The following is a 115,343-nucleotide window of genomic DNA, read 5'->3' on the forward strand; positions in this document are numbered from 1 at the left end:
TACAGAAAAATCAGAGCAGCCGGAACCAGCTCAAGAGCAAGAAACGCCCGAGCCGTTGCCGAAAGCGGAACAAACACCGGGTTCGCCGGCAATTCCAGAAGCTCTGGAAGAAATTGCCGAGCCTCTTGATGGTGAAAAAGATCCGTTAGTGCGACATAAAATACTGTCGCAGCTCACGGAGAAGGCCTACAAGCATCGTAAAGACGATGAGTATCGTGACGCTTGTATTCATTATTCAGTTGTTCATATTCAAGAGTTTAGCGACATCAAAGAACCGCTGAAAGAAGCCAATGGCGGTAACTTGCCACAAGTTATGACTTTCCAAAACTATGCTAACTTGCTGCTCGAGCAAGAGCGCTTTGATGAGTCTGTTAAGGTATGTGAGCAAGCACTTGAATTTGGTTTAGACGATAAAACGCAAACTGGCTTTGAAGGTCGTATTAAGCGTATTCGTTCTAAACAGAAGAAGGCTGGTTAATCATGTGATGCGCTAGTGCCGTGAAGCGCTGGCGCAATTCATGTTTTAAGTCTTTATCTTCTACTTGCTCGTCTAGCACTTGATACATGCAATGCAGCCATTGGTCGCGCATTTTCGTGTCGATGGCAAAAGGCATATGCCTAGCGCGTAGCCTAGGATGCCCATACTTTTCTTCGTAGTAACGCGGCCCGCCTAACCAACCACATAAAAATTCGAAAAACTTCTGTCGAATAGCGTCCATAGGTTGTGGATGTATCGCTAGTAGTTCACCTGCGGCCGGATCTGTGCTCATAATGTCGTAAAATCGTTCTGCCATATTGCGAACGGCGTTTTCACCACCCAGCTGTTCGAAAGGTGACGCAGGTAATTTTTGTTCACGTTTAAAGAATCGAGACCACATTATGAAATTTGCCGTTTTTGGAGAACCTATTCAACACAGTTTGTCGCCGCAAATTCATCAGCAGTTTGGGCTACAAGCAGGGTTGAAGCTAGAGTATTTGCGTATTCTAACACCTCCAAAAGACCTGAAGAAACGATTCTATGAGTTTGTAGAGCAGGGAGGTTCAGGCGCGAACTTTACGTTACCGCTGAAAGAGTTAGCCACCGACTTAGCCGACCAGGTTGAAGATGTTTCCTTGCAAACGGGGGCTACTAACACGCTGGTTCAGCGCGGAACACAATGGGTTGCTACCAATACCGACGGTTTAGGGCTGGTTTCTGACTTATTACGAAAGTTTGGCAGCCTACAAGATAAAAAAATTCTTATGCTAGGCGCTGGAGGTGCTGCTCGAGGTGTTTTGCCTGCACTTTTAGCGCAAAACCCGCGAACGTTACACATTGCCAACCGAACGCCTGAACGTGCGGAAAGGCTTGTGAACGACGCTTTTCGATTCCATCAAGAAGCACCCTTGTCTGCGGGAGCACTTACGCTTATGCCCGACCCTGACTTTGACCTTATTATTAACGCTACGTCGAGCGGCCTAGACCAAGAAAAGCCAAAAATTAAAGAGTCTTTGCTGAAATCAAAACCGTTTTGTTACGACATGGTCTATGGTGATAAACAAACTCCGTTTTTGGAGTGGGCAAGTGGCAGAAACTGCGAGGTTGCAGACGGTTTGGGTATGTTAGTTGGGCAAGCTGCAGAAAGCTTTCGACGTTGGACCGGTGTAATGCCCGATGTGGGTACAGTTATCCTACGTGTCCGTAAGCAATTAAGCCAAGTGTAGTGCAGGAAGGGCCGATAATATGAATGCGGATCAAGTCTCGATACTGGTAGTTCTTGCGCTAACAGTAGTGATGTTTATTTGGGGCAAATGGCGTCACGACGTAGTTGCTGTGCTGTCTCTTTCGGCGTGTACCTTGCTTGGTTTAATTCCAGACACTCAAGTTTTTATAGGATTTAGTCATCCAGCTGTTGTTACGGTGGCTTGTGTTCTTGTTATGAGCTACAGCTTGCAAAGTACTGGGGCTATAGACGTAGTGGCGAATAAACTAAGCCCGAAAACCGGTTCACCGACACGAACTATTGCGTCACTAACATTGCTAGCTGCAATTATGTCTGCGTTTATGAACAATGTAGGCGCAATGGCCTTGCTTATGCCCGTTGCTATTCAATTGGCAACTCGGCTAGGCATGGCTCCGGGACAAGTGCTTATGCCCGTGTCCTTTGGTGCAATTCTTGGCGGAATGACCACGTTAATTGGTACACCACCTAATCTTATTGTTGCTGGTTTCCGTGCCGAAGTTGCCGACAAAGGTTTTGGCATGTTTTCGTTCACTCCGGTTGGGGCTTCTATTGCTGTTGTGGGCGTTATTTTCCTTGCCGCTATTGGGTGGCGGTTTGTGCCTGTGCGCCAACGAAGTGACGCCGACAGTTTCGACACGGGTAAGTATTTAACAGAAGTAAGGGTTGTTTCCGGCGGTAAAGCAGAAGGCATGACCGTGTGGGAATTAGATAAAGCATTAGACAGTAGCGATGGGCAGCTGCTAGGTATGGTGCGTGACGGGGAAAAGGTGTTCACCCCACATTGGAATAAGAAACTGAAAGCTGGCGACCTTATGATTATAGAGGCCGAGCCAGAAAAATTAAGCCAGATGCTTTCCGCGTTAGGCCTACGGTTACTTGAAAATGTGAAACCGGACAGAAAAGGCAATGAAGCAACAGATTTAGGGGAAGTGCAAAGCTTAAAAGCAGAGCAAGAAGCACCAGAAGGGCTTGATGAAAGCGAACAGGAAGTGACTTCGGAGGTGGCGAAGCTGGATGTAAGCCCGGTTCATGCGATACATAAGACAGGCTTTGAAGATCATCAAGAACCAGAGCCAATAAAAAAAGCGGCATCCAAATGGTTTGATCGTAGGGTTACGGTTACCAGTGAGCGCACGCTGCGTGGGTTAAAAGTGGGCATGCGAGACCAAAACGCACCCCAACTGAATACCGAGCCACGAGGCTCAGACAGCTCCGAAATTGTGTTGGTGGAAATGGTGGTGTTGCCGAACGCTAGAATAATCCATAACACCGCTCAAGAACTGCAATTAAGAAGCCGCTATAACCTCAACTTACTCGCAATTTCTAGGCAAGGTAAGCAAACCGTAGAGCGCCTACGTAGAACGCGTATTGCTGCGGGTGACGTTATTTTATTGCAGGGCGACCCTGAACGGTTAGCTACATTTGCTTCCAGTTTTGGCTGTGTACCACTAGCCGAGCGAACTATTCGGGTTCCGAGTCGGAAACGAGCGGTGCTTGCCAGTGTCATAATGCTATTGGCGATCATGGGAGCTGCATTAGGCATTATGCCTGCTGCTCTGTCTTTCGGTGGCGGTGTCGCGGCAATTATGGCGTTTCGCTTATTACCGTTACGCCAGGTGTATGAAAGTATCGACTGGTCGGTGGTTATATTACTAGCGGCACTTATTCCGGTTGCCGGCGCTATGCAAAGTACAGGGGCCGCGGACTGGCTCGCGAACAATATGCTGACCTACATTGCGCAGGGGCATGCGCTAATTGCCTTGGGACTATTGTTAATTCTTGCTATGACGCTGTCGGACTTTATGAATAACGCAGCCACCGCGGCCGTAATGTGCCCAGTTGCATTAAGTGCTGCAGGACAACTTGGGGTTAACCCAGACGCATTCTTAATGGCTGTTGCGGTGGGTGCAAGCTGTGCCTTTTTAACGCCTATTGGGCATCAAAATAACACTTTAATTTTAGGGCCTGGTGGTTTCCGCTTCGGAGATTATTGGCGTTTAGGGTTACCACTAGAATTGTTAGTGGTTTTGTTATCGCTTATATTATTGCCTATTGTTTGGCCACTAACATAATAATAAGGACGCTACTGTGGAAAACCAAAGCGAACCGTCTGGCATACTCAATGGCAAAAAGAGAGCGCGAACGGCGAAAGAGAAAGACTTACGCCGAGAAAGCTTGCTTGACGCTGCGCTGGAATTGCTGCTTGAGTCTAACGGGCAATTGCCCACAATTAATGCCATAGCTAGCCGAGCAGGTGTCGCCAAGGGAACCGCGTACTTATACTTCAAAACCAAAGAAGCTATTTATATGGCGTTGCTTGAATATCAATTGCACGACTGGCTCAACGAGATTCGCCATCAACTGCGCTTTGTGCGAAACGACATTGTAGACGGAGTTGTTGAGGCCATTATGAGTTTCAAAACAAAGCAGCCAAACCTTTGGACACTCGCCGCTTTAGGTCATCAACAACTTGAGCCAAATATTGATAAAAAAGCGCTGCTCAACCACAAAACAAAGCTTGCGCAAGATTATCGTGCGACCGCTAGAAATATAGTGCAAACCGCTCAATTGACTGAAAGTGCAGTGGACGAAGCGCAGCGCACATTAATTCAAACTTATGCTTATTTGTTAGGTTGCTGGCAGATAAGCCACCCGCCAGTATCTATAAAGTCGCTTCTCAAAGGCCCTGGGTTAAGTGCGTTGCAACCTGACTTTTCGGTGATGGCGCAGCAGGGTGTTCAACAAATTTGGAGTGGCTTTTTCGAGAGCTTTAGCGAACAGCCTGAAAAAAGCAGCGTACTTGGGCGTTGGTTTAAGAAATAACTTTCACATCGGAAATATGTAAAACAAAAAGGACGAATCATGAAGAAGATTATTTTGGCTGTTGTCATAGTTGCCGCCGTTTGGTTTTTCGGAATCTGGCAGGCAGGGCGCACCGCTATGGGCGTGTTAGAGGAGCAAACAGCACTCGTAAGTGAAGCTACCTCAGGTTTATATGGTGCAGAAATTGAATGGATTCACAAAGGATGGAACTCCGCGCAAGGGGTCATCATTTTTAATATCCCTGATGAAGCTATTCATATTTCACAACCCTTCACCATGGAACATGGCTTTTTTCACTCAACTTATCGTGGGGTGTTGGACGTTCAAACCGAGGATTACAACCTTGCTGACTTCTATGGTGAGGACGGCATTGTAACCACAGGTAGTTTCAGCCTAGGAGGCTTTGCTCTTTCGGTGGATGTCGCGGAGCTGAACTTCACAGAAAACGATGTCACTATCGCTCATGCTCCATTTTCTATCAACGTTTTCGGTGAGGAATCAATCCAACATGTTGATAGCGACATTGAAGGTCTGTCTATCACCTCGTCTTCTATGGGGGAAGTCATGTTTTTTGACGGGATGGAGATGCTTGTAGCGATGGATTACGACAGGAATAATCGTATCACCCATCAAGATGCTTCATTTACGTTGGCGCGAGCAGGTTTGAATTTCGGTGGTCAAAGCGCTTCGATTGAGGGTGTCGAAATTCGTAGCGATTTTAAGCAACAGGGCAGTGGATTTACAGCAGGCCTTACACAAAGTATCGCCTCACTTAATTTCCAAGGATATGACGTTACGGCTCTAATTGAGGCTGAATATGAAGGCGGTGATTTTGAGGCTTATTGGGAATCTTATGAACGGTTCAAAGAGAAAATGAATACTGCGGATTTCCAACAAATGGAAAAAGATAAAAATATGGACGCCATGATGGACGAAATGATGTCGATTTATATGGACGTGGCTTCATCGATGATGACTCCAGAGGCAAAGCTGAATGTTAGTGTGGAAGTTTCAGACAACCCTTGGATAGGTATGGTGGATGTCGCTTTAAATTACACAGGCCCGAACAGAAGCATCGCGTCTATGGAGCTAGAAGAATTGCTTAAATGGGCATTTGACGGAAATCTTGAAGGATCAATTTCGGGGTTACCTCATCAGGCTCAACGCATGATGAATCAACAGTTTGGATTGCGTGCTGATGCTTATCCATGGTCTGTCCTTTACACGCGTATCGACGGATTAAAGATCGATAACCAATTAATCGTGCCGCCTGAAGCAATTCCTACACCACAATAGGTTAGTAATTATCTATATAACCTGATCTGTAAGGGGTTTTTCTGGGCTCAGAAAAACCCATTCTTAAAACCCCAAAAAAAAGATCAAAAAATTGTTAAAAAAGATCAGATTAGGACTAGACGAGAACTCGAATTGTGATAATCTGTACGACCGGTTGACGTCCTGCCCAGGACAAAACAGAGAGCTCTGCAAGTAGAGTTTCCACAGCCGAAGAAAAATAAAAAATAGAATAGAAAGTTGTCAGGGTATTTCAGTAATTTCCCCGTTTCTCAATCACTTAGAAGTATGATGCTGTCGCTAGCGGAGATCTAGCACACGGCAGGTGAGATCGTTCGTACACAGACTTATCCACAGGTTTTCCCTCGTTACTTTATTCAGAAATCAGCCTTTGCCATGAAACATATAGAGCAGTACAGATAGTGAATTGGCTCGGTCTATGGCATTCTATATCTCACACTAAACGGCTATGCAAAACACGAGCATTATGAGCGAAATTCCAGCAAAACCCTTTATTCTTGTCGACGGTTCTTCGTACCTTTTCCGCGCGTACCATGCGCCACCTCATCTTACGAATAAAGAAGGCGAACCTACTGGGGCTATCTACGGTGTGGTGAACATGCTGCGTAGTCTTATTAAGCAGTATCAGCCTAGCCACATGGCCGTTGTTTTTGATGCGAAGGGTAAGACTTTCCGCAACGACATGTATGAGGAATATAAAGCGCACCGTCCGCCGATGCCCGACGATCTGCGTGTTCAAATTGAGCCGCTTCATCAAATTGTCGCCGCAATGGGTTTACCATTAGTGGTGATCGAAGGCGTAGAAGCTGACGATGTGATTGGCACTTTAGCCGTGCAGGCTGAGCAAGAAGGTCGCCACACGCTGATTAGTACTGGCGACAAAGATATGGCGCAGTTAGTTACGGACAAAGTAACCTTAATTAACACCATGAATAACTCGATTTTAACGCCAGAGAAAGTACCGGAAAAATTTGGAGTGAATGCCGACCAAATTATCGACTTTTTGGCGTTAATGGGCGACAGCGTAGACAACATTCCAGGCTTGCCAGGAGTTGGCGAAAAGACAGCTCAGAAGCTTCTGCAAGGCGTTGGTAGCATCGACAACCTATTAGCCGACCCTGATCAAGTAACTAGTTTAAGTTTCCGAGGCGCGAAAACATTACCGCAAAAAATTCGCGACAATGTAGACCAACTTAAACTTTCAAAAGACCTTGCCACTATTAAGCTCGACGTTGAAATGGAGCTGGCGCCCGAACAACTTACTGTGAGTGAACCTGACAAAGAACAACTTGTTGCTCTATATAACCGCTGTTCATTTCGTAGATGGCTCGGTGAATTGTTGGAAGACGGTGAGCAAGCGCCGGAATTACAAGCCGATGCAAAAGAGGGCGAAAATAGCGAGTCTACTGCCGTAAAAATAGATCGTGAAGCGTATGAAGTGGTGACAGAGCAGTCGGAATTAGACAAATGGATTGAAAAGCTAAAGCAGGCTGATTACTACTCATTTGATACCGAAACAACGAGCCTGAATTATATGGAGGCTGAGTTAGTTGGATTGTCGTTTGCTGTCGCGCCGGGTGAGGCATGCTACATTCCAGTTGCACACCAAGACTTGAGCGGTCCGCAGCAATTACCACGCGATAAAGTGTTAGAAGCGCTGAAGCCCATTTTTGAGGACACCGCGGTAAAGAAAATTGCCCAGAATTTAAAATACGATTTACACGTACTGCGAAATTACGACATTCGCGTTCGGGGTATTTTAAACGACACAATGCTCGCTTCTTATGTGTTGAATAGCGTGAGTTCACGCCATGACATGGACACGCTGAGCCTTCAATATTTAGGTCATAAGCCGATTAGTTACGAGCAGGTTGCAGGAAAAGGTGCGAAACAAAAACGTTTCGACGAAGTGCCCATTGAAACTGCAGCACCGTATGCAGCAGAAGATGCAGACGTAACCCTTCGTTTGCACGAAGTGTTGTGGCCTCGCGTAGCTGAGCATGAAGGGCTTAAGCGAGTGCTTTCGGAATTGGAACTGCAGATATTACCAATTCTTGCCATGATGGAACGCAGAGGTGTTTTAGTTAATTCCGAACGTTTAGGAAAACAAAGTAAAGAAATAGAAGAAAAGCTGAAGAATATTGAAAAGGAAGCGTTCGAAATTGCGGGCGAACCTTTCAATTTGAACTCGACAAAACAATTACAAGCAATTTTGTTTGACCAACTCGGTTTGCCGGTGAAAAAGAAAACGCCAAAGGGCGCGCCTTCAACCGCCGAAGAGGTTTTACAAGAGCTTGCGTTGGACTACCCGTTACCGGATCTCATTCTACAACACCGTGGCATGAGTAAGTTGAAGTCGACTTACACCGACAAATTACCACGCATGGTGAATGGTAAAACGGGTCGCATTCATACGTCATATCATCAAGCGGTAACCGCGACGGGGCGCTTATCGTCTACAGATCCGAATCTGCAGAATATTCCAATTCGCAACGCAGAAGGCCGTAGGGTTCGCCAAGCCTTTGTAGCGCCAGAAGGTTACAAAATAGTGGCTATCGACTACAGCCAGATAGAGCTGCGGATTATGGCGCACTTATCTCAGTCTGAAGGATTGTTAGAAGCTTTTGCCAAAGGACGCGACATTCATGCCGCTACTGCCGCTGAAGTATTTGGCGTACCGCTAGAGAATGTAGATAGCGAACAGCGCCGCAGAGCAAAAGCCGTAAATTTTGGCTTAATTTACGGTATGTCTGCATTTGGTTTAGCCAGACAATTAGGTATTGGTCAAAAAGATGCACAAAGCTACATGGACATATACTTTGAACGTTTCCCTGGCGTGTTGGACTATATGGAGCGCACACGCAAGCAGGCAGCTGAACAAGGATATGTAGAAACACTTTTCGGCCGCCGCTTGTACTTGCCAGACATTAAAGCTCAAAATGTGCCACGTAGAAAAGCCGCAGAACGCGCGGCGATTAACGCGCCGATGCAGGGCTCTGCCGCAGATATCATGAAAAAAGCAATGATCGACGTAAGTGAGTGGTTACTTAATGAACCAGCCCCTGGTGAAGTTTATATGACCATGCAGGTTCACGATGAATTGGTCTTTGAAATTCGCGAAGACTGCCTAGACACGCATATTGCTTCGCTTAGCAAACTTATGGAGAACGCCGTAAAACTCGACGTTCCGTTAATTGCTGAAGCTGGTGTTGGAGAAAACTGGGACGAAGCTCACTAGCGCGTTTATTGCGGAGGCGGTGTTCTTGGCTTCTTATTGGCAAGCCAGACGCCGCCAAGTATTAACGCCATGCCGCTTACCTGCCATATACCAATAACTTCACCGTCGAGTAGCCCCAAAAATACCGCAACCACAGGTATAAGATAGGTAACTGAACTTGCGAATACCGTGCTTGCGATTTGTACCAAGTGATTAAACAAAATCAGCGCCAGTGCAGTACCTACCACGCCTAGTACAATAAGTGAGACTAAAGACCACCACGCAGTCGCTGAGTCAAGGCGGCTCACGACTTCTGCAGGCCCCAACAAATATAACGTGGCGATGGGTAATACCATGAGTAAACTTACGCCGGTAATAGTGAGAGGGCTCTGGTCGGGTAAATACTCTTTAATGAGGTTGGTGTTAATGCCATAGCAAATGGTTGCGATAACCACGAAAAGCGCATGAGCATTTAAATTGAAGGAGCCTGTGGCGTTCATAAGAATCAGTATGAGTGTGCCTACAAAGCCGATAGCGAGGCCTATCCCAGTTGTTGCGGTAATTTTCTGATGAAAAATTACAGCGCCAATAATCAGCACGAATAATGGTGTAAGTGCATTGAGCGAGCCGGTAACGCCGCTGTCTACGTTCGTTTGCGCTAATGCAAATAAGAACGCGGGGATCATAGAGCCTGTTAAACCGACCGACAGAATAACGGGCCACTGTTTTTTCTTAACACGTTTTAACCGCACTATGGCAAAAGGCGCAAGCGCTAGTGCCGCGCTGGCTAGGCGAATAGCGGCAACCTCTAGTGGAGGAAAAGTAACGAGCCCTTTTTTTATCAGAAAGAAACTACTTCCCCACACTAATGCGAGGAAAAATAGTTTTAGCCAAGTGGTAAGCGGGTAGTGCTCATGCATCAGTATTGCCTGAGAACCAGCCCATTAAAATGTCTTCGAGCTCTTGTAGCCCGGTTTTTTTCAGGGTAGACAAACACATCACCGAAACGTCACCACCGAACGCGGGTAGAGCTTCCTGTACTTTCATTAAGGTTTGCTTTTTTGCCCCACTTTTTAGCTTGTCGGCTTTTGTGAGTACTGCAAGAACTGGAATATTGCTTTCTACGGCCCAGAAAATCAGGTTTTGGTCGACTTCTTTAAGCGGATGGCGAATGTCCATGAGTACAACTAGGCCTTTTAGACATTTACGGGCTTGTAGATATTCTGACAACGACTTTTGCCAAGCTTCCTTCATGGCAATAGGCACTTTGGCGAAGCCATAACCTGGTAAATCAATTAGACGGTTAGTTTCGTCGAGCGAAAAAACGTTAATCTGTTGAGTTCGACCCGGAGTTTTACTGGTTCTAGCCAAGTTCTTTTGCTTGGTTAGCGCATTGATTGCACTAGACTTGCCAGCATTAGAGCGACCGGCGAACGCTATTTCCATACCTTCGTCGTCTGGAAGGAACTTTATATTTGGGGCACTGGTAAGAAAACGTGCGTTTTGAAAATTTATTTCTGACATACAGTAGCCCTTTTGAGCATTAAAAAATGCGAAATGAGGCTCTATTATGACGGATATCTTATGCCCATCCAACACCTTGTGTTGAATCAGGCGTTTCATATAGCGTAGATTCGTGTAAAATAACGCCGATAGATGGAAAAGCAATTTGATGTGTCGGGGATTCCCGTTCAAATGCAGAGAAGAGAGATCATGAAAAAACTCGCAATTTTATGTGGAATGTTTCTTTTCGCGGGCAGTGCAGTAGCAGCTGGAGACGCGAAACCTGAAGAAGGAATGGTTGGAAATCCAGAAGCTGGACAAGAGAAAGCACAAGTTTGTGCGGCTTGTCATGGCCCTGACGGAAATAGCCCGACAGGCGGCTTCCCAATTATTGCTGGTCAACATGAGCGTTATATTGTTAAACAGCTTATGGACTACAAACTTGGTGCGGAAACCAATGGTGAGCAAGGTCGTTTGAACATGATTATGGCTGGTCAAGTTGCAAACTTGAGCGAGCAAGACATGTATGACCTAGCAGCGTATTTTGCTTCGCAAGAAAACGAAGTAGGTGCGGCTCCTGAAGAAGTGGTTGAGCCGGGTATGGCGTTGTTTATGGGTGGTGATGCAGAGCGCGGAATCACAGCATGTGCAGCGTGCCACGGTCCAAGCGGTTTAGGTGTAGGGCAAGCAGGTTTTCCATTGTTAAGTGGTCAACATCCAGAATACACTCAGTTGCAACTAGAGCAATTCCGTAGCGGTGAACGTGCAAACGACCCGAACGGCATGATGCGTAGCGTAGCTGGCAAGCTTACAGACGAAGACATCGAATTACTTTCTCAATACATTCGTGGTCTTTATTAAGCTCTGTTTGGTTGCATAGCAGCAAAGAGTTTAAAAAGCTTCATAAAAAAGGTTCGCACTTGCGAACCTTTTTTGTGCCTGATTGCTAGCTCACCCAGCTTAGCTATTCAGCGTGCGCTCAATGTATTCACGAATTTGAGCTTCCAGTGTTTCTAGTGGAATACTTCCGTTTTTTAACACTTCGTAGTGAAAGTCGCGAATATCGAACTTGTCACCTAACGCTTCTTCAGCTTCGGCTCTTAAACGCTTAATGGTTAGCTCTCCGAGTTTGTAAGACAGCGCTTGAGCAGGCCAGCTAATGTAACGGTCGATCTCTGTATTTACGTTATGCATGGAAAGCGCAGAGTTGCTTGCGAGGAACTGTACCGCGCGGTCGCGTGACCAACCCATGGCATGCATTCCAGTGTCTACGACCAAGCGTACTGCTCGCCACATCTCATAGCTTAAGCGGCCGAAATCTTCATAAGGTGTGAGGTAATAACCGCCTTCTACACCTAAGTACTCTGCGTACAAACCCCAACCTTCACCAAAAGCTGAAATATAAGTTGAGCGTCTGTAGTCGGGCACATTCTCTAGCTCTTGCGCGAGCGCAATTTGTAAATGGTGACCAGGAACAGCTTCGTGCAATGTTAACGAAGGCAACACATAAAGCGGTCTGCGATCCAAGGCATACGTGTTAACCCAATAATAGCCGGGTGCCGCGTCTGTTGATGAACCTGAATATCGTCCTGTTGTATAGGTTGGCGCGATTTCAGCGGGAACAGCTTCTACACCGTAAGGCTTTCTGGGTAAGAAGCGGAAGAAACGCGGTAGCATAGCGTCTGCTCGCTTTGACATATAGGCCGCTTCTTTCAGCAGGTCTAGCTCCGTTTCGGCGTAAAACTGCGGATCGCTGCGTAAGTAGTCGATAAAGTCTTGGAATGAGCCTTCAAATTCTAATTCGGCAATAATGTCTTCCATTTCCGCACGAATTCTAGCGACTTCCTGCAAACCAATCTCGTGGATTTCTTCTGCCGTTAGGTCAGTAGTGGTGTAGTGCTTAATACGGTTGGCGTAAAACTCTCCACCGTTTGGTAAATTCGTTGCTGCGATGTCTTCGCGCGCATTTGGAATGTACTCGTTCACCATAAAGTCGTGATAACCCAAATAAGCTGGGTTAACTTCCATGCTAATCACCGACTGAGCTTCTAACGAAAGATTGCGAAAGTCAGCTGCCGATAATTGTGATTCAGCACGCTCAATGGGCCGGTAGAAAGTGCTTTCTGTAGGGTCGTTTTTCACATAGGCACGGATACTGTCTGGCATGCCATAAAGTACTACTGCGGGTTGAGTAATACCGGCAGCCATACCCGCTCGCATGTCGGCAATGTATTGGTCGAATGCAGTAGGTATTTGTCGTAATCGCGACAAATAATTTTCTGCGTCTTCCATATTGCGAATATTCACGCCGCTCGCAACATAGCTTAAACGATTATGAGGGCCAGACTCGTTGGTCAGAGGGGTGTAGTGCATGTTGTATTCGTACTCAGAAATCTGATTTTTGAGTGCGTACATAATCATGTCACGGTTAATTTGGTTTTCCGCACTAAGCTGATTCTCGTCAATAGCTTCAAGCTGTTGGTAGAACGCTATACGTGCTTGGTAGCGAGCCTCTAATGCTTCAGGTGACATATCCATTAGCTGTCCGGCTTGCTCTGGGCTGCCGTTGCGCGCTGCATAACCAGGATACTGCATACGATTATATTCCCAAGCTTCATTCGCTAGCTCAGTAAACGCGGTGTTTGCGTTTTCCGGCTGCGCAGCTTGCTGTGTAGTTGTACATGCGCTTAACAGGAGTGTACCTGCTAACGCGAGCGCATAGGTGGAGGCTCTCATAGTGGGTTCCTTTTATTATTGTCGTAACTTCATTGTAAAGTGAATTGCTGAGATTGACTAATGTAGAGGGTTTAGGCAGGATTTATAATAAATGTTATAGCCAATAGACTCTAAATATTCATGTAGTTGTCATAAAAAATCGATTTTTTGTTAAAAAACGCTTGCACTCTTCGATCAGATTGGTAATCTAAGTCCCGAAGTTGCTCGGTACAGAGCCTTATGGACAGGGTTGAAGTGTGTTTTCTAAGTGGGCAACGAATCGTCAACAACGTTAAAAAAAATGAAAATAATAAATGACGTTGAAGACGCGCTGTAATAAACCAACTTGGTGTTGTGCGGTAAGCCCCCTAAAATTTAGGTTAAACAACAACCAACATGGTGAGAGCAAAAAATACGGGAAGAATAATAATGCCAGGAGGCATTTAAATAATAACAATAAGAAAGACGACTCCAAATCTCCGCCGAGAATAAGGAGCTGCTAGACAGCTGAGAAAAAGAGGCGAGAGATTATAAAGCGCTAAGCGTGGGAGCCAAGAATAATAATTATAAAAAGCTATAAGCGACAACCTGTTCAATCGTTTTGATTGCACAAATTCCAGGGGCGATGATTTCATCGCCTTTTTTATATCTGCAATTCCTCTACAGCTCGCCCGAAATAAGATATGATCTAAATAGACATACGCGGACTACTCTCGTATGGAATCCTAGTTTGATGATTCAGGTTTAGATACATGACACGTAGAAAAAAGACACGTAAAACAGGTCCACTCGCCGCTCGTTCGCAACCCAAAATGGAACGCCAACGAGAAGAAGGCAAGCGCGGTAAAGAGCCAGCGCGCACAAAAGGCAAACCTGCAGGCCAACGTCACACTTTGGATGTAAAAGAAAACAGCAAGGCGGGCAAAGGCCACGGCACGAACTCTAAAGCTCAGGAGGATCCTCGAAAAGGTAGTAAGCGGCCTGTCGAGCTTGTGAAACCTGTGCGTAAAACTGCGGAACAGGTTGAAGATGTAACACCTGCAAATCCGCAGGAAGCATTAGAATTCGAATTTGAAGCGCTTGAGAATGACCCTGTATTACAAGAGTTGCTTGACCAAATAGACGAAGGTGAGCAGCTAAGTGCTGAAGACCAGCAGTTTGTAGACGAGCAAATGACAAGGTATCAAGAGCTAGTAGAGCTGCTTGGCATTGAAGACAACGAATTAGACGAGGACGATGCATGATTTGGTGGATTCTCGGTGCGCTAGGCGTAGCTATCATTTTAGCGTTAAGTGTATATGCGGGTATGTTGCTGTCGCAGTTAAGTAAGCAGCGCAAGGAAAACCAAGCCGGCGAGAACAAGCGTGTTGCGTATATTCATGAAAGTATTCTGACGATCGCAAAAGCCATGCAACAAGGACAATGTGATTTGTCGGAAGGAAGTATTCGTATTTCGGTATTGCTTGATAACTTACCAGAAGCCGGTTCAACGAATTTCGACACTCGTTTTCCTGCAATTCATGAGATGTATGAAAAAATTAAGCACATGCCTACGCACGGTGCTAGAAAGGAATACCCTAAGAAAGAAATTCGTAAACTAGACCGGGAACGTGAAGCCCTAGAAGTGGAAATGGAAACCACTATTCAAGCTGACGTTACTGAAGTGATTGCCTTTATTCAGTCGAAACAATAAGTATTCTTCGCTAGATAAACTAGCTTTAGAAAACAAAAACGCCGCATAACCTGAGAGTCATGCGGCGTTTTTTATGCTTTCAACGGATTATTGGCGATAAACTTCGCCATTTTTCATAATGAACGAAATATTTTGCAGCAACTCAATGTTGCTCAATGGGTTGCCTTCTACCGCAACGATATCTGCGAATTTTCCTTCCTCGATGGTTCCTAAATTCTCTGACTGACCTAGGAGTTGAGAGGCAGAGCTTGTTGCAGCACGAATGGCTTCAATTGCGGGCATACCGGCTTCAACCATATATTGGAATTCACGTGCGTTTTCGCCGTGGTCAAACACACCTGCGTCGGTGCCATAAGCAATACGAACGCCAGCTTCATAAGCGCGACCAAACGTACTTTGAATTAAAGGACCAATAGCTCTCGCCTTGGGGCGTACTTGTTCAGGGAAAAAGCCCTCTATTTCAGCCCTTTCAGCAACCGACTTACCGGCAGTAATGGTGGGTACATACCAAGTGCCGTGTTCACGCATCGCTGCAAAAACTTCTTCGTCCATGTAAGTGCCATGCTCTATTGAGTCCACACCGGCTCGAATGGCACGTAACATACCCTCTTTACCATGGGCATGAACGGCTACACGCATGCCGTAGTCACGAGCCGTTTCTACAATAGCTTCCAGCTCGTCCATCATAAACTGTGGATTGTCGCCACTTGCCGCTAAGCTTAATACGCCGCCAGTCGCGGTGATTTTAATTAAGTCTGAGCCTTCTTGGTAACGGGCTCGAACCGCTTGGCGTGCTTCTAACGGACCATTGGCAACACCCTCTGCTGGCGTTGGAGTGTCGACTAAGCCGTCACGAAAGCCATTCGAAGGGTCTGCATGGCCACCTGTGGTTGCAATGGACTTACCGGCGGTGAAAATGCGAGGTCCCTCAATGATGCCACGGTTAATGGCGTCGCGAAGCGCGATACTTGCAGCAAAACTGTCCCCTAAATCGCGGACAGTAGTGAAGCCAGCGTTTAAGGTCCGCTCTGCATATTGCACAGACTGCAAGGCAACGTCGGTGGCATTTTGGGTAAAACGGTTCATGTAAGAGCCGGGACCTAACTGACTAGTTAGATGAGTGTGCATGTCGATAAAGCCTGGCATGACAGTCGAATTTTTTAGGTCAATTACAGTTTCATTGCCTCTCGCCCGTTGAAATCCAGACTCAACGCCCACAATTCTATTACCTTGAATACGAATAGTGACGTCTTCTTGCGGCCTGCTCTCTGTGCCGTCAATAAGCACGCCAGCGTGAATAAGCGTGACTGCTTCACTTTGCGCAAATGCAACTTGCGGTAAAACAAGTGCGGCTAGCGCACCTAAGATTAAGATGAAATTTCGGACCACGGTAACCTCCTCAGGTTAAACTAAGCTTCACCGAGAAATACGTTCATCGTTATACTAGGCTTATAGCCCGTTGCACTGCAACGACAATTAACTGGAAAAAGGAACACTTCGTCATGCTTTTTCGGGGCATTAGAGAAGATATAGCAAGTGTTTACAAACGAGACCCTGCGGCACGTCACTTTTTTGAAGTGTTGACGAACTACCCAGGGCTGCATGCAATTTGGGTTCATAGATTCAGCCACGTGCTTTGGAAGTGGAAGCTGAAATGGCTCGCTCGTTTTGTGTCTACCTTGGCTCGCTGGTTTACCGGAGTAGAGATACATCCTGGGGCTAAGCTAGGGCGTAGATTTTTTATCGACCATGGTATGGGCGTAGTGATTGGCGAAACCGCAGAAATAGGTGACGATTGTACGATTTACCACGGTGTAACACTGGGCGGAACAAGTTGGAAAGCAGGAAAACGACATCCAACGTTACAAGACGGTGTAGTCATCGGAGCAGGCGCAAAGGTGCTGGGTCCTATTATTGTGCATAAAAATGGACGTATTGGTTCTAACGCTGTTGTTGTGAAAGACGTGCCAGAAGGGGCTACCGTTGTGGGTATTCCTGGGCGTGTGGTGAGCTCACCTGCCGATAAAGACGCAAGAGAAAAGCGCAAGGAAATTGCGGAAAAATATGGGTTCGACGCGTACGCTGTGTCGGCGGATAACCCTGACCCTGTAGCAACAGCCATTGGCCGCATGCTTGACCATGTTCACCTTATGGACGAGCGCGTCAGCGAAATATGTTGTGCGGTAAACAAGCTTGGTGGTGACGTTTGCTCTGAAATTCCGCCCATAGAAGTTGAAGACGAAGACTTTGTAAAAGCCGAAAAGCAAGCGGCGAAGTCTAGAGAAAAAGCAATGGACAAGTTTGACCCACAAATTTAGGAATGTAGGCATGTCGGTATATCAAGACAACTCGGAAAGTATTGGCAACACACCGCTGGTTAAATTAAACCGTGTGGTAGAAGGTAATGTATATCTCAAAATGGAAAGCCGTAACCCTTCTGGAAGCGTGAAGTGTCGGTTGGGTGCAAACTTGATATGGGATGCTGAGAAGAAAGGCATTTTAACGGCAGGTAAAGAACTCGTAGAAGCAACCTCTGGAAATACCGGTATTGCTTTGGCTTACGTAGCAGCTGCACGGGGCTACGGTATTACCCTTACCATGCCGCGCTCAATGAGCTTAGAGCGCAGAAAGCTTCTTAAAGCATTGGGTGCAAAGCTGGAACTTACGCCAGCAGAACTGGGTATGAAAGGCGCTATTCAGCGGGCTGAAGAGCTTGCAGAAAATGAACCTGAAAAATATGTTTTATTACGCCAGTTCGACAACCCAGCGAACCCAGAGATCCATGTAAAAACCACGGGTCCTGAAATCGAAAAATCGCTAGGAAAGTTGCCCGACGTTTTCGTTGCGGGTGTAGGAACAGGTGGAACCATCACCGGTGTTGCTACGTATTTTAATACCGAGAAGGGCGGAAATGTTGAGATTATTGCTGTGGAGCCGGAGTCGTCACCTGTGATCACTCAAACTATGGCAGGCGTTGAGCTTACACCTGCACCGCACAAAATTCAGGGCATTGGCGCTGGCTTCGTGCCGAAAAACCTCGATATCTCGTTGGTGAACCAGGCGCTTACGGTGAGCAATGAAGATGCTATGGCAATGGCGCATAGGCTCATGCGAGAAGAAGGTATATTGGCAGGGATTTCAACCGGCGCGGCAGTTTCTGCAATTGCAGACTTGTTGCAAAATAATCCAGAATATAAAGACAAAACCATTGTGGCGATATTACCAAGCTCGGCAGAGCGCTATTTAAGCACTCCGTTGTTTGAGAATGTGTTTAGCGAGCAAGAATTGAACCCATAAATACCGGTAATCGCAGATTTTTCGTCATTGATATGCTAATTTAATTTTTTATAAACACAGGTAGAGGACTATCGACAGCATGGCCCTTTTAGTGATTGTTTTTTTACCCATTTTATTGGCATGGGTGCCTCGATTGACGGAGCGATTCGGTCGCAATTTTAATTTAATTGTGACCCTTATTCCGCCGTTGATCGCTGTCGGCTTGGCTTTCTCGTTTCTACCGTCCGTACTCCAAGGGCAAACTCAAGAAGTTATTCTCCCTTGGCTCCCCAGCATGGGGCTCAACCTCGAGTTCCGAATTGATGCGCTTAGCCTTATGTTTGCGCTTCTTATTTTGTGTATCGGACTGTTCGTGGTTTGGTACGCCAGGTTTTATCTCAGCGAAAAAGACAGCCTAGGTAAGCTTTACACCTTATTGCTGATGTTTATGACCGCAATGCTGGGTATTGTGCTGTCTAACAATGTGCTTTTACTTTTCGTATTCTGGGAACTGACCAGTATTACCTCGTTTTTATTGATTGGTTATTGGCAAGACAATTCAGACGCACGAAAAGGCGCAAGAATGGCGCTTGCTGTAACTGGCGGTGGTGGTTTAGCACTGCTAGCAGGGGTTATCCTATTAGGTGAAATCGCTGGCAGCTACACGCTGACAGACATTTTTGCCATGCATGAGGTGATTATCGCTCACGAGCTGTATCCAGTGATGCTTGTGCTTATCCTGCTCGGAGCCTTTACTAAATCAGCGCAGTTCCCATTTCATTTTTGGTTGCCGCACGCTATGGCAGCGCCTACGCCTGTTTCCGCATACCTGCACAGCGCAACCATGGTAAAAGCGGGTATTTTCTTGCTTGCAAGACTACACCCGGCAATAGCAGGCACAGACTTATGGGTGTTGATTGTGACCTCCACAGGTTTGATAACCATGGTGTTTGCAGCCGCAATGGCGATGTTTAAGCACGACTTAAAGGGGTTGCTTGCATACTCCACCGTCAGCCATTTGGGTTTAATTACGTTGTTATTTGGTATCAGCACCGAAGTCGCAGTGCTTGCCGGTATTTTCCATATTCTTAACCATGCTGCATTTAAGGCAACATTGTTCATGTCTGCGGGCATTGTGGACCACGAAACGGGCACGCGCGATTTACGCGTCTTACAAGGCATGTATAAGTTTATGCCTATCACCGGTATTTTATCGATATTGGCCGGTGCCGCGATGGCCGGGGTTCCGCTGTTTAATGGTTTCTTAAGTAAGGAAATGATGCTGAAGTCGGTACTTCATGTACCTCAGTTTGGCAGTTTTGGCTGGTTGCTACCCGTAATCGCTACGTTTGCTGCCTTATTCTCGGTTTACTATTCAACGCGTTTTGTATTGAATGTGTTTTTCACCGGTGAAGCAAAGAAAACGCCTAAACCGCCTCACGAGCCACCAAAACTCATGTTGCTGCCTATGTTCATTATGGTCGCCATTTGTGTGGTTGTGGGTATCGCCCCACACCTTGCAGATGCGTTCGTGAATACGGTAGGCAGCGCGGTTTTAGGTTACGCCCAAGAGCCTTACCATATCGCAATTTGGCATGGCTTTAATGCGCCATTACTGATGAGCGTGATTGCTTTAGTCGGTGGTTTATTGCTGTATACCCAGAAAGGAAAATTACTAGCTTGGTATAAAAAGCGTAAGCCTTTTAATGAGCTTCATATATTTGAAGGCACTGTAACGCGCATTATGTCGGAGTTTACCCAGCTGGTTACCCGTGTGGAAAATGGCTCGTTACAGCGTTACTTTGCCATAGCCATTGTCATGTTAGTGGCCATGATCGTCTATGCGCTGCTGCCGATAAGCTCACTTTCCGGTTCCGTCGCAATTACAGAGCTCGACATTGTTGCTGCGGTTGCGTCGGTGGTGCTTATTATTGCGGCTTTCGGAACAGTGCTTATTCACCATAACCGATTTGGTGGTTTACTTATTTTAAGTGTAGCCGGACTTATGGTGTCTATACTGTTCGCTCGCTTCTCGGCCCCAGACCTTGCAATGACACAGCTTTCAGTAGAGGTTGTTACTATTATTCTGCTGATGCTGGCGCTCTATTTCTTGCCGCAGCAAACCCCTAACGAGTCTTCTCAAAAACGGGTTTGGCGCGACGCCAGCATTTCTGGTTTGGCGGGTATTGGTATTGGCGTGTTAGCGTACGGTATTCTTACGCGCCCGATAGACTCTATCTCTAACTTCTACCTAGAAAACGCAAAACCAGAAGGCGGCGGTTACAACGTTGTAAACGTGATTCTGGTCGACTTCCGTGGTTTCGACACATTTGGCGAAATTATTGTGTTGGCCATCGCTGGCTTAGGCATCGCGACCTTGCTCAGAAACCTATATTTGCCATTGCCGCTTACTGATAAAGAAGGTAGACCTTGGGACCCAGTGCGACATCCTCCTCTACTGTCAATGATGGCGCGCATGATTTTGCCACTGGCACTGATGGTTTCCGTGTTTATCTTCTTGCGTGGACACAACGCGCCAGGCGGTGGCTTTATTGCCGGTCTAATTACCAGTATTGCCCTCATTTTGCAGTACGTGGCCAGTGGTGTCGGGTTTATACGGGAACGCATTCAGTTTAATTATCCGAATTGGATAGCTGCAGGTGTGCTCATAGCGGCAATTACCGGAGTTGGAAGTTGGTTCTTAGGATACCCATTCCTAACTTCTACCTATACCTACATTGAGTGGCCTATTGTTGGGAAGTTTGAAATATCTTCTGCGTTACCGTTCGACTTAGGCGTGTATTTAACCGTGGTTGCAACAACATTGCTGATTTTGGCGTATATCGGCAAGCTCACCACCACAGCTCGCGTTGACGATTAAGGAGTAAGTATGGAAATTTTGATCGCCATTGTTATTGCTGTGCTTACCGGAACAGGGCTGTATTTAATTCTACGGTCGCGTACGTTCCCGGTAGTAATGGGCCTCACTTTGCTGACATACGCCGTAAACTTGTTTCTATTCACAATGGGGCGCATTCAATATAATTCGCCGCCAGTTGTGAATGCTTCGGATACCTATACCGATCCATTGCCTCAGGCGTTAGTACTCACCGCAATTGTTATTGGTTTTGCGATGACTGCGTTTGTCGTAGTACTGGCGCTTCGAGCTCGCGCAGACTTAGGCAACGACCATGTAGATGGTAAAGACTCGGTAGACGACGTAAAGGAGGCTAATCGGTGAGTCATTTAGTGATAACACCTATATTGCTTCCTGCATTAACCGCCATTTTATTGGTGTTTTTAGCGCGTAGCAGTTTGAAAATAACGCGTGGCATTAGCCTGATTTCAGCATTGGCTCTGTTGTACTTTAGCTTCAGCTTAGTACAGCAGTCTGCAGGCGGAGTAATAGAAGTTTACTCGCTGAGTAACTGGGAAATTCCGTTCGGCATTATTCTAGTCGCCGATAGGCTAAGCAGCCTAATGGTCTTGCTCAATGCCATGTTAGTGGTTGCAGCCGTTATTTATTGCTTCCGTGGAAATGACGAGCGTGCCGACAACTTACAAGCGTTGATTCAGTTCTTGGTCATGGGGGTCAACGGCGCCTTCCTCACTGGAGATTTATTTAACCTATTCGTATTTTTCGAAGTGATGCTTATAGCGTCCTATGCTCTATTGCTGCACGGTGGCGGCAAAGACCGTGCGAAAGCTGGACTGCATTATGTTTTACTTAACCTCGTCGGCTCCAGTTTATTCATCTTGGGTGTGGGTATTGTGTATGGCTTGGTCGGTACGCTGAATATGGCTCATTTAGCCGAGCGTATGACAAGCTTACCGCCTGAGAATACGGCAATTTTGTCTGCTGCTGCGCTTATACTGCTCATGGTATTCGGCCTTAAGTCTGCAATGCTACCGCTGTATTTCTGGCTTCCAAAAGCCTACTCGAGTGTAAGTGCTCCGGTAGCTGTGCTGTTTGCCATTATGACCAAGGTCGGCATTTATTCTATTGTTCGTGTTCACGGAATGATCTTTTTGCCATCGGCCGTGGGTGAAACGGTGCTACAGTGGCTATGGCCAATTGCGATTGCGACTATGGCTGCCGGTGCGATAGGTGTACTGGGCGCACGAAAATTCAGAATTCAAATTGCCTATACCATTATTGTGTCGGTGGGCACGATGTTGGGTGCAATAGCTATTCACAACGAAGCCTCTATGCAGGCGTTGTTCTATTACATGCTGCACTCAACGTGGATAACTGCATTACTGTTTTTACTCGCCGACGTAATTGCTACTCAGCGCGGTAGTATGCAAGACAGTATTGTCCGCGGCCCACAAATGAAGCGTTACCGTAGCGTAGGTATTGTATTTGTTATTGCGCTCATCGCGCTTATTGGTATGCCTCCCCTGAGCGGTTTCTTTGGTAAAGTGTTGCTATTAAGTTCGGTAGACGGTGGCGCAGCCCAAGTTTGGTATTGGTCTGCCATTTTGCTGGCAAGTTTAGCTACGCTAATCGCGACAGTTCGTACGGGTAGTACTTTTTTCTGGCGCGTAAATGAGCCGAAAAATAGCGCACCAGCTATTCCGAAAAGTGCGTGGTTAAGCTTAGTTATGCTAATTGGTTTAATGCTTTCACTAGTCGTTTTGGCCGAACCTATCTTGCAATATATGAAAGGTTTGGGTGAGCAGCTTATGGATACGCAGCTCTATTACAACGCGGTATTTGGGTTTGAGGTGGTACCGTCATGAGCCATAAAAAACGTATTATTCCGCATCCGGTATTAAGCTTACTCATGCTGATCACCTGGATGGTGCTGAACAGCTTTTCTCCGGGGCACTTTTTACTAGGTACCTTTCTGGCGCTTCTTATTCCTTACTTAGTGCAAGACTTCTGGCCCAATGCTGTAAAGGTGCATAAACCGCTACACCTTATTTGGTATATCATCAAAGTAACAGGCGACATTATGGTGGCGAACTTTGTGGTAGCGAAGCAAATTTTAGGGCCAAGCGACAAGCTTAATGCAGCGTTTTTCGATATTCCGTTAGAAATAGAAAACGATTTCACTATTTCAGTGTTAGCGGGAACCATTTCACTTACACCTGGCACCGTTTCCGCAGACTTAAGTCCAGATCGTAAACGGCTAATTGTGCATGCGTTAAACGTGAACGATATAGAAGCGGAAATTAATTTGATTAAACAACGCTACGAGCAGCCACTGAAGGAGATTTTCGAATGTTACCCACAGTGATAACTATATGTATCGTTGCGCTTAGTATCGCCTTGTTGTTGAACCTTTATCGGTTGGCGAAAGGGCCTACATTGCCAGACCGCATCCTCGCCCTAGACACTATGTACATCAACACAATTGCTTTAATTGTATTGCTCGGCATTATGCAGTCGTCGCTTATATTTTTTGAATCCGCCATGCTTATTGCCATGATGGGCTTTGTCGGTACAGTGGCGGTGTCGAAGTATATTCTTCGTGGCGACATCATTGAATAATTCAGGACAAAGGAAAGCTTATGCCACTATGGGTTGAAGTTACAGTTTCGGTTTTTCTTCTGTTCGGCGCTTTTTTCGCGTTAGTCGGCTCTATTGGCCTGGCAAAATTGCCAGACTTTTTCCGCCGTTTACATGGTCCAACGAAGGCTACAACTCTTGGTGTTGGCGGTATGATCTTAGGGTCTATGCTGTATTTCACGCAAATGGAGCACCAATTTCAGTTTCAAGAGTTGCTCATCACTTTGTTTTTGTTCATTACCGCACCCGCTAGTGCTCACATTGTTGCCAAAGCAGCCTTGCACTTGAAAGTTCAGCATAAGGCCAAACATACAGAACAACAGCCTGAAGAAGAGCAAGACAAAGAGGCTGACTCCTAATTCGTTGTAAGAGAAATCATTCATGAATGAAAGAACAGAGCGAGCCGCTGCCGGTTGGCAAGCGCGGTTGTTAGAGCTGCGTGCCAATAAAATATTTGAAACAGTCGTTATTTCTATCATTGTTCTGTCGGCCCTTATGGTCGGCGCTAAAACTTACGATGAAGTAAGTCGTTTCGACAGTGCTCTGAATATTCTCGATTGGGCAGTCACGCTGTTCTTCTTGTTCGAGATTACCATTCGTATTATGGCTGAGCGTCGATTTATCGACTTCTTCAAGTCGGGCTGGAATATTTTCGACTTCGTAATTGTGGTCGCCAGCCTTATGCCGGTCGACCAAAGCCAAACGGTATTGCTAGCGCGCTTGCTGCGTGTATTTAGGGTACTTCGTTTAGTAAGTATGGTGCCGGAACTGCGCCTACTCATGAACGCCTTTCTCAAAGCTTTGCCGCGCATGACTTATGTTGCGCTGTTCATGTTTATTATTTTCTATATCTACGGCGCAATTGGCAGCTTTATCTTCCAAGACATAAACCCGTTCTATTGGGAAAACATCTCTATTGCTATGCTCACGCTGTTCCGCGTAGCTACATTTGAGAGTTGGACAGCAATTATGTACGAAACCATGGCTGTTTACCCCATGTCGTGGTTGTATTACGTGAGCTTTATCTTCATTAGTGCATTTATTTTCTTGAACATGATGATAGGTATCGTTTTAGAAGTGATGCAAAAGGAAAGCGCAGCATTCGATGCCGAGCACGACCAAGGCGAAGCAGGCGACATTAAGCACATTCGCGATCAAGTCGACAGTGTTGAAAAGCAGTTAGGCGAACTTAAAAGTCTGTTGCGTGAACGTAAGCAGTAAATCGTCTATCTAGGGCTCGTTGCTTTTGAGCGCATGAACTAGCGAAGGTAAGCACCTTGTCACGAGGATAAGGTGCTTTTCTTAAATCACACCGACTCTTCTTCCCAAGCCGCATTGGTTTCTTTTGCGCGTTTTCCGCCTAAAAATAGAAGTACAGAAAATACAATTCCGGCCAGAAAAACGATAACGTTGAGAGAGTGAAGGAAAATTTCCCGTGCTTCATCTACTCCTACAAAGTCAGCGATATCTTTTAGATAACCGAATACTGCAAGTGTATTAATTAATAACAAAGCCGCAGATACATACGCTAATAGCGTTATAAGTTTTTGATTGAAGCCTATACCCGCCAGCACAGTAAAACCTAATAGACTCAGTACCAATGCTGTTCCCAATAATCCATCGTTTAATGGAACCTTAGCGATACTAAAGTAGTTAACAGATATCTCAAGAATGGTCTGGTAAGACAACACTAGCGCGATGAGGGCAAACACTACATATTTTGTATTGTGTATTCCACCTGCTTTAATTTTTCCCCAAATTTGATGCGCTTGTTCCATAGCGTTATTCCTTCTTTATTGTTGTATTTCTTAATTCAAACTAAGTGAGAATTTACACTAGCATGTTGTTGAAATTATGTTAAGCCTATCGAGGAGAGGGTCGGTTGGGTAATTGGCAGAATTGGAATTTAGATATTGCTTTGTTGTGAAAGCTACGCCTATGTTCATTTGAACAATTTATATAAATAATGCACTATTCCGTGGATAATTTTATTAATGATAGTTCTGCTATGGACTGTGCAATTCTCTACAAGGAAGCATAATATGTCATTCACAGCTTTGGCTTTAGCAGCGTCACTTACAACTGACCCATTTGTTGAAGCATACAACCATGCTAAAGAGCATAATCATGATGTGAGCTGTTTAACTGTTCATGCTGATGAGTTGGGGCTTGAGCCTCGTATGTTTTCCTCTTTTGATGCAGAGCAAGCCACTATCGATGAAAACGGCTTATATGTTTTAGATTTAGCTGTTTGGTATCGTCCTGGTTGGGCTGATGCAATTGGTGAGCAAGAAATCGACAAGCGCGTTGCTCAGTGGATTGAAACAACCAATCGTGTGTTCCGCAATTCTGACGTTAATGTTCGTGTGAATGTACTATTTGCCCGGGAAATGGCGTATGCGTTTGAAGATTACCCAGACGCTACAACTTTCGCTAACTCTACTTTGAATAATAGTGCTGGCAGAGGTTGGATGCATGTTTCTCCCTTTGGATCAGGTACAGAAGATTATCTTCCTGACGATTACCCTATGTTTCACCTGACGTCTGCAGAATATGGAGCAGACTTACACCTGTGGATTCAAGAGGGTCAAGACGAAGATGTTATCGAGGGCCCTATGGGTCTTGCATCAACTCATGGCATTACTGCAGCTGTTGTTGACCAATCTACTGCGCCATTCAATGCAGAACGGAACTTAGTTGCAGAGGCTGTTTTAAGCACAGGCCAGACGGTTGCACATGAAATTGGACACAATTTAGGCTTGATGCACGAATGGTCAACCTATGAAGAAGTTCCAAATGGTTTTGAGTCAGATGGTTTTGCCTCTCGCTGTGGTCAAGGGCGAGTGCCAGGCACTGCGACTACTATTATGTGGTCAGTAGGTCATCCTGATTACCTTAAACGCGAAATTGTATCTAGCCCTGAAATTTTTATGGATGATGAAGCGTGTGGGTCATACGAGCGTGAGAATCAAACACGGGTTGCAAACGCTCGTGCGGAAATTGCTTCTGCGCATGCTGTTCGCCCTGAAGCGCTTGGCAATGTTCGCTTTACGCAATCTGTTTACGAATCACCTTACGGTCGTGACAACTTGGTTGTGACCTTAGAGCGTGATGGTGATTTAAGCCAAACAGCAGAAGTTGAAGTTACCGCTATTGATGGTGGCGCGGAAGCAGGTACGCACTATAACGGCTTAAAGCAAGTTGTGACCTTTCAAGCAGGCTCAGCAACATCACTTGCTCAATTTGAGTTGCTAAGCACTCCTGACGACGGTCAGACACGAACTTTTGATATTAAAATGCAGTACCCACTGCGTTTAGATATCGAGTTTGAGTACGCACTTGCTGTTCTTGAGGGGGCAAATGACGCACCAGCTCAAGGTGACTTCTCAATTACCTCGTCAATTACGCTAGCAGAGCGTGGAGAGGGTGAGCTTGTTGTTAGCCGAGTTGGTGGCTCGTCGGGTGAAGCTGTACTTAATGTTTCAACTGTAGATGGTACAGCTGAAGCTTATACGCACTATCAACCCATCAATATGCAAGTTCGCTTTTTAGATGGCGAAACAGAAAAAACGATTCCTGTTCAAGTGTTCACAACGGATACAACCCGTGAGTTTAATGTTGTATTGAGTTCAGTAACTGAAGCTGAAGTGCTTCAAGAAACCGCGCAAGTGCGCATGCTTTCCGGTCAAAGTGGTGAGGTTTACTTCACTTATACAGAGCGTGAGGGTGAATACTTAAATCGCTGTGATCGGATTAGCGAAATTGCTCGCCCTTACCGTTGCTCTGTTCGTACCACTGTAGATAAGCCTTTATCAACAGAAATTAGGCTACCGATGAGTCGTTTATTTGGGGACGTTGGCCCGAAACAAGTAGTAGTTCATGCTTCAACTTTTGAAGTGTCACCGCAAACGAACTCATACCCTGTTCAGCTTGATGAGGTTGTGGAGCCAATCCAAACGGTTTTCTTCGCTGACGGGCAAAGCGAGGGTGAGGTTGTTTTTGTATTGAGTAACCTACCTACTCCAGAAGAGCTTGTTGAGGAATATGGATTTCAAACCACCAACTTAAATTACAATTTTCGAGCTGTCATAGTGGATGAGAGTCGAGATCTAGACTTCCTTCGCAATCCTGTAGAAATAAATATTCAAATCACCCCTGTATTTGAGGATGATGGAAGCGATGGTGATGACGGTAACGATGGCGGCGATGATGGGAGCGACGGTGATAACGACGGCGGAGACGGTGACAATGACGGCGGCGATAGTGGAGACGGAGGTCAACAGCCAGCACAGCCTAAATCATCTGGAGGCTCAGTCAATCCATTATTCTTAATGCTTCTAGTGGGGCTGTTTATTAGACAGCGTTACAAGTCATAAACTATGAAGTGAATTTAAAAGCCCGCGTATAGCGGGCTTTTTTATTACGTCATTCTGAATGGTTCGTGGCTTTTTTGGCTTCAAATATCCGATTAAATTCTCCTATCTAAAACACTAACGCAAATAAGTTTTACTAATATGCTTAAATTTGGGGTTAGCGCTGTCGTGTAACCACTCGAAGGTAACCATTTCGGCGTTCACTATGTGTACCCCTTCGCGCTCAAGTCTTGCTAAAGCGGTTTGTTTGCTTTCTGGAGTGCGCGATGAAACGGCGTCGTTCACAACGAAGACTTCAAAGCCAAAGTGTTTTAAGTCTAGTGCGGTTTGCAGCACGCATACATGTGTTTCCATGCCCACCAACACAATTTGCTGGCGCTCGGTAATGCGCAGCATCTTTTGAAACTCTGACGACTGCCAAGCACTAAAATGGCTTTTTTCTACGGTGTTTGCCTTTGAGATATGTTTACTCAATGCGGGGACCGTATGGCCTAATCCTTGTGGGTATTGTTCGGTAAACCAAACGGGCACACCTAAGTCGGTGGCTACATTTAACAACCATTCGGTACGTTCTACCAGCTGTTCCGCGTTGTGAATGGCGGGAAGCAGCTTTTCTTGAATGTCGATAACTGCAACAAGAGCGTTATGGGCATCAATAAGCTGTGGTGATTTCATGGTTGTTTCCTGCGCTATGTACTTGTTTCAGCGATAAAAAACCGGCTTTCTTGTGACTATTCAAGAAAAGCCGGTTTCTATACTAACACTATTTTTTAGTCGTTAGCGGGTGCGCTGACTTCTAAAGTGCTAATGGTGTTTGCGGCAATGTCTTCTTCTGTCCATCTGATGGGTGACAAACGAGGTTCTTGTGAATAGAACTGAGTTTGATCCAAGTAGTGTGGCGAGAATACGTCAGAAGACTGAGAGTAGGTAAGCAACCCACGACCTTCTGGGCCATTCTCGGTGAAGCGCATTACGAACATCCAGCTTGAACCACTGGTAATGTGGTAACCCTCTGGCGCCAGTTGCGAACCTGGAAGGGTGTCGTAACGATGGCGCGGTAGCAGTGTACCGTCTTCTGCACCTTGCGAACGGAATACGTTGAAGCCGCCTTCAATATTGTTTGCGCCACCCCATGGTAGGCGGTTACCGCTTGCCGTTCCGTCTGGATTGCTGCGCTCAACAAACTGAACGTCGCCTAATGGTGCGTCTAATGCAAAGCCAGCCGCCTGTACTGTTTCGATAGCCTGAGCAAGTTGAACGAGTACCGTTTCATTGGTGTCTAGCGTGTTTGGCGTAGTGGTTGGGTTGTTACGATCGAAAGGTACTACCCACTGTGGATCGGTCGCGAAACGCTGTGCGAATTCACGGAACAATACCGCGCCTACACTTTCTTTATTCATGCGTCCGTCCCACAAGCCAAGAGCTGTACAGCCTGCTGAAACATCCACGTTGCCGTTTGACGTAGTCACTGGCGTGGTGCCGCGTGCTGTACAGTGAGCGATAAGGTCATCTAATACCGCTTCACCTAGGTAAGCACGGTTACTCAGTAACGTTTCTTCCAATACGTCTAGCGTAACGTCGCTTAGCTCACTCAATTTCTTCTGACCCATACGAGAGCGCAAAGTTTGCTCGTTGTTAAAGCGACCGTATAGCAAGTAGTCTGGCGCTTCGTCGCCTTGTACATTGCCTACTGAATCAGCGAACTGAGAAGTTGCCAGTGGCTCGTCTGGGTTAGTTAACCAATAACTGTTATTCGAGTTTTGCACGAAGTCTGTGCGTTGTAGCATTGGTGCACGTGTTGCTGGCACCGTGCCACGCGGCATGAAGGCTTCACTGTTACCCGGAACTAGTGTAAACGGAGCTTGAATACGAACCGCAGTTGAAACTGGGTCGTTACGCAAGAAGTCTAATGCTTCAGGGCTTAGGTCTGGAACCGTCGATCCGTCCATGTAGAACGTATTACCGTCTTTATCTGTCGCCATAATGTTGTTGAAGATAATGCCGGTATATTCATTCATAATTGAATAAATCTCGTCGGTACTTTCCGCCAGGTTAAGTGCTAGCCAGTGATCAAGTACATCAAAGTTAGGCAAGTTAGCGTCGTATAATGCAAACGCAGACGTGGTGCCTTGGAAGTTCATACCCCACTGGAACTGACCTGGGATACTTAGCAATGGCCCGAAGTCACTCATATAGAATGTTCTTTCAAGCTGAATGCTCGTTCCCGGACCTGTCGCAACAGTAATCTGTACGTTTTTCTCTTCCATTTGACGAGGTTCGCCGTCAACCAAGTAGGTTTTACCTGTTTCGTCTGATGGGTCGAGTTCTAGTTGGTAAACAAGAAAGCGTTCTGCAGTTGAGAAGGTGTGTGTCCACGCTACGTTGGCGTTAAAACCAATGTTTACTGGACCAGGCATACCTGAAAGCGAGCCACCTACAACCTTCATTTCGCCAGGAATTTCAACACCGAAGCGCCAGAAGCGTTGATTACCTACGTGTGGGAAGTGAGGGTTAGCAAGTAGCATACCTTGACCGTTTTCGGTCATGTCGCTACCTAGCGCCCAACCATTTGAACCCAGTTCTGAAGGGTTCGGATCCGGCGGTGTAATAGACGCTAAGTCTAGGTTCATGTCGTATGAAGTAGCTTCAGCCATCACAGGCGTTGGGTTGTAGTCTTCGCCTGGCGGCACTGCAATAAACATTGGGTCAAGGAAGTTAGCTGCGCCTGGGAGTAATGCGACGCCTAAAGCGTAGGTCATCATGTCTACTTCTGTGATAGGTCGAACATGAGGTCTACCCTGACACGGAAGCGCAATGTTATTTACGCCGGTTTCAGCTAAGTATGCGTTATATCCTGCTGCGTAACCTTGAAGTAAAGCTTTTGAGTTGTCGCTTAAGCCGTCGATGTTTGCTTCTGCAAGGCCGCGTAAATCTAAGGCTTTATATATGAAGTCGTTGATCACGTTTTTGCTGTCACCAGACCCTAATACAGCATCTGGTCCGAAGAACATGGCGCGTTGACCATTAAATCGAACAATTTGATCCGCAAGCACACAGATATTGTCTTCGGCGAACGCATACGCAGTACCAAAGCCAACACCTTCTAAGCTGTCTGCTGTAATGAAGGGCACGCCAAAATCTGTACGGCGAATTGTTGCGCTTACGTCACCCGGCGCAAACGAAGTAATTGACGGAGCTGTGTATGGCGCTGGAGGAGTACTTCCAGTTGGAGGAGGTGTACCACCATCTCCGTCGTCGATTGCAGGGCCACTCGACGAGCCGTCGAAGCAGCCTGTCATTGCGAGAGCACAAGCTGCGCTAAGCAAGCTAATGTGCCACTTTCTGTTATTCTTCATATACAAAGGTCCTTGTTGTTACTTTTTGGTTATATTTTTTGTCGCTCCAAGTATTAGTAATAAAAAGCGTGTGGTCAAACCTGTTTTGGATAAACCGACATAAAAAAAAGGTCGAACGGTAAACCGCTCGACCTTTTTTAATTCAAAAATAACTGAATTTTATAGGCTTATTCTGCGTCTGGTTCCATCAAGCCGCGACGAATAAGCAAATGACGCGTGTCTGGCTCTTGACCACGGAAGTCGATATAAAGCTCAAGCGCTTCTTTCGTTCCGCCTTGTGACAAGATAGCGTCACGGTAACGCTGAGGCATTTCACCGTCGATACCGCCGTTGGCTTTCACATGAGCAAATGCGTCAGACGCAAGTACGTCAGACCACATGTACGCGTAGTATGAAGAAGCATAGCCGCCAGAGAATACGTGCGAGAAGTAACCAGAACGGTAACGAGGTGGAACGTATTCTAGGTCGATGCCATAACCAGCTAGAGCTGCAGCTTCAAAAGCTTCTACGTCTTCAATGGTAGTGCCCGGTGCAATCGAATGGTATTCCAAGTCGAGTAATGCCGCCGCCATGTACTCAAGTGTATTGAAACCTTGGTTGAAGCTCATTGCATCAAGAACCTTGTCTAATAGTTCTTGTGGAATAGGCTCGCCAGTTTCGTAGTGAGTCGCAAAGTTAGGTAACACTTTAGGGTCTAAAGCGAAGTCTTCGTGGAATGTCGAAGGTGATTCTACGAAGTCACGTGGTACAGCAGTACCCGAAAGTGACGGGTAAGTTACGTCTGAGAATAAGCCGTGAACACCGTGACCCATTTCGTGGAACATTGTGCTTACGAAGTCCCAAGAAATTAGCGTAGGCTCGCCTTCAGGTGCTTGTGGAATGTTCATTACGTTGTATACCACAGGGCTCGTACCTTCTAGGTGCGATTGACCTACGAAAGAGCTCATCCAAGCACCGCCGCGTTTACCTTCACGTGCGTAGTAGTCAGCGTAGAAAATGCCTAAGCTTGAACCGTCTTTGTCGAACACTTCATAAGCGTCTACGGTTTCGTGGTAGGTTGGAAGGTCTTCACGTGGCTCGAAACGAATACCGTAAAGTTCACCCATGGCGTGGAAAACACCATTTTGTAGTACGTTGTTGAATTCAAAGTATTCCGCAACTTCTGCTGGGTTAAGTTGGTAGTCTTGCTCGCGAACACGCTCTGCATAGAATTCCCAATCCCACGGCTTCAGTTCGTGGTCCATACCCATAGACTCGATTTGTTGACGTAAGCGGTTTGCTTCGCGCTCAACTTGCTCAAGTACAGCTGGAACCATGTCTACAAGCATTTGGCGTGCGCGCTCTGGCGTTTGAATCATTGCTGACTCTAAGCGGTATTGCGCAAACGTGTCATAACCTAGAATTTCAGCACGTTCAGCACGTAGCTCTGCTAAGCGGCGAATAATGTCAGTGTTGTCGATACCGCCATTCTCACCTAAACCACGGTTTGAAGAAGCTTCCCAAAGCTTACGACGCGATTCGCGGTTGGTCATTTGGGCAAGCGCAGCTTGGCGAGTAGTGTTGCTTAAGCTAAGAACATACTTGCCTTCAAGGCCACGCTCGGTTGCGCGTTGTGCCGCATTGTCGATAGTTGCTTGGTCTAAACCAGCAAGCTCTTCTGCTGAGTCAAATACTGGCGCGCGCTCACGGCTGTCGGCGAGTACGTTTTGTGAAAACTGAGTCGTTAACGTTGACTCTTCACCGTTAAGTTCACGGATTTGTGCCATTTGCTCGTCAGTTAGGTTTGCACCTGCGCGAACAAAACGCTCGTGATAAACCTCAACCAAACGCTTTTGTTCTGGGTTAAGGTCCATGTGCTCGCGATGCTCATAAATAGCATTAACACGGTTGAATAACGTTTTGTTCAAGTAAATGTCGTCGCTATGAGAAGACATTTTCGGTGCAAGCTCAGACTGTAACGCGCGAATGGTGTCGTTACTGGTCGATGAAGCCATAGCGTAGAAAACGCGAGAAACACGGTTTAACAAGTCGCCACTTTGCTCAAGTGCAAGAATGGTGTTGTCGAAAGTAGGTTCTTCTTCGTTGTTCGCAATTGCTTGCACTTCAGCAGCGTGTTGCGCCATACCAACTTCAAAAGCCGGGCCGTAGTGGCTGTCGTCAATTTTATCAAACTCAGGAGCTTGATACTGTAATGTGCTTTCTTGCGCGAAAGGGTTGTCCATGCTGAGTTGTGGAACATTTTGTTCCGCTTGTGCAGGTTCAGCAACCTGGCTGTCGTAGTCGCTACAAGCAGTTAGGCCTAAACCAAGACCAATCGCCGCAGCTAGTATTGTTTTTTTCATTAACTTCTCTCCTCAAATATACGCCTGGCAGCCGCTTAAAATAGCAAGGTAGGGGCTATTGCTCAATCTTTTGCGGCTGTTTGCGCTTTATAGGCGATGACGGAAGCCAATTTCTACAATAACTTCGCGATCCCAGCGCTGCTCTAATTGTGACTTTAGGGCTCTAATCTGCGCTGTTGTTAACGGTTCAGTACCAATGTGGTCGGCACTTAAATACAAGGTACCCTGAGAAATGGTGACACTAATATTTTTGAGCTGAACCTCTTGGTTATCGAGAAAGAATAGACGTTGTTGGGTGTCACGCTCTACATTCCAATTTTCATAAATGGAAGCGAATGCAACAGCGAGTGGAATGGCTATCGCACCAATAAGTGAAGCGGTAACAACTAAACCTCTGCGCGCTCGCATTACGGGTGCATAACCTAATGCAAGGAAGGTTAAAACCGCTGCTCCAGCTATACCGACTAAGTTAGTAAGCAATAACAAACCGGCGCCAGAGATCATGGCGATGTTGCCCCAGCCTAAACCAATGCCTGCTACGCAAAGTGGCGGTACTAGCGCAACAGCGATTGCAACTCCGGGTAAACTTCGCATAACGCTTGCACGAGCATACGCATATGCACCCGCCACGCCACAGGCAATGGCTACCCCTAAGTCGAGTAATGTGGGTTGCACGCGACTCGAAATTTCCAAGGTTACGTCTTTCATCGGCACAACAAGGGCAAGTAAGCTTGAGGTAAGTAGCCCGACCGCCACGCCAATGGCAATGGTTTTAGCGCTTTGAATCATAATGTTGCGGTCGCTACGCAGCAGGCCCATGGCAATGGCTATAATCGGCGCCATTAAGGGGGCTAGTACCATTGCACCAATAATAACTGCCGCACTGTTTAGAAATAGGCCAAGTGTTGCGACCACAGAACTGAGAACCATGAGAGCTAAGTAATGCGGATGTGTTTTTGCGCTGTCTCGTACTTGTAAGAACAGTTCTCGAAAGTCTTCTTCTAGTGCATGAGTGAAGAAAGGTAAGTGTCTGGCGATCATGGCGATACGTTCGGCACTTTGTGGCAGGTTTTCTACCTTCATCGTGTCTTTGTTGTCGTCCTTTGCTTCATGCCTTTGGTGGTAAGCCTCGCTCATATTTATGCGCACTGCGCGAGGAAACAGTTCGAGATGAATATGGTCAGACTTTCGCTTTTTACCGTCTAAGTAATATTTGAGCGGCTCACGAGCCTGAATGCTGAGTACTCGAGTTTTAATATAACTGATAGCACTCGGTAGCCGCTTTTGGCTGGCGCGCCGACGTAATGTTGTAAGTAAGAAGGCAATGTATTGAACAATCGACTTGGGTGACATCACCACGACTGAAACTCGATTGTCTTGCACCGATATGCTGGTATCCAATAGCCTAGCTGCTGCGCAGTCGACGTCGTTTTCAATAGCGACTAAACCGGTTATTGCTGTTTTAAATTCCTTTTTTTCGGTGGTTAAGGTTACTGCTGTGGCTTTAATGCGCACTAGATTTCGAATGCTATGCCAAAGCAGGCTGAGCCAATACAATATGAAGCGCCATAAGCTTTGCTCGCGACGTAAATAAGTAGAAGAGCGTTGGTTCAAAAAGGGAGTTTCTCCAAGCATTAACATGCCCATCACCACTTCGTCGTTGCATCGAAGCACGTCAATGGCTTCAGGGTCGTCCTCTAAAGCTAGTCTAATGGCTTGCTCAGGGTCTTTGGGAAGCTTGAACCAAGAAGCAAGGGGACCGCCAGAATGAATGGGTACAAAGCCAAGAGAAAACCCCATGGTTTTGGCAAGGTCGATATAACGAGACGCAGTTTGGTCTGTCACAAGCGCTACAATATGACCCGCTTGGTCTGCATAGTGGCCCGGGCGCTCCAGAAATTCGTCTTCTTCAATGTCGATAAGCTCGATGTCGTGCGTTAATGCGAAACTATGAATGCGCGACAGCAGTGGGTACTGTTCTTTCGGGTGAATAACCAATGCTTTGTTGAAAAAGCCCATTTTTGTTCCTTGCTCCATTTTTTGCTTAACCCAAGCATGATTTAAGCACGACAAAATATCCAGAAAACGCTACCCTATATTATCTTTATTTAACGCCTAATTTTTTATGCTTAGCTATCAACATGGGTATCATGCAGGCAATCCTGCAGACGTACACAAGCATTATGTAGTGCTTGCTGTTTCAGCCTACCTCAATAAAAAGCCAGCACCTGTGCATTACTTCGACACGCATGGGGGGAAAGGGCTATATCAGCTTGATGATCCTCAGAGCCAAAAAAAGCAGGAATATAAGGAAGGTATTGAGCAAGCTATGCGGCTACAAGGTCAACTTCAAGACGACATTTGGAAGCGCTACTTTGCTACCGTAGGAAGCGTAAACCCTTCGACTGACAAGTTGAACTATTACCCAGGGTCGCCTGTTTTTGTGGCACAACAGTGTAGAAAAGACGATAGGCACACGGTTTTTGAATTGCACCCCGCAGAGCATGAAGCGCTTGCGGCGCAGCAGAGTCAGCAAGTAGGGCGAGTGGTTTATGGGGACGGGCTAAAAGGCGTTGTTGCCGCATTACCACCGAAAACGCCGCGCTTGATGGTGCTTATCGACCCAGCATATGAAAGAGGGGAAGAGTACACAGACGTAGCAGAAACCGTGCAGCGTATTTTGCAGAAGTGTCGTCATGCGGTCATATTGGTTTGGTATCCTTTAATACCGAAAGACAAACATTTAGTTATGCTTGAAGCGCTCAAGAGCAATGTTTCCGTCCCGATTTGGCAAAGTGAATGGCATTATAAAGAAAGGCCGGAAAACTTCGGTATGTATGGTTCGGGCATGTTAATTGTAAATCCGCCCTGGCAAATCAATAGCCAAATTGAGCAGGGTTTTGAAACATGGACGGCTGCAGGTGTAGGTAAACATTTGGGTCAATGGTTAGTACAAGAGTAGTTAAAGGTAGAAGTACACACATGAAGGTTATGAATTTTAAATCAGCGGTTTTATTTGCAGTCGCTATATTATTTCTCGGCTCTTGTGGTTTAACGCCGAGAGAGCCAGCGCAAATTGAATTGCGCATTATGGAAACCACCGATATTCATGCGCACCTTTTGGGGTATAACTATTTCGCGGCTGAGGATACAGCAGAATACGGGTTTGCCCACACAGCGCATCTCATCAAGCAAGCGCGGGCAGAACAAGCTAACCATTTATTGTTCGACAATGGCGACCTTATTCAAGGTAGCCCATTAGGTGACTGGATCGCTAAATCTGGAAACATAGCTTTAGAAGAACAGGTTCATCCCGTTATCGATGCCTTAAATTACCTAAATTACGATGCGGCGAACATTGGAAACCATGAATTTAATTTCGGCTTAGAGTTTTTAGAGCAAACGCTTTCTGGCGCGAACTTTCCTTATGTAACTGCGAACGCTTTTTATATTGAAGGTGAGCCAAATGAAAACGACGGCTGGCGCACACAAGGCTGGGACAACCCCATTCGTCCACCCTATGTGATTTTAGAGCGCGAATTTAAAGATACCGCGGGGCGTAGCCATACGTTAAACATTGGTGTTATCGGATTTGTTCCTCCGCAAATTTTAACTTGGGACGCCATGAACTTAGCGGGGCGTGTTTACGTGCGTGACATGGTTGCTGCAGCTCAGCATTTTGTGCCGAAAATGCGTGCAGAAGGCGCAGACTTAGTGATAGCTATTCCCCATGCCGGCATTAATGATTCAGCACGCTACACCGAATTTACCGAGCAGGCGACCCGTGAAATTGCTCGTGTACCCGGTATAGACGCTATTTTATTCGGCCATCAGCATCAAATTTTCCCGGGCTCTCCAAGCTATGACAACATTCCGGGTGTCGACAATGTTGCCGGAACCATTCATGGCGTGCCTTCGGTGCAACCAGGATACTGGGGCAGCCATTTAGGTTTAATTGACATGGTGCTCGAGCAGTCTGGAGACTCTTGGGTTGTACAGCGTAGCCAAGTTGAATTGCGCGAGATAACCGACCAAGTCGACCTAGAATTTGCAGCACGAGTGCAAGCTGTTCATCAAAAAACTGTGGATATGCTGAATGAACCGCTCGCTCCTTTAACCACGCCGATAACCAGTTATTTGGCTCGCATGGCACCCGACACGGCTACTCAGTTTATAAATGAAGCACAGCAATGGTACGGACAGAAGTTGCAGAGGTTAGGAGAGCTTCCACAAGACTTGCCTGTACTTTCTACTGCCTCGCCTTTCAGGACCGGTCACCAAAACGCTGAAGACTACGTACACATCGAAGAAGGCCAAGTTACGCTTGGCGATCTTGCCGGGCTATATGTTTACCCTAATACCTTACAAGCTATGGTTGTGAACGGTGCGCAGTTAAAAGAGTGGCTCGAAATGTCGGCCATTGCTTTTGCAACTTTTGAAGCAGGCGTGCAAGACCAACCTTTACTTGCCCGAACTCCAAGCTTTAATTTTGACAGTATTTTGGGGCTTAAATGGACCTATGACTTGAGGCAGCCACCCCGTTATAACCGAGAAGGCGAAGTGATTGATGACGACGCGTATCGGGTGATGAACTTAACTTACAATGGTAATCCTGTTAGAGATAACCAAGAGTTTATTCTTATGGTGAATAACTATCGTGCTGGTGGTGGCGGTAACTTTCCTAATGTGGACGCAAGCATGCTGGTTTACCAAGGCGCCGACGAAATTCGTCAGATCATTGCGGATTACGCGAGAGATGTAGCTGAAAAAGACGGTCAGCTGTCCTTAACGCGGGACGCGAGTTGGTCGTTCATTTTGCCAGAAAATAGCTCTGTATTATTTACTTCAGGGCACAATGAAACTGTTCTTGAAGAAATAAACTGGGTTAGTGGGGCCACTTTTATTGGTTTAAATGAAGAAGGCTATGGTTTATATAGAATTACTTCTGAAGATTAAAACTGACTGTTTGTTGCGTACTTGCGCAATAGTTAAAGCGTATTTATGCTGACGCTATAAAATAAGAAAATATAAAAGGTATATCTATGAAAAACGTTGTTGAACAACTAGCAAACTATGCTTGCTACCATCGCGATGGTAAAAATATTGCCACGCATTTTGTGGGTATTCCTTTAATTGTTATTGCCATAGTGGCGTTATTGTCTCGCCCGGCTTTTGAATTTGCTGGAATCGATCTTACGCCGGCACTGATCGTTGTAGCACTTGCGGTGATCTATTATTTATTTTTGGATCTTGCGCTTGGCATCGTTATGGGTGCCTTACTGTATGGAACATTAATATTAGGTAGTTGGTTTGCATCTATGGAAACGGTGATGTGGCTAACTTATGGCATAGGACTATTTGTGGTCGGCTGGGTTTTCCAGTTTGTTGGACACTTTTTCGAAGGTCGAAAACCAGCTTTCGTAGACGACATCGTGGGTTTGGCGATTGGTCCACTATTTGTTGTTGCTGAAGCGCTGTTCATGTTGGGGCTGCGCAAGCGTCTGTACCAAGACGTAGAGCATTTGGTGGCAGTAAAGTTACCGCAAATGCCACCGATAAAAGCAAAGGCATGAGAGTATAGAATTCTAGTTGTAAAAATATTTTTGAGATCCTCTGTTGATCGCACAAAGATCTGTCTAGAATAGATAAGTAGAAAAAAGATTGCTAAATCTGTGTTAAGGCATTGGCATACGAACCATAAATTGTTATTTTATGGCGAATTAAGTTTGTTTTAGTGTTAGCAAAACACAGGGAAGCAAGCTAAACTGGTTCTTACCCCGGTGCGGGGTCCGCGGAATAATTGAACAAAAAGGAATATTAATATGATGAAATCTGCCCGTTTTACGCTGCCTGCGCTGCTGGCAGGTGTCATGGCAGTGAGCCCCCAGGCACTAGCCTCTGTAGATAACGAGGAATTGTCAGTTGGCTTGCGTTTAGGCATGTACAACTTCGATGACAGCCGTCAAGACGACGTAAACAACACACTTTTCAATGTGGACAGTGGGTTCAAAAACGTTGCTCCTGGTATCCAGTTGAACGTTCCTCTAACTGACACGTGGTCACTGCGTTCATACTTTGATTATGTAAAAGCGGACCTAGACGGCTCAAGCGCATCAGCAGACGGTTATTCAATCGGTGTTGACGCTTTATACCGCCTAACTAACGGTTTCTATTTTGGTGGTGGTTTGAACACTACCAAAACTGGTGAAGACAGCGGTCGTGGCTTACGCGGTACTGCAGGCTACCGTCGTGCAATCAACGACAACTTGTCTTGGTCACTAGAATACGCGATGCAGTTTGGTGACTTCACTGACTCTGCAATTATCGCTGGTCTTAACATGAGCTTTGGTGACGGTGGTTCTGCACTTACGCAAATCCGTTCTTCTGCTGAAGAAGAAGCGCGTCGTCAAGCTATCGCAGCTCGTCGTGACTCTGAAGTTGCTCCAACTACAGACGCTGGTGGTGTAGACACAACTCGTCGTGACTCAACTATGGCTTATCGTTCAGACGAAGAGCTAGCGCCACAAATTCGCGCAGCATTGGTTGACATCGACCGCACTGCTGACGAAGACGGTGACGGCGTTCCAGATTACCGCGACGTGTGTCAAAACACTTCTCGTGGTCACGCTGTTGACGCACGTGGTTGTAGCGTTTACGAAGAGCAATCACAGGTTCATCACTTGCGTGTTAACTTCGGTTTCGACTCTGCAATGGTTCCAGAAGAGTACTACGGCTACATCCGTGAGCTAGCAGTTCTTGTTGGTGTATACCCAGAGCTAGAAATTCTAATCGAAGGTCACACTGACTTAATCGGTCCTGAAGAGTACAACCAACGCTTGTCAGAGCGTCGTGCTCAAGCAGTTGCTGACATCCTTACTAACCAGTTTGGTATCGATGCTAGCCGTATCACTACAATCGGCCACGGCATGAGCCAGCCAGTAGTGAACCGCATCACTCTAGATGCGAACGCTCGCAACCGTCGTATCGAAGCGACAGTTACAGTGACTGAAAGCGTTCCTTCACGCGACTAAGCGAAGAACGTAACGAATTGAAAAGGGACCTTCGGGTCCCTTTTTTTGTGCCTACAATTTAAAAACGCGGATTGAACTCTATATGAGCAACTAGGTCTATTCTTTAAGCTAGCTTTAAAAGGAAGGAACCTATGAAATTTAAAACTCATCTTATCTATATCGTCTTAATTATTGCTGCGGTGTTCATTGGACGGCTGTGGCAGCCTGCAACAGAAAGCAGCCCCCGCGTTGTCACTCAACCTGCCTCTCACACTATACAAACGGTGCAACCCCAGAGCTCTAGACTCAATACAGCCTCGTCTAATCTCCTCGACGCGGAAAGCGTAGTAGAGTCTTTGCAGTTACAAAATGCCCAGCTCCGGGCTCAATTGAATGAACTTAACGACCAACTTATGGAGCTTGAAGATAACAACCTTAGCTTAGCGGCAGATTTGCAGGAATCTAAACAATCTTCTTCTGATTCGCCGTTTCCAGAACGTTATAGCACGCCCATTAATATCGACACCATTGACGAGAGGTTAGAAGCTGAAGAGGTCGACACAAGTTGGGCGTTTGATATGGAAACGCATGTGAACGACTTTTTAGTTCTGTCAGAAGACTTGGAGAATTTGTTTATCAATGACGTACAGTGTAGAGCAACTTTCTGTGTTGTGGATTTCGGAGTTTACGACTCAGAGGAAGGTTTCGATACAATGGAATTTCATCAAAGCCTGAGTCAGTATGAAGGGTTCAATTTTTCAGACTATGACTATGTGACCATGCTTGATACTAGCGATGGCACCGCCAGATGGATTCTGCAAAAAAGAGACGGACATTAATGTTCGTTTAAGATCCGACCAGCCGACTATTTGTACGAAAATTGTATAGCTTGACTAGGAATTAACCAAAGAATGTCGTTATAGTGAGTTGGCTATATAACTCGCTAAAAGCGACATAATTCTAATAAGAGGTTAAGACGTAATGAGCAGCTCACGCCCCAGCTTTAATTGGCAAGACCCGTTTTCTATAGACGCTATGCTATCTGACGAAGAGCGTATGATCAGAGATAGCGCCCATGCTTATTGCCAAGAAAACTTAATGCCAAGAGTGTTGACTGCAAACCGTGAGGAGCGTTTCGACCGAGAAATTATGAATGAAATGGGCGAGCTAGGTTTACTTGGTGCAACTATTCCAGAGGAGTTTGGTGGCGCGGGTGTAAACAATGTTTGTTATGGCTTGATAGCCCGTGAAGTAGAGCGGGTAGACAGCGGCTATCGCAGTGCCATGAGTGTTCAAAGCTCTCTTGTGATGTATCCAATCCATGCATTTGGTACACAAGCTCAGAAAGAAAAGTATTTACCGAAGCTGGCTAGTGGTGAGTGGGTAGGCTGTTTCGGTTTAACAGAACCGGATGCAGGCTCAGACCCCGCAAGCATGAAAACACGTGCTACAAAAGTAGACGGTGGCTATAAACTCACCGGTAGCAAAATGTGGATTACCAATAGTCCGATTGCTGATGTATTTGTGGTGTGGGCGAAACTCGATGGAGAAATTCGTGGTTTCGTATTAGAAAAAGGAATGAATGGCCTCAGTGCACCAAAAATAGAAGGTAAGTTCAGCTTACGCGCGTCAATTACCGGTGAAATTGTCATGGACAATGTATTTGTTCCGGAAGACAACATATTCCCAGAAGTTAGAGGGCTAAAAGGCCCGTTCAGCTGCTTGAACAAGGCACGTTATGGTATTTCTTGGGGCGCATTGGGTGCCGCTGAGTTTTGTTGGTACGCAGCACGACAGTACACTTTAGATCGTACTCAATTTGGTCGTCCTTTAGCCGCCAATCAGCTTATTCAAAAGAAGCTTGCCGACATGCAAACCGAAATTCATCTTGGTTTGTTGGGCTCATTACAAGCAGGACGCCTCGCGGATGAAGGCTTGTTAGCCCCGGAAACTATTAGTTTGATCAAACGTAACAGTTGCGGGAAAGCGTTAGACATTGCTCGCGTTGCCCGCGACATGCACGGCGGTAACGGTATTGCAGACGAGTACCATGTGATTCGTCACGTAATGAATCTTGAAGCAGTAAACACATACGAGGGCACCCACGACGTGCATGCCCTTATTCTTGGACGTGCGCAAACTGATATTGCTGCTTTCGGTAGTTAATTCTCATGAGTTTATTCGAGCGTTTGAATGGCGTGTTGTTCGACACGCCATTACCTGAGCCCGCATATACGCCAGATTTAGAGAGTTTAGGACTCACTAAGCAAGCGTTAGCAGACATGGTCGAAAGTCAGATTGTAAGCCGATTGCTCGACTTACATAGCCGTGAGTTGCAGGCCGCAGGCGAAAGCTTCTACACCATTGGTTCTGCAGGTCATGAGGGTAATGCTGCAGTGGCTTCGGCGCTTCGTATTAACGACATGGCTTTTTTACATTATCGGTCGGGCGCCTTTTTTGTAGAGCGGCAACGCAAGCAAAAAGGCAGTACGCCAATACATGACATGCTACTCAGTTTCACCGCAAGCTCAGAAGACCCGATCTCCTCTGGACGTCATAAGGTGCTTGGCTCTCATACGCTCTATGTACCTCCGCAAACGAGTACTATCGGCTCGCATTTACCTAAGTCTATGGGAATGGCTTACAGCATAGACTTAGCGCGTAGAATGAACCATCAAGGTAATGTGCCTAACGACAGTGTTGTGCTCTGTAGTTTTGGCGACGCTTCTGCCAATCACAGTACAACGCAAGGTGCAATTAACGCAGCATGCTGGGCGTCGTTCCAAAGTGTTCCTGTGCCAGCAATTATGTTGTGTGAAGACAATGGCATAGGCATTAGTACGGCAACTCCACCGCGCTGGATAGAAATGAATTTTAAGTCTCGGGCGGGGTTGCATTACGAGAGTTGCGACGGCAGAAACTTACTCGATGTGTATGCAGCGACGAAACGAGCCGAACGTATTGCACGTATTCACCGTAAACCGGTGTTTTTACATATGCATTGTGTGCGTTTGTATGGTCATGCTGGCTCAGATGCGGAAATGACTTACCTAAGCAAAGAGCAAATAGCGCATAACGAAACACAAGACCCGCTTCGCACCAGCCTAGCCCTTCTTGAGCACTATGAAATATCAAATCGTGAAGCGCTGAAAAGGTTTGTAGAAGGAACCTATCAACGTATCCAGCAGGTAGGTAAATACGTGGTTTCGCGTCCAAAACTAAAAGACGCTGCAGAGGTAATGAGAGACCTTGCACCCAGCCACCCACCGCTTGAAAGCCCGCCCGTAGCCGAGGGCCCAGCAAGAGAGCGGCTGTTTGGTCATGAAAAGCATAATCTGGGCAAGCCACAAAGCCTGAACAAGCTGATGAATTGGGCATTACACGACCTTATGTACCAGTACCCCAAAATCGTCATGATGGGTGAAGACATCGGTAAGAAGGGAGGTGTGTACGGAGTAACTAGTCGTTTGGTACAAAGCTTTGGTAAGAACCGTGTCATCAATACGTTGCTCGACGAGCAAAGTATTCTAGGGCTAGCCATCGGTACGGCGCATAATGGCTTTCTAGCGATGCCCGAGATTCAATTTCTTGCCTATGTACACAACGCGGAAGACCAAATTCGTGGTGAAGCTGCAACGCTCCAATTCTTTAGTTCTGCCAAGTTCAATAACCCGATGGTTATTCGTATAGCGGGCCTAGCCTATCAGAAGGGTTTCGGCGGACATTTTCATAACGACAACAGCATTGCATTGTTTCGAGATTTGCCAGGTGTGGTACTTGCATGTCCTTCAAACGGCGCAAGTGCCGCTAAAATGGTGCGTGAGTGCGTAAGGTTAGCGGACGAGCAAAAGCGAGTGGTCATTTTCCTTGAGCCGATAGCCCTCTACAACACTAAAGATCTTCACGAAGCAGGGGACAACCTATGGCTCCGTGACTACCCAGAGCCAAATGAAGTTATTACGTATGGTGAAGTTTCGACCCAAGGCGATGGAGCTGACATCGCAATAGTCAGTTATGCAAATGGTTTCTATTTAAGTTGCCAGGCGCAGCGTAAGTTAGAAGATAGAGGGATAAAAGCAACGGTTATTGACCTCAATTGGTTACATCCGTTACCTCTCGAGTCATTGAAAAATGCTTTAGGTGATCACAGAAAGGTACTTATTGTAGATGAGTGTAGAAAGTCAGGCTCTCCGTCTGAGGGCCTAATGACTTTCTTCCAGGAACAAATGGCAAATGAAAGCCTTCATGTGCAACGTATTACTGCGGACGACAGCTTTATTCCACTTGCGAAGGCGGCATACCACGTATTGCCAAGTGTAGAGCAAATTATTCATGCGGCAGAAGAGGTGGTGAATGACTAAGCAAAGAGCAGTCGTTATTTGTCCTGGGCGGGGAACTTATAACCGTAAAGAACTCGGTTACTTAGCTCGCTATCATGCAGACAAGAAAAACCTGTTAGATGAGTTTGATGCATTACGCCAGCAACAAGGTAAAGCAACGCTCGCCTCGCTAGACTCGGCAAATGTCTTTAAAAGCAAAGAACATTTGCAGGCGCAAAATGCTGCTCCTCTCATAATGTCTTGTGCTTACGCCGATTTTCTAAGCATCGACCGTGATAAGTATGACATTGTTGCGGTTACGGGCAATAGCATGGGCTGGTATATAGCTTTAACATGCGCCCAAGCAGTAGAAGCGCAACAAGGCTTCGATCTGGTCTCGACAATGTCAGACTTCACTCAGGGTGCAGACTTAGGTGGTCAGCTTATTTATCCCTTAGTGAATGAGCAGTGGGAGTTAGATGACACTCGTGTGCAAGATGTGAAAAACATCATTGCTGCAAGCCAAAGTAGTTCTGAAAACCAGCTTTATATGTCTATCGAGTTTGGCGGTTATGCGGTATTAGCTGGCAGTCATGCAGCTATTCGCGAAGCTAAACAAAAACTACCTGTGATCGACGACCAGTTTCCCATGGAATTGCCAGGTCATAGTGCATTCCACACGCCGCTTATGCAGCGAGCAAGTGAGAAAGCCTTCGATTACTTTGGCGATGATTTTTTTGCCTCTCCCCACGTGCCTTTAGTCGACGGCGACGGCCGAGTTTGGCAACCGCAACTGACCCAACCCAGTGCCTTGCGTGAGTACACACTGAATAATCAAGTAACGCAAACCTACGGGTTCTCTAAAGCGGTAAGTGTGGCGTTAAGAGAGTTCGCTCCCGACACTGTGATTCTAACAGGGCCGGGTAGCACTATGGGTGGAGCTGTGGCGCAGGTTATGATCAACGAGAAGTGGCAAAACCTGGCAAATAAAGACGACTTTATTGCCCGCCAAGACAAAAGCCCAATACTGCTGGCCATGGGGCTTGAGGAACAAAGAAAACTTGTGGTTAGTTAACGTTTCTTCTTGTTTCCTTTAGCCATCATGCGCGCATACCAAGCTCTAGGTAACCATTTTTTCATGCGCCAGAACTTGCGAGAGCTTTTGTGCGGAAGTATATAAAACTTATTATGCTGTATACCTTCTGCAATGATTTTTGCCACATCTTCAGCATTTATCTCGCTTTTGCTCATGAGTCGGTCTAGCTTTTGTTGCATGCCTGGCACGGTCGAGCGCATACCTTGGCCAAGGTTGGTTTGGAAAAATGAAGGGCAAACTACGCTTACACTGATGTTTGCTGGGGCAAGTTCATGCTGTAGAGTTTCTGAAAGAGAAACCACAGAAGCTTTTGTGGCGTTATATGCAGACATAGAGGGCACATCAAGCAAGCCAGCAAGTGACGCCACATTCACAAAGTAGCCGTGCCCCTGCTTCTTAAACATAGGGGTAAATGTGCGGCAACCGCGCACTACACCCATAAGGTTAATGTCAATAATCCAACGCCAATCTTCATCAGACACGTCCTCGATATTTCCGACCTGAGCTACCCCGGCGTTATTAAAAACAATGTCGACGCCGCCCCACGTATCCATAAGTTCCTGGGCTACACGCTGAAGGTCTTCGCTCTGGGTTACGTCACACGGTGTAAAGAGTGCTGAAGGCGAGATAGCTTGAAGTTGCTCTAAGGCTTTAGCTCCTGCCTCTTCGTCGAGGTCGGCGATACACACTGTAGCGCCTTCAGATGCGTAATGTTTCGCCAACGCCAAACCTAAGCCGTTAGCTCCTCCGGTAATAAAAACCCTCTGCGAACTTTTCTGAACCACGTTGAAACCTGCCTGCTGTTTGTTGTCGATTTAATTATCGTTATTTAGTAATCTAGCGCTCTTATGATTCATATTACCCACATTTTATTTATTTTCACGGCCTTATTGGCGCTTTTCTCGGTGATTAGTGCTCAAATTGCGTTGTTGGCGGGAATCGTGTTTGCTTTACTCGGCTGGGTACCTACGCACTTGCCCTTGAGTAAATGGGCGAAGCAGCTGCTAGCAACCTCTATTGTATTATTGGGGTTCAGCGTACACATCCAAGAAGCGGGAAATCTGCTTTATAACAATATCTTTATTGTCACCAGTAGCATTGGCGTTGCGTTTCTAAGCTGTTTTATTCTTGCTCGCTTAATGGGTATAGACCGAGACCTCGGCTCATTAATCGGTACAGGAACAGCAATTTGTGGGGGTAGCGCAATTGCCGCGGTAAGCCCAGTTATTCGCGCGAAAAGCGCTACTATCGCCATAGCGCTGGGCTGTGTTTTTTTCCTGAATGCCGCCGCTCTTTGGCTCTTTCCAAGTATTGGTAAAGCATTGAACCTTTCACAAACGCAGTTTGGTGTATGGGCCGCACTTGCTATACACGACACCGCCTCTGTAGTTGCAGCTGCTGGTGTTTATGGCGAGAGCGCACAAACAACAGCGACTACATTAAAGTTAGCGCGCGCATTAGCCATCATTCCAGTTGTGATTGTTTTCGCATGGATAATGAAGCGAAAAGGAGCGAGTGCTGGAGAATCTCAGGGCGTATACTTCCCATGGTTTATAAGTGGTTTTGTTATCGCGGCCATTATCTCTAGCCTGTTACCTTCGTTTGCAGCAACATACGACTGGCTTGCTTGGGGCGGAAAGAAAATAATGGCCTTGTGTATTTTCCTGATTGGTGCCGGGTTAACCCCCGCTCTGTTAAAGCAAACCGGGTGGCGTGCCTTGGTAGTAGCGGTTGGCGCTTGGGTCTCTGTTTCGGTTTTCGCTTTATGGTGGGTTGTTACACAAGTTCCAGGGTAACGGTTAAAATGGTCGTCCAATAGCCAGGTATGCACTATTTCTGCTGTCACTATTCTGGCTAAGCCCAAGGTAAAGAGCACCTACGGGTGTTGTAACCACGCCAAGCACTGAGGTGCTATAAGTAAGATCACTTAGCTTAACGTCTTCATTGGTTTGCCAAACATTACCCGCCTCTAAAGCTATACCTAAGTAAACAGGTAAGGTTCCAAACTGCCTGCTGGCCTCTAGTCGATGTAAATATACCGCTTGCCCAAATACCGAATGCTGCCCGGACAAAGCGTTGCGTTCATAGCCGGAAAGGCGCATGAAGCCCCCAAGCTGATGTCGCTGATAAATAGGAGCTTCGCCGTTAAGCGTGGTAGCGAACTCGCCGCCTAGCACTAGCGTATGATTTCCTGATGTCGCAGCTCCTAAACCTTGTATAGAAAGCTGCTGAAAGTTCTCGTCGGAACCTAAAGTTTCATGAAACCACTTGTGCTGCAACGAAACCAACGTTCCTTGCGTCGGCAGGAATACGCTGTCGAGCGAGTCGAAATTAACGCGAATGCCTAATGAACCGGTTTGAAAGCTTTGTTCCGGAACAGTGCTAAAGTTTTCTTGGTAGGTTCCTGTCGAAAAGTCTAGGCTTAGTCGCACGTCGGCGGTATGGCGCCAATGGGTTCCTATATCAAACCCTAGAGTTTGGCGGTCTATCTCGGTAAGAAAGCGAGTTTGCCCCTGGGCTGTATTGTTTATTCGCACTCGATTCAGTTTTAAGCGGGTATTGGTGTATGTGCTCGCGTCTTGGCGAAGGGGCTGCCAATACTGTGCGCGAATCACCGGTTCATTGCCAATTTGAAGGTCGAATTGCAGTTCAGCGCCGTAGTCGTTGACCTGTGTTTTGAGGTAGCTTACTGCAGCACGGTAGTTAGACTGACGGTCAAAGTTTTCTTCAAAGGTTAACCCAAAGCCTAGGTAATCAGGTCCCCAGCTTCTGGGCGTTGCTCGAAGCTCAATGCCGGGCACATCATCTTCCCACATGATCTGGTAGTCAACTTGGTCGAAATAACCTAATCCGTAAATTCGCTCTACGTCGTCATTCAGCGTTTCTGGGTCGAGCAGTCGGCCCGATTCTGTTGCAATGTTCGCCCACAGCATTTGGTCTGGAACGTCAGCACTATTTTCGATACGAAACCAACGCGGAATAAGAGGTTGTGCGTTAACCGAAAGGCTACGTCTGTAGTTGGCCCATTGTTCAGGCGAAACCTGCAATGGCAAAAGCTGTTCTGACGCTTGTTCAGCGGCTTCATAACCGGCACGAATAGCCAGTTCAGCTTTCCCGAAGTCAGCAGCACCAATGTCGAGGCTGAGTAATTGTGGAACAATATGCACGTCGTTTTCATTCAGCAGGGCAACTTGTTGCTGACTGTTATTTCGAATCATTAAGTTTATGGCTTGCTCCATAACCTCGAGCGGTCCTTGTAACTCCTCGAAAGAAGGAAAGTCCTCACCCACGTCCACGGCAATAATTCGAGTCGCGTTCATTTCCTGAGCTAAGTCGACAGGAAGGTTGTTTACCATGCCGCCGTCGACTAAATATCTATTATGCCAGTGCACAGGGGAGAAAATTCCGGGAATCGCCATACTTGCCCGCATAGCCAGTGCTAAGTCGCCATCTTCAATTACCAACAATTCACCTGTTTCTATGTCTACTGCGGTGGCGCGAAACGGTAATGGGAGGTTGTCGAAGTGTGTCAGCTCGCGACCACGAATCGAAAATTCGCGGAGCAACGGCATCAGGCGCTGGCCCTGAATTAAACCGGAAGGGAACTTAAACTCGCCGTCAGAAAAGCCCACTAATGCTTGCGTAGGATATAAGCGGTCTTCTTCTTTGCGGCGAATACTGCGATATGCACGCGGAGCCTGGTCGGTAAATACATTTTGCCAATTCACTGTAAGTACTAGTTCTTCAAGCGAAGCTGCACTGTGTCCTTGCGCATAAAGGCCACCCGCAATAGCGCCCATACTCGTGCCCACCACGAAGTCGACTGGAATACGATGTTCTTCTAAATAAAGTAACACGCCAATGTGGGCTAAGCCTTTTGCACCTCCGCCACCGAGCACTAACCCTACGCGCTCTTCCGGTTCGCTAGCGAATGTCGGAAAAGCTAGCAAAAACAGACTTAAACAAAGTGCCTTTTTGGTAAAATTAGGCATAAGTTGCATGGCAATAGACTTTCCTTGTTGTTTATTGGCTCGGGTACGACTACTCTTTCACACTTAATATTTAGCATGATTATAAAGCAATTATATGAAAATTAATGGATTTAAAGCCTTTATTTGCCCGCTCGACGGAACTGCGCTTAGTGAAAATGAAGCGGGTTGGTCGTGTGCGCAAGGGCACCATTTTGACCGTGCTAAAGAAGGCTATATCAACTTACTTCCGGCTCATTTTAAACGCTCGAAAGATCCGGGGGATAGTAAAACCATGGTGGTCGCGCGTAGGGCGTTCCTTGAAGCGGGTTACTATGAGCCTCTGGCGTCGTTTTTAGCGAAGCTACTCAGCGCTTATCAAGACTCGTTTAGTGGTATTGAGAATAAGTTCAGCATACTCGATGCCGGCTGTGGAGAGGGCTTCTACCTGCGTGAAGTGCTGGAGCACTTACGTTGGGAAAACGACGATTTTGAGTGGGATGCCGTAGGTATCGACATTTCCAAGTGGGCGGTCCAGTCGGCTGCGAAAAAAGCAAAAGATCTAAGCTGGGTGGTTGCTTCTAACGCACAATTACCGCTGCCGTCAGACTCCATGAGTATTGTGTTAAACGTATTTGGATTTGCAGTTTACGAAGAGTTCTTTCGAATTATGAAAGGCGACGGTATGCTGATTCAGGTTGACCCCGGTAGCGACCATTTAAAAGAACTACGGGAAATTATTTACCCTGAAGTTAAGAAAGACAGCGACAATGAGCGAGAGGCTGGAACAGGTTTTAAAACTTTTGAGCGCAGATCGATTCGCTATAAAGTGTTGCTGGAAACACAAGCTGATATTCAAAACTTGCTTACCATGACGCCGCATAGGTATCGTATTTCCCAAGAAAGTTTGATTAAGCTTGAGCAGTTAGAGTCACTAGAAGTCACTGTGCACTTTCAAGTGCATATGATGTCGAAAGGTAAGCTTCCAGAAATTACGGTTCACTAAACGTTATGGCACATGACACGCAAACTTTAAATAAAAACCGTATGCCCTTACACCCAGAACACCCCGTGTGGGTTTTTGGTTATGGTTCGTTAATTCATAAAGTAGACTTTCCTTATCTGCAGCGTCGGCCCGCCTACATAGAAGATTGGCAGCGCCGGTTCTGGCAGGGTTCACATGATCATCGCGGAACCCCTGAAGCACCGGGGCGTGTGCTTACATTAATCCCTGCCCAAGGCCAGCAATGTGTAGGTATGGCCTATCAAGTTAAACCTGAAGTGTTTGAACACCTTGATCACCGCGAAAAGAATGGCTATTTGCGCATAGAAACGGCATTGCATTTCGTGGACGGTAACCAGCCAGAGTCGGAAAGAGGTTTGGTTTATATTGCTGGCCCAGACAATGCAGCTTACTTGGGGCCTGCGTCAGACCTAGAAATTGCGCAGCAAATAGCTTGCTCGGAAGGACCAAGTGGCCCTAACGACGAGTATGTACTTAAACTTGCAGAGGCTTTACGGCAACTCGACACCGAAGACGATCACGTGTTCAGCATCGAGTCTTTATTAGTAAAGCCTAAATAAAACTAAGCTTCGCCGCCAAGACATAAGTATTTCATTTCGGTATATTCTTCAATGCCGTGGCGGCCACCTTCACGGCCTAAGCCTGAAGACTTTACACCACCAAATGGTGCAGCTGCATTTGAAATTAAGCCCGTATTTACTCCAATAATGCCGGCTTCTAATGCTTCACTCACTCTGCGAATGCGATGAATATTTTGCGCATAAAAGTAAGCTGCCAACCCAAACTCTGTGTCATTCGCATGCTCTATAGCTTCACTTTCGTCGTCGAATATAAAAAGCGGCGCTAAAGGGCCGAAGGTTTCTTCGTGGGCGCATTTCATGGATTGAGTCGCATTGCCAACAATGGTTGGCTGAAACCATAACCCACCTAATTCATGAGGCTTGCCGCCTAATTCTAGCGAACCACCTTGGCTCAATGCGTCTTCGATGTGTTCTTCTACCTTTTTCACTGCGTCATTGTTGATCAGAGGTCCAATAACTACATCGCTCTCCAGCCCGTCTCCTACCTTTAACGCAGCTACCTTTTCTCGGAAAGCGGCTAGAAATTCAGGATAAACACTACGCTGAACATAGATTCGGTTGGTGCATACACAGGTTTGCCCAGCATTTCTAAATTTACAGGCCACAGCACCTTCGGCTGCTGCTTCAATGTCTGCGTCATCGAATACAATGAAAGGTGCATTCCCCCCAAGCTCCAACGAAATATTTTTGATTGTGCTAGAGGCCTGAGCCATTAATGTAGAGCCTACTGCGGTAGAGCCAGTGAAACTTATTTTGCGTACCAGAGGGTGCGTGGATAGTTGTTCGCCAATCTCTTTCGCGGATCCGGTAATAACATTCAAGACACCGTCGGGAACGCCCGCTTGAATCGCTAGTTCAGCAATAGCTAGCGCGGTAAACGGCGTTTGAGAGGCGGGCTTCACCACCATAGTGCAGCCAGCAGCGAGTGCCGGCCCAACCTTGCGGGTAATCATTGCAGCAGGAAAGTTCCAAGGCGTAATCGCAGCACATACACCAACCGGCTCTCTTGTGACCACTATTCGTGCGTCTTCACTTGCTCCGGGAATCGTTTCGCCGTATACGCGTTTACCTTCTTCGGCGTACCACTCTATAAAGCTAGCGGCATAAGCAATTTCACCGGAAGCTTCGGCTAAGGGTTTGCCTTGTTCGCGAGTCATAATTTCAGCGAGGGCATCTTGGTGATCCATGATTAAGTTGAACCAGTTGCGCAAAATACTCGAACGTTCGTTCGCGGTTTTCTTTCGCCAAGCGGGAAATGCTTGGTGTGCCGCATGAATCGCTTTTTCTGACTCTGCAGATGACAAGCTTGGAACTGTGCCCAGCGTTTCGTTAGACGCAGGATTATTTACCGAAATGGTTTCACTTGAGCTGCTCGAAATCCATTGCCCATTGACTAAACACTGTTGCTTAAAAAGCTGCTTTGCTTCGTTACTCCAAGTCATAGCGTACTCCTTACCCTGGAATCTGCACTAGCAAACTCGGTTGCGCCCACTTTCTTTCGCTTCATATAGGGCTTTGTCCGCTCGCTCAAGTACAGTCTGAATTGCATGTTCCGGTGCTGTTATATTTTCAGGCTGCATTACTGCCACACCGACCGAAATAGTAATTTGACTCACTGTAGACTCTACATGCTGTCGCATTGCTTCTGCGACATCAAGTGCATGCTCTTGAGACGCTCCTGGCATAACTACAGTAAACTCTTCTCCACCAAACCTTGCGACTAAATCTTCTTGTCTTCTTAACGTTGTTTGTAGGGCATGAGCTACTTCTTTCAAAACATTATCACCGGCTAAATGACCATTGGTGTCGTTATAAGACTTAAAGTGGTCAACATCGATTTGTAAAAGCGATAATGGTTTTCCACTGCTCATACAGTGATGTACGGCTTCACCAAGAAATTGATCAAGTCGTCTACGATTAGCGATGCCGGTTAGACCGTCCACATTCGCCATAGACTCAAGTTTCTTATTAGCATTCGCAAGGTCTTGGGTTCGTTCCTCCACCATGTCTTTTAAACGCCGTTTTTCGAGCGCTAACAAACGCGTCCGGCGACGAATGAAGTATTTAACGACGAGGAATAACATTGCGATGATAAGCAATACAGCGAGAGCGCGTATCCACGTATTGTCATACCACGGAGGCTGAATGGTAAAGTTAAGCGGTACCGTTTTCGTAATCTCGCCGTTGGGCGAAAGTGCTTTTACCATAAAGGAATAGCTACCTGGGGATAAGTTAGAATAGGTAATTCTCGTGCTTCTATTCCACTCACTAAAATGATCTTCGTATCCTTCCAAACGCGCACTATAAAGTGTTTCACCAACGGCCGAAGAATTAGGCATGGCGAAGTTAAATTGCAATGCAAACCTGCCTGACTCGAAGTTGTAATTCTGATTGAGCTCCAGTCGTTCAGCCGAATCGCCTTTAATTTTCACAATACTATTCATGCGAACCGGTTCAGTATTAAAGCTTTGCTGAGTCGCTTGCGGTTGCAATGTAACTAATGCTGAATGGCTACCTAACACCACATATTGTGCGTAAGCGTCGTTTACAAATAGTGTGGTAATGGCCCCGGGTAGCAAGCCATTAAATTGAACGTTTTGCCATTTTTGTAGATCTGGATCGCCACCATTGAAGTGATATAGATAATTGAAGCTATAAGCCCAATAGTCGTTGTTTACACCGCCTTCTATTCTTACCGCTTGCTCAGCTTCTAGCGCTTCCCAAAGTCCAGAACCTTCGGGTGTGGCAGTACCGTTTTCCCAATTATAAAGACCTTTGGCAGTACTTATGACGAGTTGGCTGTCAAACTGAGAGAGAATAGCCTCTCGCGCCAAGCCATAACTTATCCCGCTCTCTTCTCCCACATAGTGCACACGTGTCACCATCGAGTATGACTCGTCCAGTGTGACCTCGATAACTCCTCGATGTGATGTGCCAAGTAATAGCGTTTGTGCATCAAGCTGCGCAATAGAATTCACTAACGTACCCGGTTCGGTCCACTCCAATGTTAAACCGTGAACCGGGTGCCAAATCGCTAAGCCCAACTCTGTGCCGACAAAAGTATAATTTTCTCGAAACTTCGATTCTTGAAATAGGCGCGGATATAACGTGGCGTGGGTTAACGGAGTTAAGCCATCGTCGCTGACTTGTTGTATTTGATAACTATCAGCAAGAAGAGCGTAGTCGCCATTGAGCTCCATGAGGTCCCATGCTTCGTGATTGGTCCAACTGACCTTTTCGAAATGAGGCACCGGCTCGCTAATAAGTTCAAACACGCCTGCGCTGGTGAGCGTAAACCAGCGGTCGTGCCAATTGCGAATATTATGAACCCGACCTCTAATACCGGTTTGCGGACCAATAATACGCCACTGGGACGGCCATTCAATGCGAACAACATCTTGTTCTGCTAGCGCATAAATAGCATTGTTGAAGCCGCCCGCAAGTTGCAAAATGGTGTTGTAGCTTACGGGAAAGCGCTCTACATTTTGGGTGTCCCAATGGAAAATGAATACCGAACCTTCCTTGTGTGCCAAAGCCACTTGTCCGGGCCCTACCTCTGCGACATCATAAAATTCGTCGCCGCTTGGAAGTTGATCTAGGTTAAATAATTGAGGAACTAGGTAGTTATCCTGTTCAGGTTGATAAGGGTTATCTACATGAAGCCATTGGCCGCTACGCGTATTGGCAAGCCAACCGTCTTCCCCTAAACCGACCAAATCATAGATATGCTCGTGCCAAAGTGAGTGTTCACTTACTAATTCAAAATTTCCTTGGCGATAATGTGCTAGGCCTAACCCACGGTATTGCACATAAACTTGATTGTCGAAAGCGTTAATGGCGCCGAAGCGTCCTTCAAACTGCCACACAGACGTAGCGCCTGTGTTTATGTCATAGCGAAATAAGTCCCGAACAGCTTTAAAATAAACAGCGTCTTCGGTCACCAGCAAATCCCAAATATCGGCATACCCAGCCGTGCGTAATGACGTAAATTCTTGCGAAAGGTCATGAAAGACCAGTTGCCCCGTGGTGTCTGGCTCAATATAGCCAAAGCTGTCGTAACCGCCCACGTACATACGCCGATCCTTACCCGCGGTTAACGAACGCACAAGTTTGCGATTGGGAGTGGCAATGAAGGTCCAGTTCTCACCGTCGTAAACCTTAATGCCGGTATTTGTTCCTACATATATGAAGCCTTCGTTACCCACGGCAATCGCGTGTGATTCGGGGTGACTATTCATATTCGACTCGAAGTTGCCGATGGGGGGAATACCAATGGATAGAATAGGATTAGTGTGATGGCTAGCAAAGCTTGCAGCGGGAAGCGCGGAAAGTAGGAGCAAACATAGAAGCCATATACGACGCACAGATACACTCTCTTTTGTATGAAAATTATTCAATATCAAAAGTTAGCACGAGTTTTGCGGTGTGGGAAGTTACCTAAACGTTTTCTAGTGGCGCTTATTCCGGCTTCTCAATCGGTAGTAATGCGGCATCAAACTGCAAAATATACTGTTTGAGTTTCGCTTTGTCGTTTTCATTAAAGTTTTGCAGAATGGTAGCTGCAAGTTGAAAGCGCTCTGTGGTGACTTTGTCGATAAGCTCAACGCCTTTGTCTGTTAACTTAATCCAACGCTTACGCCTGTCATGCTTATCTTGAGCTCGAATAAGCAACCCTCGTTTGATAAGCCTGTCCACACAAGTGGTGAGTGCGCCACTCGTTAATAGAATTTCTGACAAAATGTCGTTGGCTATAGCCGCATAGGGTTGGCCTTTGCGCCTTAAGCAAGCTAATAGGTCGTGTTCATTATTTAGTAATTGGTACTTCTTTAATGCTGTTTGTCCTGTGCGCTCAATACGTCTGACTACGCCAATTAGAACACCCAGTAACGCTGCATCTTCAACCGGTAAATCAGGTTTCTCACGGCGCCATTCAGACGCCATAAAGTCTGCTAGTTCAGGGTTTTCGTTGGCTTTAGTCATTACAGCTCCTAGCTTGTTCTCGCTGCATAGGGAAACGTGCGCCACCCATAGCTACTGCGAAAAGTTGAGGCTGATTATTGTGCCACTCTATTGCAAAGCTATCGAGCACTTTAGGGTCGTGAAATAGTGTGGTTTCGTTTTCAAATAAAAGCTCTTGCGGAGCTTGCTCTGACGCCGGATCATTCAAATAAATGCCGTTCGCGTCGCACGTTAGAATAAGGGTTTGGCCATTAACCAACAACGTGTAATCGCCAGCAATTTGCTCCGCTATATACGGTTGGTATGCGATAGCTTGACGGTTAATTTCTTTTGGAATAGGTACGGCTTCTCCTGTAAAAATCCGCTTCATGTCAGAAATCACATCGGTTATGGGAACAGCTGTTGTATTGGCAAGCATCACGAAAGTAAGTTGTTGGTTGCTGTCGTGATAAAGGTAACTACGATAGCCTCTTTTGGCTCCGGCATGCTCAACAATGCCGTTGGAGCGAATATCTGGCGATTCGATTTGGCGTACAAACTGGGCAAGGTCTTGAGCCGTCGAATAAAGATCTCCGCTTTCGAATTGCAGAAACTTATAGCGTTCAGCCGCAACCGCGGTGTCGCTTTCTGGATAATAGTAACCTTGCGCATAGTTATCTTGCTGGAAGGCTGCATTCGCATTCATAGTTCGAGTCAGTGATAACGGTTCGAAAACCTCAGCCCTAAAAACTTCATTTGGGTGTTGTTCAAACCATTCTCCAATCGCTATATCGATAAGCAGGTAACCAAAGTTAGAATAATAAAACTCTTCTCCGGGCGCAGTGCGTAATGGCTGAGAAAGAATCAATGCTTTCGTTTCTTCTAGCGTGTATGGGGTGTCGCCGAACTCATGCGCTTCTCCTCGGGGTAAGCCACTTTCGTGATTGAGCAACATGCGTAGGGTCCACGCTGGATGTATATTGGCGCCATCTATCCACTCAACCAAGGGAATGTCTGCGAAACCTTCTACGGGAGGGTTTTGAAAGACAAGATATTGGTTCATGAGTTTACGCACAGAGGCAATATGGAACATTGACTCTGGGGTTACGGCGCCTCGAGTTGGAAAGTCTTGTGCTTGAAATGCTTTGTTAACTAATACTTCGGAGTTTCTAGATAAGTAAACTACGCCATTAAACTTTGATAGGTTAGCCAGTGCTTCAAAGTACTCAACAACATCTGTAGTTGTCTCTTGTTCGGAGTTCTCGCTTAGCTCAGGTTGTGGATTGTTGCACCCTGAAAGTAACGCGCATAAACCAAACATGATAAATATTAATTTCAAATCACGGACGAACATAAACACCTCAATATCTTTGTGTAGAGATAATTTATCTTTACATAAAGATATTGTCAATGCTGACGTTTACTTTAAATAAAAGCGTGAACCGCGTTCCATTCAGTTTGGCTAAAGGGAATAACCGACAGCCTATTGCCTTTCTGTACCAGTGGGTTCTTTGCGAGGGCAGGAATAGACTTTAGTTCATTTAGCGTAATAACTCGTTTGAACTTAGCTTTGAAGATTAAGTCGACGGCACTCCAGCGGTTGCTCTCAATATTTTCTTGCGTGGGGTCTGGGTAAGCCTCTTTCACAACCTCCACTGTTCCGGCGATGCCGATTGCTTTGCAGCTGGAATGGTAAATAAAGACGCTATCACCAACCTTCATTTCTCTCATAAAGTTTCGAGCCTGGTAATTTCGTACTCCGTCCCAGCAAATCGGCGACTCTGCTTGTCGGGCAAAGTCGTCGATGCTGCACTCATCTGGCTCGGTTTTCATAAGCCAATACGCCATGTGTTGCTCCTTGAATAATTAGCGCGCTAAATCGGGGAGCCTGGCGGTAACTCCGCAGGAGCAAACGCTTCAGGCCACTCTTGGTCTATAAGTGCTTGATTCACCAATCTTGCCAAATAAGCACTAAATGCACTGCTCTCATAACGCCAGCTATCGGCATCGTCGGCAAGCTTATCTGCGGAGTGACGAAGTACCTGTTGCAAGGCCGCGCGCACTTCTGGTGCCGTGTTTGAGTTCATCGATGTTTGGAAAATTTGATACGCAGTCACATAAGCGGTGCGCTGTGAAATCGGGTCTTTTACGTCTTCTAATGTATCCCAAGTTGCTTGCAACGCCTGCCTAGCCACCTGTGCAGGTGATGGAATGCTTGCGTCATTTGCGTGTTGCCACTGTAATCGGTTCAGACGCAATGGATGGAACAAAAGCTGTAACGTATGGTTCGCACTCGCTTCTGCAATCGTAACTGGGTCGTTAAATAGCCCCATTCGTCCTGGGAAGTCTTCTCTAGAGTCATACGAGCCATATGCATTGGGCACAAGTAATTGTTGAACCGACTGAGGAATAGTCAAGAAGTCGGTACCTAAAGTGTTCAATAGCGCGTCAATCGCTGCTTGTTGTTGCTCGCTGCTCACCATGGTGTGATCGACTGGCTGCTCACCCGTAACGTAATAGCGGTAATGCACACCCGCTACTAGTTTAGCTGCTGCCTCCACCTGATAACGGTGTAAATAGAACATCGGCACTAACACATGCTCTAAGTCACTAAGCGGTTGACCTTCGGCTATATTGCTAAGGCCGAATTGATTAAGTACTTGGCTACGAATGTTCACCAAACGGTTTAATTCGTCGGTGGCATTTGCGCCGTTATTCCATAGGTGCGCGGTAGGGTGCCCACCATGAGCTGCCCGTGCGTCACGGTCAGAAATGAAGTGCAGGTCTTGCTCACGCGCTTGTTCAAGCAACGAAGTAAGTCCACGACGTTCTGTTTCTTGGTCTGCAAACTCACTATACGCATAAGCCACTGTGAATTTGTCCCATATACCCATACCTGTTGCGTAAGCATTTTGCAGCGTAACTTCGCCTTGCTCATTAAGCTCGATGAGAGGGTGTGGGTAGTCCATAACAGACGCACGGTTTTGCGAGTTCGAAGCAAAGTTATGAGCAATACCCAGGGTATGCCCAATTTCATGTGCTGAAAGTTGACGAATACGATGCAGCGCAACTCGTTCAATTTCAGCTAGTAGGGCCTCGGTGTCTTTTTCTTCTGAAAATGGCGCTAATAATCCCTGGGCGATGCGCATGTCTTGACGAACGCGCAATGAACCTAAAGTTACATGACCTTTCAGTATTTCACCGGTACGTGGGTCAACTACAGAATAACCGTAAGACCAGCCTCGAGTTGCGCGGTGAACCCATTGAATAACGTTATAACGAACATCCATTGGGTCTGCGTCAGCAGGAAGATCGCGAATTTGGAATGCGTTAATAAAACCAAGGTCCTCAAAGGCTTCGTTCCACCATTCGCCACCTTCGATAAGTGCTGTGCGAACTGGCTCAGGAACACCTGGGTCAAGGTAATAAATAATCGGTTCAATTGCTTCACTTCGTTCAGCACTTGGGTTTGCTTTTTCCAAGCGATGACGGCGCACATACTGAGTGGTCATGTCTTGCTGTAGCGGTACTGCATAGTCTTGAAAACTGTTTGGGAACAAGCCGCTGTTTGGGTGGAAAGCACGTGGTTCATAATCTTCTGGCGGTAAGGCAATAAACGAGTGGTGTAAATGAACCGTAAGCGCAGAACTGTCAGGGGTTACCGAGCGCAAGTAATAGCCTGCTTGGCTTCCAGAAAATGTGACTTTAGCTTCTAATTCCGTATTGCGTGGGAACGACTTGGTACGCTCTAGCCACAACACTGAGCGTGAAGGGTCAACACGAAATTGTCCTTCATTCAGGCTTTGTAAGCGTGTGCTAATGCCATGAATGTCGGTGTATAAGAATGGTGTGTAGTCAAGCAATACCCGGCCATCTGTTTTAGCGACAATGTCGAAGCCAAATAATGTCGACTCGGCGAAGGCTTCTTGCACGCTAAGACGCTCTGCTTGGTTTTCGGTAATTGCCCTATATTGTGTATTTTTCTCAATGAGTAATGCTCTTTCCCCATGAAAGCTGAAGTGAGCAAGACGCGTTGCGCCCAGTTGCCCTCGGTCCAGGCCTAAATCGTTTGAACCTACACCTCGGGGAAGGCTACTTTGAAAAATAAATGCACCGGCATTTTCAGGTACTTCGAGGTATACCCGGTCTTTTGCTTGGTCAACATAAAGATTAAAAAAGCCTTCTCGTCTTTCTAAGCTTTCCGTAAATTCTTCTATGCTCTGCTCTTGCGCCTCAGCTAACGGCATATTAATGAGCAGAAGGCAGCTTAAAATGAGTGTAACCAGCGGTAATTTAAATAAAATGCGCATCACGAAGTACCTTTTTGAATTGTTATCAAGGCAGTATCGCTAAATTTTGTAGGGAATAAAACCGAATAGGTTAAAAACAGCAAGGGCGCTTTTAAAGCGCCCTTGGATATTCACGAAATTCGAAATTTCGTTTAGTCGAGTAAGTCAAAGCGGTCAGCATTCATAACCTTGGTCCATGCTGCCACGAAGTCTTTAACAAACTTCTCTTTCGCGTCACTTTGAGCGTAAACTTCTGCAAGTGCACGAAGCTGCGAATTTGAACCGAACACAAGGTCTACGCGTGTTCCTGTCCACTTCACTTTACCTGTAGCGCGGTCGAATGCTTCAAACTCTTCAGCATGTTCATTGGTTGGTTTCCACTCAATTCCCATGTCCGTTAAGTTCACAAAGAAGTCATTGCTTAACACGCCAGGTTTGTCAGTGAATACGCCATGTTTGCTACCTTCATAGTTTGCGTCTAGAACGCGAAGGCCGCCTACAAGAACCGTCATTTCTGGTGCTGTTAGGGTTAACAATTGTGCTTTGTCTAACAGCATCTCTTCTGCACGAACCGTAAACGCTTTTTTCATGAAGTTCCGGAAACCGTCTGCTTCTGGCTCTAGAACATCGAATGAGTCCGCGTCAGTTTGTTCGTCTGTGGCATCGGTACGACCTGGTGTAAACGGTACTTCAATATTGAATCCGCCTTCTTTTGCTGCAGCTTCAACTGCTGCTGAGCCACCGAGTACAATTAAGTCTGCAACAGACACCTGTTTGTTACCTGATTGACTCGAATTAAAGTCTTTCTGGATACCTTCAAGTGTGCTGATCACTTTCTTCAATTGCTCTGGTTGGTTTGCTTCCCAGCTGTTCATTGGCGCTAAGCGAATACGAGCACCGTTTGCACCGCCTCGGCAGTCAGAGCCGCGGAACGTGGAAGCAGAAGACCAAGCTGTGTAAATCAACTCGCGGTTGCTCAAACCTGAATCTAAAATGGTTTTCTTCAGGTTAGAAATGTCGCTACTGTCGATTAAGTCGTGGTCTACCGCAGGAACCGGATCTTGCCAGATTAGGTCTTCTTCAGGAACTTCTGGACCTAAATAACGAGCTTTTGGCCCCATGTCCCGGTGCGTAAGCTTAAACCAAGCACGCGCAAATGCGTCTGCAAATTCTTCAGGATTCTGCTGGAACTTCTCTGAGATCTTGCGATATTCAGAGTCTTCTCGCATAGCCATATCTGCAGTTGTCATCATGATCTTGGTTTTAATCGAAGAATCTTCGACGTCCGGCGCGTGATCTTCGTCTTTCAAGTTCTTAGGAACCCACTGATGTGCTCCGGCTGGGCTTTTTGTCAGCTCCCAGTCGTAACCAAATAGCACGTCGAAGTATTTTCCGTCCCACTGCGTTGGCGTTGGTGTCCATGCACCCTCTAATCCACTGGTAATGGTGTCTCTGCCTTTACCTTTACCGTGGGCGTTTCTCCAACCAAAGCCTTGTTCTTCAAGTGGAGCAGCTTCTGGTTCCGGACCTAAGTTAGAATCAGGTGCGGCGCCGTGAGTTTTACCAAAGGTGTGACCACCAGCAGTAAGCGCAACTGTTTCGTAGTCGTTCATTGCCATGCGATCGAAGGTGTCGCGAATATCGCGGCCAGAAGCTACAGGGTCGGGGTTACCGTCAGGCCCCTCTGGGTTTACATAAATAAGACCCATTTGAACGGCAGCTAGAGGCGCTTCTAGGTTACGGTCGCCAGAGTAACGAACATTACCTAACCACTCGTCTTCAGCACCCCAATAGATGTCTTCTTCTGGTTCCCAAATGTCTTCACGGCCGCCACCGAATCCAAAGGTTTTAAAGCCCATAGATTCAAGTGCAACGTTACCTGCAAGTACGAAAAGGTCAGCCCAAGAAAGGCTATTGCCATACTTTTGTTTCACCGGCCATAGCAAGCGGCGAGCTTTGTCTAGGTTTCCGTTGTCTGGCCAACTGTTTAGCGGTGCAAACCGTTGGTTACCCGTAGACGCACCACCACGACCGTCGCCAGTACGATAAGTACCTGCAGCGTGCCATGCCATACGAATCATGAAAGGACCGTAATGACCATGGTCTGCAGGCCACCAGTCTTTTGAGTCGGTCATCACCTCTTCAAGGTCTTTTTTAACAGCCGCTAAGTCGAGTTTCTTGAAAGCTTCGCGGTAGTTGAAGTCTTCACCTAGTGGGTTCGACTTTTTGTCATTTTGGTGAAGAATTTTTAAATTCAGTTGATTTGGCCACCAGTCTAAATTTTTTGTGCCGGTAGAGCCCATGCGAGTATTCGAGCCATGCATTACAGGGCATTTACCTAATGCGTCTTTCTTGTTGTCCATAGTTTTCTCCAGTTTGTGTTTACTCTTGAATAAGAGATTTACGACACGGATTAACTTCGCAAGAAAACTATAGACCCTGATCGGACTTTTTTGCACAAGCTATTTTCGAATAGCCTAATAGATTTTGTCTATACAGAAGTGCAGTTTGTAATCGGTTATTGCGTTCCTACTGCGCTAACTCCCAGGACAGTGGTGCCGCAGCCTTCAGCGGCTCAATGCTTTGCGTTTGAATGGCTTGCTCCAACATCCGTGGTATTTCGTTTCTAAAAGGGCTTAACTCGTTCCAAGCGGCTAAAAATTCGTCGCGATCTTGGCGATCGGACTCGATATATTGGCGCAATAGTGGCCCTACAATCTGAAACCCGTGCATGACACGCTCGGCCTGCTCTGCTTCAAACGCCAAAATGCGTTGTAATGTTTCTGGGTTAATGTTGCTAGGCTGATACACCGGAAAATTCTTCTCTATAAAATAAGACTCGTAATCTTCATCAGCCTTTGCAGCCGCGCTGGTCCATTGCTGAAAGTCAATTTTGTTCAAAATGGTGCTGGTATTTGGATCAACAATAAGCACCGTAGGCGTTCCGTAAAACGTTGGTAACCCAAAAGTTTGAGTAATGCCATAGCCGGCCTCTAAGTATCCTACATCTACACTAAGCACTTGGTAATTTTGATTCAGTTGTTGATGAAAATCGGGCCTTGAAAAGGCTTGAGCTAATGCCTGGCTATCGTGGCACCACTCTGCACCAAGTACCAATAGCATTGGCTTACTCGAGTTTATTGCCGCCTCTCTTGCTTCATGTAGCTGCTGCATAGAGGCTGGGTGTTGGCTGAATTGAAAGTCTGCATGAATATCTGCCTCATTCGCGGCAGATACTGTTGGAGAAATACCGGCGACTGTGACGAAAAGCAGGGCTTGTAGCCCTGCGATAATGGTTTTAAAAGCTTTGCTCATAGCGCTCTTGTTCTTGGTTATCTAGACTTTCTTCGACGTTTCCAACTTTTGCGTTTTAGCCACATGTACGTTCCAGAAACAGCTAAAAGAAGTGGTATAACGCCAACAAAGCTCCAGAGTATTTTTATCGGCATGCCTGCAAATGTACCAAAGTGAAGGCGCCTAAAGCTATCTAAAGTTTTCATACCGACACCCTGTTCATTTAAATTGTAGGTGCTCTGGTATTCGCCGGTCCATGGGTCGTAATTGGACACACTGCCATAGTTGCTCAGCAATGGATTTGCGGTTGGTGCGCGACCAAATACAGTAAACGGTAATTCTGGCTCAAACGGAAACAATAAATATGTAGGCTTAAAGCCTTCTATTTGTTGCTCACTGTCTGCTACTAAAGCATCGATATTCAGTTCCGAATTATAAAGCCGATCCGTCATAATATGGTGTTGCTCACCGCTACCGTGCTCTTTCCATTCTTCATAATAAATAATCGCGCTGTAATAGCCGCCGGTAATACCCAATACGAGTAATACTGGAGACGCAAAAGTACCGAACATTTTGTGTAAATCACTAAACACCACAAGCAAGCGTTGGTTCCAGCGGAGTGTGAAGAAACGAAGCCAGAATTTCCGGTAGATGATTAGACCGCTGATTCCCATAAAGACTAAGAAAACAGCCAATATAAACGAAACAATAAGACCTAAATGCTCGTCTACGTACGGTAAATCATTCAATAACAGTGTGTAGTGGAGCTCAACTAGCCAATCTGTTAGGTAATGGCCAGACTCGGTTGGACCCGCCTGAAGCTCTCCAGTGTAAGGGTTTAAATAAGCTTTATGCCACTCATCTGTACCTTTCTTTATGACGAATACACGATCGGCTTCGTCGTGACCTTCAGGAAATATCTCCCAGCTGCCAATTTCATAGTTCGGTAGCTGCTCATTCACTTCAGCGGTAAGTTCAGTGAGTGGAAGCCTTGCTTGCTCTGTAGGCTCTAGAGTGGCTATTTCAGGCATAAGCCACGCGTCTAGCTCCTTTTTAAATACAATAATACTTCCGGTTAGGCAAATAACGAGAAAGGGGACCACTAAAATGATCCCCGCCCATCCGTGCCATTGATGTAACTTTTTTCTAGCACTCATACTCGATTAAAAACTCCAAGCAATCGACGCTGAATAGTTGCGTGGCGCACCGTAGTATCCTTGCGCCCAAACCAAGCTATTGATGTACTTTTTGTCGAGTACGTTGTTGGCATTAAATGACAAACGTAAATTGTCGTTCAATTGGTAACTAGCCATTAGGTTTAAGCGTCCATAAGCACCTTGTGTAGTTACAATCGTTTCTCCTTCGTTAGCGTAAAAGTCGCCAACCACGCCTTGCACTCGGCTAATGGTGTCTTGCCACTGGAAGCTAGCACCTAACTTCAACGCTTCAATGCTTGCAGGGGTATAGGTCATGCTGGCGCGGAACAAATTTTCAGGCGTGTAATCTGCAACCATGTCGTCACCGTCGATATTAAATGACGTCAATGACACGCTCGCTTGTAAACCACGCGTTAATTCACCCGCAATTTCCATTTCTACACCGCGGCTACGCACACCGTCTGCTGCACGGTAGATAGTTTCAGGAGCATTGGTTTCTGGGTTTACAACCGTACCATTCGCAACAGCTAGGTTTTCTTGTTCAACATTGAAAATAGCTCCCGAAAATAGAGCTTTTCCGTCAAATAGCTCTGTTTTAACGCCTAGTTCGGTATTTTTACCCGTTAAAGCAGGCAGACGCTCAAAATTCTCGTCTTTCTGGTTCTGCGCCATAAATGTTTCGGTGTAAGAGGCATATACGGTGGTTTCCGGGCTAAACATGTGGGTAAAACCGATATAAGGGATAAACTCAGCGTCATCGCGGGTTTCGTCTACGCCATAACCTACACCTTCGGTTTCAAACTCGTTGTAGCGACCACCGATGAGTAAGTGAGTATCTAATGAGAGCGCTAAACGAGCCTGCGCATATATTGCCCGTTGGGTGTTGTCGATAACACTGCCAGCCAAGCCGTCAGTAAATTCTGGAAACGGAGTATTACCATTCCAGTCTTCAAGCGCAGGCATAGCAGGGAAGCCGTTGCCTGTATGGAAGTCGTATAAAGACGTGTCTACATAATCTAAGCGAGAGTAGTTTGCGCCGACTACAAATTGATGTGACTCACCGAAAGCGTCGAACATAGTGGTTAGATACGCATCAAAAGTGTCTTGTTCGTCGTCTAAGTCGTACTCACTACCATAACCAATTAATCCTAAACCGGTGTCTGGGTTTAATCCTTGGTTTGTGTCTGCAAGGTAGGTGTAGAACAACATGCTGTCTTCGTCGGTACGAACACGGTTGTATGCCACGCGAAGCGTGGTGTTTTCGCTAAGTACTGACTCTACATCAATAAAGCTACGTTGCTCTTTAACGTTCCATTCAGACCAGTCGGCAGCAATGTTAGTTGAGCGATCAAAGTTCGTTGGTGTGCCGTCGCCATAGTGAAGGGTTAGCGCACCCCACATATTTCCGTCAGTTTCACTGCGGTGCTCGCTATGACCAATCGTAATGAGCGTATTCGTACCTGGCGCGAAGTCGATCACACCATAAATTACTTGCGTTGAGTTCTCGTAACGGTCGAGATAAGACTCAGAGTCGTCGTTCACTAAAACAACCCGACCACGCAAGTAGCGATTAAGTACACGGGAAAAGTCTGCTTCTGCGCGCTGCCCGCTCCAAGAGCTTGTAGTAAAACTCACTGAGCCAGAGTTTTCAGCCTGTGGGCGCTTACGAACCATGTTTACGGTTGCGGCAGGGCTTCCCACACCAGTCATAATACCGTTTGCGCCATGCACAATTTCAACACGCTCATATAGCGCGGTGTCCATGCGGCCATGAGAGTTACTATTAATAAGCGGAAGACCTAAACCGTCGATTTGAAAGTTATTGAGTTCAAAGCCACGAGAAGAGTAGTAAGTGCGGTCAGTTTCAACTTGCTCAACGTTAATCGTAGCCGAGTTCTCTAGCAAACTGTTGATGTCGTTAAGTTGAAAGTCTGCGATACGTTCGCCATTGATCACTGAAACCATTTGTGGCGTGTCTTTCATATCTAAATCGAGTCGTGAACTAGACTGCTGGTCTTGCACACGGTAGCCAGACTGTTGCTGACCACGAACCTCGATATGTTCAATAGTGTCCTCAGTACCTTGGTCGGCTGCAAGCACAGCAGTTACCGGTAAACCAGCCACAAATAATGCAAGTGTCAGGGTTGAAAACTTACCCACGATAAACTCCTCAACAGATTAGTTAGCGAATATTTTGCGAATGATAATCTAAATGCAAATTATTCTCAACACCGTTAAGGTCTGTTTTTTGAATGCTGGTTTTAGTTGTTTTAATCCTCTACGAAGCGTTGAAATGCCTCGCTTAATGCGCCGATGGAGTCAAATTCAAGAAATGAAGCAAGGTTTTCAATATCCGAGTCGGGCTGTGCGTAGCGAATAAGTTGCTGACGTTGTTCTGGGGTTGTGCGGCTAAAAATGAAGTCGCCAAAATGTGCAGACTGCAGATAAAAGTGGATCAATTCATTGTCGTCGGTGGTAAGGCGAATGGTTTGCTGGCTGCTTCCGTTGCCTTGGCGTGCGGCCAATATCGCTGCAACTCGAGCTTCTATTTGTGCATAAACGGGGTGTTTGTTTGTAAGGTATTGCTCTAACGGTGTAATGGGAAAGTCCTGGTCTCGACGGCTTTGTGCTACATCACCTTGTTCACATGCGACTGCAATTGTTTCGTCTAGCCAGTCGTTAATTTGGCCGTGCCCGTATGCAGGAATTTGTCCGCCGCTAGTTTGTGGAATGCCCTGACTGGTCACATAGTCGATAAACCATAGATGACAGGTTTCGTGTGCAATGATTGCGGCGAAGGTGCGGTCTGGCCCCTTTTTTGCGGCTAACGTTTCACGAGAAAGCGCTAAATGACGAGAGCTTTGAAGCTCCGGCAGTGAGCCTAAAGTAGACTGACTATCGCTAATAAAAATATCTATTTTTTCAGGGGCTACAAACCAGTCTGTAAAGGTGCGCTCTGCCTCTAGTAGGTTGGCACGGATTTCTGAAGCATCTTCAATGTCGTGGCTGAGCAAACGAATAGAGTCGTTTTCGAAAACGGTAATCCAGTCGCTTTCTTGCTGGGGAACACTTAAAGCAGCGGTTGAAAAGGAAAAAATAGCCAACGTGATGATCGATTTAACAGTATGCATGGAATAGCGTCCTTGAATATTGATTGAATATTAGTCGCTTTTTGAAACATTTTGGTTCAATTGAAAAATGTCAGAATTCGTCAAGCAGTGCTAATCTGTTGGCGTTACTCAAATGGAGAACGCATTTATGTTAGACACGTTGAAATTACATGAAAAGCTCGTGTTATTAGCTCTGCACGGCGCAAAAGGCCGACTTCAGGTAGGCTTCCTACAGTATGGAATTGCAGCGTCTATGCTTGCAGAGCTTCTTTTGGAGCAGCAAATTGAGTTGACTGAAGGTAAAAAGAATATCGTTGTGTTGAAAGAAGGCGCAACCGCAGACGAGCCATTGCTAAGGGAAGTTATAGAGAAGCTTAGAGCGTCTAAAAAAAATAGAAAGTTAAAGCACTGGGTAACTAAGCTGGCAGCTATGAAAGGCTTGAATCACCGCGTGGCTGAAAGTTTGGCCGAAAAGCATATTGTTGAGAAAGAAATTCATAAAGTTCTTTGGGTTTTCAAAGCGCGCCGCTACACATCACAGCAACCTCGAATAGAAGCCCAGCTTATTCAAGACATACGCGACACTATTATGAAGCCGTCAGAGAATACAGACCCGCGTATGGTTTTGCTTATTTCTATCGCTAAAGCGCTTAAGATCCTTGGGAAAGCGTTGAGCAAGAAAGAGTTAAAAGAACACAAAGCAGCAATCGAGAATATCGCGAAAGGCAATCAGTTCGGTGAGCTGACTAAAGAAATCATTGCTGCCATTGAGGTTACCGTGATTATAGCGGCAACCGTGCCGGCAATTTCTGCTGCGACTGGCTGATTTGCGTTAAGCCAGAAACGTTCAGCTGTTCACTGAGCGGAATTCTGGCTGGTAATGAAGGCAAAAAGTTTTCTGGCAGTAAGAGGCTTACTGAAATAATAACCCTGTATTTCATCACAGGTGAGTTCAGTAAGTTTCTCTAGCTCTTCTTTTGTTTCCACTCCTTCAGCAATAGTTTTAACGCCGAGGCCGTGAGCCAGATCGATAATACTGCGAGCAATCGAAATACCTTTGTGAGATTTATGTACATTGGTCACAAACGAGCGGTCTATTTTTAATTTGTCTATACCGAAACGCTGCAAGTAGCTAATTGACGAGTGCCCTGTTCCGAAGTCGTCTAACGCTATTTTGAATCCTTCGGCGCGCAAAGCTTGAATAGTCTTTAAAGCTTGCTCTGGATGATGCATTGCCAAAGTTTCGGTTAATTCCAGCTCAATTTCATGAGGCTCTACATTTAGCGGCTCTAAGTTTGCCAATAACTTATCGATAAGCTCGGGGTCTTCAAAACGCACGGATGACAAATTAATAGACAGTTGGAAGTCTTTTAAACCTTGCTCTTTCCAATCATGTAGCTGCTGTACGGCATTTAAAAATACCCAGCGGTCTATATCGCCTATGAGGCCGCCCATTTCTGCAAGCGGAATAAATTCTCCAGGCGGCACAACGCCAAGCGTTGAAGACTCCCATCGCACTAAAACTTCCGCGCCAAAAGGAACGGTTTCGTGAGTTCGTACTTGCGGCTGGAATACTAAATGAAATTCGTTCTTTTCAATGGCGAAATTTAACGCATTAAGAATTTGAAGCTGTCGGTTTGCTTCTTGTTGTAACCGTGGTTCAAAAAACTGGAAGTTATTTCGTCCGCTTTGTTTTGCGTGGTACATGGCTGCTTCTGCCGAACGCAACGTGTCTTCCACCGAGTGAATGACCTTTTTGTATAAATGAATACCGATAGACGCGGTGACCACAATGACTTCTGCGCTTACCTTTATGGGCTTGCGAATGGCGGCAAGCAATTCATCGGCAATTTGCGCTGCCTCATTTGCTGGAGTTTCTGGAGCAATGCCTGCGAAAACATCTCCGGAGAGTCGGAAAGCTTTACCATGATTAGCCATAACTCTTGCTACTGCTTCCCCAAGCGTGAATAAAACATGGTTACCCACCTCTATGCCTAATCCGTCGTTTACGAGTTTGAAGTTATCTAAATCAATATAGAAAACCGCTCCTTGAGGCTCTTTTAAGTTGCCATAGGTCGACTCAAACGCGTTGCCATTGGGTAGCTTGGTGATTTCGTCGTAATAAAAAAGTTGGTCTACACGGGCTTGGCTTTCTAGTAGTTCGGTAACGTCGGGTTGGAAAGAAATGTATTTATAGGTTTCGCCTTCTTCATTGTGAATGGGGTAAATCGTAGCTCGTTGAACTATCTCATTACCTTGCGCATCGACATTAATGATGTCGCCTTGCCACATGGTTTTGTTTACTAATTTTTCCCACATATCTTCGTATATTGCAGGTCTGTTTTTTGCCGAGGCTACTATATTGGGGTTTTTCCCTAAAAGCTCAGGCAGGGAGTAGCCAGAAAAGCGAGAATAAGCTTGGTTTGCATATTCAATTTCGGCTTTGGTATTGGTAATTAAAATAGGAATAGGACTTTGGTCAACCACCATAGACAGCGTTCTTATTTCTTCCAACTGTTGAACTCTGTCTGAGATATTTCGTGCGACAACGAGGTATGTAGTTTGTTCTCCAGGGGCGCTTTTATTTAGTGCTACGGAAGCTTCCACAAAGTACTCGTGGCACAGCTCAAATACACTGCGTTTACTTTTACCTGAACGAAATGCTTGAACCATTGCTACTTTCAGTTGCTTTCCTGCTTTGTCGGGAAGTATTTGAAAAATATTTTGACCAAGCGGGTCCTGGGGTATTAAATCAGCCGTTTCATGGTTCGAATAAATGTGAATAATTTCTCCGTCTTTTGTAATTTCAAAAACAGAGTCTGGCAGGGTGCTGATAGTGGCTGAAAGTTGATGTTTAGCTTCGGCAAGAGACACGTAGGGCAGCGTAACAGCCTCCACAAACACAGCTCGATATAAAAACAGATAAGCAAATAATTTAAAAACATGTCCGAAAAGATTGAAAATATCAGTTACGTCGGCGTATAGCGTGAAGAAATATTCACTAATAATGACAATCAAGGCTACGTTAAGTAGTGCGCTGTTATTTGTGCCCGTTTTTCGGTTTTTTAATGAAATAAAAAATAGGGTCGCGGCGCATGCGTTGATAGCAATAAGCACATACTCGAAGCTTTTTTTGAAGAAAGTAAGCCCGGTGGTCGAATCGAACGTGTCAGGGATAAGTTGTGGTTGAAATAACACCAGGTAAATAACGACCAAGCTCAGAACCAGCATGCTACTGAGTAACTTATAACTATTAAACTTGGGTATTTTTACCCATGGCGCAACCGCCAAAATAAGTAGAGCAATCGAGCCTGCTAATCGAGCGGCCAACCAAAAATTGATTGCTTTCTCGGGCCCTGCAGGAGTTACAAAGTTAGGCATTCCCGAGTAGGAAAGGGTGTGGCAGAAGTCTAAAATCGCCACCACTAGCATTAAACACCCCATCACAACCAAATTGTATGACTGGGTGAACCTACGGGTATTCCAAACCACAGAAAATAAAAGTACGGAAACCACCACGGAGCTAATTTCAAAGATGGTATGTAATTCAAGAAATGCTGGCTGAATGGAAAATACACCGCTAATTTGAGCCACAAAGCCAAAAGCTGCCACAACTAACATAATTAAAAAGAGCGCGCGGCTTTGTTTAAAATCTTTCCTATGAGAAGCGTGTATGTTCAAGGGTTAGGTTCCCGTGCTCAATTTCATTACTAGTTGTTAATGCTACCAACAAAAAAGCACTAAAGAGTTGATATAAATCAATCCAACAATACTCAAAGTAAATTATATTATAACTGATATTATTGAAAGCTAATATAAATACTTGGTCGTATGCCATGACTAACCGAGATTTCGAACAACTCGCGCAAGATAACCATCTCATATTGGAAGGCGGTAACGTCGGAACTTGGGTGTGGAATGTACAAACTGGGGAAACGCGTTTTAATGAAGCATGGGCCAATATTATTGGTTATACACTTAGTGAAATTTCTCCTGTTTCCATTGAAACTTGGATGAGTTTTGCCCACGAAGAAGATCTCGAATTGTCCAACCAAAAGTTGCAAGAACACTTCACTGGAAAAACCGAGCAATATGTTTGTGAAGCACGTATGAGGCACAAACAAGGCCACTTAGTTAAAGTGCTCGATAAGGGTAAAGTTTTCACATGGGACAAAGACGGTAACCCCGAATGGATGTACGGCATTCATGTAGACATTACCGAGCAGTGGGAAAAAGAAAAAGAAATAGAGCGGCTAAAGCAAAAATTAGAGCTATTTACCGACAATCTTCCTGGTTTCGTATACCAATACAAAATCGATAGCCAAGGCAATGCATCCTTTCCATTTGCATCTGCGAAAGTTGAAGAAATATATGGCTGTAAGCCAGAACAGATTATAGAAGACGCCTCTATTGTAATGGATGTGCTGTCGCCGAAAGACCGACACAGAGTAGAAAATAGCATTTCTAAATCGATGCAGTATTCTCAAGATTGGAATGCAAGCTATCGTGTGAACCATCCGCAAAAAGGTGAGATTTGGGTAGAAGGGAAATCGACACCACAGAAAATGGAGGACGGCTCTGTTATTTGGCATGGTTATTTACACGATGTAACCGAGGAAATGCGCCAAAGAGAGCAGCTGAAATTAATGTCCGCCGTATTTTCTGCAACAAACCAATCGGTCATGATAGCGGACAGTTCAGCGCGAATTACTGACGTAAATAAGGCCTTTGAACACCTCACAGGGTATAGCAAAGAAGAGGTTGTGGGTAACAACCCTTCCATGCTTTCTTCGGGTCGCCAACCTAAATCATTCTACCAAGCAATGTGGGCAGAAATTACCCAAACGGGCCATTGGAAAGGGGAGCTGTGGAATCGGAAGAAGTCAGGTGAAGCCTTTCCGCAATTGTTGACTATCGACGCTTTGATGGGTGAAGACGGCGAAATTACGCACTACATTGGCGTGTCCAATGACATTTCGGAGTTGATTGCAAAGCAAGACAAACTTGAGGGCTTGGTGCACGAAGATCCACTTACGGGCTTGTTGAATCGTAGGGCGCTAGATAGAGAACTAGAAGAGCTTATTAGTAGCGAAGCTTACCGCGAGGATAAAGAACATTTGTCGGCGGTTTTATACTTTGACTTAGATAACTTCAAGTCGCTGAATGATCATGTGGGACATGCTGCTGGTGATGATTTCTTAGTGGAGTTAGCAGTTTTATTGAAGTCAGAGTTACGTGAAAGTGATGTGTTGTCTCGTGTGGGTGGTGACGAGTTTGTCGCTGTAATCAATGGTGTTAAATCTAAAACCTTCATCGACGAAATTGTGAAACGTTTTGAAGACGCCACCCAAAAACTGGCTAAGCAATATAAAAGCCCTAAGCCAGTGGGTGTTAGTATTGGAGTAGCTTATTACCCGGTAGACGCAAAAACTTCCAAGGCACTTTTAGAACTTGCAGACCAACGCATGTACGCCATTAAAAAGGCTCACAAAACAGAGCTCACTGAGTAGCTACACTAAAGCCATTTTTCCAAACCTCATGCGGTGTTAAAAACACACTTAGGTCGGTTAAAGGTGAACTGTCCAGTACTACGAAGTCTGCCCGTACACCGGGTTGAATAACTCCTCTGTGTTCTAACGAAAACGCCTGCGCTGTATTTGCAGTTGCAGCTCGGATAACCTCTGCCGCAGGCATGCCAGCTTTTTGTAGCATGAGCATTTCAGTAATAAGTGACCAACCATGAGCAGTATTTGGGTTGGGGGCGTCGCTTCCCGCTAGAATAGGAATACCCGCTTCATGCATTTTGCCTGTTGTCTCAAGCAGGTTGTTATAAAAATGCGCAGGGAATTGGTTATCCGCTCCAAAGCTCCGTTGCAATGTGCTTCGTGCTGATCTTTCTATAGTTAATGAGTCATTAGAATACAAAACCTCTTGGTTCAACTCATCGCGAAGCATGCCCTCGTATACAATCATGGTAGGAATAACAAAGGTACCGTTTGCTTGCATGAGGCTAATTAGTTCGTCTGAAACTACTTGGTCAAAAAAACTATGCACTAAACCGTCTGCTCCGGCTCTCACTGCGTCTAATGCTGAATCATGGTCTGCAATGTGAACAATTGCCAGCATGTCGTTAGCATGTGCTGCCTCGATTACTGCGGTTAGCTCTTCCAATGAAATAGAAGGTGCATGTTGGTATGTCGAGGTTTCGCGGGTGTAAACAATTTTAATAAAGTCGGAACCACTCTCTATACGTTGCTCGACAAGTTGCTCTGCTTGGTCTGGCGAACTCATGGTTGGTACCGAAATTCCATATTGGGTGCCGTGTCCATCTGGCGCGGTAACTAAAAGCCCTGCACCAAAAATATCAGCATTGTGGGTGTACTCGGAGACTTCGCGTTGGGCTCGGTGTTGCATCAAAAAGTTGGGGTCGCCAAACATATCAACAACAGTGGTTACACCGCGAGAAAGGGTTTGAACTAAAGCGTTGCCCCACGCATGAACGTGAGCGTCTATTAACCCTGGAGTTACCCAGCGGCTTTGGCCATCGATGTGAACTAAATCGCTATCCGGCATCGACTCGTGCAATGCGTAAATATGCCCGTCTCTCACTTCCATGAACTTTTCCTGGATAGCATCACGACCATCGAAAATGTGAACAGGTCCAAGAATAAAATTATTTGATTTCGCATCCGGAGTTGGGTCTGGTGTTGGCAGTAATGCGAAAGCCGAAATGAACACTGCGAGTACTGCAATAATGAGAAAAATCTTTTTCATAGTTCATCCCTCCTTATTTAGACATGCGCTGAAAGCGCCACGCCACAACAGCAAGCATTGCCGCTGAGAAAGCCACTAAGTAAGTAACATGCAGCAACAAGGATTGCCCTTGGTCAGTACCAATCACTGCGTGTGCGAGCTGCGAATAATGGTAAGCAGGAAGCCACTGAGCAATAGTGCCAACGAAGTCTGGAAGAATAGAAATAGGCATCCAAAGGCCTGAAAGGAAAGCCATCGGTAGGTAAATCAGGTTAACGAGCGCTGGCGCAGCTTTATCGGAAAGGCACAGGCCTAGTAATAAGCCAATGAGTGCAAATGGAAGCGTGCCCAAAAGTAGAATGATGAATAAACTAACCCATTGCCACGGCCACAGTTGCACGTTCGCAAAGACTGCCGAAACCACAAACAGAATAAGAGCGATACAGGCTGCAAAAACCAAACTACTGAAAAACTTAGCCACAATATATGCAGATAGCGGCATCGGAGACGTGCGCTTTAAAGTAAGCCATCCGTGTGCTCGGTCGCTAGCCACCGCCGTCGCATAATTGAACATGGAAGGCCCCATCATGCCAAAGCATGCGTAAGACACCAGCATGTATTCGGCGTGCCCCGAACTCATATTAAAAACAATGCCAAAGAACACGTAGAAAACCACTGGAAAAAGAATGGCGGGCAAGAAAAATGCTGGGGTGCGCCATAAGCTTAACAAGTCATAATAACTTTCTTTGAGGTAGATATTTTGGTTATGCATGAGTGGACTCCGAAGTGCTGGTTTCACGATTTTGGGTGATAAATTCAAGGTATGCGGACTCTAGAGAATCATGTTCGCCAATCACTTCTTGTAAGGTTCCCTGCTTTAATATGGAACCATCACTTAAAATGGCTACGCGGTCTGCTAAGCGTTCAGCCTCCTCTATATAGTGAGTGGTAAGTACAATGCTGGCGCCTACTGCTTTTGCTTGTTCAACTTGCTGCCAAAGTTGGAACCTAGCTTCAATGTCCATTCCCACCGTCGGTTCGTCTAAAAACAAAAGATCAGGGTTGCCGGTAACAGCAATCGCAAATAGCACTTGCTGGCGCTGTCCGCCGGAAATTTTGCCGAATTTTTGCTGAGCGATATTTTCGAGTTTAAATTTTTCGATTAATTTCTCCGCGCTTAATCCAGTCGGGTAATAGCTAGAAAACAAATCGAGTTGTTCATAAACCTTTAGGCTTGCGTTCAATGACCCAACTTGCATCATCACGCCTATGCGGCTTTTAAGGTGTTGCGAGCGGGTATGGTTGGCCTGTTTTTCACCTAATATTTCCAAACAGTCTGCTTGATAGGTATGAAGTCCAAGAACGCTTTGAATGAGGCTAGTTTTACCCGCACCATTTTTCCCAAGCACGGCTAGTACCTCGCCGGAATTAGCTTGCAGGTTTACTTGGGTAAGTGCGTGTTTGTTTCCATAAGACTTATTCAGGTTTTTAATATTCAAGCTCAGTGTCATCTTTCAGGTCCCATGATGTGTGATGGGAGAACTTTAACGATCAGGGTTTAACTTCGGCAGTGTCGTTTGTCAGCAATGGTTCATGACATTTGTCACTAGAGATAGGGGCAATAAATCTTCATAATGAAATTCGATTTATTGTCAGGTGCAGCTATGACTGAAGAGCAAACTGATCCTAACCAAAAGCACGGTTGGATTTACTTATTTAACCTGGGTTTTTACATCTTGCCTATGGTGTTGTTTCCATATTCCTGGGAACAAATAGCGGTTCTTTCGGTTGCGTTAGTTGCATTTGTTGCCCTTTATTTATACTGCTTTCAACTGCCTCCACAACGCATGTGGCTTCCTATTATTGGCATGTTTGTTATTGCTTGTTTGGTTACACCACTTAATTCAGGTTCTATAGCTTTATTTAGTTATGTTGGCTTTTTTGTCGGTTTTGCTTATCGCTGGCGTATCGCTTTATTTGCTGTTATTGGCGTTATTGCAACTATGGCCATGTTTCATTTCTGGTGGGGCGTTGGCTGGGACCTATTTATTCATTACGGCTCTGTAATCGTCATAACGGTAGCTATTTTTGGACGCGTAGAGCGGTTACGGCAGCGTTATGCGCGTGAGAAGCAGCGCAGCGAAGACGAAATAGAAAGGTTGGCTAAAAATGTAGAACGGGAACGCATAGCCCGAGATCTACATGACATCTTGGGGCATACACTCTCGAGTATTATTCTGAAATCGGACTTAGCGAAAGCGCAGTTAAGTAAGCAGCAATACGCTGAAGCGGAGCAACAGCTTGCGGAACTCAGTGATATAGCGCGGCAAAGCCTGTCTCAGGTGCGGCAAAGTGTGTCGGGATACCAGCACGGTGGTTTAGTACTTGAACTGAAAAGACTTGAGCACAGATTACATGACGCAGGATTTCAAACCGCGATCAGTGGTTTGCCGCCGCAAATTGAAAAGACTCGAGAAACCGCGCTCGTTTTGGCACTTACCGAGCTTGTTACCAATATTATTCGACACAGCAAAGGGCAAAACTGCGAGATACATTTCGACGAAACTTCAGATACTTATATGGTTCGCGTTGTTGACAATGGTGAATGCGAAGGCGTTAAAGAAGGTAATGGCCTGTCGGGCGTTTCAAAGCGACTAAAAGAGCTGGGTGGTTCGGTAGACATTGCCAATAATCGCGGTTGTGCTGTTACGCTTATGCTCCCTAAACAAGCCAGGGAGGCCGTATGAAAATACTACTCGCGGAAGACCAAACGATGGTGCGAACTGCGCTAGCAAGTTTATTGAGACTAGAGAGCGATTATGAGGTTGAAGAAGCTGAAGATGGCTTAATTGCTCAGCAAAAATTACTGCAAAGCGAATACGACATCGTACTCACAGATATAGAAATGCCAAACATGACGGGCTTGGAACTCGCGAGCTGGTTGGTGAAGAACAAGCCTGAAGTCAAAACAGCCATAATTACAACGTTTAATCGTGCGGGATATATCAAAAGAGCTTTAGACGCTTCAGTGCAAGGGTTCTTATTGAAAGACGCTCCGATTGACGTGTTGGTAAGTTCACTGAAGCGTATTGCCAATGGCGAGCAAGTTATTAGCAACGAGCTGTTGCTCCAAGCGTTGGGCCAGGAGGATCCCTTAACGGACAAGGAAAGAAAAGCCCTTAAGCTTGCGGGTGAGGGTATGTCGACCCAAACCATTGCAAAAGAATTGTTCATTGCTGAGGGTACGGCTAGAAACTATTTGTCTGAAGCGATGAGTAAAATGCACGCGTCTAACCGAGTAGAAGCCGCCAGAATTGCACACCAAAAAGGCTGGCTCTAATTTAACGGAGTTTATACTGGGTTGGACAATACCCGCGTATGACACCTTCCGGCCTTTTGCTTTTATGCTTCGTTACTCTGCCACTCACCCGAGCACGCCAGTTTTTGAAGGCTTTGGGCTTGAGTTCACGCCGCATGAGTTTAATGACCTCGGGTTCGCTAAGGCCGTAAAGTGCCTCAATGGCCTCGAAAGGTGTTCTGTCTTCCCAAGCCATTTCTATAATTCTAGATTGGTCTTCCTCTGAAAAACCTGACATTCGTATTCCCGGCTCTTTGAAATGTTTCAGTGTGCTTCCTATTACGCAAATTTTCTCAATTTGGTGCAGCAGAGGCTTTTGGAAATGTTTTGATCTTTATTGAAAAAATAAATGTAAAGCTAGAGTGAATTCAAAAAAGGAGATGAAAATGGAAGTTATTCAATTTGGTAGTGATGATGTGGAAAACAAGCTTTCAAGCATGAGCAAAGATCAATTTGATGATGTTGCTTTTGGAGCGATTCAGCTTGATGCGCAGGGCAACATTTTAAAATATAACGCCGCAGAGGGCGATATTACAGGAAGAAACCCTGAAGAGGTTGTTGGAAAAAACTTTTTCACGCAAGTTGCGCCGTGTACAAATAGCCCTGAGTTTAAAGGGAAGTTTGATGAGGGTGTAAAAAACGACGATTTAAACACAATGTTTGAGTATACGTTTGACTATGAAATGAAACCAACACAGGTGAAAGTTCACATGAAAAAAGCGATGGTCGGTGATTCTTACTGGGTGTTTGTGAAGCGCCTGTAATGTCCAACCGGAGCTTAAAATGGGCTCCAGTCATCGGCAGTTTAATTGCCGATGAACTGGTTCATCTGAGGAAATCAGATCCGAATTCAGACGCAGAGCTTTTAAAAAGTCGAGTTTGGAGTGCGCAGACAAAAATTTCGTTGTCGGAACCATCAATTTCCGAAAAAGACGTGATTTTTCTCGATTCAATGGAGTGGATGGCTTGCGCTACGCGCGTGGTGAAATTCTTTCATATCCATGAGAGTGGTGTGGAGGACTATTTACTCAGAGTGAAAACAGTAGGACAGTGGGCCGAGGTTGTTGAGGAGAGCCGTAAGCTCGGTGCAACGTCTATCACTTTTAATACTTCAGGTTCGACAGGTACACCGAAGTCTATTCAACACGACTGGAAGGCGCTACTTTCGGAAGTTAACTTTTTCAGTTCATTCCTGCGCGAGGGGAGTGCAGCTCCTAATCGCATAATTGCGGCAGTTCCTTCCCACCATATTTATGGTTTTCTTTTTACAGTATTAATTCCAGAGCAACTCGGTATTGAGGTTCTACGTGGTATGAGGGCTCACTCCACGGTTTTTGCAGGGAAACTAGAGGCTGGCGACATTATTGTCGCGTTTCCTGGTTTTCTAAATCAGCTTGTGAAAAAGGAGATGTCTTTTCAGCCTGATGTAACTATCGTCAACTCAACGGGTCCTTGTGCTGTTCATGTGATGTCTGCGTTGAAGTCACAGGGCGTTGACACTTTAGTTGATGTTTACGGAAGCTCTGAAACAGCGGGTATTGGCTATCGCACTGAACCCGGGGAGCCGTACACTCTCCTTCCAAGATGGTTAAAACGCAAGGAAGATTGCTTAAGCGAGCGAGATACTGAGCGCGAGTTCGAAATTCAAGACCGAGTGATTTGGTTGAGCGAACAGAAGTTTCAGTTGGGTGAAAGAAAGGACCAAGCTGTTTCTATCAAGGGAATGAATGTATTCCCAAGCTATGTGTGCGAGAAACTTAAACTACATCGAGATGTTGCCGACGCTCGCGTTCGCGCGATGAACCTAGATGGCAATCACTCTTTAAAGGCCTTGATAGAAGTTGCAAGACCTCTTTGCAAACACGAGCAAGGCGTATTGATATCAGATCTTAAAGAATGGCTAAGTAAGCACTTACTTAAGCATGAAAGGCCAGTGCATTATACATTAGTGGATAAAATACCAACTACAGAAATGGGGAAAGACATGGATTGGTCGATTGAGGTGAAGTCTTAATGAGTGAGCAAGAGGTTGTTTTCGGTGAAAGGGCATTAACGCTTGAAGATATTCATGCGATAGCGATAAAGGGAGTGCCCGTAAAGCTCTCAAAAAATCGTCACTTCAAAGAAACCATTGATGCAGGCGCTAAAGTTGTTGAGAGTGTTCTGAGTCAGGAAGGGAAAGTATATGGAGTGACCACAGGATTTGGTGAAGATTGCACGCATTCGATACCTGAAGAAACCACCTCAGACCTCTCAATCAATCTCACACGCTTTCATGGCTGTGGATTGGGTGACGCTTTTAGTACTCAACAAGTCCGCGCTATTTTAGCCGTTCGTTTGTGTTCGTTAACACAAGGATATTCGGGAGTAAGCTGGGAGCTACTTGAATATCTGTGCCTGTTTTTGAACAAAAATATCTTACCCGTGATTCCGCAAGAAGGAAGTGTTGGAGCAAGCGGCGATTTAACTCCTCTATCCTACGTGGCTGGTGCCTTAATCGGCGAGAGAGATGTCTATTTTGAGGGAGAAACAAGAAGTAGTGCTGAGGTCTTTAGTCAACTTCGTATAAAGCCTTACGTGCTAAAACCTAAAGAAGCTCTGGCACTTATGAATGGTACGGCAGTGATGACCGGAATTGCTTGTTTAGCTTGGCAAAGAGCTGAATACCTCACGCGTCTTTCGACCAAAATTACCGGCCTATGTATTGCGGGCGTTGCCGGCAACACATTTCATTACGACGAATCTCTCTTTGATGTGAAGCCGCACAAAGGACAGCAAGAAGTCGCGAGTTGGTTAAGACATGATTTGAAAAACACGCAAGCGGAAGAGAACTCTAGTCGATTACAAGACAGGTACTCACTTCGTTGCGCGCCACATATTGTTGGTGCGGTGAGAGATGCCTTACCCTTCTTACGTCACACTATTGAGAATGAGCTGAACAGTGCAAACGATAACCCAATTGTTGACCCTGTAAGCAAACGAGTATTACACGGTGGTCACTTTTATGGTGGCCACATTGCAATGGCTATGGATTTGCTGAAAACACAAGTGGCTAACCTTGCAGACTTGCATGACCGGCAGATGGCCTTGTTGTTTGACCCCAAAGTGAACAATGGATTACCGAAAAATTTATCGGCTGCACCTAAAAATAAAATCGCGAGCCACCACGGTTTTAAAGCCGTTCATATCGGTTGCTCTGCATGGACAGCAGAGGCATTGAAGCTTACTATGCCGGCATCAGTTTTCTCACGTTCTACGGAGTCTCACAACCAAGATAAGGTAAGCATGGGAACTATTGCTTCGCGTGATGCAATTAGAGTACTTGAGTTGACTGAGCAGGTTGCTGTAGCGACGATGCTTGCGGCGCATCAAGCGTGCTGGCTACGACAACATAAACTCAAAGAGCAACTAGTCAGTACCGATTCGCTTAAATCTTTCAACTCATATATAAGCGAGAACTTTGAAATAGTTGTAGAAGACAGAAGGCTCGACAACGACTTAAATAGTTGGCTCAAAAGAGCTCACGCACAAACTATCCCTGTTTAGTCTATCGTAAGCTCTAATCACCAATCGGTTGAAAACTCCCAGCAAGAATCCCACCATCGATGGTAAGTTCAGAAGCGTTCATGTAATTAGCTTCGTCGGAAGCCAGAAGCACACATACTGCGGCGACTTCAGATACTTCACCAAAACGTTTCATGGGACAGTCGGCTACGATATTCTGAATATTCTTTTCACGTTGTTCGCCTTCACCCAGCATAGGCTCCCAAATTGGCGTCATGATTGCGGCCGGATGTATTGAATTGCATCGAATCGGTAAGTTTTCTTGTGCGCAATATAGCGCGACGGACTTGGTATGATTGCGAATGGCCGCCTTCGAAGAGGCGTAGGCTGCGGCACGTGGAATGCCAACCAGCCCGGAACGAGACGACATATTAATAATGCTTCCCGAACTTTGCGTTTTGCGCATAAGTTGAATGGCATACTTACAACCCAAAAATGTACCGTCCAAATTCACGGCATGTACTTTGTGCCACTCCTCCAGTGTTGCGTGCTCTGGATCGTGTGGACCAACACCGTCTTCAAAGCCGGTAATGCCCGCATTGTTGAATAGTCCGTTCAGCTTACCAAATTGCTTTTCAATCCAACGGGTGAATTTTTGCCATTCTGTTTCGTTTCGCACATCCAGTCGATAAGCGTAAGCTTGCTTACCAAGTTCATTGGCTAACGCTTGGCACTCATCTTCTAAGATATCCGTTAAAATGACCGTTGCGCCTTCATCGTGAAAAGCCTTAGCGACTCCTGCTCCAATTCCTCGTGCCGCGCCTGTAATAGCAATAACTTTATTGGCTAACCGTCCCATGTTTTTGTCTCTTATTGTTTAACCGCTATTAAAAATAGCACAACCTAAGTCTTTGTTAGCATGCAATTATGCATAACGGGTGAACATGCTTGCGCTGTGAAAAGCACCGTTGTAAGTTAAATCGGTAATTTTTAAAAGGGATAAAAAGTGCTCACCATAGACGCCTTTTTCAGGTTCTCGGCGCTTAGCTTGGCTATTCTTCTGTCGGTGATTGTTGCTCGCGACTTATTTCATAGTCGGCAAGCTAAGCTGTTGGTGGCGACAAATGTCCTCATCGCCTGCTTCTTGTTGGGCGCAATGCCAGACCCTTTTCAGCTTCCGTACGCTATTCGTGTACCTCTTCGATGGTTAGACACCTTATTACTTCCTATAACTTGGCTGTTTGTGCTTACGTTATTTAAGCGCGATTTTTTTATTCGTACCTGGCATTTACTGGGCCTTACCGTGTTGGTGGGTAGTATGTTAGCGGAGCGCCTTGCATGGATGGAAGTGATTGATCGTCTGCCTGATTGGTGGGCGTTATTGGTTCTCGGAAGCTCGTTGCTATTGGTGGGTCATATGCTGGCGATAACCTTGCTCGGGCGCAAAGACGATTTAATAGAGGTTCGTCGCAAATATAGATTGTACCTCATTGCCTTAATTGCACTTTCGATGTTTCTTGCCATTCTTGCTGGATCTTTGTGGTTTAAAGAACAACAGACAACGGTAAATGCAATAAGCGTTTGGATTCCTGCGGTAGCTATGAGTCTTTGGGTGCTATCAGGTCACTCTACTGCCTTAACTTTTTATCATGATGTCAAATCGAAGAAAGTGCCCAACCAGGCAGAGAAAAAGTTATTGTCGAAACTAGAAAGTTTAATGCTCGAGGACAAAATTTACCTAAAGGATCAGCTGACCATTGGTCGTTTATCTGGTTTGATGGGTGTTGCCGAGCACCGATTAAGAAAACTAATCAATAACTATACAGGCTATGAAAACTTCAGTAGTTACGTGAATAACTATAGATTACAAGACGTTATTAGGGTTATGTCTGATAGTGAGAATGACCATTTGCCTATATTAACCATTGCATTAAATCATGGTTTCAATTCGTTACCGCCGTTCAACAGAGCCTTTAAAAAAGAGGTGGGCATGACACCCTCAGAGTTTAGGAAGAATAGGCGTAGTTTTCAGAATTGACGTTATTTTCTTCATTTTCGATAAGATTAAGGTCTACCCTCCTCTTAATCTGAACCTACATTTTCAAACACAGTAGGTTTAGCGCAATGAAAGCATCAATATATAAAAAAGTTCTTCTAATCACCTTTGCCAGTTTGCTGGTTTTGACCTTGTTGTCTTTTGCCGTGATGTACTATCAGGTGAATAAAGCATGGGGAGAGTTCGTTCCTACCGTCAATTCTGAGCAGTTTAGAAGTGAACAGGGCGCGTATGCAATTTTGAATGCCTCTGTACTCTCCCAAGATGGCGAACGGATGCTCGCGAATCAAACTATTATCGTCCGAAACGGAATAATTGAAGCCCTAGATGAGGGTTTGTCAGTTCCAGAGCATGTTGAAGTAATCGATGCTAGCGGGAAGTTTATAATTCCTGGATTAATAGATGCACATGTTCATCTATGGCAATCGCCAAACGATTTACTACTTTACCTCGCAAATGGTGTAACTCATGTACGTGAGCTCAATGGTAGTGAGGAACATTTGTCATGGAGAGAAGATATCGCCGCAGGCCGACCTGGTCCGGATTTATTCGTAGCCACTAGAAGACACAATACTTCAACAGGTTTTTCTGCTTTATTTGACCGCTGGGCAGCAAAAATAAACCCTGTTGCTAGCACAGACAACATGTCGCAGCACGTAGCGAGTATACAAAGTGCAGGTTACGACGCAATTAAGGTTTATACCTTGTTAGACAACGACCATTTTGTTGCCTTACAAGATGCGGCGCGGGAAGCGAATATCCAAATTCTTGGACACATTCCTTTCGATCTCCCGTTAGACCAAGTTTGGGCGTCTGATCTTAAAGATTTAGGCCATGTTGAAGAATTGGTAAAAGCTTTAGATCGAGAATTTGGTGGCTACACTAGAGACGACACAGAAGAGTTTCTTCAGTTTGTAAGAGACCGAAGCGAAGCAGTAGCCGCGGAACTTAACAACAATGACATCGCTGTAGTGACAACTCTAGCGCTCATTGAAAGCTTTTCAGCACAAAAGCTGAGTGTCGAGGACGCGTTATCACACGTTCACGCAGAATATGTAAACACGGGTATCGCTGAATCTTTAGGTGACAGCTTTAAGGTTATGGGTTGGTTGCCAGAATCTAATATCTATCGTTTACCAGAAGATTATCCTGAAGACCTTATTCCAGGGAACCAAAGATATTGGAATGCATATGCAGAAGCGAACCAAATACTTCTTCAGGCCATGGTTCAGCAGAATGTACTCATTCTAGCGGGAACAGATGCGAACGTACCTATTATGGTGCCAGGTTATTCACTTCATGAGGAGTTAGAGTCGCTAGTCGCTATTGGCTTTACGCCTGCGCAAGCTTTACGAAGTGCTACTACCACCACAGCGCAGCAAATGAATATTGAATCAGGCGTTATTCGTGAAGGGTATCAAGCAGATTTATTGATATTGAATGCCAACCCTTTGAATAACATAAGCCATACCAAAACTATCGTTGAAGTGATAAGTAATGGGCGTAGGTATACAGGTGAAGACATCGAGAATATGCGCGAAGCTGTAAGAGTCGCTAACCAAGGTTAGCGACTCAGCGACGCTTAATCTTTGGTTTTGCCAAGCATGCTCTGTAGTACTGAATCTTTGCGAATCAGACCGTGATGGAGTGCTGCCGCTATATGCAAAACAACCAGTGCGACAAGACCCCATGCAATCCAACTATGCGTTTCACGGAAGAAGCCATACGCGGAAAGATTGACAGGAATTATTGCTGGGAGCGTAAACAAACCAAAGAATTCGATAGGCCGGCCCGCTGCATTTTGCATTAAGTAGCCGCTTATAGGCATGGCAAACATAGCGACATAGAGTAAAACGTGTGACAAGTGCGCAATACGTTTCTGTGAGGGCGCGAGGTCTTTAGGTAACTCGGGCTGCTCGTGAGTGAGGCGAATAATGAGTCGCCAAATGACGAGCAGTAATGCCACCACACCAAACGATTTATGAATGGCGAGCAGTTCAACCTGCCAGGTTTGCAGGCTTTGCACCATTGAAAGCCCCGCAAAAATAAGAGACCAAATGAGCAATGCCATGGCCCAATGAATAATGCGTGCTGGAGTGCTATGTACCGTTGGCTTACTCATGGCTTGCATCCTCACCTTGTCCTAAAAACGTTTCTCTTGCTCTTCTTCGATAAGACTCAGCATAAGCCGCTGAACGCGCTCTTAAAATGGGGTCTGCTGTTGCTGCCATGCCTTCGGGTAATACCAACGGGTCAAAGTTAATTTCATTACAAAGTGCCCCTGCTTGAGGTGACACCCCAGTAATAACGATTTGCCCTGCATTTATAGTTTCGCGATCTTCTGGCCAAGGAATTGTCGGATTGTTTTCGTCATCTTGTTCGGATGCCAACGTGACCATAAAGTCAAAAACAACAGCGTTTTGTTGAATACGTGCTGCAAACTCTTCTTGCAGTGCGTCTGGGTTCTCTGCGTTTATAGCAATAGCGGGCGAACTGCTTGTTTCGCTCGAAGGGGCGACTGCCCAACGGATCGCTTGCTGGTTACCGTTCTCGTCTATGAGGTAAAACGCGTTAATACTGTTGTAAGTTTCCGTAGCAAAGCTTTGTGATGGCGAATAGGAAGCCTGCCAATTCCGCAAGGCTTGCGTTTCTGGGTGGCTGGCAAAGAAAGCCTGAATTCTTTCAGGATTACGCTCACCCGTTTCAGGGTCTGGAGACAAGGCTTGAATCATGGCGAAGAAATCTTCGGGTGTTCCCACAGGCATAACCGGTGGTGTATTCATAGCGGTACGCCAAGTTTGGTTACCCTCACCAAAGCTGAGCGCTAAGCTTCGAACGCCAGCCGCCATATCCGGTGCGGTTGGGTTGTTACCAGAAATAGAAATGCGTCCTGTAAATGGGTGACTTCCTGATTGAAAAGCATCTGCTGTGGTATACGAGGAAAGTGCCCCATTCGCGTTAAAGTTACCTTCTATACAAAAGCCTTTGGCATGTGCGCGCCGGAAACCCGCGTGTGGATTTTGTCCGCCTTGCATGTCGACGAAGCGTTCCGCGGTTACCTCTGATTGACCTACGCCAGAGGCAACAGCCCAAACTAAGGCTACTAGGCCAACGATAACAACACCGATCACACCATATCTTGCGAGCATAAGAGACATCCTTTGAATTCAATTAATTATTGAACGAAGTTTTTCTTTGTATGGATCTGTCCGTAGCCAAGTTACGCGGGAAGTGAAAGAATAAAACTACTTGAGCAGCTTCACAAACTCCTCCGGTGGTAATGGCTTATTGAAGTAATACCCTTGGAAGTAGTCGCAACCAAATGTCACTAACGTATCCACTTGTTCTTGGGTTTCTGTGCCTTCGGCGATTAGCGATAAGTCCATGGCATGGGCAATGGCGATAATCGACTTCACAAGTTCCACGTTTTCTTTCGATTGAATTTGGTCGACAAAGACTTTGTCGATTTTAATCGCATCAATCGGCAGCTTGCTGAGATAGGACAAAGATGAATAGCCAGTGCCAAAGTCGTCGAGTGCTACTTTTATTCCATGACTCTGCAGGTCAGAAAGTGCTGCTGAGGCGGTGTCTTTTTCAGACAATAAGTTCGATTCGGTAAGCTCTACCTCAATGTCGGCATTCTCTAATGAGAAATTGGTTAGCTCCTTTAGCAACTGCTCTACAAAATCTCGGTCTTCGATTTGTGACGCAGTAATATTTATGGAAATTGGAACAACGCTTAAATTTTGGTTTTTCCATGTCATTTGCTGTTTGCAAACTTGCTGAATTACCCACTTACCCAGTTTGTGAATAATGCCGCTACTTTCCGCAATGGGTATAAATTGGGCTGGTGAAATAAAGCCTTGCTGAGGGTGTTTCCAACGTATAAGGGCTTCAGCGCCTACAACTTTTCCACTTTTATGGTGTTTCGGTTGATACACCATAAATAATTCATTTGAAGAGTCCATGGCGTGAAGTAAGTCAATTTCCATTTGTCGCCGATTATTGAGTTCATGCAGAAGCACAGGATCAAACAATGATGCTTGGTCTCTTCCCTGCTCCTTTGCTTGTATAACCGCGCGTTCTGCCGCATTAACGATGTCTAGGTTTTCCCCAACTTGAGAAGGGAAAACAACTGCGCCCATGCTGCATGTGATATTTATTTTTCGGCTACCGATTTCAAATGTTTTCATGACAACTGCACGAATGGCGGTCCAATGCATTTGAATAGAAGCATTAAAGTCGCCTGTGAATTTATTGATAAGAATCGCGAATTCGTCGCCTCCATTTCGAGCCACTAGGATACGGTCGGATTTAAAATGAGAAAGGCGTGCGCCGAGCTCTCTAATCACTTGGTCGCCGGCCTCATATCCGTACTTTTGATTCACTTCTCCAAAGTGGTCGATATCAAGCATGAGCAGTAGACAGTTGGTATTCGACTTTTGAGCCTGAAAAAATGACTCGCTAATTTGGTTTAGTAGCCGCGCTCGGTTCGGGAGACGCGTAAGGTAGTCGGTATAAGCGGTCATTTTCAATTCCGACTCTAATTTGTCACGTTTAATTTCAGCGCAAATTCGACTTGAGAATGCTTCGAGCACTACCCGCAGCTTTCTGTTGGTGTCGATCTCATGCTTATAAAGAATAACAAGTAAGCCAATTAGCCTATTTTGTTCGTCAAACAACGGACAGCCGATATAAGACTCAATACCTTCTTGGAGAAGCATCTCGTCGTTTGGAAACAGCTCTGCTACTGAACTTGGATAAAAACATATACCTTTGTCGATAACATTCTCACACGGTGAACCGCGCCGTGCATATCTAAAGTTCGGTACGCGTGTTTGGCCTTTGTAAACTACTTTGGTTTGTATGTAGTCGGGAGCGCTTTCATCGTAGTCGGCGAGAATGAGAAAGTCTGACTTCGCGTAGTCCGCAAGTATTTCCAGTAGCTCTTCATAAAATTGAGAGAGGTCGCCGCTGTTCGATACTTCCGCTATACGGCTTAGTACTGTATCCATCTGCTCGCTTTCAGATATTTCGTGGTCGAGCGCCATGGTTTTGTATCGCAAGTAGTCACTAATATAGAGTGTGACATACAACGATAGAAGGGTTAGAGGTACGCCGCCAACATAAAAGATATTCCATTCTAGATTATCGAGTTTATACCCTGCGAAGGTGGCTAAGGGCATAAGAGTTACAGTTATAAAGAGAGCGGTACTCAAAGTGGTTACATGGTGTTTATAAAACTTAAATGCACAATAAAAAAGATAAACGCTAATAAAACCAAAAAGGCTATGAAGTAGAAAGAAGGAGTTACCCTCTTGCCCTCGTAGCAAATAAGCTTGATCACCAAAAATTGTGGTGTACGGCACTAAATGATGTTCTGTGCCATAGCGAGCGTTTGAGCCTATCAAAGCGTTAACGATAAGTATGGCTAACAGTACAGCGGCGACGCCCATGGTTACCTTGCCGGTATGTTTGACCCTCGACCATTTCCCAAAGGTATAAATAATCAAAGGGTATCCTAAGAGGATGAGCGATGAATGGTAAAAAGCGAGTTGTTGTGCTTGTTCTAAGTTGGAGGTAGATAACAGCGCCATACTGGTCAGGTGAAAGAAGAACAGTACAACGTTAAGAACAGCTAGAGTAAGAAAGTAGACACGCTTTTCAGCTAAGCCCGAGCGCGCAATTAACGCTGCGCACAACAGGTTGAAACCCATGAGAATGCTATAAAAAATATCCATTCACACCACTTAGCTAAGAGCTGCTCAAATTAGGTACGCATACCACCGACATCGCAATTCTCTCAAATACAAACATATATTAGAAAGCAATTGCTTTAAAAATAACCATTTTTATTGATGCGGGTCAATAAAAGATAGCCAGTACACTTTATGCCCGTGGTTTTGAGCAGTTAAACGATGGCAAGTACTCCAAAGATAAGCATCGCTACAATGACAAGCCATGAGGCAAGAAACAGGTTGAAGCGCAGCAACACAACATTGGTTGTGGTTTGTACCCAAGAGTGAAGAACGCGCAACGTAACATAAGCCCATGCTAGCGATAGCGTGGTGATATGTACTGCATCAAGAATAGCCAAGCTAAAACACGCCACATAAAAAATAACGGGTTGTTCGAACAAGTGATTGTAATTGTCAGCAATCCAACCAGTTTTCTCGCTCAGTAAACTTTTTAAATGTTTGGTGTCTTGCCCTTTTTGAGGGTGTACCTTCAGCGCTTTCATATCTTTTACTCTTGCGAGCATAAGGCGAATAGCCACAAGGAAAGTAAACAAGCCCATGGCAAGAGCAGGAAGGAGTATGAGTTGAGAGTTCATCATGGTTAATAAAATCCTTAGTTATAGGTTGTTATTTCGGACAATCAGCTTGAAGCATTCACTTTAATATAGCCTGATGCTCTCCATCTTGTCTTGATTGACTTGCCATAATTAGATTACAAATGTAGTCTTGAGGTTCGGATTACGATTGTAATCATAACTGTGCGAGGACTCTGATGACCAAAGCAAACGATATATCTAATGCTGAGTTAACGATTCTAAAGGTGCTATGGAAAAGCTCGCCAATACGTTCTGCAGAAGTGGTTGCGCAAGTTCAGGAAGTGGAAGCGTGGCATGAAAAAACGGTGAAAACACTTTTGAATAGGCTTGTGAAAAAAGGCGCTGTTAGCTTTGAGAAGGAGGGGAGGTCGTATAGTTATTTCCCATTAATTGCGGAGCAAGATTATCAGAAGCAAATGAGTACTTCGCTGGTAGATCGAGTTTTTTCAGGGAAGATTTCAGGGTTGGTTTCAGGCTTTGCTGAACAGCGTAATTTAGACGCTGAAGATATTGAAAGTTTGAAGCAACTTATTGACGCTTGGGAGGAGAAGCAAGATGGAAAGCCTGATTAATTTTGGCGTGGCGAGCACGCTTTTTGTTTCAGCTGTGTCTTTACTACTTCTTATTACTAACTCTTGGTCATTGAAGCATTTGGGTGCTAGAGCAACCTACCAATTATGGGTATTAATTCCGCTTTCGCTCGTAGTACTCGGTTTAGCGCCTTCCGTAGCTGAACTTGCAGCGCATATCTCTGGCGCTGAAATGGAACCCATAAAAGTAATAGCAGAGCTACAAACAGCAATTCAGGCGAGCAGACCAGTGGGAGCTGAAAACTTAAATTACACTGCAATGCTAATTGTATGGGGCGTTGGAGTGTTAATGATTGCAGCGCTTGGAGTGTACGATTTAATAAAGCTGCATTACTTTATGAAACGGAATGCTAAGTGTTCAGGGCGCTTTCAGTACCAATATAAAGGTGTTGCGCCGTCTACATTTGGGCTCTTTAAACCAAATCTTCTTCTTCCCGATAATTTCGCAAGCATTTACAACAGCCAAGAACGCAGGTTCATTCTTACTCATGAAATTATGCACTGGCGCCGTGGCGATACTCGAGCCAACTTAGTTGCTTGGCTATTATTCAGCGTGCAATGGTTTAACCCGTTAATGTGGGCTGCCTATAGACGATTTCGGGTAGACCAAGAGCTAGCATGCGATGCGGACGTGCTCGCAAAATACAATGCTGAACCTAGTTCAGTAACAACTAAAAAATATGCGCAGACCCTTTTAAAGGCGACCGCGGAACATTCATCCAGTAAATCTAATGCGTGGTCTAAGAATTCAGTGTTTTCGGTAAGCCCATGTAGTACGCATTATGGCAACCCAAAAGGAAATAAAACGATGTTAAAACAACGCTTTAACCAGTTACAAAACCGCTCGAAAGGAAACCAAGTTGTTGTTGTAGTGAGCGCGGCAATGATTGCTGCGTGCGCATTGGCCTGGAATATTCCGACGGCCTCGGCAGAGTCTGAAGAAGCGCCTACTCCTCTTGTTCGTGTTAGCCCTATGTATCCAGCAGCGGCAGCTCGAAATGGTGTTGAGGGTCATGTAAGAGTTCGCTTTACGATTAATCAAAACGGGCAAACTGAAAACCTTACGGTAATAGAGTCGGTGCCTGAAGGTGTTTTTGAACGTGAAGCTATGCGTGCTTTGTCGAAATGGCGCTATATGCCACAAGACAATGTTGAAGCGACTGTGAAATTGGAATTTAATATGGGTTCTAATAACTAATTCACGGAGATAACCGGTTCCTGTTTATGAATCGATAAGGAAAGCATTATGACAAGAAAGTTTATTTTAATTATGGCTGCCGCGGGTTTACTTGCGGGGTGTGCTGCATCAGATAATTCGGTGAGTAACAGCGAGTCAGTGGATACCCATAGAACCTTGGCAACAACACCTGAGCAAACTCAGCCACTGGTGCGAGTGGCTCCACGCTTTCCAGTTGAGGCGGCTCGACGGCGTCTTGAGGGTTACGTGTCTTTGCAATTAACTGTGGATAATGAGGGTCGTCCACAAAATATCACAGTCGTTGATTCTGAGCCTGAAGGTGTCTTTGAGCGAGAAGTTATTAAAGCTGTTGAGCAATGGCGATATGTTCCGGCCGACAATGTGGAAATCATGATTCGACTCGATATGAGGCTGGTCCAAGAGTAGGTCCTTGGAGCAAACAACAAATACCGCATCTCTTATGGGATGCGGTATTTTATTTAGGGTGTCTTATTGCTCTAAAGATTTGGCTTATTATTTTTCTTGCTGGCGCAAATAGTCGTCGTAACTGCCTGCAAAATCGCGAAATCCTTGGTCGGTAATTTCAATAATACGGTTGGCAAGTGACGAAACGAATTCACGGTCGTGACTCACAAAGAGCAACGTTCCTTTGTAGTTTTCTAAAGCTAAGTTAAGCGCTTCAATCGACTCCATGTCTAAATGGTTGGTTGGCTCATCCATAACCAAAATATTCGGACTTTGTAGCATGAGCTTGCCGAAAATCATGCGACCTTTTTCACCACCCGAAAGAATTTTCACAGGCTTTTTGATGTCGTCTTGTGAAAATAGCATACGACCCAAAACCCCACGGACATTCTGCTCGTCGTGGTGAGGCTGCATCCACTGGCTCATCCACTCAAATACGTTTTGGTTTTGTGCAAACATGTCTGCGTGATCTTGTGGGCAGTAGCCTATATTAGCGTTTTCCGACCACTTATAACTTCCATCTGTTGGTGTGTAATCGCCAACTAAGGTCTTTATCAGTGTAGTTTTACCGATACCATTGCTACCAAGAATCGCGACTTTCTCACCCACTTCGATATGGGTAGAAAGTTGCTTGAGGACTTGGTTGTCCTCGAAAGATTTACTTAAGTTCTCAACTTCAAGCGCTAAGCGGTACAGTTTTTTCTCATTCTCAAAGCGAATATATGGACTCATACGGCTAGAAGCTTTCACTTCTGCCAATTGAATTTTTTCAATTTGGCGTGCCCGAGAAGTTGCCTGTTTGGCTTTTGAAGCATTCGCAGAAAAACGACTCACAAAGCTCTGAAGTTCTGCAATTTTGTCCTTCTTCTTCGCGTTGTCTTGTAATAATTGCTCCCGCGCTTGTGTTGCGGCAAACATGTAGTCGTCGTAGTTGCCTGGGTATAAACGAAGCTCGCCATAATCAATGTCAGCCATGTGAGTACAGACACTATTAAGGAAATGACGGTCGTGCGAAATGATAATCATGGTGCTTTGACGCTCCGCAAGAATATTCTCTAACCAACGAATGGTGTTGATGTCGAGGTTATTGGTCGGCTCATCAAGAAGCATAATGTCAGGATCGGAGAACAACACTTGTGCAAGCAGTACTCGAATCTTCAAGCCGGGCGCAAGAGAGGACATGGGCTCAAAATGCTGCTCAAGAGGAATGCCCAAACCTGAAAGAAGTTCCTGGGCTCTTGGTTCTGCCGTGTAACCATCGAGTTCTCCGAACTCGATTTCAAGGTCGCCAACACGCATGCCGTCTTCCTCGGTCATTTCCCTAGCGTAAATTTGATCTCTCTCTTCCTTAACCGCCCACAGGGTTTCGTGACCCATAATAACGGTATCCACTACAGAAAAAGCTTCATATGCGAAGTGGTCTTGGCGTAACTTACCGACACGTAAGTCAGGCGGTATGGAAACGTTGCCGCTTGAAGGCTCTTGCTCACCACTTAAAATTCGCATGAAGGTAGATTTGCCGCACCCATTTGCGCCGATTAAGCCGTAGCGATTTCCTTGGCCAAACTTAACGGATATATTTTCGAATAGTGGTTTTGCACCAAATTGCATGGTGATATTTGCAGCTGAAATCACGAATGGGTACTCAATTAAAAAGGGGAAATAAAAGGCATGTCGCCAAACGGGCGCAAGTTTAACAGAAATAATCGTGAATTTGATGGTTTATCCTACGAATTAACGCCGCTCTCAAGTAGAATGTAACTTCATACCTTTATCGAGTTGCATATCTATACATGACATTTTCCGATCTTAAGCTTTGCCCTGAAATTCTTACCGCTCTAGACCAACAAGGCTATACCGAGCCTACGCCAATCCAAGCACAAGCAATCCCCTCAGTACTTGCAGGCAGTGACGTTATGGCCGCTGCTCAAACTGGAACCGGTAAAACAGCAGGGTTTACGTTACCTATATTAGAAAAGCTGAAGGACGGAGAGCGCGCTAAACCGAATACCGCTCGTGTACTTATTTTAACGCCGACACGGGAGCTAGCTGCGCAAGTAGGCGAGAGTGTTGCAACTTATGGTGCTGGCTTGCCATTAAAATCTGCTGTGGTTTTCGGTGGCGTGAAAATTAACCCACAGATGATGAAGCTCCGCAAAGGCGTCGACATTCTTGTCGCCACACCTGGACGCTTGCTCGACCTTTACCAGCAAAACGCCGTTCGTTTTCCTAAATTAGAAATATTGGTGTTGGACGAAGCTGACCGCATGCTCGACATGGGCTTTATTCACGACATCAAGAAAATTATTAAACTGTTACCTGCAAAGCGACAAACATTAATGTTTTCGGCGACTTTCTCGAATGATATTCGCAAACTTGCGAAAAGTTTGGTGAATAATCCTGTGGAAATATCGGTGGCGCCCGCAAATGCTACTGCTGAACGTATTGAGCAGGTTCTTTATGCTGCTGAAAAAAGCAAAAAGTCGCGGATGTTAATGCAAATACTTCGTAACCTGAAGTTGCCTCAAGTGATTGTATTTTCTCGCACCAAACACGGCGCCAATAGGTTAGTGAAACAGCTTCACGCAGACGGCTTTTTAGCAGCGGCTATTCATGGCAACAAAAGCCAAGGTGCAAGAACAAAAGCGTTAGCCGAATTTAAGTCTGGAAAGGTACAGGTGCTGGTTGCGACCGATATTGCTGCACGCGGTATAGATATCGATAAACTCCCATACGTCATTAACTATGACTTACCGCAAGTGGCGGAAGACTATGTTCACCGTATTGGGCGCACAGGTAGAGCCGGGCAAGTAGGGCATGCTATTTCATTGGTGATGGACGAAGAATTCAAAACGTTAAAAGCGATTGAAAAACTGACAGGTGAACCTATTGAACGCCGCCAGCTTGAGGGTTTTGCGCCAGTTGAACTAACCGGTAAAACACCACCGCCTAAAAAAGCTCCGAGGCCTCCTAGGAAACCATCGAACTCTAATAATCGAAACCATCGTAAGAAATAAATACAAGTTACATTTAAAGCTTGGAAGCTCAATCAACGCGCACTTTTGTGCGCGCACCTCATAATTCTGTGCCCTTGTTAATTCACTCATAGTGAACTTAAATCTAAAGAAATGCGTAAGCCTAATTGCTAAAGAATATTCATTCAGCAGTGTAGAAATAATTCTAAAAAAATGGATATCCAAACGAAGCTCCCTGAATAAAATGAAAGGACAGTCTTTATGGCTACGCCAAACTTCTCTAAAGAACTTCACCTGATTGCTCTTGGCGATAGGGTGGCTTTCAAAAGATTCTACGCTCAAACCTCATCCAAGCTTTTTAGTGTTTGTCTAGCAATACTGCGCGACCGCGAGCTTGCAGAAGATGTACTTCAAGACACTTATGTGAAGGTTTGGCATTCGGCATCTCAATATCGAGAGGACCAAGGCTCTGTAATGTCTTGGGTAACAAGTATGGCTAGGTATCGTGCAATAGATGTCTTGCGTGTTACTGATAACCAAGCGATATCAGTGGCTGATATCGAACAATTAATGAGTCAGAGTACAGTCGACGTAATCAATGATGTAGAGCCTGACACTCCGCGACTCGACACCTGCCTTGGAGAATTGAAAGATTCTCAACGACAATCTATTCACCTCGCATATTTGTTTGGTTTAACTCACCAAGAAATAAGTCAACACTTAGGAGAGGCTCTTGGTTCGATTAAAACTTGGATTCGACGTGGGCTAGATAGTCTGAAGAGGTGTCTGCAGCCATGAATTACCATAATCTAGAACTTACAGATCAACTCGCTCGTCGTTATGTTATCGGCCTCATGAGGGGGCAAGCGCGTGTAAAATTTGTTTCTTTAATGCAAAGAGACTCGAAAATTAGCCAACAGGTGGTTTATTGGGAAGGTCAATTGCATGATTTGACCGAACGACTTCAACCTGTTTCTCCGCCGAAAAAGAGTTGGAACAACATTCACGGAAGGCTGTTTAGTAACGTTAAAAAGAAATTTGACCTGTGGCATTGGTTAGGAGCGTTTGGAAGTGTAGCTGCAATCGTTTTGACAGTTTTGTTGATAGGGCAGACCAACCACATCGTAGATGAACCTAATCAAAAGTTTGCAGTCATTCAAAATGATGACAAACAAACTTTATGGGTACTTAATGTTTCGAATAATTCTATAGAAGTGAGTCCACAACCTTCGATTGAAGGTTATAGCGACAAGGACTACGAATTGTGGATGTTACCTAAGGATGGCTCAAACCCGATCTCGCTGGGATTGCTACCTGAAAGTGAAGATCGAATAGTGCTTACGGCACCTCCAGGGTTTAGCTTGGCTGAAATCGGAGGATTAGCAGTAAGCCTAGAGCCTGCTGGAGGTTCAACAACCGGTTTACCTTCTGGGCCAGTACTTTATCTTACTGATATTGTTCAAATATAAAAAAATTAAACTTTTTTGAATCCAAAATACCCTCTCGTTCGGATAGTGAGTGAGAAACGTAACAACGAGAGGGTATTATGACTAAATCTTATTCAAAAACACCAATAGCAATAGCACTTTTCGCTGCAGGTATCGTATCTGCAACAGCCGTAGCTTCTAGCCATAGAGAAGCTCCGAACATTACTCGATTTCCGACACTAGACTCGACTGACTTCTATTTATTCAACAGCTATGAGTCAGGGCGGGGCGACTATGTTACGGCGATAGCAAATTATATTCCTTTGCAAGACGCCTATGGTGGTCCCAACTATTTCGCGATGGATCCGGCTGCTGTTTACGCTATTCATTTTGATAGTGATGGTGATGCGCAGGAAGATCTAACTTTTGAGTTTCGTTTCAATAACTCGTTGCCAAATGGCGGGGTGATGTTACCCGTAGGGCCTGAGGGTATGCAGAGAAATGTGAGTGTTCCGCTTAAATTTGTGGGCGGTATTTCAGCAAGTGACCAAAGCGCTCTCAATTTTAATGAGATGTACTCTATTGAGCTAGTTGAAGGACCACAAAGAACGGGCATGTCTACTCAAGTGACAGGAGCTTCCGGGGAACAAGAATTCACAAAGCCTATCGCATTTGTGGGAGAGAAAACTTTTGGCAGCGCTCAGTCTTATGAAGATTACGCCAATCAATATGTTTATGAAATCCAGGTCCCTAATTGCTCGATGCCGGGAAGAGTTTTTGTTGGGCAGCGAAAAGACCCGTTTGTGGTTAATTTAGGTGAAACTTTTGACTTAGTGAATTACGTACCTATCGAGTCTAGCGCTTTTCCAGGCGGCATTGAGCAAAGTGATGCAAACGACGATTTAAGAAATAAGAATGTCAACACTATCGCTTTAGAGCTTCCAAAAGACTGTGTGACAGGTGATGGTAATGGTGTTGTGGGTAGTTGGACTACCGCACAAGTACCTCAGGCGAGATTACAAAACCCTAATGCAACTATCGACACGCCAGAAGTAAATGGTGGAGCTTTGGTGCAAGTGTCTAGATTAGGTTCGCCACTTGTGAACGAGCTAGTGATAGGCATTGATGACAAAGATACTTTTTCTTCAGCTTCGCCGAGTGAAGATGGTCAGTTCGCAGACTATGTTACCCACCCTACTCTTCCTGTAATCCTTGATTTGCTCTTCAAAGACCCTGTAAACGCGACCTTGGGTACCGATTTCGCTAGCTTGGCACCATCCAATTATCCCCGTACAGATCTTGTTGCCGCGTTCCTGACCGGTTTTGCTGGTGTTAATCAGCAGGCTATGGTTACGCCTTCAGAAATGCTGCGCTTGAATACAGCTATCCCTGCAACGCCTGCCGCCGAGCAGTCAGCATTTGGTGTGGCAGGAGATGACTTAGCTGGTTTTCCAAACGGGAGACGTCCAGGTGATGATGTAGTTGATATTGCTTTGCGCGTAGTGATGGGAGCTTTATGCCATGACATTCCTGTGAATGGTGAACCAACAAACTTAGGGTTCTGTAGCCCGAGTGATGCGCCGGTGGGAAATGTTCCGTTCACGGATGGTGCGCCAATTAACGCTAGCTACGTGGATGACGGATTTCCATACCTACAAACTCCAGTTCCGGGTTCTTCAAGCGAATAACGTAACGACGAGGAGGCAATATCATGAAACATATATATACAGTTCTGATTCTTGCAACAGCCTTGGCTTTAACGGGCTGTTACGAAGACAGTGAGAAGAATTTCCCACCCGCGGCGCGAGATAGTTTGTATACGTTAACCGTGGATAGAGCGCTAAATGACAAACTTATTGGCTACGACGTTAACGGCGACACATTGAGCTTTCAAGTTGAGCAAGAAAGTGACGTGGGAGACTTAAATGTAAATTCGGATGGTACATTTAGCTTTATGCCACCAGCAGAATTCGTCGGCATTGTTGAGTTTACTTATTCGGTTTCAGACGGCGTTTTCTCTGACGAGGGAATCGTGTCTATTGTCGTTGAAGCAGAGCATGTTGCTGCGAGTTTTTACATTCGTGAGGTGTTTTCGCAAGGGGAAGATGCTGACCCTTTGCCTTTAAACGGTCGCATCTTTAATGATGATGTGACCGACACTACTGCTTTTGATGATCTCATTGCAGAGGGTGAGGGCGGATGAACTGGAGAGGCGTATTGGTGCTTGCCGGGTTGTTGGTAAGCACTCAAGCATTTTCCGAAGAAGAAATACTGTGGCAGCCGGAGGTTGCCACAGTACCTTCGGAGATAGCTGAGCTGGAGCTGCAGTACCAGCAGCAGACTGACAGCTTGGTCTTAGCGTCACCATTGGTAGAGGTCTATTTAAACTTTATTCGACGCTCTGATAGCCACGATTTATTGCAGCGGGCGAAAGAAGTGCAATCTACTGCGTCTGAACACCCTGATGCATCCGAAAATATCCCTTGGCTATTAGCCAGTGCTGATCTGTACCAATACCAGCATAATTTCAACGATGCTCGTGTGCTTTTACTCCAAGTCTTGGAACTTGACTCAAGTCATTTGCGCGCTTCTTTAATGCTTGCTCGTATTGCCCTTGCGCAAGGTTTAGAAGAGGAAGCACGAACAACTTGCTCTGAGTTATTCGGTGATCATGCATTAGGTGTGGTTTTAACTTGTTTGCTTGAGGTAGAGGGAAGAGGAGATTATCCACAACAAGCGTATAACCAGTTAAAACAATTGCAACAGCGAAGTAATTCATCCGCCGACAGTCATATTCGTCATTGGAGATTACAAATTTTAGCTGAGCAAGCTTTGTTACTTGAGCTGTATTCAGAAACACGACAGTGGCTAGCGCAATTACCTCAACCCTTAAGCATTGTTGAGCGAAAACTTCTACTCGATAGCTATTTATTCGATGAATCATCATCTGTACCGCAGGAATTAATACCTAGTTGTGAAGCGCAAGAAGTTGATGCAATCGCGATTCGTCTTGCCCGAGCGCAGCAGGGTAGCAACGAAACGTGCTGGAGTGATTATGCACAGGAGCGAATTCAAATCAGGGAAATTCGAGGCGATCGTCTCCATAGTGCAGATATTGCTTATTACTACACTTACGTTAAACCACAACCAGAAATGGCTTTTAGGTGGGCAAATATCAACTATTCAGTAGCCAAAGAGCCGCTCGATGAAATACTACTCATGGACGCTAGGAATTTGGGCTCACAATCGTCCGACTTTGGAGGTTAACTATGAAAAAATTCATGCTACTTACTATTATGAGTGTCTTCCTCGCTTTCATTTCGAGAGGCTACGGGCATTCATTTAGCACTTCGTTTTTGACTGTTCAGGAGCAAGGTGTAGTTAAATACCAAGTTTCTTTTCATGATTTAGCGGCTCTGAATCCATCATGGTTAGAAGGAAAACCAATTGATGCAACTTTATTGAATAACCACCTTGAGGACATCGAGAGTTTTATTCAGCGCGTTGTTGTCGTGAACAATAGCAACTGCGATCTCAAACTTGCGGAATCTTCACCATGGTCGGCGACTACTCATGCCAACCAAAGCTATATAGTGATTGAGGCTCAAGCTCAGTGTAATGCGACTGATATTGATGATATCGAAGTGCACGAAGTTTGGAATGAATTTCCAGACCATAGGGTGATTACTCAAATCACGTTGCCCGGTTATGAAACTTCGCAAAGGGTGCTTAGTGAGCGTGGTGAATCTATTTCATTTTGATTTTTTAAAATTAAATTTTCTGTATTTTTAGTGGCTTATTGAGATAACTGTTCCATACTTTAACTTTGATAAAGGTTTTAATTTATGAGTTGGAGTTTTAGTTGATGGGCAAGCAGATATACGGTTGGATCGTTCTGGCATTATTGCTTGTTGCGTTTCTTATTGGCTTAGCAATAGTGCAGCCTTATCGACTGTGGCTATATACAAAGCAAGAGAGAGACATGCAGCAAACTGCAACGAATGTAAATAGCTTTATTCTTGAGCAGTTAAGAGAACCAATTTTTATATCTGTTGGTGTTACAACCTATATACAATCTTTAGAAGGCGATATCGAAGCCTCGAGACTCAACCGGTGGTTAGAGAACTTATTTGATTACACAGAGCATACAAAAAATATAGGTATAGCGCCCAACAATGTTATAGAACATATATATCCACTAGCAGGAAATGAAGCCGCATTAGGCTTGAGGTTTGCGGATTTGCCAGCGCAGTGGCCTGCAATTCAAAGGTTAATGGAGGGCGGACCAGGCCAATTAACGGGGCCGATTTCCTTGGTACAGGGTGGTCGCGCTTTTGCTTATCGTGAAGCGATAAATGTGAATGGTGATTATTGGGGTTTAGTAAGCACTATTATTGATGCGGACTCGATTTATAATGCATTAAATGTTTATCTTGCTGAGAATTCTATTTTTGACGTTTACCTGACCAATTCAGCCGGAACCGTATTTTTTGAAACATCGGGTATAGAAAACAACAAATCGATTATTCATGTTTCTCAAACATTACGCCTGCCAGGCACTGAGTGGCAAATTAGTGTGGTAGAGCCAGCACCCACCCAAACTATATTGGTCTTTTTGGTTGCTTCAACAGCACTGCTATTTTCTATTCTTCTACTGGTGATGTGGTTACTTTACAGTTACAAAAAACGGGCAGAAGAGAAAGATGAACTGAATAGACTGCAAGCTGCGTTTTTAGCATCTGTAAGTCATGAACTAAAAACGCCTATTACTGTACTGCAAGGCTCGCTCGCTCTTATGGCTCAGCCTCAAATTACTGAAAGCAAACGTAGTGAGTTGTTAGAAAGCGCTTTAACCCATCAAAAACGACTGTCTCGACTAGTTGTTGACCTTATCGACTTGAATTTAGCACTTAATGGCCAGCTTCGCTGTCATCTTGAGCCAACGTTAATTATGCCTCTACTTGAGGAGCTGACCTCCTTGTATGTAAAGAAATTTGAAAGGTTAAATATCCGTTTTCGAACCGAATTAGGCTCAGCAAAAGATGTGTCGATAAAGCTAGACAAAGATCATGTGTATCGAGTTATTGAGCATCTATTGGATAATGCCATTAAGTTCTGCTCAAGTGGTGATGAAGTGACTATAGGCATTGATGAGAGTGAAAGTTTTAAAATATGGATAACTGATACGGGACCGGGAATTCCTGACGCTCTAATTGAGTCTAAAGGCTTTCATTTTTTCCAAGAAGATAATACCGACACGAAAGAGCAAAGCGGAACTGGTATGGGTTTGGCGCTCTGCTACGAGTTTACAAAATTGTCGGGCGGAACGATGAAGCTAGCGCATCGTAGTGGTGGCGGAACCTATATTTCACTTACATGGCCCAGACTGTTAATGACTCAGTCCAATTGTGATAAGGATAAAAACAATGACGAATCGTGATGCGTCGGGAGAAAATGGTATTCCTAGCACAAAAAATGCTGACCAAACGTCCTTAAACATAAAATTTGCTCACAGCGCTCTTGTGGAAGCTGCTTCAAATGTTTCGATGATTGCAACGGATACGAATGGCTATATTCAAGTGTTTAATTCTGGTGCAGAAGAGATGCTTGGCTACAGCAGAGAAGAAGTGTGCCGGAAAGAAACACCGTTGTTATTTCACGACGCCGACGAAATTACTGCTGTTGCACAGGAGTTCGGACTCTCTCTAGAGGACAAGTCACTTTTCGACGTGTTTAAGTTTGCGGCGAAGTCACCTAATTTTGGATATCGACATTGGCGTTATATTAGAAAAGATAAGCAAGAAATTAGAGTTGTTTTAAAACTTTCTGAAGTTCGCAATGACCACAACGAAATTATCGGCTACTTAGGTGTAGCTGTTGATGTAACGGATGACTTGAATACTCAAAAAAAGCTTGAACTACAAGAGTCACGTTTACGAGCTCTGTTTGAGTTTTCTCCTGTCGGAATTGCTCTGAATGACTTTGAGACAGGGCAATTTTTAGACGGGAACGAAAAGCTTATTGAACCTAGTGGATACACTGCAGAGGAGTTTAAGAAGCTAAGTTACTATGATCTAACGCCAGAAGAGTACTTTGAGTCTGAAAAACAAATGCTGGAGGCATTACGACAAACAGGGCGATACGGCCCTTTTGAAAAGGAATACATCCGTAAAGACGGAACTCGATATCCAGTCCTGTTAAATGGAATATTAGTTACAGACTCTAGCGGTAATCAACTGATATGGTCCATTGTCGAAGACATTAGTGAGCGTAAACATGTCGAGGAAATGAAAACCCAATTTATTTCCACAGTGAGCCATGAATTAAGAACGCCACTAACCTCTATAGCGGGAGCTTTGTCACTTATAAAATCCGGCAAGTTTGGGGAGTTAGGAGAGAAAAACTCCAAGATGATTGAAATTGCCGCAAGTAATAGCAAGCGCCTAACAGCCTTAATCAATGACTTACTGGACTTTGAGAAATTAGCTTCTGGAAACACTCATTTTAATCTCAAAGAGCACAACCTCTCTGAGCTGCTTAAAAGCTCGATAAAAAACAACAGCACTTATGCATCAGAGAAGAATATAAGAATTTCCCTATGCCTCGAGAGTGTTCAAGAAAGCTGTGCTGTAAATGTAGATGAAGAAAGATTTCAGCAAGTGATGAATAATCTATTGTCTAATGCACTGAAGTTTTCACCCGAAGAGCAGGTCGTTGAAGTAGAAGCTGTAGAGCATCCGTCACACGTGAGAGTCTTGGTTAAAGATCACGGTGTGGGTATAGACGAAGAATTTAAAGGAAGAATATTTCAACGGTTTCAACAAGCCGCCACAAAAGATAAAAATGCGACGACTGGAACTGGGTTAGGACTAGCAATTACTAAAGAACTGCTGGAGGCAATGCATGGAAAAATTAGCTTCGTTTCCGTAAAGGGACAAGGAAGTTGTTTCTATTTTGACTTGCCACTAAAAAGTGGTTCAGACCTGATTATAAATCATGAGCTACAGAAAGTAGGCACCGACTTTGCCCTTGTTATCGAAGATGACTTAGAGGCTTGCGAAGTTATTTCTGAAATATATATTCGACACGGCTTTGACGTAATTACCGCCCACTCTATTGCTGAAGCGCGAACAAAAATCGATGAGTTGAGTTTTAGTGTAATTAGTTTAGATTTAATTTTGCCTGATGGTGAAGGGCTTAATTTCTTGCATGAAATTAGGGCGAGCCGCAGGAACTCACAAGCAAAAGTTATTATTCTTTCAGGTAAGTCTGTCGACACAGAGCAAATTAATCAGTTGAAAAGTACTCAGTTAGATTGGCTAATAAAGCCTATCGAACCTGAACAATTAAGTGGGGCTATACGGCAATTGATTGATTTGACAGAAAAAAAGCGAATATTACATGTAGAAGATGACACAGACTTGAGTGTGGTTGTTGAAACTATCCTCGAAGGCTCCTTTGAATATAGAAATGCGATTACTCTCAAAGACGCACGTATATTGTTGCGGAATCATCGGTTCGACTTGATTCTATTAGATTTGGCTCTGCCAGATGGTTGCGGTGCTGATTTAATTCCTTACATTGAGTCAACTCAAGGAGGAATACCTATAGTTGTTTTGTCAGGTCAAAATGTTAATGAAACGATTCGCAAAAGGTTAGCGGATGTACTGATAAAAACAGACTTGTTAAGTATCGAGCTTGACGAAAAGTTGCGGCGTGTTTTGGGTTTTCAAGGAGTAAAATAAATGAGCGAGACTCTATCAATAGTATATGCAGAAGATGATCCTGATATTCAAATGATCGCTACGATTGCTCTAAAAGATATTGGCGGATTTGAAGTCCATATTTGTAACGACGGCAATGAAGCTATTGAAAAGTTAAATACGATAAAGCCCGATTTAATTCTTTTGGATGTGATGATGCCGAAGAAAGACGGACCTACTGCCCTGCATGAGTTGAAGCAAATTCATGGTAGCAATTTACCTCCAGTGGTTTTTATTACCGCAAAAGCTTCATCAAAAGAAGTTGATAAGCTTATTGAGCTTGGAGCTGTAGGAGTTATTACTAAGCCCTTTGACCCAATGTCGTTAGCGCAAGAAGTTACAGCTTTAATACAGGAGTCGCGTAATGGCAAATGAGACTTCGGAGAAGTTGCAGCTTTTAAAGAAGTATTACATTGAGAAACTCACAGAGGATTTTTCTTATTGGTATCAAGGTACCACTAATGAGTCTACCGAAGAGCATTTGCATGCACTTAAAGATTATTTTCATAAAGTTTCCGGCTCGGGCGGAAGCTTTGGTTTTAACAGTATTTCGGTTTACGCAAAGGCTGGGGAAAACTTAGTTAAGAGTGTTTTAGCGGAAGCTTACAAGAACCCGTCAGAATTAGTATTATCCGAAGAGTCTTTCGCTAAATTAAGTAAGATTTTTGAATCTTTAAAATTGGAAATAGCTCTCACCTCTCAAAACAAAGACTCGTTTTTAGACCAGCAGCAAGAGCTTGAAGAGACAAGTGAGACGTTAACACAAGTATGGATATTGGACGATGACCAAGAGTTTTCAGCCTTTTTAGGAGAGCAATTAGGAAGTTTTGGTTTTGAAGTTTCAACGTTCTCAAACTTGGAAGACTTTAAAAATGCTTGGCTTGTTCAGTCACCGGGTTTTTTAATTGCGGATGTTCATATAGGTAACAACAGGACGTTCTATGAGTTGTTTGCAGAATATGGATTAACTTTAGGAACGACGGAGCTGGTGATATGCTCGTCGTCCGATACGTTAGACAACAGGCTTCATGCTGTTCGCTTCGGCGCATTGACTTTTCTTCCTAAACCTTTTGATGTCGCGAAATTAGCGAATTTATTTAGAGACTGCATCACAGATATTAATGCTTCCCCTGGTAAAGTGCTTGTTATAGATGACGACGAGGAGTTATCTCAACTTTATCAATTGGCTTTACAAGAAGCGGGTATAAATGCATTTGTAGTGAATCAGCCGGAAAATACCTTAAAGAGTATTCAAGAGCATAATCCAGACTTGGTGCTAATTGACTTATATATGCCCGAGATCAACGGGACTGAGCTGGCTTCTGTAATTCGACAACACGACGCAATGGCTTCCTTGCCTATAGTGTACCTTTCCTCGGAAATTGATTCGCAGCGTCAGTCGGCGGCGTTGTCGAGGGGAGCTGATGACTTCTTAACAAAGCCAATTGATTCAAATACCTTAGCTTTAGCTGTGCGGTCGCGTATTCGCCGTGCAAGACAATTACAAAAACTTATTAATCGTGACAGTTTAACGGGACTACTAAAGCATAGTTCAATAAAAGATGCTTTAGTCCGAGATCTCAAAAGAGCAAAACGCAAAGAGGACGAAATCACTGTTTGTATGCTCGATATTGATCACTTCAAAAGAGTAAACGACACCCATGGGCATGCAACTGGTGACATGGTGATTGCCTCACTAGCAACCTTGTTAGTTCAGACATTAAGGCAAACTGACGCCATCGGGCGTTATGGGGGTGAAGAGTTCTTATTGGTTATGCCTGACTGTGGCGAAAAAAATGCGGAACAAATACTTAATAAAATCCGGAAACGATTCGAAGCGATTAAGTTTACGTCAGGCACAGAAGTGTTCAGCTGCTCTTTATCTGCAGGATACATAAGTACACTTTGTAGTGCGCAGCTTGAAACGACCTATGAGGATTTAATAGAAGTCGCGGATCAGGCTTTATACCAAGCTAAACACAACGGTAGAAATCAAGTTGTAAAATCACAAACGAGTATATATTAAGGGTTATGGAATGAAATCACCTTCATTGCCTGCCAATGAGCAGTCCCGGTTAGATGCTCTGAGAAGCGCTAATTTATTGGATTCACAGCCCGAGCCGCAGTTTGACCGAATAACTAAGCTTGCTCAACGCTATTTTGACGTTGACATTGTATTGATATCCCTAGTTGACGAGCACCGTCAGTGGTTTAAGTCAAAACAAGGCTTAGATGCTTGTGAAACCGGGAGGGACATTTCCTTTTGTGGGCATGCCATTTTGCAACACGAAACTTTAGAGGTTTCTGATGCAACCAAAGATCCACGATTTTCAGACAACCCGTTGGTTACAGGTCCTCCTAATATTCGTTTTTATGCAGGAGCACAATTAACACATAATGATTTTCCAATAGGGACATTGTGTCTTATACACAGTGCTGTGAAAACATTAAATCAAGAAGAGAAAGATACGTTAAGAGAGTTTGCAGACCTTGTTGAGCAAGTTATTGACGACCGTTTGCTTCAAGCTGTTTACCAAGACTTAAAAGAGAGTGAATTGAGGTACCGTTCGGTTCTTGAAGGCACCAGAATAGGTACTTGGGAGTGGAATGTTCAAACTGGCGAAACAGTTTTTAATCAGCGTTGGGCTGAAATCGTGGGTTATACACTTAAGGAATTAGACCCAGTAGACATAAACACTTGGTTGAATTTAGCTCACCCTGAGGATTTAAAAGTTTCAGGGGAAAAGCTACAAAGTCACTTTAATGGTGAAACGCCTTTTTATGACTATAAATGCAGAATGAAGCACAGAAAAGGGCATTGGGTTTGGGTTCACGACCGTGGCAAAGTCGTTACTTGGACGAATGATGGCCAACCCTTAATGATGTACGGCACGCATGCAGACATTACAGAGCAAGTGAACTCTGAGAGGGCGCTGGAGGATAGCAAAGAGCAATTTGAAACTCTGGTCAATAATATTCCCGGTGTTACATATAGATATTCAGTGCTTGAAAACCGAAAGTTAAAGTACTTGAGTGGCAGCGTGTATGAATTAACGGGTTATTCACCAGAAGAATTTATGGTTAGTGAAACGTTGTCTCCCGCTTCTCTGGTGCACCCGGACGACTTTAAGCGTGTAAGAAAAACTATAGAGGATGCACTGGAAGCGAGAACAAATTGGGTTGTTGATTATCGCTCGCTCCACAGAAATGGAACGATTCGCCATGTGGAAGAACGCGGTATAGGTGAATATGACGAAACTGGTAACTTAGAATTTATTGATGGATTTGTTTTAGACGTAACTAAAGAAAAAGAATTGGAGCGCCGGTTAGTTAAGTTAACGGATCAAGTCCCTGGAGTTGTTTACCAGTTTCAAATGTGGCCGGATGGTCGGAGTTGCTTTCCTTATGCGAGTAAGAATATTAAGCATATTTACGGTGTCTCACCAGAACAAGTGCGGCAAGACGCTAGCGCAGTTTTCGATACTATCCTGGACGAGGACCTGCCAAAAATTCAAGCAAGCATAGCTACTTCTCAGCAAAACTTATCGATATGGGAGATTGAATACCGAGTTAAACTCGAAGGCGGAGATATAAAATGGTTATCTGGACGCGCCATGCCAGAAAAAATGATAGACGGGAGTGTATTGTGGCACGGTTATATTCACGATGTTAGTGACCAGAAGCGCCATTACCTTAAGTTAGAACAAGTAAATCAGGACTTAGAGGTTGCTCAAACCAGGCTAGACCTTGCAAGTAAAACAGCGAAAATAGGGTATTGGGAGGCTAACTTAAAAACGGGAGAGTTAAAATGGTCTCCCATGATTTTCGATATCTTTGGGTTCAAAGAGAGTGACACCAAACCTAGTGTTGCATTGTTTCAGAGTACTGTTCATCCTGACGACAAACACCTTGTCGCAGCCATTGAGGAGCGAGCTAAGGAGTCTGGTATTCATGACGTCGTTCATCGCATAGTGCGTAAGGACGGAGAAATTCGTTGGGTCCATGAGCTTGCAGAACTTTTACCAGAGGCTGAAAACCCCGACTTAGTTATGGTTGGCTCAGTACAAGATGTAACAGAAAGAATGCAGTTGTTAAAAGTAAAGGATGAGTTTATCGCAACTGTAAGTCACGAACTAAGAACACCATTAACTTCAATCTATGGAGCGCTTCAACTTTTGAATGCTTCTGAATCCTCACAATTGGGGGAGAAAGCACGAACGTTGTTGAACGTAGCACATAGTAATACCACTAAGCTTCTAACGCTGATCAATGACTTACTAGATATTGAAAAGCTAGTTGCAGGTAAAATGCAATTCGAGATGAGAAAACACTCGGCGCGGGCGTTACTAGAAAAGTCTGTATTAGACCACTCCACATACGCAGAAAAACACAGTGTCACGCTTAACCTCGAAGAATGCAATACAGTCGAGAACTTATGTATTTCGGTAGATGAGAGTAGATTTCAGCAACTTATGGCGAACTTGTTATCGAATGCTATTAAGTTTTCGCCCGAAAATGGATTAGTCCGAGTGATAATAGCAACAGAAGACTCGAAACTAGAGGTCGCAGTGTTAGACGAGGGTCCAGGAATATTGGAAGACTATAAGGACAAAATCTTTGATAGGTTTTCGCAAGCAGATGCAAGTGACAGTAAAGCAAAAGGTGGCACAGGTTTAGGCTTGGCGCTCTGTAAGGAACTGGCAGAAGGAATGAATGGCGAGGTTGGTCTCGATGACAGCTATACGAAAGGCGCAAGGTTTTATGTGAAATTCCCGTTGGTATGAATTCTTAAAAGCGAACTAAACTATAGTTTCGATAAAACCTAAATATGGAGGTTTTGTAAAACATGGAGAAATCTACTTTTGTAAAGCTAGAAGAGTTGCGCTCTGACTATTTGCGCTCACTAGTCGGTTATGTGAACGAGCTAGAAGTGCTTAAAGAGGATTTCACAAAAACGAAAGTTTCGTTAGACCACCTGATCTGGATTTGTCACCGCCTTTCTGGTTCTGGGCAAGCTTATGGGTTTTCAAAACTCTCCATTTTAGCGAAAGAGACTGAAACTAAGGCACGTAACCTTGAAATCGGCCCTGCATTCACAGAGCAAAACAGTATATTAATATCGTTAGAGTCTTTAATATCTGAGTGCAACACTATTCTGAGTAATGATGAAGTCCATGCGCCTTATTTGCCGACACCCCCCCATAAATATCATCAGCAAGGTAGAAAAGTTAATTTGTTACTCATAGATGATGATCCAGAGTTTTCAGTTTATCTGTCAGAACAATTACAAGATCAAGGCTATGAAGTACATTATTTAGCAAATATTCATAAGCTAAGCGATACTGTAGATACTTTAGCGCCTTTGGCTGTATTGGTTGATATGGACTTTTATGGCGATCAATTTGCTGGGTCAAAAGCGGTTTCTTCTTGGCGCGAGAAAAATGGCCATCCTTTACCAGTGATTTTCATTTCTGCTTATGACACCTACAAGACAAGGCTTTCTGCTGTCCAAGCAGGAGGTAATTATTTTCTACGAAAGCCTATAGATCTTCCGAAATTGTTATCAATTTTGAGTAGAGAAATAGAAATTGCGCCGCTAGCAGCTTACAGAATTTTAATTGTGGATGATGACACTGATTTGTTGCAGCTGTATCGAGAAACCTTGTTAGAAGCAGGTTATCAGGTCTATGTTGCAGCTAGTGCCCTCGAAGCTCTGGAAACTATTGAAACCGTTCTGCCCGATCTAATTCTTCTCGATGTACATATGCCTGACTGCAGTGGTATTGAGCTGGGTAAATTGATTCACCAGCATGAAGACTTTTCTACTGTACCCTTACTATTTATGTCCTCTTATGGAAACACGGATGTTGAGCTAGCGTGCGCGAGGCTTTCTAGCGATGAGTTTATAAATAAACCTATCGAGCCTTGGCGGTTACTAATGACGATTAAGCCGAGAGTGGAGCGCGGAAGAAAAGTATTGCGGAGTGATGTACATGCCAATAAAAAGGAGTATGAAATTGATCACCTAACGGCATTACCCAAATTAGATTCTTTGATGGCTCTTATTCCTAGCCTATCTTCGGGATCTAATGACGGTGGTATTGTCGTTTTAGCGAAATTAGATATTCGTGATTTCCATACAATCAACAATATTTACGGGCCTTATATTGGCGACGAATTATTGCAGCGGTTAACGCAAGACATTTCAGAGAAGGTAAGCGACGGCGATAGCTTATTTAGAGATTCAGGTGACGAATTATACGTATTATTAGCTCATTATACGTCTGTGGAGCTAGCGCAGGAACAATTGAAGAATATAGCGCACACTGTGACAAAGGAGAGGGTGATTCAATCTCACACAGTTATGCCATTGTCGGCAGATATTGGAGCCGTAGTTCTAGATGATTCCCTAAACGCCGATGAAATTATTTCAAGAGCTGAAGTTGCTTTGTCTAGCGCGAAAAAAGAGTTAGCGCCGAGTATTATTTTGTTTGAGGATTCAATGAAAGCCGAAGAACAAATAAGGTTCACACTTGCGCAAGAAATACAAAAAGGTTTGGAAAACCAGGAGTTCACTGCTGTTTATCAGCCTATCGTCGATGTAGATGAAAACAGTTTGGTCGGGGCTGAAGTGTTGTCTAGATGGAACCACCCAACAAAAGGTATGTTACCGCCAAGCAAGTTTATTTCGTTTATGGAAGAAAAAAACTTAGTGCCCTTACTTACCGATCAAATGTTAGAGCGCTCGTTAACTCAACTTAAAATTTGGCAAAAACGTATTCCCGATTTCGTCATGTCAATAAACTTGTCTACGCGAGATATAGAGACGCCTCGGTTTATTGAAAGGCTGAGAAAATTAATAGAGAGGCATGAGTTACAACCTAACTCCATTCTTTTGGAGGTAACAGAAACAAGCTTGCTCGCAGATTGGGAGCAGGCTCAGATAGTGATTGCTGCTATTAAAAAAATGGGCGTACAAGTGGCGCTAGACGACTTTGGTACTGGGTATAGTTCACTTAATTATTTAAACCGCATTCCTGCAGATAAACTGAAAATAGATCGAAGCTTTATTCAGGCATGGTCCAAAACGAGAGATGCCCGTTTAGTTACAGCGATGGTGAGCTTAGGAAAATCCTTAGGTATGTCGGTTGTCGCTGAGGGCATAGAGAGTAAAGAAGAGCTTGCCTTTATGCAAGAAATTGGATGCGACCAATATCAAGGTTTTGTGTTTGCAAAGCCTATGACCCCTGAGGTATTTTCAGAGCATTATTTGAAATAAAAGCTATAGTCAGTTTTAGGTTTACCAAAAAGATAACCCTGAAAGTTCTCACAACCCATATTTTGCAAGTGTTTAAACTGCTCTGCGGTTTCAACACCCTCTGCTATAACCTCCAGGTTCATGCTGCGGCCAAGGTTAATAATAGTTTTGGTTAGCAGTTCACCCTGCTTGTTATTGCCTAAATCACGAACGAAGGTTCTATCGATCTTCAGTTCATCGAGTGGAAGCTGAGTTAAATAGGCTAGAGACGCATAGCCTGTGCCGAAGTCATCTAAGGAAATTGAAACCCCAAGCTCTCTTAGACTGTTCATTTGCTCCACGGTAAACCCAACATCGTCGGTAAAAATGTTCTCTGTTAGTTCTAGCCGTAGGTTTTTCGGATCTGCTCCTGTTTGTTTCAGAATTTTTTGAACATCGTCTGCGAAATACCCCATGCGGAATTGTACGGGACTTACGTTCACTGAAACTTTTAGATGTGCCCGCGATTTTTGTGTTTTCCATGTAGCCAAGATTTCACAGGCTTGCTCGATAACCCATGTGCCAATGTCAATAATACTTCCTGTTGCTTCGGCGATAGGAATGAAGCTGTTGGGGGGCACTGTACCGAATTTAGGGTGTTGCCACCTTAGCAATGCTTCGAACCCTATAATTTTTTGGCCTTTATCAACCTGGGGTTGCAACGCGATACTCATCTCTTTATAGGCAAGAGCGTAGTTTAGTGCTCGTGCGAGTTCCATGCGTTCTATAATTTCAGATTCCATGTCTTGGTCATAGAAGCTGATCGTGCTTGTATTCGAGCGCTTTGCCGCTTTTAACGCGATGTCTGCCTGGCGTAATAGTTCATCTCCCGGGGTTTGAGCCGGATGAGCGAAAATGGTGATACCCACACATGCGTTTAATTGGTGATCTCTATTGTCGAGTGTTAATGACGACTCTAGTTCTTTTAATATTTGTGCGGCAAGCAACTCTGCTTCGGCTGCCACTGTTTTATGGGAGCTGGTGTTACAGGGCAGCAACATTACGAATTCGTCTTTGCCAAGACGAGCAAGGTTGTCAGGACCCAAACAGAAACGCTTAAGTGTTTTTGCACAGTGCATCAACACACGATCGCCACTGCTGTAACCCAAGCTTTCATTTATGCTGTGGAAGTCGTCGAGGTCAATAATCAACAATGCCGCGACAGAGCCGTCGACGTTGGTATTCCGCATCATACTGGCTAACCGCTCGAGTAACAGGCGGCGATTGGGTAATTCCGTAAGAGAGTCGTAATAGGAAAGTTTTTGTACTTCTGCCTCAGCTAAGTCTAGTGCACGCATATCTGCGTCCATACAGAACATAATCGGTTCATCACCCTCGAGCGCAACCACAGTGTGACTTGAATATACCGGAACGGTACTTCCGTCTTTATGTTGAAGGTTTAGTCGAGCAGGAGGAATACCCTCTTGATGCTCAAACATCCAAGCGACTGCCTGTTTCACTTCAGCGCACATTTCGCTTGGAATGATTAAATTATAAAGGCTGTCGCCGAGTGCTTCTTCGGCAGTGTAGCCATATATTTTTTCCGATGCATTATTCCAATAAACAACCGTTCCGTCGGCGCGATAACCCTGAATGGACATAGCTTCTGTGTCATCAAACAGCCGACGGAACCGTGCTTCGCTAGGTTGCTTCTCGCGGTTTGTAGTCATCTTTTTTGGCCGTTTGTTGAAAGTGAATGTTCAACTTAGTGAAATGTAAGTGTAGAAGATAATTGAGAAATTTGTAGGCAGCTATGCTGCTGTAGTATTTTTATTTTCTGGAATATGGAAGTATCGGTGCTACGTTAGATAAGTAATTCTTAATTACTTTATGAACATCATGTTTATTTGTTGAAGTGGAAGATCTGCGACCACTAACGGATTCTTAAATGAGAAAATTACTTTTTACCTTATTAATGTTGAGTGTCTCAGGTTTTATTACTGAGGCAAGTGCGGAAATAACTCGCTACGAAAAAATCAAGTTAGGGAATATGCTTGCTTCACTAGGAGTTGAACACAGTCGTGATGCGTTGAATATAAATGATTCCCAGGCTCATATTAATTATGCATGTCGAGACCTCGATATATCGGACTGCTCAAACATTCCAACCATTAGTGCAGCCATTTGCAGTGCTTATGGTGATGAGTCCTGCAATGCCTCCCAGATTGGAGCAGCCGTATGCAGTGTCGCAGCCAATGATTTGTACGTTTTTGACTGCAGTAGAACGGGACTTGAATCTGCTTTTTGTATGGCCGCCGTAGAGGAAGGTACTGCCCCCGATGATGTGGTGTGTCATCATAGAATTTACTTTGGCCGCTCTCTTTGTAAATTAAAAGGAGGAACTAATTGCGGTCGCCGTATGGCATCTTCTGACGCCCTACAAGTTTTACCAATGGACGTTGAATGGAAATGGGATCAATATAACCATAGAAGCCGCGGAAGAATTTGGGAATGTCGGGGTACGGTAACAAACAGATTAGCGCCCAGTAGCAACTGTGAAGGTCAAGCTTTGGTAGACAATTATTGGCGTGATAATTAGGACCTCGTTAGAGATTTTTATACATAATTGCGGCGACCGATAAAAGTAATGATGGTCTTCACAACGTAAACCGAGCATAAATGGGATTGTGATCAGACACGGTTGTGGTGTCAATTGCGGCGGTTTCTTGTAATGAAAGTCCGCGGTAGAAAATAAAGTCTAATGGGTGCTCGCGATAGGTTTTGATGTGGTGGGGGTCGACCATAATGGCTTGCCTCAAGCCGACACTGCGACAAAACCGTAGTAAGTGCAAGCGCCGCTTACGGCTCCATACATTAAAGTCGCCAGCCACAATTAATGGCCCTTCGTGGTGTAACAGGTCGTCTTTAATGAGGTCGATTTCTCGGAAAAACAAATTCGCACGTACGAAGTTAATCGCATGAACATTAACGACCAACAACGACTCGTCATTCGCTAAAGGGTGATAAGAAAGCATGTAGCTTTTGT

General features: G+C 45.2%; 92 protein-coding genes (2 of these 92 running past the window's edge). 56 read left to right on the top strand and 36 right to left on the bottom strand.

Annotated features, from left to right (window positions below; translation table 11 throughout):
• A protein-coding gene (locus EYQ95_RS08130) for a hypothetical protein (RefSeq protein WP_111915539.1) crosses the window boundary here: on the top strand, positions 1-478 show its 3' portion. 101 nt of this gene lie to the left of the window's left edge; only the last 478 of its 579 coding nucleotides appear in the window; its start codon lies off the left edge, out of view; the stop codon is at positions 476-478.
• Here EYQ95_RS08130 and EYQ95_RS08135 read toward each other — a convergent pair.
• Positions 456-878, bottom strand: coding sequence for a group II truncated hemoglobin (locus EYQ95_RS08135; protein WP_111915689.1), 423 nt, complete (start codon positions 876-878; stop codon positions 456-458). The genes EYQ95_RS08130 and EYQ95_RS08135 overlap by 23 nt on opposite strands.
• 1 nt (position 879) lies before the next feature.
• Between EYQ95_RS08135 and aroE the strand changes: the two genes are divergently transcribed.
• The 5 genes from aroE (at position 880) to polA (ending at position 9,099) form a co-directional block, all read left to right on the top strand.
• Positions 880-1,704 (top strand): shikimate dehydrogenase, encoded by an 825-nt coding sequence (aroE, locus tag EYQ95_RS08140; protein WP_207801096.1) that lies wholly within the window; start codon positions 880-882, stop codon positions 1,702-1,704.
• Positions 1,705-1,723: 19 nt separating this feature from the next.
• A complete protein-coding gene (locus EYQ95_RS08145; RefSeq protein WP_111915538.1) occupies positions 1,724-3,796 on the top strand; it encodes an SLC13 family permease in 2,073 nt (690 codons plus the stop codon).
• Between the two features lie 16 nt (positions 3,797-3,812).
• The gene (locus tag EYQ95_RS08150; RefSeq protein ID WP_111915537.1) at positions 3,813-4,547 is read left to right on the top strand and encodes a TetR family transcriptional regulator; all 735 of its coding nucleotides are present in this window, start codon (positions 3,813-3,815) and stop codon (positions 4,545-4,547) included.
• 39 nt (positions 4,548-4,586) lie between these two features.
• Positions 4,587-5,843, top strand: coding sequence for a DUF945 family protein (locus EYQ95_RS08155; protein ID WP_111915536.1), 1,257 nt, complete (start codon positions 4,587-4,589; stop codon positions 5,841-5,843).
• Positions 5,844-6,327: 484 nt separating this feature from the next.
• A complete protein-coding gene (polA, locus tag EYQ95_RS08160; RefSeq protein ID WP_111915687.1) occupies positions 6,328-9,099 on the top strand; it encodes a DNA polymerase I in 2,772 nt (923 codons plus the stop codon).
• 5 nt (positions 9,100-9,104) lie between these two features.
• Here the strand turns inward: polA and EYQ95_RS08165 are convergent, their stop codons facing one another.
• Together EYQ95_RS08165 and yihA are read right to left on the bottom strand one after the other, a co-directional pair.
• Positions 9,105-9,998 (bottom strand): DMT family transporter, encoded by an 894-nt coding sequence (locus EYQ95_RS08165; RefSeq protein ID WP_111915535.1) that lies wholly within the window; start codon positions 9,996-9,998, stop codon positions 9,105-9,107.
• Positions 9,991-10,602 (bottom strand): ribosome biogenesis GTP-binding protein YihA/YsxC, encoded by a 612-nt coding sequence (gene yihA / locus EYQ95_RS08170; RefSeq protein WP_111915534.1) that lies wholly within the window; start codon positions 10,600-10,602, stop codon positions 9,991-9,993. The genes EYQ95_RS08165 and yihA overlap by 8 nt, the downstream gene beginning before the upstream one ends.
• A 132-nt stretch (positions 10,603-10,734) precedes the next feature.
• On the opposite strand from yihA, the gene EYQ95_RS08175 reads away from it, so the two are divergent.
• Entirely contained in the window at positions 10,735-11,442 is a 708-nt protein-coding gene (locus EYQ95_RS08175) for a cytochrome c (protein ID WP_243699885.1), read from the top strand.
• Between the two features lie 99 nt (positions 11,443-11,541).
• Here EYQ95_RS08175 and EYQ95_RS08180 read toward each other — a convergent pair whose 3' ends face one another.
• Positions 11,542-13,317: a DUF885 family protein gene (locus EYQ95_RS08180; RefSeq protein WP_111915532.1), complete on the bottom strand. Its 1,776-nt coding sequence runs from the start codon at positions 13,315-13,317 to the stop codon at positions 11,542-11,544.
• A gap of 731 nt (positions 13,318-14,048) precedes the next feature.
• Between EYQ95_RS08180 and yihI the strand changes: the two genes are divergently transcribed.
• On the top strand, positions 14,049-14,540 hold the full coding sequence (gene yihI, locus EYQ95_RS08185) for a Der GTPase-activating protein YihI (RefSeq protein WP_111915531.1): 492 nt from the start codon (positions 14,049-14,051) through the stop codon (positions 14,538-14,540).
• Positions 14,537-14,989: a DUF2489 domain-containing protein gene (locus EYQ95_RS08190; RefSeq protein WP_111915530.1), complete on the top strand. Its 453-nt coding sequence runs from the start codon at positions 14,537-14,539 to the stop codon at positions 14,987-14,989. The genes yihI and EYQ95_RS08190 overlap by 4 nt, the downstream gene beginning before the upstream one ends.
• 87 nt (positions 14,990-15,076) lie before the next feature.
• On the opposite strand, the gene EYQ95_RS08195 is transcribed toward EYQ95_RS08190, so the two are convergent.
• On the bottom strand, positions 15,077-16,378 hold the full coding sequence (locus EYQ95_RS08195) for an amidohydrolase family protein (RefSeq protein ID WP_207916289.1): 1,302 nt from the start codon (positions 16,376-16,378) through the stop codon (positions 15,077-15,079).
• 113 nt (positions 16,379-16,491) lie between these two features.
• On the opposite strand from EYQ95_RS08195, the gene cysE reads away from it, so the two are divergent.
• The 9 genes from cysE to EYQ95_RS08240 all read left to right on the top strand — a co-directional run bounded on the left by cysE (position 16,492) and on the right by EYQ95_RS08240 (position 25,001).
• Positions 16,492-17,307, top strand: coding sequence for a serine O-acetyltransferase (gene cysE / locus EYQ95_RS08200; RefSeq protein ID WP_111915529.1), 816 nt, complete (start codon positions 16,492-16,494; stop codon positions 17,305-17,307).
• Positions 17,308-17,317: 10 nt separating this feature from the next.
• Complete coding sequence (gene cysK / locus EYQ95_RS08205) at positions 17,318-18,286, top strand: cysteine synthase A (RefSeq protein ID WP_111915528.1); 969 nt, start codon at positions 17,318-17,320, stop codon at positions 18,284-18,286.
• Between the two features lie 79 nt (positions 18,287-18,365).
• Entirely contained in the window at positions 18,366-21,146 is a 2,781-nt protein-coding gene (locus EYQ95_RS08210; RefSeq protein WP_111915527.1) for a monovalent cation/H+ antiporter subunit A, read from the top strand.
• A 9-nt stretch (positions 21,147-21,155) separates the two neighbouring features.
• Positions 21,156-21,506 (top strand): Na+/H+ antiporter subunit C, encoded by a 351-nt coding sequence (locus EYQ95_RS08215; protein ID WP_111915526.1) that lies wholly within the window; start codon positions 21,156-21,158, stop codon positions 21,504-21,506.
• The gene (locus EYQ95_RS08220) at positions 21,503-23,008 is read left to right on the top strand and encodes a monovalent cation/H+ antiporter subunit D (protein ID WP_111915525.1); all 1,506 of its coding nucleotides are present in this window, start codon (positions 21,503-21,505) and stop codon (positions 23,006-23,008) included. The genes EYQ95_RS08215 and EYQ95_RS08220 overlap by 4 nt, the downstream gene beginning before the upstream one ends.
• Positions 23,005-23,508 (top strand): Na+/H+ antiporter subunit E, encoded by a 504-nt coding sequence (locus EYQ95_RS08225; protein WP_111915524.1) that lies wholly within the window; start codon positions 23,005-23,007, stop codon positions 23,506-23,508. The genes EYQ95_RS08220 and EYQ95_RS08225 overlap by 4 nt, the downstream gene beginning before the upstream one ends.
• Entirely contained in the window at positions 23,493-23,762 is a 270-nt protein-coding gene (locus EYQ95_RS08230) for a K+/H+ antiporter subunit F (RefSeq protein WP_111915523.1), read from the top strand. The genes EYQ95_RS08225 and EYQ95_RS08230 overlap by 16 nt, the downstream gene beginning before the upstream one ends.
• A gap of 20 nt (positions 23,763-23,782) precedes the next feature.
• A complete protein-coding gene (locus EYQ95_RS08235; RefSeq protein WP_111915522.1) occupies positions 23,783-24,139 on the top strand; it encodes a Na+/H+ antiporter subunit G in 357 nt (118 codons plus the stop codon).
• 22 nt (positions 24,140-24,161) lie between these two features.
• Complete coding sequence (locus EYQ95_RS08240; RefSeq protein ID WP_111915521.1) at positions 24,162-25,001, top strand: ion transporter; 840 nt, start codon at positions 24,162-24,164, stop codon at positions 24,999-25,001.
• A gap of 86 nt (positions 25,002-25,087) precedes the next feature.
• Here EYQ95_RS08240 and EYQ95_RS08245 read toward each other — a convergent pair whose 3' ends face one another.
• Entirely contained in the window at positions 25,088-25,558 is a 471-nt protein-coding gene (locus EYQ95_RS08245) for a hypothetical protein (RefSeq protein ID WP_111915520.1), read from the bottom strand.
• Positions 25,559-25,822: 264 nt separating this feature from the next.
• Between EYQ95_RS08245 and EYQ95_RS08250 the strand changes: the two genes are divergently transcribed.
• Positions 25,823-28,156 carry a Calx-beta domain-containing protein gene (locus EYQ95_RS08250; RefSeq protein WP_165831974.1) on the top strand — a complete coding sequence of 778 codons (2,334 nt, stop codon included), beginning with the start codon at positions 25,823-25,825 and terminating at the stop codon, positions 28,154-28,156.
• A gap of 114 nt (positions 28,157-28,270) precedes the next feature.
• On the opposite strand, the gene EYQ95_RS08255 is transcribed toward EYQ95_RS08250, so the two are convergent.
• From EYQ95_RS08255 to EYQ95_RS08270, 4 genes are all read right to left on the bottom strand, one after another.
• Positions 28,271-28,828 (bottom strand): hydrolase, encoded by a 558-nt coding sequence (locus tag EYQ95_RS08255; protein ID WP_111915518.1) that lies wholly within the window; start codon positions 28,826-28,828, stop codon positions 28,271-28,273.
• A 95-nt stretch (positions 28,829-28,923) separates the two neighbouring features.
• Complete coding sequence (locus EYQ95_RS08260; RefSeq protein WP_111915517.1) at positions 28,924-31,509, bottom strand: penicillin acylase family protein; 2,586 nt, start codon at positions 31,507-31,509, stop codon at positions 28,924-28,926.
• Positions 31,510-31,676: 167 nt separating this feature from the next.
• Positions 31,677-33,851: a M3 family metallopeptidase gene (locus EYQ95_RS08265; protein ID WP_111915516.1), complete on the bottom strand. Its 2,175-nt coding sequence runs from the start codon at positions 33,849-33,851 to the stop codon at positions 31,677-31,679.
• 87 nt (positions 33,852-33,938) lie between these two features.
• Positions 33,939-35,888 (bottom strand): DUF389 domain-containing protein, encoded by a 1,950-nt coding sequence (locus EYQ95_RS08270; protein ID WP_111915515.1) that lies wholly within the window; start codon positions 35,886-35,888, stop codon positions 33,939-33,941.
• Between the two features lie 88 nt (positions 35,889-35,976).
• On the opposite strand from EYQ95_RS08270, the gene rlmJ reads away from it, so the two are divergent.
• From rlmJ to EYQ95_RS08310, 8 genes are all read left to right on the top strand, one after another.
• Positions 35,977-36,813: a 23S rRNA (adenine(2030)-N(6))-methyltransferase RlmJ gene (rlmJ, locus tag EYQ95_RS08275; protein ID WP_111915514.1), complete on the top strand. Its 837-nt coding sequence runs from the start codon at positions 35,977-35,979 to the stop codon at positions 36,811-36,813.
• A gap of 20 nt (positions 36,814-36,833) precedes the next feature.
• Positions 36,834-38,807: a bifunctional 2',3'-cyclic-nucleotide 2'-phosphodiesterase/3'-nucleotidase gene (locus tag EYQ95_RS08280; RefSeq protein WP_165831972.1), complete on the top strand. Its 1,974-nt coding sequence runs from the start codon at positions 36,834-36,836 to the stop codon at positions 38,805-38,807.
• An 86-nt stretch (positions 38,808-38,893) separates the two neighbouring features.
• The gene (locus tag EYQ95_RS08285; RefSeq protein ID WP_111915512.1) at positions 38,894-39,424 is read left to right on the top strand and encodes a DUF962 domain-containing protein; all 531 of its coding nucleotides are present in this window, start codon (positions 38,894-38,896) and stop codon (positions 39,422-39,424) included.
• A gap of 252 nt (positions 39,425-39,676) precedes the next feature.
• Positions 39,677-40,882: an OmpA family protein gene (locus EYQ95_RS08290; RefSeq protein WP_256432812.1), complete on the top strand. Its 1,206-nt coding sequence runs from the start codon at positions 39,677-39,679 to the stop codon at positions 40,880-40,882.
• Positions 40,883-41,013: 131 nt separating this feature from the next.
• A complete protein-coding gene (locus EYQ95_RS08295) occupies positions 41,014-41,700 on the top strand; it encodes a hypothetical protein (protein ID WP_111915510.1) in 687 nt (228 codons plus the stop codon).
• Between the two features lie 142 nt (positions 41,701-41,842).
• Positions 41,843-43,027 carry an acyl-CoA dehydrogenase gene (locus EYQ95_RS08300; protein WP_111915509.1) on the top strand — a complete coding sequence of 395 codons (1,185 nt, stop codon included), beginning with the start codon at positions 41,843-41,845 and terminating at the stop codon, positions 43,025-43,027.
• A gap of 5 nt (positions 43,028-43,032) precedes the next feature.
• Entirely contained in the window at positions 43,033-45,222 is a 2,190-nt protein-coding gene (locus EYQ95_RS08305; RefSeq protein WP_111915508.1) for a thiamine pyrophosphate-dependent enzyme, read from the top strand.
• Entirely contained in the window at positions 45,215-46,255 is a 1,041-nt protein-coding gene (locus EYQ95_RS08310) for a hypothetical protein (protein WP_111915507.1), read from the top strand. Before EYQ95_RS08305 ends, EYQ95_RS08310 begins: the two co-directional genes overlap by 8 nt.
• Here the strand turns inward: EYQ95_RS08310 and EYQ95_RS08315 are convergent.
• Complete coding sequence (locus tag EYQ95_RS08315) at positions 46,252-47,061, bottom strand: SDR family oxidoreductase (RefSeq protein ID WP_111915506.1); 810 nt, start codon at positions 47,059-47,061, stop codon at positions 46,252-46,254. The two genes, EYQ95_RS08310 and EYQ95_RS08315, sit on opposite strands and share 4 nt — an antisense overlap.
• Positions 47,062-47,124: 63 nt before the next feature.
• On the opposite strand from EYQ95_RS08315, the gene EYQ95_RS08320 reads away from it, so the two are divergent.
• Positions 47,125-48,072 carry a YeiH family protein gene (locus EYQ95_RS08320; protein ID WP_111915505.1) on the top strand — a complete coding sequence of 316 codons (948 nt, stop codon included), beginning with the start codon at positions 47,125-47,127 and terminating at the stop codon, positions 48,070-48,072.
• Positions 48,073-48,075: 3 nt separating this feature from the next.
• Here the strand turns inward: EYQ95_RS08320 and EYQ95_RS08325 are convergent, their stop codons facing one another.
• Positions 48,076-50,277, bottom strand: coding sequence for a patatin-like phospholipase family protein (locus tag EYQ95_RS08325; RefSeq protein WP_111915504.1), 2,202 nt, complete (start codon positions 50,275-50,277; stop codon positions 48,076-48,078).
• 85 nt (positions 50,278-50,362) lie between these two features.
• Here EYQ95_RS08325 and EYQ95_RS08330 point away from each other — a divergent pair, with 85 nt between their 5' ends.
• Positions 50,363-51,250 carry a putative RNA methyltransferase gene (locus EYQ95_RS08330; protein WP_111915503.1) on the top strand — a complete coding sequence of 296 codons (888 nt, stop codon included), beginning with the start codon at positions 50,363-50,365 and terminating at the stop codon, positions 51,248-51,250.
• Between the two features lie 5 nt (positions 51,251-51,255).
• Positions 51,256-51,828: a gamma-glutamylcyclotransferase gene (locus EYQ95_RS08335; protein ID WP_111915502.1), complete on the top strand. Its 573-nt coding sequence runs from the start codon at positions 51,256-51,258 to the stop codon at positions 51,826-51,828.
• Positions 51,829-51,830: 2 nt separating this feature from the next.
• On the opposite strand, the gene EYQ95_RS08340 is transcribed toward EYQ95_RS08335, so the two are convergent.
• From EYQ95_RS08340 to EYQ95_RS08390, 11 genes are all read right to left on the bottom strand, one after another.
• A complete protein-coding gene (locus EYQ95_RS08340) occupies positions 51,831-53,291 on the bottom strand; it encodes an NAD-dependent succinate-semialdehyde dehydrogenase (RefSeq protein WP_111915501.1) in 1,461 nt (486 codons plus the stop codon).
• Between the two features lie 27 nt (positions 53,292-53,318).
• Positions 53,319-56,087 (bottom strand): GGDEF domain-containing protein, encoded by a 2,769-nt coding sequence (locus EYQ95_RS08345; RefSeq protein ID WP_132327478.1) that lies wholly within the window; start codon positions 56,085-56,087, stop codon positions 53,319-53,321.
• A gap of 220 nt (positions 56,088-56,307) precedes the next feature.
• Positions 56,308-56,829, bottom strand: coding sequence for a MarR family winged helix-turn-helix transcriptional regulator (locus EYQ95_RS08350; protein WP_111915499.1), 522 nt, complete (start codon positions 56,827-56,829; stop codon positions 56,308-56,310).
• On the bottom strand, positions 56,822-58,141 hold the full coding sequence (locus EYQ95_RS08355; RefSeq protein WP_111915498.1) for a serine hydrolase: 1,320 nt from the start codon (positions 58,139-58,141) through the stop codon (positions 56,822-56,824). Before EYQ95_RS08355 ends, EYQ95_RS08350 begins: the two co-directional genes overlap by 8 nt.
• Positions 58,142-58,212: 71 nt before the next feature.
• Positions 58,213-58,635 (bottom strand): EVE domain-containing protein, encoded by a 423-nt coding sequence (locus EYQ95_RS08360; protein ID WP_111915497.1) that lies wholly within the window; start codon positions 58,633-58,635, stop codon positions 58,213-58,215.
• Positions 58,636-58,661: 26 nt separating this feature from the next.
• Complete coding sequence (locus tag EYQ95_RS08365) at positions 58,662-61,097, bottom strand: zinc-dependent metalloprotease (protein WP_111915496.1); 2,436 nt, start codon at positions 61,095-61,097, stop codon at positions 58,662-58,664.
• Positions 61,098-61,228: 131 nt separating this feature from the next.
• Positions 61,229-63,439, bottom strand: coding sequence for a catalase/peroxidase HPI (katG, locus tag EYQ95_RS08370; RefSeq protein ID WP_111915495.1), 2,211 nt, complete (start codon positions 63,437-63,439; stop codon positions 61,229-61,231).
• Positions 63,440-63,605: 166 nt separating this feature from the next.
• Positions 63,606-64,391: a thioredoxin family protein gene (locus tag EYQ95_RS08375; RefSeq protein WP_111915494.1), complete on the bottom strand. Its 786-nt coding sequence runs from the start codon at positions 64,389-64,391 to the stop codon at positions 63,606-63,608.
• Between the two features lie 17 nt (positions 64,392-64,408).
• A complete protein-coding gene (locus EYQ95_RS08380; RefSeq protein ID WP_111915493.1) occupies positions 64,409-65,527 on the bottom strand; it encodes a PepSY domain-containing protein in 1,119 nt (372 codons plus the stop codon).
• A 6-nt stretch (positions 65,528-65,533) separates the two neighbouring features.
• Positions 65,534-67,687 carry a TonB-dependent siderophore receptor gene (locus EYQ95_RS08385; protein ID WP_207916293.1) on the bottom strand — a complete coding sequence of 718 codons (2,154 nt, stop codon included), beginning with the start codon at positions 67,685-67,687 and terminating at the stop codon, positions 65,534-65,536.
• Between the two features lie 110 nt (positions 67,688-67,797).
• Positions 67,798-68,658: a hypothetical protein gene (locus EYQ95_RS08390; protein ID WP_111915492.1), complete on the bottom strand. Its 861-nt coding sequence runs from the start codon at positions 68,656-68,658 to the stop codon at positions 67,798-67,800.
• Positions 68,659-68,785: 127 nt separating this feature from the next.
• Here EYQ95_RS08390 and EYQ95_RS08395 point away from each other — a divergent pair, with 127 nt between their 5' ends.
• A complete protein-coding gene (locus EYQ95_RS08395; RefSeq protein WP_165924701.1) occupies positions 68,786-69,463 on the top strand; it encodes a GPP34 family phosphoprotein in 678 nt (225 codons plus the stop codon).
• Positions 69,464-69,492: 29 nt separating this feature from the next.
• Here EYQ95_RS08395 and EYQ95_RS08400 read toward each other — a convergent pair whose 3' ends face one another.
• A complete protein-coding gene (locus tag EYQ95_RS08400; RefSeq protein ID WP_132327479.1) occupies positions 69,493-72,318 on the bottom strand; it encodes an EAL domain-containing protein in 2,826 nt (941 codons plus the stop codon).
• 155 nt (positions 72,319-72,473) lie between these two features.
• Here EYQ95_RS08400 and EYQ95_RS08405 point away from each other — a divergent pair, with 155 nt between their 5' ends.
• Positions 72,474-74,147 (top strand): sensor domain-containing diguanylate cyclase, encoded by a 1,674-nt coding sequence (locus tag EYQ95_RS08405; protein WP_111915489.1) that lies wholly within the window; start codon positions 72,474-72,476, stop codon positions 74,145-74,147.
• Here the strand turns inward: EYQ95_RS08405 and EYQ95_RS08410 are convergent.
• Genes EYQ95_RS08410 through EYQ95_RS08420 form a run of 3 tightly spaced genes read right to left on the bottom strand, consistent with a single transcriptional unit; the run spans position 74,137 to position 76,901 of the window.
• Positions 74,137-75,411: an amidohydrolase family protein gene (locus EYQ95_RS08410; RefSeq protein ID WP_111915488.1), complete on the bottom strand. Its 1,275-nt coding sequence runs from the start codon at positions 75,409-75,411 to the stop codon at positions 74,137-74,139. The genes EYQ95_RS08405 and EYQ95_RS08410 overlap by 11 nt on opposite strands.
• Before the next feature lie 13 nt (positions 75,412-75,424).
• Positions 75,425-76,162, bottom strand: a complete 738-nt coding sequence (locus EYQ95_RS08415; RefSeq protein ID WP_111915487.1) for an ABC transporter permease — start codon at positions 76,160-76,162, stop codon at positions 75,425-75,427.
• Complete coding sequence (locus EYQ95_RS08420) at positions 76,155-76,901, bottom strand: ABC transporter ATP-binding protein (RefSeq protein ID WP_111915486.1); 747 nt, start codon at positions 76,899-76,901, stop codon at positions 76,155-76,157. The genes EYQ95_RS08415 and EYQ95_RS08420 overlap by 8 nt, the downstream gene beginning before the upstream one ends.
• Before the next feature lie 123 nt (positions 76,902-77,024).
• On the opposite strand from EYQ95_RS08420, the gene EYQ95_RS08425 reads away from it, so the two are divergent.
• Together EYQ95_RS08425 and EYQ95_RS08430 are read left to right on the top strand one after the other, a co-directional pair.
• Positions 77,025-78,137: a sensor histidine kinase gene (locus EYQ95_RS08425; RefSeq protein ID WP_207916294.1), complete on the top strand. Its 1,113-nt coding sequence runs from the start codon at positions 77,025-77,027 to the stop codon at positions 78,135-78,137.
• Positions 78,134-78,730, top strand: a complete 597-nt coding sequence (locus EYQ95_RS08430; protein ID WP_111915485.1) for a DNA-binding response regulator — start codon at positions 78,134-78,136, stop codon at positions 78,728-78,730. The genes EYQ95_RS08425 and EYQ95_RS08430 overlap by 4 nt, the downstream gene beginning before the upstream one ends.
• Before the next feature lies 1 nt (position 78,731).
• On the opposite strand, the gene EYQ95_RS08435 is transcribed toward EYQ95_RS08430, so the two are convergent.
• Positions 78,732-78,986, bottom strand: coding sequence for a TIGR03643 family protein (locus EYQ95_RS08435; protein WP_111915484.1), 255 nt, complete (start codon positions 78,984-78,986; stop codon positions 78,732-78,734).
• 148 nt (positions 78,987-79,134) lie between these two features.
• On the opposite strand from EYQ95_RS08435, the gene pyp reads away from it, so the two are divergent.
• Genes pyp through hutH form a run of 3 tightly spaced genes read left to right on the top strand, consistent with a single transcriptional unit; the run spans position 79,135 to position 82,294 of the window.
• Complete coding sequence (gene pyp, locus EYQ95_RS08440) at positions 79,135-79,512, top strand: photoactive yellow protein (protein WP_111915483.1); 378 nt, start codon at positions 79,135-79,137, stop codon at positions 79,510-79,512.
• Positions 79,512-80,762, top strand: coding sequence for an AMP-binding protein (locus EYQ95_RS08445; RefSeq protein ID WP_111915482.1), 1,251 nt, complete (start codon positions 79,512-79,514; stop codon positions 80,760-80,762). The genes pyp and EYQ95_RS08445 overlap by 1 nt, the downstream gene beginning before the upstream one ends.
• Positions 80,762-82,294: a histidine ammonia-lyase gene (gene hutH, locus EYQ95_RS08450; protein ID WP_111915481.1), complete on the top strand. Its 1,533-nt coding sequence runs from the start codon at positions 80,762-80,764 to the stop codon at positions 82,292-82,294. The genes EYQ95_RS08445 and hutH overlap by 1 nt, the downstream gene beginning before the upstream one ends.
• 13 nt (positions 82,295-82,307) lie before the next feature.
• Here hutH and EYQ95_RS08455 read toward each other — a convergent pair whose 3' ends face one another.
• Positions 82,308-83,111, bottom strand: coding sequence for an SDR family oxidoreductase (locus EYQ95_RS08455; protein ID WP_111915480.1), 804 nt, complete (start codon positions 83,109-83,111; stop codon positions 82,308-82,310).
• A gap of 147 nt (positions 83,112-83,258) precedes the next feature.
• On the opposite strand from EYQ95_RS08455, the gene EYQ95_RS08460 reads away from it, so the two are divergent.
• Both EYQ95_RS08460 and EYQ95_RS08465 read left to right on the top strand, forming a co-directional pair.
• Positions 83,259-84,290, top strand: coding sequence for a helix-turn-helix transcriptional regulator (locus EYQ95_RS08460; protein WP_111915479.1), 1,032 nt, complete (start codon positions 83,259-83,261; stop codon positions 84,288-84,290).
• Between the two features lie 86 nt (positions 84,291-84,376).
• On the top strand, positions 84,377-85,876 hold the full coding sequence (locus tag EYQ95_RS08465; RefSeq protein ID WP_111915478.1) for an amidohydrolase family protein: 1,500 nt from the start codon (positions 84,377-84,379) through the stop codon (positions 85,874-85,876).
• A 14-nt stretch (positions 85,877-85,890) separates the two neighbouring features.
• Here EYQ95_RS08465 and EYQ95_RS08470 read toward each other — a convergent pair whose 3' ends face one another.
• From EYQ95_RS08470 to EYQ95_RS08485, 4 genes are all read right to left on the bottom strand, one after another.
• Positions 85,891-86,430 (bottom strand): cytochrome b, encoded by a 540-nt coding sequence (locus EYQ95_RS08470; RefSeq protein WP_111915683.1) that lies wholly within the window; start codon positions 86,428-86,430, stop codon positions 85,891-85,893.
• Positions 86,423-87,457 (bottom strand): catalase family peroxidase, encoded by a 1,035-nt coding sequence (locus EYQ95_RS08475; protein WP_111915477.1) that lies wholly within the window; start codon positions 87,455-87,457, stop codon positions 86,423-86,425. Before EYQ95_RS08475 ends, EYQ95_RS08470 begins: the two co-directional genes overlap by 8 nt.
• Positions 87,458-87,553: 96 nt before the next feature.
• A complete protein-coding gene (locus EYQ95_RS08480; protein WP_111915476.1) occupies positions 87,554-90,049 on the bottom strand; it encodes a bifunctional diguanylate cyclase/phosphodiesterase in 2,496 nt (831 codons plus the stop codon).
• A gap of 170 nt (positions 90,050-90,219) precedes the next feature.
• Positions 90,220-90,645 (bottom strand): MAPEG family protein, encoded by a 426-nt coding sequence (locus EYQ95_RS08485; protein WP_111915475.1) that lies wholly within the window; start codon positions 90,643-90,645, stop codon positions 90,220-90,222.
• A gap of 173 nt (positions 90,646-90,818) precedes the next feature.
• Here EYQ95_RS08485 and EYQ95_RS08490 point away from each other — a divergent pair, with 173 nt between their 5' ends.
• The 3 genes from EYQ95_RS08490 to EYQ95_RS08500 are packed head-to-tail and all read left to right on the top strand — an operon-like array spanning position 90,819 to position 92,856.
• Positions 90,819-91,214 (top strand): BlaI/MecI/CopY family transcriptional regulator, encoded by a 396-nt coding sequence (locus tag EYQ95_RS08490; protein WP_111915474.1) that lies wholly within the window; start codon positions 90,819-90,821, stop codon positions 91,212-91,214.
• Positions 91,198-92,430, top strand: coding sequence for a TonB family protein (locus EYQ95_RS08495; protein ID WP_111915473.1), 1,233 nt, complete (start codon positions 91,198-91,200; stop codon positions 92,428-92,430). Before EYQ95_RS08490 ends, EYQ95_RS08495 begins: the two co-directional genes overlap by 17 nt.
• Before the next feature lie 48 nt (positions 92,431-92,478).
• Positions 92,479-92,856, top strand: coding sequence for an energy transducer TonB (locus tag EYQ95_RS08500; protein WP_111915472.1), 378 nt, complete (start codon positions 92,479-92,481; stop codon positions 92,854-92,856).
• Positions 92,857-92,943: 87 nt separating this feature from the next.
• On the opposite strand, the gene EYQ95_RS08505 is transcribed toward EYQ95_RS08500, so the two are convergent.
• The gene (locus EYQ95_RS08505; RefSeq protein WP_111915471.1) at positions 92,944-94,530 is read right to left on the bottom strand and encodes an ABC-F family ATPase; all 1,587 of its coding nucleotides are present in this window, start codon (positions 94,528-94,530) and stop codon (positions 92,944-92,946) included.
• A gap of 158 nt (positions 94,531-94,688) precedes the next feature.
• Between EYQ95_RS08505 and EYQ95_RS08510 the strand changes: the two genes are divergently transcribed.
• From EYQ95_RS08510 to EYQ95_RS08570, 13 genes are all read left to right on the top strand, one after another.
• Entirely contained in the window at positions 94,689-95,912 is a 1,224-nt protein-coding gene (locus EYQ95_RS08510) for a DEAD/DEAH box helicase (protein WP_111915470.1), read from the top strand.
• Positions 95,913-96,131: 219 nt separating this feature from the next.
• Positions 96,132-96,668, top strand: a complete 537-nt coding sequence (locus EYQ95_RS08515) for a sigma-70 family RNA polymerase sigma factor (RefSeq protein WP_111915469.1) — start codon at positions 96,132-96,134, stop codon at positions 96,666-96,668.
• A complete protein-coding gene (locus EYQ95_RS08520; protein ID WP_111915468.1) occupies positions 96,665-97,339 on the top strand; it encodes an anti-sigma factor domain-containing protein in 675 nt (224 codons plus the stop codon). The genes EYQ95_RS08515 and EYQ95_RS08520 overlap by 4 nt, the downstream gene beginning before the upstream one ends.
• Before the next feature lie 77 nt (positions 97,340-97,416).
• Positions 97,417-98,985, top strand: coding sequence for a DUF4331 domain-containing protein (locus tag EYQ95_RS08525; protein WP_111915467.1), 1,569 nt, complete (start codon positions 97,417-97,419; stop codon positions 98,983-98,985).
• A gap of 23 nt (positions 98,986-99,008) precedes the next feature.
• The gene (locus tag EYQ95_RS08530; RefSeq protein WP_111915466.1) at positions 99,009-99,500 is read left to right on the top strand and encodes an Ig-like domain-containing protein; all 492 of its coding nucleotides are present in this window, start codon (positions 99,009-99,011) and stop codon (positions 99,498-99,500) included.
• Positions 99,497-100,564 (top strand): tetratricopeptide repeat protein, encoded by a 1,068-nt coding sequence (locus tag EYQ95_RS08535; protein ID WP_111915465.1) that lies wholly within the window; start codon positions 99,497-99,499, stop codon positions 100,562-100,564. Before EYQ95_RS08530 ends, EYQ95_RS08535 begins: the two co-directional genes overlap by 4 nt.
• Positions 100,565-100,566: 2 nt before the next feature.
• Positions 100,567-101,058, top strand: a complete 492-nt coding sequence (locus EYQ95_RS08540) for a hypothetical protein (protein ID WP_111915464.1) — start codon at positions 100,567-100,569, stop codon at positions 101,056-101,058.
• A gap of 104 nt (positions 101,059-101,162) precedes the next feature.
• Positions 101,163-102,737: an ATP-binding protein gene (locus EYQ95_RS08545; protein WP_111915463.1), complete on the top strand. Its 1,575-nt coding sequence runs from the start codon at positions 101,163-101,165 to the stop codon at positions 102,735-102,737.
• On the top strand, positions 102,724-105,042 hold the full coding sequence (locus EYQ95_RS08550; protein ID WP_111915462.1) for a PAS domain S-box protein: 2,319 nt from the start codon (positions 102,724-102,726) through the stop codon (positions 105,040-105,042). The genes EYQ95_RS08545 and EYQ95_RS08550 overlap by 14 nt, the downstream gene beginning before the upstream one ends.
• Positions 105,043-105,435, top strand: a complete 393-nt coding sequence (locus EYQ95_RS08555) for a response regulator (protein ID WP_111915461.1) — start codon at positions 105,043-105,045, stop codon at positions 105,433-105,435.
• Positions 105,425-107,086 (top strand): diguanylate cyclase, encoded by a 1,662-nt coding sequence (locus EYQ95_RS08560; RefSeq protein ID WP_111915460.1) that lies wholly within the window; start codon positions 105,425-105,427, stop codon positions 107,084-107,086. Before EYQ95_RS08555 ends, EYQ95_RS08560 begins: the two co-directional genes overlap by 11 nt.
• A gap of 10 nt (positions 107,087-107,096) precedes the next feature.
• Positions 107,097-109,844, top strand: coding sequence for a PAS domain-containing protein (locus EYQ95_RS08565; RefSeq protein WP_111915459.1), 2,748 nt, complete (start codon positions 107,097-107,099; stop codon positions 109,842-109,844).
• A gap of 62 nt (positions 109,845-109,906) precedes the next feature.
• The gene (locus EYQ95_RS08570) at positions 109,907-112,339 is read left to right on the top strand and encodes an EAL domain-containing protein (protein WP_111915458.1); all 2,433 of its coding nucleotides are present in this window, start codon (positions 109,907-109,909) and stop codon (positions 112,337-112,339) included.
• On the opposite strand, the gene EYQ95_RS08575 is transcribed toward EYQ95_RS08570, so the two are convergent.
• Positions 112,327-114,027, bottom strand: a complete 1,701-nt coding sequence (locus EYQ95_RS08575) for a bifunctional diguanylate cyclase/phosphodiesterase (RefSeq protein ID WP_111915457.1) — start codon at positions 114,025-114,027, stop codon at positions 112,327-112,329. The genes EYQ95_RS08570 and EYQ95_RS08575 overlap by 13 nt on opposite strands.
• Before the next feature lie 218 nt (positions 114,028-114,245).
• Between EYQ95_RS08575 and EYQ95_RS08580 the strand changes: the two genes are divergently transcribed.
• The gene (locus EYQ95_RS08580; RefSeq protein WP_111915456.1) at positions 114,246-114,896 is read left to right on the top strand and encodes a hypothetical protein; all 651 of its coding nucleotides are present in this window, start codon (positions 114,246-114,248) and stop codon (positions 114,894-114,896) included.
• A 58-nt stretch (positions 114,897-114,954) separates the two neighbouring features.
• On the opposite strand, the gene EYQ95_RS08585 is transcribed toward EYQ95_RS08580, so the two are convergent.
• On the bottom strand, positions 114,955-115,343 hold the 3' portion of the coding sequence (locus EYQ95_RS08585; RefSeq protein WP_111915455.1) for an endonuclease/exonuclease/phosphatase family protein. Its footprint extends 349 nt past the window's final position; the window shows 389 of its 738 coding nt (coding positions 350-738); its start codon lies beyond the right edge, outside the window; it ends in the stop codon at positions 114,955-114,957.

Source organism: Lysobacter sp. N42 (assembly GCF_004344885.1).

Bases quoted from the DNA above. Each gene is read 5' to 3' on its own strand.
- EYQ95_RS08135 (WP_111915689.1), bottom strand. From the start codon at position 878: ATGTGGTCTCGATTCTTTAAACGTGAACAAAAATTACCTGCGTCACCT.
- aroE (WP_207801096.1), top strand. From the start codon at position 880: ATGAAATTTGCCGTTTTTGGAGAACCTATTCAACACAGTTTGTCGCCG.
- EYQ95_RS08145 (WP_111915538.1), top strand. From the start codon at position 1,724: ATGAATGCGGATCAAGTCTCGATACTGGTAGTTCTTGCGCTAACAGTA.
- EYQ95_RS08155 (WP_111915536.1), top strand. From the start codon at position 4,587: ATGAAGAAGATTATTTTGGCTGTTGTCATAGTTGCCGCCGTTTGGTTT.
- polA (WP_111915687.1), top strand. From the start codon at position 6,328: ATGAGCGAAATTCCAGCAAAACCCTTTATTCTTGTCGACGGTTCTTCG.
- EYQ95_RS08165 (WP_111915535.1), bottom strand. From the start codon at position 9,998: ATGCATGAGCACTACCCGCTTACCACTTGGCTAAAACTATTTTTCCTC.
- yihA (WP_111915534.1), bottom strand. From the start codon at position 10,602: ATGTCAGAAATAAATTTTCAAAACGCACGTTTTCTTACCAGTGCCCCA.
- EYQ95_RS08175 (WP_243699885.1), top strand. From the start codon at position 10,735: ATGGAAAAGCAATTTGATGTGTCGGGGATTCCCGTTCAAATGCAGAGA.
- EYQ95_RS08180 (WP_111915532.1), bottom strand. From the start codon at position 13,317: ATGAGAGCCTCCACCTATGCGCTCGCGTTAGCAGGTACACTCCTGTTA.
- yihI (WP_111915531.1), top strand. From the start codon at position 14,049: ATGACACGTAGAAAAAAGACACGTAAAACAGGTCCACTCGCCGCTCGT.
- EYQ95_RS08190 (WP_111915530.1), top strand. From the start codon at position 14,537: ATGATTTGGTGGATTCTCGGTGCGCTAGGCGTAGCTATCATTTTAGCG.
- cysE (WP_111915529.1), top strand. From the start codon at position 16,492: ATGCTTTTTCGGGGCATTAGAGAAGATATAGCAAGTGTTTACAAACGA.
- cysK (WP_111915528.1), top strand. From the start codon at position 17,318: ATGTCGGTATATCAAGACAACTCGGAAAGTATTGGCAACACACCGCTG.
- EYQ95_RS08210 (WP_111915527.1), top strand. From the start codon at position 18,366: ATGGCCCTTTTAGTGATTGTTTTTTTACCCATTTTATTGGCATGGGTG.
- EYQ95_RS08215 (WP_111915526.1), top strand. From the start codon at position 21,156: ATGGAAATTTTGATCGCCATTGTTATTGCTGTGCTTACCGGAACAGGG.
- EYQ95_RS08225 (WP_111915524.1), top strand. From the start codon at position 23,005: ATGAGCCATAAAAAACGTATTATTCCGCATCCGGTATTAAGCTTACTC.
- EYQ95_RS08230 (WP_111915523.1), top strand. From the start codon at position 23,493: ATGTTACCCACAGTGATAACTATATGTATCGTTGCGCTTAGTATCGCC.
- EYQ95_RS08235 (WP_111915522.1), top strand. From the start codon at position 23,783: ATGCCACTATGGGTTGAAGTTACAGTTTCGGTTTTTCTTCTGTTCGGC.
- EYQ95_RS08240 (WP_111915521.1), top strand. From the start codon at position 24,162: ATGAATGAAAGAACAGAGCGAGCCGCTGCCGGTTGGCAAGCGCGGTTG.
- EYQ95_RS08245 (WP_111915520.1), bottom strand. From the start codon at position 25,558: ATGGAACAAGCGCATCAAATTTGGGGAAAAATTAAAGCAGGTGGAATA.
- EYQ95_RS08250 (WP_165831974.1), top strand. From the start codon at position 25,823: ATGTCATTCACAGCTTTGGCTTTAGCAGCGTCACTTACAACTGACCCA.
- EYQ95_RS08255 (WP_111915518.1), bottom strand. From the start codon at position 28,828: ATGAAATCACCACAGCTTATTGATGCCCATAACGCTCTTGTTGCAGTT.
- EYQ95_RS08260 (WP_111915517.1), bottom strand. From the start codon at position 31,509: ATGAAGAATAACAGAAAGTGGCACATTAGCTTGCTTAGCGCAGCTTGT.
- EYQ95_RS08265 (WP_111915516.1), bottom strand. From the start codon at position 33,851: ATGAAAAAAACAATACTAGCTGCGGCGATTGGTCTTGGTTTAGGCCTA.
- EYQ95_RS08270 (WP_111915515.1), bottom strand. From the start codon at position 35,888: ATGGAGCAAGGAACAAAAATGGGCTTTTTCAACAAAGCATTGGTTATT.
- rlmJ (WP_111915514.1), top strand. From the start codon at position 35,977: ATGCTTAGCTATCAACATGGGTATCATGCAGGCAATCCTGCAGACGTA.
- EYQ95_RS08280 (WP_165831972.1), top strand. From the start codon at position 36,834: ATGAAGGTTATGAATTTTAAATCAGCGGTTTTATTTGCAGTCGCTATA.
- EYQ95_RS08285 (WP_111915512.1), top strand. From the start codon at position 38,894: ATGAAAAACGTTGTTGAACAACTAGCAAACTATGCTTGCTACCATCGC.
- EYQ95_RS08290 (WP_256432812.1), top strand. From the start codon at position 39,677: ATGAAATCTGCCCGTTTTACGCTGCCTGCGCTGCTGGCAGGTGTCATG.
- EYQ95_RS08295 (WP_111915510.1), top strand. From the start codon at position 41,014: ATGAAATTTAAAACTCATCTTATCTATATCGTCTTAATTATTGCTGCG.
- EYQ95_RS08300 (WP_111915509.1), top strand. From the start codon at position 41,843: ATGAGCAGCTCACGCCCCAGCTTTAATTGGCAAGACCCGTTTTCTATA.
- EYQ95_RS08305 (WP_111915508.1), top strand. From the start codon at position 43,033: ATGAGTTTATTCGAGCGTTTGAATGGCGTGTTGTTCGACACGCCATTA.
- EYQ95_RS08310 (WP_111915507.1), top strand. From the start codon at position 45,215: ATGACTAAGCAAAGAGCAGTCGTTATTTGTCCTGGGCGGGGAACTTAT.
- EYQ95_RS08320 (WP_111915505.1), top strand. From the start codon at position 47,125: ATGATTCATATTACCCACATTTTATTTATTTTCACGGCCTTATTGGCG.
- EYQ95_RS08325 (WP_111915504.1), bottom strand. From the start codon at position 50,277: ATGCAACTTATGCCTAATTTTACCAAAAAGGCACTTTGTTTAAGTCTG.
- EYQ95_RS08330 (WP_111915503.1), top strand. From the start codon at position 50,363: ATGAAAATTAATGGATTTAAAGCCTTTATTTGCCCGCTCGACGGAACT.
- EYQ95_RS08335 (WP_111915502.1), top strand. From the start codon at position 51,256: ATGGCACATGACACGCAAACTTTAAATAAAAACCGTATGCCCTTACAC.
- EYQ95_RS08340 (WP_111915501.1), bottom strand. From the start codon at position 53,291: ATGACTTGGAGTAACGAAGCAAAGCAGCTTTTTAAGCAACAGTGTTTA.
- EYQ95_RS08345 (WP_132327478.1), bottom strand. From the start codon at position 56,087: ATGAATAGTCACCCCGAATCACACGCGATTGCCGTGGGTAACGAAGGC.
- EYQ95_RS08350 (WP_111915499.1), bottom strand. From the start codon at position 56,829: ATGACTAAAGCCAACGAAAACCCTGAACTAGCAGACTTTATGGCGTCT.
- EYQ95_RS08355 (WP_111915498.1), bottom strand. From the start codon at position 58,141: ATGTTCGTCCGTGATTTGAAATTAATATTTATCATGTTTGGTTTATGC.
- EYQ95_RS08360 (WP_111915497.1), bottom strand. From the start codon at position 58,635: ATGGCGTATTGGCTTATGAAAACCGAGCCAGATGAGTGCAGCATCGAC.
- EYQ95_RS08365 (WP_111915496.1), bottom strand. From the start codon at position 61,097: ATGCGCATTTTATTTAAATTACCGCTGGTTACACTCATTTTAAGCTGC.
- katG (WP_111915495.1), bottom strand. From the start codon at position 63,439: ATGGACAACAAGAAAGACGCATTAGGTAAATGCCCTGTAATGCATGGC.
- EYQ95_RS08375 (WP_111915494.1), bottom strand. From the start codon at position 64,391: ATGAGCAAAGCTTTTAAAACCATTATCGCAGGGCTACAAGCCCTGCTT.
- EYQ95_RS08380 (WP_111915493.1), bottom strand. From the start codon at position 65,527: ATGAGTGCTAGAAAAAAGTTACATCAATGGCACGGATGGGCGGGGATC.
- EYQ95_RS08390 (WP_111915492.1), bottom strand. From the start codon at position 68,658: ATGCATACTGTTAAATCGATCATCACGTTGGCTATTTTTTCCTTTTCA.
- EYQ95_RS08395 (WP_165924701.1), top strand. From the start codon at position 68,786: ATGTTAGACACGTTGAAATTACATGAAAAGCTCGTGTTATTAGCTCTG.
- EYQ95_RS08405 (WP_111915489.1), top strand. From the start codon at position 72,474: ATGACTAACCGAGATTTCGAACAACTCGCGCAAGATAACCATCTCATA.
- EYQ95_RS08410 (WP_111915488.1), bottom strand. From the start codon at position 75,411: ATGAAAAAGATTTTTCTCATTATTGCAGTACTCGCAGTGTTCATTTCG.
- EYQ95_RS08415 (WP_111915487.1), bottom strand. From the start codon at position 76,162: ATGCATAACCAAAATATCTACCTCAAAGAAAGTTATTATGACTTGTTA.
- EYQ95_RS08420 (WP_111915486.1), bottom strand. From the start codon at position 76,901: ATGACACTGAGCTTGAATATTAAAAACCTGAATAAGTCTTATGGAAAC.
- EYQ95_RS08425 (WP_207916294.1), top strand. From the start codon at position 77,025: ATGAAATTCGATTTATTGTCAGGTGCAGCTATGACTGAAGAGCAAACT.
- EYQ95_RS08430 (WP_111915485.1), top strand. From the start codon at position 78,134: ATGAAAATACTACTCGCGGAAGACCAAACGATGGTGCGAACTGCGCTA.
- EYQ95_RS08435 (WP_111915484.1), bottom strand. From the start codon at position 78,986: ATGTCAGGTTTTTCAGAGGAAGACCAATCTAGAATTATAGAAATGGCT.
- pyp (WP_111915483.1), top strand. From the start codon at position 79,135: ATGGAAGTTATTCAATTTGGTAGTGATGATGTGGAAAACAAGCTTTCA.
- EYQ95_RS08445 (WP_111915482.1), top strand. From the start codon at position 79,512: ATGTCCAACCGGAGCTTAAAATGGGCTCCAGTCATCGGCAGTTTAATT.
- hutH (WP_111915481.1), top strand. From the start codon at position 80,762: ATGAGTGAGCAAGAGGTTGTTTTCGGTGAAAGGGCATTAACGCTTGAA.
- EYQ95_RS08455 (WP_111915480.1), bottom strand. From the start codon at position 83,111: ATGGGACGGTTAGCCAATAAAGTTATTGCTATTACAGGCGCGGCACGA.
- EYQ95_RS08465 (WP_111915478.1), top strand. From the start codon at position 84,377: ATGAAAGCATCAATATATAAAAAAGTTCTTCTAATCACCTTTGCCAGT.
- EYQ95_RS08470 (WP_111915683.1), bottom strand. From the start codon at position 86,430: ATGAGTAAGCCAACGGTACATAGCACTCCAGCACGCATTATTCATTGG.
- EYQ95_RS08475 (WP_111915477.1), bottom strand. From the start codon at position 87,457: ATGCTCGCAAGATATGGTGTGATCGGTGTTGTTATCGTTGGCCTAGTA.
- EYQ95_RS08480 (WP_111915476.1), bottom strand. From the start codon at position 90,049: ATGGATATTTTTTATAGCATTCTCATGGGTTTCAACCTGTTGTGCGCA.
- EYQ95_RS08485 (WP_111915475.1), bottom strand. From the start codon at position 90,645: ATGATGAACTCTCAACTCATACTCCTTCCTGCTCTTGCCATGGGCTTG.
- EYQ95_RS08490 (WP_111915474.1), top strand. From the start codon at position 90,819: ATGACCAAAGCAAACGATATATCTAATGCTGAGTTAACGATTCTAAAG.
- EYQ95_RS08495 (WP_111915473.1), top strand. From the start codon at position 91,198: ATGGAAAGCCTGATTAATTTTGGCGTGGCGAGCACGCTTTTTGTTTCA.
- EYQ95_RS08500 (WP_111915472.1), top strand. From the start codon at position 92,479: ATGACAAGAAAGTTTATTTTAATTATGGCTGCCGCGGGTTTACTTGCG.
- EYQ95_RS08510 (WP_111915470.1), top strand. From the start codon at position 94,689: ATGACATTTTCCGATCTTAAGCTTTGCCCTGAAATTCTTACCGCTCTA.
- EYQ95_RS08515 (WP_111915469.1), top strand. From the start codon at position 96,132: ATGGCTACGCCAAACTTCTCTAAAGAACTTCACCTGATTGCTCTTGGC.
- EYQ95_RS08520 (WP_111915468.1), top strand. From the start codon at position 96,665: ATGAATTACCATAATCTAGAACTTACAGATCAACTCGCTCGTCGTTAT.
- EYQ95_RS08525 (WP_111915467.1), top strand. From the start codon at position 97,417: ATGACTAAATCTTATTCAAAAACACCAATAGCAATAGCACTTTTCGCT.
- EYQ95_RS08530 (WP_111915466.1), top strand. From the start codon at position 99,009: ATGAAACATATATATACAGTTCTGATTCTTGCAACAGCCTTGGCTTTA.
- EYQ95_RS08535 (WP_111915465.1), top strand. From the start codon at position 99,497: ATGAACTGGAGAGGCGTATTGGTGCTTGCCGGGTTGTTGGTAAGCACT.
- EYQ95_RS08540 (WP_111915464.1), top strand. From the start codon at position 100,567: ATGAAAAAATTCATGCTACTTACTATTATGAGTGTCTTCCTCGCTTTC.
- EYQ95_RS08545 (WP_111915463.1), top strand. From the start codon at position 101,163: ATGGGCAAGCAGATATACGGTTGGATCGTTCTGGCATTATTGCTTGTT.
- EYQ95_RS08550 (WP_111915462.1), top strand. From the start codon at position 102,724: ATGACGAATCGTGATGCGTCGGGAGAAAATGGTATTCCTAGCACAAAA.
- EYQ95_RS08555 (WP_111915461.1), top strand. From the start codon at position 105,043: ATGAGCGAGACTCTATCAATAGTATATGCAGAAGATGATCCTGATATT.
- EYQ95_RS08560 (WP_111915460.1), top strand. From the start codon at position 105,425: ATGGCAAATGAGACTTCGGAGAAGTTGCAGCTTTTAAAGAAGTATTAC.
- EYQ95_RS08565 (WP_111915459.1), top strand. From the start codon at position 107,097: ATGAAATCACCTTCATTGCCTGCCAATGAGCAGTCCCGGTTAGATGCT.
- EYQ95_RS08570 (WP_111915458.1), top strand. From the start codon at position 109,907: ATGGAGAAATCTACTTTTGTAAAGCTAGAAGAGTTGCGCTCTGACTAT.
- EYQ95_RS08575 (WP_111915457.1), bottom strand. From the start codon at position 114,027: ATGACTACAAACCGCGAGAAGCAACCTAGCGAAGCACGGTTCCGTCGG.
- EYQ95_RS08580 (WP_111915456.1), top strand. From the start codon at position 114,246: ATGAGAAAATTACTTTTTACCTTATTAATGTTGAGTGTCTCAGGTTTT.